The organism is Pseudomonas paraeruginosa, from assembly GCF_003025345.2.
GTDB classification, from domain to species: Bacteria; Pseudomonadota; Gammaproteobacteria; order Pseudomonadales; family Pseudomonadaceae; genus Pseudomonas; species Pseudomonas paraeruginosa.
Genome location: NZ_CP020560.1, coordinates 2,080,482 through 2,191,562, shown reverse-complemented (window position 1 = coordinate 2,191,562; position 111,081 = coordinate 2,080,482). Strand labels below are relative to the sequence as shown.

The window sequence follows — 111,081 nt, the reverse complement described above, 5'->3', positions numbered from 1 at the left end:
CGCCGAAGACCATGTCCTGCCCGGCTGCGGACACTGGTTGCCGGAAGAGTGCGCGGCGCCGATGAATCGGCGCTCAGAACTGCTCGCCCGGGCAGAACAGGCAGCGCAGCAACAGGGTCATGAGCACGACAGCGCCGGAACCCAGCAGGTAAGGCAACGGCGAAAACAGGTCACTCTGGTCCTTGCCATCGTGCTCACTACTCATGCTCACCTCGGGAAACCGTCAGGGCGGAAAAGACGCAAGATATGTAGCTGCCGTCCTTTCAAGTGCACGGCGAAGTGTTCAAAGACTATAGAGATGAAGCAATCAAGTTCAATTACATCTGTGTCAGCTTGCTGTCGGCAAAACGTCAGCGGAAAGAAACGCAATATATTTCCCGATGATGCTCACGGGGGCTTCGCGCGCCGCCTCCAGGCTCTCCCGGCGTGGTGCGTCAGCCTCGGCGAAGGAAAAATCAACTTGCAATGATCCCGCCCGGAATTATCCCGCCCTTACTGGAAAAGTGTATTCCAGCACTGTTTCGGTGCAATGGACTTCATACTTGAAAGTTTCGATTAAATTTTCCGTTATCGATCATCCATAAATACGTTTGATCGTGCTCCCGGACGTTTCATAGATTGCACACCTTCATTATCCGCGAGGCATTCCCGTGACGCATCCAGCGACCGTCTACAGCCTGACCACCCGCCTGCTGCACTGGAGCATGGCGTTCTGCTTCATCGGCGCGATCGCGCTGGCCTATTTCGTCATCTGGGTGCTCGGCCACGATCACCCGCAACGCCTGCCGGTGCTCAACCTGCACTGGGTACTGGGCCTGCTGGTCGGCCTGCTGCTGATCCCGCGGATCGTCTCGCGGCTGCGCGGACCACGCCTGCCAGCAGTCCCCGGGACGCCACTGGAGCACCGCCTGGCGCACTATGCGCACCTGTCGCTGTACGCCCTGATGCTGGTGATGCCGTTCACCGGCTACGTCGGCACCCGCCTGCCCACCGACTTCGGCCTGTTCGTGATACCCAGCTTCAAGGACACCGCGCTGTTCGCCTGGATTTCGCAGACCTGGAACCTGAGCTGGGAGGCGTTCGAGAAGCCCTTCGACGCCGTTCACCGCGTGCTCGGCCTGTGGCTGAGCACCTCGGTGGTGCTGCTCCACGCGATCGCCGCCGGCTACCACCAGTGGGTACGCCGCGACGGCACGCTGGAACGCATGCTTGGCCGCCGCGGGCGTTCCTGAGCGTCGCCCCTTCGTCGGCTGCCACGGCCTGCCGGCGGGCATCTGCTATAGAGGTAGGGACACGCAGGTAAAACCTCGCCGCCCCGAGGCTCCTCCGTGGCAACAGCAAGCGTCGCGCAGGTAGCCGGGTCGGCCTCCGACAGAGAGGACAGGCCATGACCAGCTTGCATTGCCAGCACCGCGACCACACCATCACCGCCGACGTCGTCGAACACCCTGGGATTCCCACGCCCTGGGCCGGCGGCTGCCACATCACCGACCCGGACGGCCACACCAGCAAGCGTATCGCGCTGCCGGTACGCTTCGCCTTTCTCGCCGACCTGGAGAACGCCCAGCGCGCCTCCATCGCCCACGGCAAATGGCTGGTGGACCAACGCCTGGACCAGGGCCGGACGCTGTTCTGAGCCGCCAATGCGAACGGCCCTCTCGACGAGGGCCGTTTCTCATCCGCCGGGCGCTCAGGCGCTACCGGCTTCCACGGTTTCGCTGCGCCGTCGCGGCGGCGCGCCATGGCAGTCCTCGCCAGCCAGCGGTACCTCGTTGCCCTGGGCGTCGTACAGCTTGCCGTCGAGGAAATAGTCGCCCTCGTGCAGCGCAGCGATGTCCTGGTAGCGCAGGGTCCGCTCGCTGGCGGCGACGAACACCGACTGCTGGTCGGAATTGCCGGCGGTGAAGTGGTTGAACGCCAGGTTGAGCAGGATCGCCATGATCGCCGAGGAGCTGATGCCGGAATGGAAGATGGTGGCGAACCAGCTGGGGAAATGGTCGTAGAAGCTCGGCGCGGCGATCGGGATCATGCCGAAGCCGATCGAGGTGGCGACGATGATCAGGTTCATGTTGTTGCGATAGTCCACCTTCGACAGGGTGCGGATGCCGCTGGCGGCGACCGTGCCGAACAGCACTATGCCGGCGCCGCCGAGCACCGCGGTGGGCACCGCGGCGATCACCCGGCCCATCACCGGCAGCAGCCCGAGGATGACCAGGAACAGCCCGCCGGTGGCGACCACGTAGCGACTCTTGATTCCGGTCACCGCGACCAGGCCGACGTTCTGGGCGAACGCGCTCTGGGTGAAGGAACCGAAGATCGGCGCCAGCATGCTGGAGAACATGTCCGCGCGCAGGCCGTTGCCCAGGCGCTGGGAGTCGACCTTGGTGTCGATGATCTCGCCCACCGCGAGGATGTCCGCCGAGGTTTCCACCAGGGTCACCATGATCACGATGCACATCGAGATGATCGCGGCGACGTGGAAGGTCGGCATGCCGAAATGGAACGGCGTGGGGAACGCGACCAGCGGCCCTTCGGTGACCCTGGAGAAGTCGGCCATGCCGAGGAACACCGCGATGACGGTGCCGATGACCATCGCCAGGAGGATCGACAGGCGCGAGATCGAGGCGCTGCCGAGTTTGCTCAGCAACAGCACGATGACCAGGGTGATCGCCGCCAGGCCGATGTTGGCCATGCTGCCGAAGTCCGGCGCCTGGCTGTTGCCACCCATCGCCCAGCGCGCGGCGACCGGCATCAGGGTCAGGCCGATGGTGGTGATGACGATACCGGTCACCAGCGGCGGGAAGAACTTGGTGATGCGCGAGAAGACCGGCGTGATCAGCAGTCCTATCAGCGAGGCCGCCATCACCGCGCCGAGCACCGCGGGGATGCCGCCGCTGCCGCCGCTGCCGATGATCGCCACCATGGTCGCCACGCCGGCGAACGAGACCCCCTGGACCAGCGGCAGCTGGCAGCCGAAGAACGGCACCCCGAGGGTCTGCAGGAGGGTCGCCAGGCCACCGGCGAACAGCGAGGCGGCGATCAGCAGGCCGATGTCGCCGGGCGCCAGGCCGGCCGCCTGGCCGAGGATCAGCGGGACCGCGACGATACCGCCGTACATGGTCAGCACATGCTGCAGGCCGTAGGCCATGTTCGCGCCGACACCGAGGTTCTCGTCTTCAGGACGTGGAACGGGAGGAGTTCCGGGGGACGTGGTTTTCATGGTGCGCTTTTCTCGCTTTTATTGTTCTGCGCACACTGTAGACAATTCGATCCTCAAATATCCAGACAAATGTATACAAAAAGCTCGACAAATTTGTGACAGCGCTGTCGCCAGCGTCCGTGCTTCGCGCGCTGGGCCGCGTGCCAGACCGCCCACCCCGCTCCACGCGGTCTCCCCACGTCCGACCAACGGCCACCCGCCCTCGACGGGGGGCAATAACGATAGAAAGCCGAACCCTGTCGCGCCAGCGAGCTATCAGCGATCCCTCTGCAAAAAGTTGATCGACTTCACGTTTTCGAAAATACGCCGGGACAGCCCGGAAACCGCTCCTAGTCTGCCAGTCAGGCCGTGCCCGAGGCCGTATCACGGGCAATAGCGCCATGCCATCAACGGCTTATCGATAATCGCCTCACAAGGAACGGAGTCTCATGAGCAACAAGAACAATCTCAGATTCGCCCTCGGCGCCCTGGCCCTGTCGGTCTCCGCCGCGAGCCTGGCAGCCCCCTCGGAAGCGCAACAGTTCACCGAGTTCTGGACCCCGGGCAAACCCAACCCGTCGATCTGCAAGTCACCGCTGCTGGTCAGCACCCCGCTCGGACTGCCACGCTGTTTGCAGGCGAGCAACGTGACGAAGCGCCTGCAGAAGCTCGAGGACATCGCCACCCTCAACGACGGCAACCGCGCCGCCGCCACGCCGGGCTACCAGGCCTCCGTCGACTACGTGAAGCAGACGCTGGAGAAGGCCGGCTACAAGGTTTCGGTGCAGCCCTTCCCGTTCACCGCCTACTATCCGAAAGGCCCGGGCAGCCTGAGCGCCACCGTGCCGCAGCCGGTCACCTACGAATGGGAGAAGGACTTCACCTACCTGTCGCAGACCGAGGCCGGCGACGTCACCGCCAAGGTGGTCCCAGTGGACCTGTCCCTCGGCGCCGGCAACACCTCCACCAGCGGCTGCGAGGCGGAAGACTTCGCCAACTTCGCGGCCGGCTCGATCGCGCTGATCCAGCGCGGCACCTGCAACTTCGAACAGAAGGCCGAGAACGCCGCGGCCGCCGGCGCCGCCGGGGTGATCATCTTCAACCAGGGCAATACCGACGACCGCAAGGGCCTGGAGAACGTCACCGTGGGCGAATCCTACGAGGGCGGTATCCCGGTGATCTTCGCCACCTACGACAACGGCGTGGCCTGGTCGCAGACCCCGGACCTGCAGCTGCACCTGGTGGTCGACGTGGTACGCAAGAAGACCGAGACCTACAACGTGGTCGCCGAGACCCGGCGCGGCAACCCGAACAACGTGGTGATGGTCGGCGCGCACCTCGACTCGGTGTTCGAAGGTCCCGGCATCAACGACAACGGCTCGGGCAGCGCCGCTCAGCTGGAAATGGCCGTGCTGCTGGCCAAGGCGCTGCCGGTGAACAAGGTGCGCTTCGCCTGGTGGGGCGCCGAGGAAGCCGGGCTGGTCGGCTCGACCTACTACGTGCAGAACCTCGCACCGGAAGAGAAGAAGAAGATCAAGGCCTACCTGAACTTCGACATGATCGGTTCGCCGAACTTCGGCAACTTCATCTATGACGGCGACGGCTCCGACTTCGGCCTGCAGGGCCCGCCCGGCTCGGCCGCCATCGAGCGCCTGTTCGAGGCCTACTTCCGCCTGCGCGGCCAGCAGTCGGAAGGCACCGAGATCGACTTCCGCTCCGACTACGCCGAATTCTTCAACAGCGGCATCGCCTTCGGCGGCCTGTTCACCGGCGCCGAGGGTCTGAAGACCGAAGAACAGGCGCAGAAGTACGGCGGCACCGCCGGCAAGGCCTACGACGAGTGCTACCACAGCAAGTGCGACGGCATCGCCAACATCAACCAGGACGCCCTGGAGATCCACAGCGATGCCATGGCCTTCGTGACCAGTTGGCTGTCGCTGTCGACCAAGGTGGTCGACGACGAGATCGCCGCCGCCGGACAGAAAGCCAGGTCCTCGCTGCAGATGCAGAAGAGCGCCAGCCAGATCGAGCGCTGGGGCCACGACTTCATCAAGTAACCGCGACCGTCCTGCGCCGGGCCGCCGGCGCAGAACTCCCTCGAGGCCCGGCATGCGCCGGGCCTTTTCATTGGGCGGCCGGCACTCTCAGGCGGGCTGCAGCGCGCTGATGTGCAAGTACTGCGCGCCCAGTTCCCGGGCCAGGCGCTCGCCCTTGCCGAGGCGCAGCGGGCCGCTTTCCAGGTCGACCAGCAGGCTCGGGCAGGCGGCCGCCGGTACGGCCGGCCAGTCGCGCAGGCGGCCGTCGGTAAGCAGCAGCAGGCATTGCCGCTCGGCAGGCTTCTGTCGTTGCCGGCGCGCCAGCCAGTCGGCAGCCTGGCCCAGGGCGTCGAGCAGCGGCGTACCGCCGCCAGCGCCGAGCTGCTGCAGCCAGTCCTGGAGCTCCCGCGAGACCTTCTGCCCCTGCCACAGCCATTGCGCCCGAGCGCCAGTGGCATGCAGCACGGCGAGGCGCGCGCGCTGCCGGTAGGCCTCTTCGAACAGGCTCGCCAGCAGCCCCTTGGCCTGGGCCAGGGCGCCGTGCCGACGGGTGCTGGCGGAAGCGTCGACGATCACCAGCCAGAGTTCGCCGGGCCTTCGGCTCCGCGGTTGCCGCAACAGATCGCGGCGTTGCCGTGGGCGCCCGCGCAGCAGGGTCGGCAGCCACTGGATGGCGCCCTCCGCGCCCTGGCTGAGAGCGCCGTTGCGACCGCCGCGCAGCGCCCCGGGTCTGGTCCTGGCATCCGCACCCATGACCGAGCGCGGGCGGATGCTCAGGGCTTTTTTGCCCAGCGCGGCAGCTCGCGGGCAACGCCCATGGCCACCGGCTGCGCCGGCAGCTCGCCCCACTGGCCTTCGCCACCGGCGGTACCCGCCGCTCCGCTGGCGGGGGGCGCCGCGGGCGGTGGATTCGCCGCCGAGGTCGGCGGTGACTGCTGGCGGCGACGATGCGACAGGGCGAAATGTTCCACCGCGTCGATGTCCTCCGCCTCGATCCTCTCGCCGCCGCGCCAGGCCGCATGGGCGCGCGCCGCGCGCAGCCAGACCAGGTCGGCGCGCAGGCCGTCGACCGCCGCCTCGAAGCAGCGCCGGGCGATGCTGTCCAGCGCCGCGTCGTCCAGGGGAATCCGCGCCAGCCGCCGGCGCGCCTCGGCGCAACGGCGGCGCAGTGCCTCCTGTTCGCTGGCCCAGCGCGCGACGAAGGCCTGCGGATCGGCGTCGAAGGCCAGCCGGCGACGGATGATCTCGGCGCGCTCGGCCGGCCGCGGCTGGCTGTCGAGGCGTACATCGAGGCCGAAACGGTCCAGCAGTTGCGGACGCAACTCACCCTCCTCCGGGTTCATCGTGCCGATCAGCACGAAGCGCGCCGGATGCCGGTGGGAGATGCCGTCGCGCTCGACCAGGTTGACGCCGCTGGCGGCGACGTCGAGCAACAGGTCCACCAGGTGGTCCGGCAGCAGGTTCACTTCGTCGACGTAGAGCACGCCGCCGTCGGCCCTGGCCAGCACGCCCGGGGAAAACCGCGCGCGACCCTCGCCGAGAGCGGCGTCCAGATCGAGACTGCCGACGATGCGCTCCTCGCTGGCGCCCAGCGGCAGGGTAACGAACTCCCCCTCCGGCAGTAGCTCGGCGACGCCCCGCGCCAGGGTCGACTTGGCCATTCCGCGCGGCCCCTCGATCAGTACCCCGCCGATCGCCGGATCGACCGCGGCCAGGCACAGCGCCAGCTTCAGCTCGTCGGCGGCGACCACGGCGGACAAGGGATAATGCACGGTAGCGCTCATGGGGATTCCTGCAACGGACGGAAATACAGACCGCCAAGTCTATCAGGCCGCCAGCGCCGGTATCGAACCGTGAAACAGTCGTTGAACCGGCCGCCTCGCTTGCAGTAAGCTCGGGACTCGTCCACGGGAGAAACCCATGCCGCACACCCGCCATCCGCACCTGCATTCCAGCGCCTCGCGCCCTGGCCTGCCGTTGCGCGCGCGTGCGCCGCAGGCACCCCGTGCCGCGTATTTCTTCGGGTATTGGTTTAGCCACTCCGGCGCCTGATACCCCAACGGCGCCCACGGTATACGGGACGCCTACCCTGCACACGCAAACCCCCGGTCGGCTCCCCGACCGGGGGTTTTGTTTTTCCGGCCCGTTTTCCCGGCCCACAAGGCCACAACCACAGACGAACGCACAGGACATCGATCATGACCGCATACCGCTACCGCACTGGCTACCCGCTCAACACCTGGCGATTTAGCGACGGCTGCCAGCCGCTCGCCAGGACACGACATCGCCGAACACCTCGATAGGGCACGACGCGCGCGGGACGCCCGCCGCCAGCCCAGGAAGCCAGACCATGAATTCATCCGTATCCGCACTGACCGCCCTTTCGCCCAACGTCCAGGCCGTCGCCCTGCCCAGCGCCGCCGCCCGCACCGCGCTGGAGCGCCTGCCCAGCGCGCTCGAACTCAAGGCCCGCCAGCCGTTGCCGCTGGAGCTGGCCAGCCAGGTCGCCGCCAGCCGCGACGCCATCCGCGCCATCCTCGACGGCGACGACCCGCGCCTGCTGGTGGTAGTCGGCCCCTGTTCGATCCACGATCCCCGCTCCGCCCTCGAATACGCCGAACGCCTCGCCGCGCTGAGCGACGAACTCGACGGCCAGTTGCTGCTGGTGATGCGCGCCTACGTGGAAAAGCCACGCACCACGGTGGGCTGGAAGGGCCTCGCCTACGATCCGCACCTGGATGGCAGCGACGACATGGCCGCCGGCCTGGGGCTGTCCCGGCAACTGATGCTGGACATGCTGCGCCTCGGCCTGCCGCTGGCCACCGAATTGCTGCAACCGCTGGCCGCCGGCTACTTCGACGACCTGCTGAGCTGGGCGGCGATCGGCGCGCGCACCAGCGAATCGCAGATCCACCGCGAACTGGTCAGCGGCCTCGGTCTGCCGGTGGGCTTCAAGAACGGCACCGACGGTGGCGTCGGCATCGCCTGCGACGCGATCCGCTCGGCGGCCCACGGCCATCGCCATTTCGGCCTCGACCCGCACGGCCACCCGGCGCTGATCGAAACCCGTGGCAACCCGGACACCCATGTGGTGCTGCGCGGCGGCCGCCACGGTTCGAACTATGGCCCCGAGCAGGTGCAGGCCGTACGCCAGGCCCTGGAAAGCCAGGGCATCGCCACGCGGATGATGGTCGATTGCAGCCACGCCAACAGCGGCAAGAACCCGCTGAACCAGCCCGGCGTCCTCGCCAGCGTGCTGGACCAGCGCCTGGCGGGCGCCAGCGACCTGGTCGGGGTGATGCTGGAAAGCCACCTGTTCGACGGCTGCCAGGCACTCGGCGGCGAATTGCGCTACGGCGTCTCGATCACCGACGGCTGCCTCGGCTGGGAGGGCACCGAGCGGATCCTCCGCGACGCCGCCCGGCGCCTCGCGGCAGGCACCTGAACCTGGCGGGGCGGCCACGCCGCTCCGCTATTCCTCTTCGACGTCCAGCAGCAGGTTCTCCAGAGCCTCGCGATAGGCCCCCGGCTCCTGCCAGAGCCCGCGCCGCTGCGCCTCCACCAGGCGCTCGGCCATGTCGCGCAAGGCCCGCGGGTTGTGCTGGCGGACGAACTCGCGGGTCTCGGCGTCGAGCAGGTAGGCGTCGGCCAGCAGCGCGTACTGGTGGTCGTCGATCAGCTCGCTGGTGGCATCGAAGGCGCACAGGTAGTCCACCGTCGCCGCCAGTTCGAAGGCGCCCTTGTAGCCGTGGCGCTTCATCCCGGCGATCCATTTCGGATTCACCGCGCGCGCCCGCACCACCCGGTTGAGCTCTTCCTTGAGCGTGCGGATGCGCGGGTTGTCCGGTTGGCTGTGGTCACCGTGGTAACTGGCCACCGGCGCGCCGCGCAGGGTTTCCACCGCCGCCAGCATGCCGCCCTGGAACTGGTAGTAGTCGTTGGAATCGAGCAGGTCGTGCTCGCGGTTGTCCTGGTTGTGCAGCACCGCCTGCAGGCGCTCCAGGCGCTGGGCGAAGCGTTCCCGCGCCGGCGTGCCGTCGTCGCCGGCACCGTAGGCATAGCCGCCCCAGTTCAGGTAGACCTCGGCGAGGTCGGCGCGGGTCTGCCACAACCGCTCCTCGATAGCCCCCTGCACGCCTGCTCCATAGGCGCCCGGCTTGGCGCCGAAGATCCGCCAGCCGGCCTGCCGGCGCGCTTCCGCCGGCGCAACCCCCTGCTCTTCGAGGCGCCGCCGCTCCAGCCGCACGCGGGCGGCCAGCGGGTTCAGCTCTTCGGGCTCGTCCAGCCCGGCCACCGCCTGCACCGCCGCGTCGAACAGGCGGATCAGGTTGGCGAAGGCGTCGCGGAAGAACCCGGAGACCCGCAATGTCACGTCGACCCGCGGCCGATCCAGCAGCGAGACCGGCAGGATCTCGAAATCGGCGACGCGCTGGCTGCCGGCCTGCCATACCGGGCGCACGCCAAGCAGCGCCAGGGCCTGGGCGATGTCGTCGCCACCGGTGCGCATGGTCGCCGTGCCCCATACCGAGAGGCCGAGCTGGCGCAGGTGATCGCCATGCTCCTGCAGGTGCCGTTCGAGCAGCAGGTTGGCCGACTGGAAACCGATGCGCCAGGCGGTCGGGGTCGGCAGGTTGCGCACGTCCACCGAGAAGAAGTTGCGACCGGTGGGCAGCACGTCGAGCCGCCCGCGGCTCGGCGCGCCGCTCGGACCGGCCGGAACGAAGCGCCCTTCGAGGGCTGCCAGCAGCCCGTCGATCTCGGCCGCGCCACAGGCGTCCAGGGTCGGCGCCACCCGTTCGCACAAGCCGCGCAACACCTCGCCGCTGGCGCGCCACGCAGCGGGCGGCGGCTGGCCCTCCAGGCAGCGTTCGATCCAGTGCAGCGCCAGCAGCTCCAGGCGCTCGCGGGTATCGCCGAGGCTGCGCCAGGGCTCCTCGTTCACGCGCGCCAGGCATTCCGGGCGCGGACCCTGCCAGGGCTCGCCCATGGCGCAGGCCAGCGGGTCGAAGCCCAGCCCGAGGTCGTCGGCCAGGCTCTTCAGCAGGCCGGCGTTGGCGCCCTTGCCGTCGCCGCGCGGGACCCGCAGCAGCGCCAGCAGGGTGTCCAGGCGCAAGCGCCCGCTCGGCGATTCGCCGAACACATGCAGGCCGTCACGGATCTGCGATTCCTTCAGGTCGCAGAGATAGGCGTCCAGCTGCGGCAGCCAGCTGTCCGGATCGTCGCTGAGCTGCAGGCCGATCTCGCGGTCGAGACGGTTGCCGCGCAGCAGATCGAGGATTTCCTCGCGCAACTGCCCGGCGCGCCGGGGATCGAGCAGCGAGGCATCGTAGAACTCGTCGGCCAGGCGCTCCAGGTCGCGCAGCGGACCGTAGCTCTCGGCGCGGGTCAGCGGCGGCATCAGGTGGTCGATGATCACCGCCTGGGTACGACGCTTGGCCTGGGCGCCCTCTCCCGGATCGTTGACGATGAACGGATAGATGTTCGGCAGCGGGCCGAGCAGCGCGTCCGGCCAGCATTCGGCGGACAGGCCGACGCCCTTGCCCGGCAGCCATTCCAGGTTGCCATGCTTGCCGACGTGCAGCAGGGCGTCGGCGCGGTAGGCATGGCGCAGCCAGAAATAGAACGCCAGGTAGCCGTGCGGCGGCACCAGGTCGGGATCGTGGTAGACCGCCGCCGGATCGAGCTGGTAACCCCGTGCCGGCTGGATGCCGACGAAGGTCAGGCCATAGCGCAGGCCGGCGATCATCATCCGCCCGCCGCGGAACATCGGGTCCTGCCGCGGCTCGCCCCAGCGTGCCAGCACCGCCTGGCGATTGCGCTCCGGCAGGCGCGCGAAGCAGGCCAGGTAGTCGTCCAGCGCCAGGCTCTGGGCGCAGGGTCGCAGGTCGTTGTCGTCGAGGTCGTTACTGACGCCACCGAGCAACTGGCGGATCAGCTCGGTGCCGCTGGCGGGCAGGCCGTCGACCGGATAGCCCTGCTGGCGCAAGGCACGGAGGATGTTCAGCGCCGCCGCCGGGGTGTCCAGGCCGACGCCGTTGCCGATCCGCCCGTCGCGGGTCGGGTAGTTGGCCAACACCAGCGCCACCCGCTTTTCCGCGCAGGGCTTGCGCGCCAGTTCGGCCCAGCGGCGCGCCAGCTCGGCGACGAAGTCCATGCGCTCATCGTCGGCGAGGTAGCAGACCACGTCGCTCTCGCTGCGCTCGCTGCGCCAGGCCAGGCCCTTGAAGCTGATCGGCCGGGTGACGATGCGCCCGTCCAGCTCCGGCAGCGCCACGTGCATGGCCAGGTCGCGCGGGCCCAGGCCCTGTGGGTTGTCCTGCCAGAGCGGGCGGTTGTCCAGCGAGCAGATCGCCTGCAACACCGGCACGTCGCGGCGGAACGGACGCAGTTCGGGCGCTTCCGGATTGGACTGGGCGAAGCCGGTGGTATTGACGATCAGCGCGGCATCGCTGCGCGCCAGCCAGTCTTCCACCTGGGCCAGGCAGGCACCTTCCTTCAGGCTGGCCACCGCGATCGGCAGCGGGTTCAGCCCCTGTGCCGCAAGGCGTTCGCAGAAGCGTGCGATGAAGGCGGTGTTCGCCGCCTGCAGGTGGGTGCGATAGAACAGCAACGCGGCCACCGGACGCCCGGCCTGCCAGTCGGCACGCCAGTGTTCCAGGGTCGCCTCGGCATGCCGTGGATGGAACAGCGCCACCCGTGGCAGTGCCTGCGGCTCGCGCCAGGCGTAGTCGCGACCCAGGCACTGATTGGCCAGGCAACGGTAGAACTGCCCGGCGTTCTCCAGGCCGCCCTGGCGCAGGTATTGCCAGAAGCGCTCGGCCTGCTCCGCCGGCAGGTTGCCGAGGGCGCTCAGCTCTGGGTCGGGGCGGTCGTCGCCGGGCACCGGGATCAGCACGCAGCCGCGCCCGGCCAACGCCACCAGTTGTTCGACGCCATAGCGCCAGTAGCCGATGCCGCCGTGCAGCGAAAGCAGGATCACCCGCGCATGCCGCAGCACCTCGTCGACATAGAGGTCGACCGAGGCGTGGTTCTGCAATTGCATCGGATTGGCCAGGCGCAGGCTCGGGTAGTCGTCCGGCAACTCCCGGGCAGCCTCGGCCAGCAATGCGAGGTGCGAATCGCCGCTGCAGAGGATCACCAGCTCAGCGGGAGTCTGGGCCAGGTGGGCGATGCCGTCGTCGGGGACGAAGCCGCCGGGTTGGGTGCGCAACAGGTGCATGGGCGTTCCACCGATAGGAGGCGGGAGGCCTGGAGGCAGGCGCTAGCTGGCCGGCCCCGGCCCGGAGATCACGGGTCAGGCCAGCGCGGTGCGCAGCTCGTTGGCGATGGCCGCCTGGTCCAGTTCCTGGCCGATCACCACCAGGCGGCTACGGCGGTTCTCGCCGGCCAGCCACTGGCGATCGAAGTGCCTGTCGAAACGCTTGCCGACACCCTGCACCAGCAGGCGCATGGGCTTGCCCGGAATGGCGGCGAACCCCTTGATGCGAAGTATGTCGTGACGCTCCACCAGCTCGCCGAGGGCCTCGAGCAGCGCGGCTTCCTCCACCTCGGGGAGATCGACGTGGAAGGAGTCGAACTCGTCGTGGTCGTGGTCCTCGTGGCCTTCGTGGTCGTGATGGGTGGGCCGGCGGTCGATGTGCAGCTCGGCCTCGGCGTTGAGTCCCAGCAGGACCGAGAGCGGCAGCTCGCCCCGGCTCGCCTCGACGATCTTCACCGCTGCCGGCAGCTCCCCGGCGATCTCCGCGCGGACCCGCGCCAGGGCCTCGGCGTCGAGCTGGTCGGCCTTGTTCAGGATCACCAGGTCGGCGCTGGCCAACTGGTCCTCGAACAGTTCGTGCAGCGGCGATTCATGGTCGAGGTTGGGGTCCTGGCGGCGTTGCTGGTCGACCTGCTCGGGATGGGCGGCGAAGGTGCCGGCCGCCACCGCCGGGCTGTCGACCACGGTGATCACCGCGTCGACCGTGCAGGCGTTGCGGATTTCCGGCCACTGGAAGGCCTGCACCAGCGGCTTGGGCAGGGCCAGGCCGCTGGTCTCGATGAGGATCTGGTCAAGGTCGCCGCGGCGCGCCACCAGCTCGCGCATCACCGGGAAGAACTCTTCCTGCACGGTGCAGCACAGGCAGCCGTTGGCCAGTTCGAAGACCCGGCCCTGCGCCTCCTCCTCGCTACAACCGATGGAGCATTGCTTGAGGATCTCGCCGTCGATGCCGAGTTCGCCGAACTCGTTGACGATCACCGCGATGCGCCGGCCTTCGGCGTGGTCCAGCATGTGCCGGAGCAAGGTGGTCTTGCCGGCACCGAGGAAGCCGGTGACGATCGTGACGGGGAGTTTCGCCAGGGTTTTCATGGGCAGCCCTTGTTCAGCTCGGCGGGCATGCGGACGAGTGGCGCGGACGCTGGCCGCGCAACGGATTCGCCACCGGATCACCCCGCCCGGTTGTATGGAAGTCTTGTCCCCCGCGCATCGCACCGCGGGATCGACGAGGCAGGTCTCCTGGCTCACGGTCTGGCGTCGCCGCCGGTTCCCCGCCTTCCCGCGTCACGCAGTGGCATTGGGGAACGATCGCCGTTCACAGTTGCGGGGGCAGCCGCGGCATCGACCGCGTTCCCTCTTAGCCCCGCCGTCGCCGGCGAGGAACCTCGAACCGGCAAGGCTACGCAGTGCGCCGGCCAGGGTCAATCGGGCCGGTTGACGCCCGGTCTGCCTTCATGCTGTCCTAGGCGGGTTGTCCCAGGTGTCTCGTGCCGGCGCGCACGAGGTGAAACGGGAAGCCGGTGACGCTCTTCGAGCCAGTCCGGCGCTGCCCCCGCAACGGTAAGCGCATCGCGCGAGCCCGGAGACCGGCCTGGAACCTTTCGTTTGATTCACCCGCGGTGGGCGGGCGCAAGCGTGAAGCGGGCCATCCGGTCCCGTTCCTCGTGCGTACGCCTCTGCAAGTCCAGCCAATCCAGAGGGAACGCACCATGTCGAGCAGCACCCTGGCGCACGCCAGCGCCACCATCTCCCTGTCGAAGCGACTGAGCCTGGCCATCGGCGCCGGCCTGCTCGGCGCGTTGCTGGTGTACTTCGCCGGCTTCTCGCACATCGACGCGGTGCACAACGCCGCCCACGACACCCGGCACAGCTCCGGCTTCCCCTGCCACTGAGCGCGCGAGAACTTCCGATGATCAAACGCATCGCCCAGACCGCCGGCTTCGCCGGCCTGCTCGCCGCCCTGCTGCTGTCACTGTTGCAGATTCTCTGGGTCACCCCGCTGATCCTCGAGGCGGAGACCTACGAGAACAGCGAGCCGGTCGCGGCCCAGCCCCACGAACATGCTCCCGGCGTCGCCGCCCATGTTCACGACGAGGAGGCCTGGGAGCCGGAGAACGGCTGGCAGCGTACCCTCTCCACCACCGGCGGCAACCTGGTGGTGGCGGTCGGCTTCGCCCTGATGCTCGCCGGCCTGTTCACCCTGCGCGCGCCGGGCCGGACCTGGCAGGGCCTGCTCTGGGGCCTGGCCGGCTACGCGGTGTTCTGCCTTGCGCCGTCGCTGGGCCTGCCGCCGGAGCTGCCGGGAACCGCCGCGGCCGACCTGGTGCAACGCCAGTACTGGTGGATCGCCACCGCAGCCGCCACCGCGGTGGGCCTGGCCCTGCTGGCGTTCGGCGGCAACTGGCCGCTAAAGCTTGTCGGCGCCGCGCTGCTGGCGCTGCCGCACCTGTTCGGCGCGCCGCAGCCCGAGGTCCACGCCAGCCTGGCGCCGGCAGCCCTGGCCCAACGTTTCGTGATCGCCTCGCTGGTCAGCAATGCGCTGTTCTGGGCCGCCCTCGGCCTGGCCGCTGCCTGGCTGTTCCGGCGCAACCGCGCCGGTGTCGACGCCTGACCTCCTTCCACCCGCGACCCTTGCCGGTCGCGGGTCCATAGTGTCTCCCCTTCCACTTCCTCCGGTCCGCGCATGCCCCTGCCCACCCCCAGCCTGCTGATCGCCGGCATCGGCTGCCGCCGAGGCTGTAGCGCCAGGCATCTGCGCGCGCTGCTGGAGCGAACCCTGGCCGAACACGGGCACACCCTGGCCGAGCTGGACGCCCTCGCCAGCATCGACGGCAAGCGCGACGAACCCGGCCTGCGGCAGCTGGCCACGATGCTCGGACGCCCCGTGGATTTCCTGGCGCCCGCCGCCCTGCTCGACTACGAGCCGCGCCTGCTCAGTCCCTCCGCCGTCGCGCTGCGCGAAACCGGCTGCTCCAGCGTCGCCGAGGCCGCCGCCCTGGCCCTGGCCGAACGCCTGGGCGGCGGTCGCGCCGATCTGCTCGGGGCGAAACGCAGCGACGACCGGGCGAGCATCGCCCTGGCACACCCTTTCACCGAACGAGAACTCCCATGACCGTCTATTTCATCGGCGCCGGTCCCGGCGACCCCGACCTGATCACCGTCAAGGGGCAGCGCCTGATCCGCCAGTGCCCGGTGATCCTCTACGCCGGCTCGCTGGTTCCGCAAGCGCTGCTCGAGGGACACCAGGCCGGCCAGGTGGTGAACACCGCCGAGCTGAACCTCGAACAGATCGTCGAGCTACTCGCGCAAGCCCATCGCCGCGGCCTCGACGTCGCCCGCGTGCATTCCGGCGATCCGTCCCTGTACGGCGCCATCGGCGAGCAGATCCGCCACCTGCGCGAACTCGGCGTCCCCTATGAGATCGTCCCCGGGGTCACCGCCACCGCCGCCTGCGCCGCCCTGCTCGGCTGCGAGCTGACCCTGCCCGAGGTGTCCCAGACGCTGATCCTGACCCGCTACGCCGCGCGCACGAAGATGCCGGAAGGCGAGAGCCTGGGCGACCTGGCGCGGCACCGGGCGACCCTGGCGATCCACCTGGGCGTCGCCCACCTGGCGAAGATCGTCGAGGAACTGCTGCCGCACTACGGCGCCGACTGCCCGATCGCGGTGATCCACCGGGCCAGTTGGCCGGACCAGGAACAGGTTCGCGGCACCCTCGCCGACATCCTGCCCAAGGTCGCCGCCAGGCATTTCCGCCGCACCGCGCTGATCCTGGTCGGCGAGGTGCTGGCCGCCGAAGGCTTCGCCGACTCCTCGCTGTACCGCGCCGGGCATAGACACCTCTATCGAGCCGGCGAATGAACCGCCGGCCTCGGGTTCGGCGCCGACCGCCGGCAGCGCGCCTGGACTCGCCGCAAGGCTTGCGACAGCGGGCCGGCCCGGCTAGCGTTCAGCGCTGGCCCCTTTTTTCCTGAAGCCCTCGGACACCCATGAAACGATTCCTCCTCGGTCTGCTCCTGCTGCTGGCGGTCGCCGCCGGCGTCCTCTACTTCGTCCCCGCTACCCTCCTCGCCAGCGTACGCACCGTCGAGCGCGGTCTCGCCGGTCTCAGCGAACACAGCGTGCAGGTCGACAACCTTGAGATCGCCTACCTGGAAGGCGGCTCGGAGAAGAACCCGACCCTGTTGCTGATCCACGGCTTCGGCGCCGACAAGGACAACTGGCTGCGCTTCGCCCGGCCACTGACCGAGCGCTACCATGTGGTCGCCCTCGACCTCCCCGGCTTCGGCGACAGCAGCAAGCCGCAACAGGCCAGCTACGACGTCGGCACCCAGGCCGAGCGAGTCGCCAACTTCGCCGCCGCCATCGGCGTGCGCCGCCTGCACCTGGCCGGCAACTCCATGGGCGGGCACATCGCCGCGCTCTACGCGGCGCGCCATCCGGAACAGGTGCTATCGCTGGCGCTGATCGACAACGCCGGGGTGATGCCGGCACGCAAGAGCGAACTGTTCGAGGGCCTGGAGCGCGGCGAGAATCCCCTGGTGGTACGCCAGCCGGAAGACTTCCAGAAGCTGCTCGACTTCGTGTTCGTCCAGCAACCGCCGCTGCCGGCGCCGCTCAAGCGCTACCTCGGCGAGCGCGCGGTAGCTGCCTCGGCGTTCAACGCGCAGATATTCGAACAACTGCGCCAGCGCTACATCCCGCTGGAGCCGGAACTGCCGAAGATCGAGGCGCCGACCCTGCTGCTGTGGGGCGACCGCGACCGCGTGCTGGATGTCTCCAGCATCGAGGTGATGCATCCGCTGCTGAAGCGGCCCAGCGTGGTGATCATGGAAAACTGCGGACACGTGCCGATGGTCGAGCGCCCGGAGGAAACCGCGCAGCACTACCTGGCCTTCCTCGACGGCGTACGGAACGCCCAGGTGGCCGGTCGCTGAAAACGCGAACCGGCGCCTGGGGCGCCGGTCCGGGGGAGCGGGAGCCGTCGCGGGGACGGCTCGGATACAGGCTTCAGGCCTGGATCAGGTTGGCGATCTGCACGTCCGGGTCGACGTCCTGCTCATAGTCGACGCCAGCGACCTCGAAACCGAACAGGTTGAGGAATTCGCTCTTGTAGCCGGCGAAGTCGGTCAGCTCGTAGAGGTTCTCGTTGGTCACCTTGTCCCACAGTTCCTCGACGCGGGACTGCACTTCCGGCTGCAGTTCCTTGTAGTCGGCACGCAGGCGGCCTTCCTCGTCGAGGCGCGGCTCGGCGCCGTACAGGCTCTCGCGGTACAGGCCATCGACCTGCTCGATGCAGCCTTCGTGGGTGCCCTGCTCCTTCATTACCTTGAACAGCAGCGACAGGTACAACGGCATCATCGGGATCGCCGAACTGGCCTGGGTCACCACCGCCTTGAGCACCGAGACCCGCGCGTCGCCGCCCAGCGGGGCGAGCCTGTCGCGAATACCGAGGACCTTCTGGTCGAGATCCTTCTTGGCCGCGCCGATCGAGCCGTTCCAGTAGATGTCGTGGGTGATCTTCTCGCCCAGGTAGGTGAACGCGGTGGTCTTCGCGCCGTCGGCCAGCACGTCGGCCTCGAGCAGCGCGTCGATCCACATCTGCCAGTCCTCGCCGCCCATCACCGCAACGGTATCGGCGACTTCCTGGTCGCTGGCCGCCTCCAGGACCACGTCCTTGATCACTTCCTTGTCGGTGTCCAGGCCACGGAAGCTGACCGACTTGCCGATCGGCTTGAGGGTCGAGGAGAACACTTCGCCGGTCTTCGGATGGGTACGGCGCGGCGCAGCCAGGCTGTAGACCACCAGGTCGACCTTGCCGAGATCGCGCTTGATGGTCTCGATGGTCAGCCGCTTCACTTCGTCGGAGAACGCGTCGCCGTTGATGCTGCGCGCGTACAGACCTTTCTCGTGGGCGAACTTCTCGAAGGCCGCCGAGTTGTACCAGCCGGCGGTGCCAGGCTTGCTCTCGCTGCCCGGACGCTCGAAGAACACCCCGAGGGTATCGGCGCCGGAACCGAACGCGGCGGTGATGCGGGCAGCCAGGCCATAGCCGGTGGAGGAACCGATGACCAGGACCTTCTTCGGTCCGTTGACGACGGGGCCCTTGGCCTCGACGTAGTCGATCTGTTGCTTGACGTTGGCCTCGCAGCCTGCCGGATGGGTAGTGACGCAGATGAAGCCACGCACGCGCGGTTTGATGATCATGAAAACCTCGGTTGCTAGATGCCGGAAAAGCACATTCAGGAGCTAGAGACGTCGCGCATTGTAAATGAGACACCTCCGCTTGGGCGGGCCGAAGACAGGAATCGTGACCAAAGGGTCACGCGGCGCAGCCCAGGCATAAAAAAACCCGCTCCGGAGAGCGGGTCTTCTCGGCTTGGAATCAGGCTCAGACGGCCTTTTCCAGCTCCGGCACGGCGTCGAACAGGTCGGCGACCAGGCCGTAGTCGGCGACCTGGAAGATCGGCGCCTCTTCGTCCTTGTTGATCGCGACGATCACCTTCGAGTCCTTCATGCCCGCCAGGTGCTGGATGGCACCGGAGATACCCACCGCGATGTACAGCTGCGGGGCGACTATCTTGCCGGTCTGGCCGACCTGCATGTCGTTCGGCACGAAACCGGCGTCGACCGCGGCGCGGGAGGCGCCGACGGCGGCGCCCAGCTTGTCGGCCAGGGCGTAGAGGATCTTGAAGTTGTCGCCGTTCTGCATGCCGCGGCCACCGGAGACCACGATCTTGGCAGCGGTCAGTTCCGGACGGTCGGACTTGGCCAGCTCTTCGCCGACGAAGGCGGACTTGCCGGCATCGGCCGGGCCGGAAACCTGCTCGACGGCAGCCGAACCGCCTTCGGCGGCGACGGCGTCGAAGCCGGTGGTACGCACGGTGATCACCTTGACCGCAGCCGAGGACTGCACGGTAGCGATGGCGTTGCCGGCGTAGATCGGACGCTTGAAGGTGTCGGGGCTGACCACTTCGACGATCTCGGAGAGCTGGTCGACGTCCAGCAGCGCGGCGACGCGCGGCAGAAAGTTCTTGCCGTTGGTGGTGGCCGGGGCCAGCACATGGCTGTAGCCCTTGCCCAGCTCGGCGATCAGCGGCGCGACGTTTTCCGGCAGCTGGTGGGCGTAGGCGGCGTTGTCGGCGACCAGCACCTTGGAGACACCCTCGACCTTGGCGGCGGCTTCGGCCACGGCGGCAACGTTCTGCCCGGCGACCAGCACGTGGATGTCGCCGCCAATGGCCTTGGCAGCGGCAACGGTGTTCAGGGTAGCGCCCGCCAGGGCGGCGTTGTTGTGCTCAGCGATAACCAGGATAGCCATTAGATTACCTTCGCCTCGTTCTTCAGTTTCTCTACCAGTTCAGCCACGGACTTGACCTTGATGCCAGCGGAGCGCGCAGCCGGCGCCTCGACCTTCAGGGTCTTCACGGTGGAAGCGGTGGAAACGCCCAGGGCGTCCGGGGTCACCACGTCCAGCGGCTTCTTCTTGGCTTTCATGATGTTCGGCAGCGACGCGTAGCGCGGCTCGTTCAGACGCAGGTCGGTGGTGACGATGGCCGGCAGGTTCAGCGCGACGGTCTGCAGGCCGCCATCGATCTCGCGGGTCACATTGACCTTGTCGCCAGCGACCTCGACCTTGGAGGCGAAAGTGCCCTGGGCGTAGCCGGTCAGCGCGGCGAGCATCTGGCCGGTCTGGTTGTTGTCGCTGTCGATGGCCTGCTTGCCGAGGATCACCAGTTGCGGCTGTTCCTTGTCGACCACGGCCTTGAGCAGCTTGGCCACGGCCAGGGAGTTCAGCTCGTCGTTGCTCTCCACCAGGATCGCACGGTCGGCGCCCAGCGCCAGCGCGGTGCGCAGTTGCTCCTGGGCGGCGGTCGGGCCGACGGAGACAGCGACGATCTCGCTAGCCACGCCCTTCTCTTTCAGGCGCACGGCTTCTTCCACGGCGATTTCGCAGAAGGGGTTCATGGACATCTTGACGTTGGCGAGGTCGACGCCGGAGTTGTCCGCCTTGACGCGGACCTTGACGTTGTAGTCGACCACTCGTTTGACTGCTACAAGAACCTTCATGGATTCCTCGTTATTCTCCGGTGAATAAGGATGTCGCCAGACAGGCCTGGCCGGTGATGCTCGCCGGCCGGAAACCGACACTCTGCTAGACAGCGACCGCAAAACCGCCCGTATCTTGACCGGATCACCCTTTTCGGTCAATACGGCAAAAGGGTGGTTCTCCCCCCTCGAATGCCGATTCTATCAGGCTTCCAAAGAATTCAAACAAACGTTTGTATTGGACCTGCCCATGCAGCTATATATAATGCGCCCGCTCTGATCAGGGAAAGATCACAGCCACCAATAAACAGATACCGTGAGCCTTGAGTAGGAGATCGATTGTGGAACGCGAATACATGGAATTCGACGTCGTCATCGTCGGCGCCGGCCCCGCCGGTCTGTCCGCCGCATGCCGACTGAAGCAGAAGGCCGCCGAAGCCGGTCAAGAGATCAGCGTCTGCGTGGTCGAGAAGGGTTCCGAAGTGGGCGCCCACATCCTCTCCGGCGCGGTGTTCGAGCCGCGCGCGCTGAACGAACTGTTCCCCGACTGGAAGGAACTCGGCGCACCGCTCAACACTCCGGTGAGCGGCGACGACATCTACGTCCTGAAGAGCGCCGAGAGCGCCACCAAGGTGCCCAACTTCTTCGTGCCCAAGACCATGCACAACGAGGGCAACTATATCATCTCCCTGGGCAATCTCTGCCGCTGGCTGGCCCAGCAGGCCGAAGGCCTGGGCGTGGAGATCTACCCGGGCTTCGCCGCCCAGGAAGCGCTGATCGACGAGAACGGCGTGGTCCGCGGGATCGTCACCGGCGATCTCGGCGTCGACCGCGAAGGCAATCCGAAAGAAGGCTACTACACCCCCGGCATGGAGCTGCGGGCCAAGTACACCCTGTTCGCCGAAGGCTGCCGCGGGCACATCGGCAAGCAACTGATCAAGAAATACAACCTGGACAGCGAGGCCGACGCCCAGCACTACGGTATCGGCATCAAGGAAATCTGGGACATCGACCCATCCAAGCACAAGCCCGGCCTGGTGGTGCACACCGCCGGCTGGCCGCTGAACGACGAGAACACCGGCGGTTCGTTCCTCTACCACCTGGAGAACAACCAGGTGTTCGTCGGCCTGATCATCGACCTGTCCTACAGCAACCCGCACCTGTCGCCGTTCGACGAGTTCCAGCGCTACAAGCACCACCCGGTGGTCAAGCAGTACCTGGAAGGCGGCAAGCGCGTGGCCTACGGCGCCCGGGCCATCTGCAAGGGCGGCCTGAACTCGCTGCCGAAGATGGTCTTCCCCGGCGGCGCGCTGATCGGTTGCGACCTCGGCACCCTGAACTTCGCCAAGATCAAGGGCAGCCACACCGCGATGAAGTCCGGCATGCTCGCTGCCGAAGCGATCGCCGAGGCCCTGGCCGCCGGCCGCGAAGGCGGCGACGAGCTGGCCAGCTACGTCGATGCGTTCAAGGCCAGCTGGCTGTACGACGAACTGTTCCGCAGCCGCAACTTCGGCGCGGCCATCCACAAGTTCGGCGCCATCGGCGGCGGCGCGTTCAACTTCATCGACCAGAACATCTTCGGCGGCAAGATCCCCGTCACCCTGCATGACGACAAGCCGGACTACGCCTGCCTGAAGAAAGCCAGCGAAGCGCCGAAGATCGACTACCCGAAGCCGGACGGCAAGCTCAGCTTCGACAAGCTGTCCTCGGTATTCCTCTCCAACACCAACCACGAGGAAGACCAGCCGATCCACCTCAAGCTGGCCGATGCGAGCATCCCGATCGAGAAGAACCTGCCGCTCTACGACGAGCCGGCCCAGCGCTACTGCCCGGCGGGCGTGTACGAAGTGGTGGCCAACGACGACGGCAGCAAGCGCTTCCAGATCAACGCGCAGAACTGCGTGCACTGCAAGACCTGCGACATCAAGGACCCGGCGCAGAACATCACCTGGGTGGCGCCGGAAGGCACCGGCGGGCCGAACTACCCCAACATGTAAGACAAACGAAAAAGGCTCCCTCGGGAGCCTTTTTTCATGCTGCACCTGTCAGTCCGGCTGCGGACCGATGGGAAAGAACTCGCCATGGCTCCAGACGCCGAGCCATTCGACGCCATCGATCCGGCGCGGTACCGCCAGCTCGACCAACTGGTAGAACACGTTGCGATGCACCAGCGCCTCGAGGTTGTCGCGCACCCGCAGGTACGGGGCTGGCTCCTGGGTAGCGGCATCGATCTCGACCCGCAGGGGATGCCCGGCATCCGCCTCGACCTCGTCCTCGACATTGGTGACGAAGCGCAGCGCCTGCGCCTCGCCCTCGCCCTCCACCTCCAGGGCCACCGCCACGAACGGGGCATCATCGACGCGGATGCCGACCTTTTCCACCGGCGTCACCAGGAAATAGTCGTCGCCGTCGCGGCGGATGATGCTGGAGAACAGCTTCACCATCGGCTTGCGACCGATCGGCGTACCCAGGTAGAACCAGGTGCCGTCGCGGGCGATGCGCATGTCGATGTCGCCGCAGAACGGCGGGTTCCACAGGTGCACGGGCGGCAGGCCCTTCTTCTCGCCCCTGGGGATCTGCGCCAGCAGGTCGTTGGCCTTGCCGGTATCACTCATAGCCTGTTCCTCGACTGTTCAGGCCCAGCAGTTCCTGGGCGTATTGCTCCAGCGGCGGACGCAGCAGGTCTTCCGGGGTGGCGTCGTAGAACGTCAGGAAACCGCCGCGGCTGCGGATGGTCGCGCTATCTACCAGGAAACGGGTGCTGGTCTCGATCAGCATGACCTGGATGACACTGCGATCGCGCCCGACCCGGCCGAGTTCCTCTTCGTCTTCCCACTCCTCCCAGTTGCCGATCCTGTTGTCGCCACGGGCGAAACGGCAGTACAGCAGGTAGTGGGCACCGGCCGCGCGCGCCTCGCGCATCGCGTCGTCCAGGCCGAGCGGCGCCTTGGCCCGGCGCACCAGCGGGAAATACTCGACGAATCCCTCGAAGGCCTGCTCGGCCACCACATTCGGCCGCGCGTAGCGATAGCCGGGCGGCACGAACGGCCCCTGGCCGATGTAGATGAAGGAGTCGGCCTGGATCCGCCGGTTGTTGCTGCGCTGGCTGGCGCTGTGGTCGAGCACCCCGGCATCGCGCAGGTAGTAGTCGGCGCCGTCGGCCAGGTCGCCGGGCTTCATGCAGGCGGACAGGCTACCCAGCAGGAGCATCGCCAGGGCGATACGGAACAGGTGCAACATCGGTCATCTCCCCTGCCGGCGTCGGAAAACCGGCGAATGACGAGCCGATGCAGCTTCCGCGCCATCACAGGCCACGCTGCCACTCCTGGCGCAAGGCCGCGTGCTGCGGCTGCTCGATGGCCTGGCGGACCTCGGCCAGCAGGCGCGCCTTGTCGGCGCCCAGTTCGCCCTTGAGCACCAGATAGTTGGAAGCGTGGTCGCTGCGAAATACCGTGTCCTCGAGCTCCAACCCCTGCAACAGGCGCTCGACCTCGACGAACAGGGCGCGCCGATCCAGCGCCTCGAAGTCGGCGAAGCCAGCACGGAAACGCTGCTCGCCGGTAGGGAAACTCACCACCAGGGTCGACAGGTACTCCGGCTGGGCGGCGTTCATCAGGCGCGCGGAGTTGTCCGCGTGCTGCGCGCTCAGGGTCATTCCGCCAAGACCGTTGAGGATCATCACCGAACGACTGATCCCCGCCTCGCCAAGCTTTTCCAGCGCATCCAGGGTAGAGGCATAGGTCTCGCCCTTGTTGACCCGCGCCAATACTTCGTCGTCGCCGGACTCGGCGCCGACATAGGCCATTCGCAGCCCGGCGTCGGCCAGTTCGCGCAACTCGTCGACCGACTTCCTGCGCAGGTTGCGCGGCAGGCAATAGCTGGAGGAGACTCGCTCCACCTCCGGCAGGTGCCGCCTGATCGCCTCCAGCACCACGAGCAGGCGTCGGGTCGGCAATACCAGCGCATCGCCATCGGCGAGGAATACGCGCTTGACGATCAGGCGCTCGCCGCAGCGCCGAATCTCCTCTAGCACCTCGGCTTCGTCGCGGGCACGGAATTTCTTCTGCGGCTGCGTGTACATCTCGCAGAAGCCGCACCGGTTCCAGGAACAGCCGTTGGTTACCGGGAGGATCAGCGAGTGCGCTTCGCTCGGTGGCCGGAATACCGGCTCGATGTAATGGATGGGGAATTCATGGGCAATCATCGGGGCTCTCCTGGAAGACCACGTGCCGTCGCCATCCGCGCCGGCACGTAGACGCAGCGGTTTTCAGGCCGAGGGCCAGGTCGGCTACGACGGATCGATGAGCGACAGCATATCCCGCCGACGAACGACACGCGGGACGCAGCGCCTGCGTCCCGCGCGGAGACCGGCCTCAGGCGGCCGGGTTTTCGCCGTCGCGCTTGCGCTTGTTGCCCATGCGCACGCCGATATCCATCAGGAAGTGGAAGAAGCCTTCCTGGTCTTCCAGCACCTCGCGCCAGAACGGCGAGTGATACAGCGCCACGGCGCCGTGCACCAGCGCCCAGGCGGCGCAATAATGGAAGTACGGCGGAACGTTCTCCAGCTTGCCGTCGGCGATCCGCTCCTTGATCAGCTGGGTCAGGCGTTCGAAGTTGGAGGCGCGGATCTTGTGCAGCTCCTCGACCATCTCCGGTACCTGGCTGGTCTTCACCACCTTCTCTTCCAGGCGGTCGAACAGGCGGTAGCGCTGCGGATCGCGCATGCGGAACTCGAAATAGGCACGCGACAGGGCTTCCTTGTCGCGGGCCACGTCTTCGGAATGGAACAGGGCGGCAAGATCGCGCTCGTAGTCCAGCATCAGGCGCAGATAGATCTCCGCCTTGGACTTGAAGTGCTTGTAGATCGTGCCTTTGCCGATGCCGACGGCATCCGCGATCATCTCGACCGTTACGCTGTCTTCCCCCTGTTCGAGGAACAGCTTGAGGGCGGTATCGAGAATCTCCTGTTCACGGCGACGAAATTCACGAACTTTGCGAGGCTCTTTCTGCATAAAAAGACTGTCAGGTCAAAATGAGTCAAAAATCGAAGCCGCGTATTATGCCTATTCAGCACGAAAATGCACGGAACATCCGACGATGAATTGTTACCAGGACGAATTCGACCAGACCAACGGTCTGCGCTACCTCAACCACGCAGCGGTCGCACCCTGGCCGAGACGCGCCGCCGACGCGGTGAGCGCCTTCGCCCGGGAGAACGTCGCCCTAGGTGCCAGCGACTATCCGGAATGGCTGAAGATAGAACATCGCCTGCGCGAGCGCCTTGTCCGACTGCTCAATGCGCGCGCCGGCAGCGACCTCGCTCTGGTCAAGAACACCTCCGAGGCGCTTTCCTTCGTGGCCTTCGGCCTGGATTGGCGAGAGGGCGACCAGGTCGTCATCGGCAATGAGGAGTTCCCCTCCAACAGGGTGGTCTGGGAAGCCTTGCGTCCGCGCGGCGTCGAGGTGATCGAGGTCGACCTCGCCGGCGACGATCCCGAGGGTGCCCTGCTCGCCGCCTGCGGCCCGCGTGCCCGACTGCTGTCGATCAGCGCGGTGCAGTACGCCAGCGGCCTGCGCCTTGACCTGGAGCGCATCGGCGCGGGATGTCGCCGCCGCGGTGTGCTGTTCTGCATCGACGCGATCCAGCAGCTCGGCGCCCTGCCCTTCGACGTACAGGCCTACGATTGTGCCTTCGCCATGGCCGATGGGCACAAGTGGATGCTCGGCCCCGAAGGGCTGGGCGTCTTCTATTGCCATCCCGGGCAGCGTGAGCGCCTGGCGCTGCACGAATATGGCTGGCACATGCTGGAGCATGCCCTCGATTACGAGCGCCGCGACTGGCGGCCGGCGCGCAGCGCCCGGCGCTTCGAATGCGGCAGCCCGAACATGCTCGGCGCGATGGCCCTGGAGGCCAGCCTGGGTTTGCTGGAAGAGGTCGGCATGGAGCAGGTCGGCCGACAGCTCGCCGAGCGCGTACAGTGGCTGCAGGATGGTCTCTCGGCCATCGCCGGGATCCGCCTGCACAGCCCACGGAATCCAAGTCGGCGCGCGGGCATCCTGACCTTCAGCCTGGACGGCCGGGACAACCGGATACTCTTCGAAACACTCCGCCAGGAGCGGATCATCTGCGCCCAGCGTGGCGGAGGTATCCGTTTTTCCCCGCATTTCTACACGAGTTCGACGGTGATCGACGACACGCTTGCGATAGTACGCCAGGCCGCAGGCGCCTAGGTGCTCAAGGATGGCAGCGGTATTCCAAATCTGTTTAAAAAACCACCAGCCCCGTCTGGACGCCCCACGAACATGACCAATACTGAAAGGTACTGGCGCGCGGTATCTCCCCCCAAGTACCCAGCCAGTGAAGGTACCGAGGAACGCGTACCTTTGTTCCACTCCTAATGGTCTTGACCCGGATTCATCCCCCAGAACCCGGGTTTTTTTTATCCACTCGCCAGCTTATGCCGGCCTGGCCAGCGGGAACAGCCGGTGGAAGTTGGCGGTGGTCTGCTCCGCCAGGATCTCCAGGCTGACACCCCGCAGTGGCGCGAGGAACTCGGCGACATCGCGCACGTATTCCGGCAGGTTCGGCTTGCCGCGATGGGGAATCGGCGCCAGGTATGGCGAGTCGGTCTCCACCAGCAGCCGGTCGGCCGGTACCTGGCGAGCCACCTCGCGCAGGGCATCGGCATTGCGGAAGGTGACGATGCCGGACAGGGAAATGTAGAAACCCAGGTCCAGAGCCGCCCGCGCCATTTCCCAGTCTTCGGTGAAGCAGTGCAGCACGCCGGCCTGCGGCAGCGCCGCCTCGCGCAACAGCGCCAGGGTGTCGGCGCGCGCCTCGCGGGTATGCACCACCACCGGCTTGCCGGTGATCCGCGCGGCCTCCAGGTGCAGGCGAAACGCCTCCTGCTGCAACTCGGCGGCTTCCGGTTCGTAGTGGTAGTCGAGGCCGGTCTCGCCGATCGCCACCACCCGCGGATGCGCCAGTTCGCCCAGCAGCCAGTCGAGCGCCGGCGCGCGCCCCGGCTCCAGGTCCAGCGGATGCACGCCGACCGAGCAGTGCACGTCGGCATAGCGCTCGGCCAGGGCCTTCACCGCCTGGGCATTGTCGGCGCTGACGCCGATGCAGAGGAATTGACCGACGCCGCGCGCCCGCGCGGCATCCAGCGCCGCATCGAGCGAGCCGCCATGGGCGGCCAGGTCGAGGCGATCGAGGTGGCAGTGGGAATCGACCAGCATGATCCTGTCTAGCGTTACATCGTGTGGGTCGGCCGGTCCGACTTCAGCGCCCCGGCCAGGTAGGTTTCGATCTTGTTGCGGGCGGTGTTGTCACCGTCGTTGAACTGCACGCCGATGCCCGCCGCGCGGTTGCCCTGGGCGCCCTTCGGGGTGATCCAGACGACCTTGCCGGCCACCGGGATCTTCTCCGGCTCTTCCATCAGGTTGAGCAGCATGAAGACCTCGTCGCCGAGCTTGTAGTTCTTGTTGGTGGGAATGAACAGCCCGCCGTTCCTGATGAACGGCATGTAGGCGGCGTACAGCACGGACTTGTCCTTGATGGTCAAGGACAGGATGCCGTTACGCGGCCCGAGATTGGGTGGCAAACTCATGCAGGTTCCTGCCAGTCGAATATCAGCGGGATTCTAGCCCGGCCCGGGCAGGCTTGCCCACTGCACCAGCAGGGCTTCGAGAAGCAGCACACGGTTGAGGTTGGCCTTGTTCAGCACTTTCTGCCGCTGCTGCAGCAGCCAGTCCTGCATGGCCAGCACCTTGGCCTGCCCGGACTTGTCGCCCAGGTACTGGACCACCTTGCGCATGTCGGCCAGGCCCAGTCCTTCCTCGTCACGGGTCAGTTGGTAGCGCAGGATGCCCAGCGTCCAGTCGCAGAACCAGTCGAACAACAACGGCAGCGGCACGCCGTTCCAGCTTTCGGCTAGCTGACTGGCGGCGATCTGCTGCTTGAGCAGCTTCTTCACCCCGTCGACCACCTGCGCGCGCTGCTCGCGCACACCCTGGCCGTACAGGCGTTGGGCGGTGAGCGGCGAGCCGCCGGAAAGCGCCAGCAGTTCCTCCAGGGCCTCGGCCGGCTCGTCGGGCAGCGCCCGCGCCAGCCATTCCAGACTCGCCGCCGCGCCCGGCAAAGGGCAGGCCTGCTGCACGCAGCGGCTCTTGATGGTCGGCAGCAGGCGGCTGGGCTGGTGGCTGATCAGCAACAGCACGGTATCGCCCGACGGCTCTTCGAGACTTTTCAGCAGGGCATTGGCGGCATTCACGTTCATCGCCTCGGCGGGCTCGAGCAATACCACCTTGCGTCCGCCCAATTGCGCAGTCTGCACCACGAAGCCAACCAGGTCGCGGACCTGGTCGACCCTGATCGGCTTCTCCGCCTCTTCCGGCTCCAGCACGAAGTAGTCCGGATGGGTACCGGCGGCCAGCAACTGGCACGCCTTGCATTCGCCGCAAGCGCCAGCGGCGGCGGGCCGCTGGCAGAGCAGCTGGGCGGCCCAATGCTCGGCCAGGGCGCGCTTGCCGATCCCGGCGGGACCGTAGAGCAGATAGGCGTGGGCGTGCCGGGCACGGCCGCCCAGTTGGCTCCAAAGCGCCTGCTGCCAGGGATAGATATCAGCCATGCAGACGCTCCAGCAGCTTCGGCAGCAGCCGATCCAGGCCAGCCTGCACCTCGGCCAGCGGCAACCCGGCGTCGAGCACCTGGTAACGCTGCGGCGCCTGCACGGCGCGCTGCAGGTAGGTCTGCCGCACGGCTTCGAAGAAGCGTCGGTCCTCCTGCTCGAAACGGTCGAGCCGGCCCCGCGCCGCCGCCCGCGCCAGGCCGATTTCCACCGGCAGGTCGAAGACCAGCGTGAGGTCGGGCCGCAGGTCGCCCTGGACGAAGCTTTCCAGCGCGGCGATGCGCGCCTCCGGCAAGCCGCGCCCGCCGCCCTGATAGGCATAGGTGGCATCGGTGAAGCGATCGCAGAGCACCACGGCCCCGCGCGCCAGCGCCGGGCGGATGACCCCGGCGATATGCTGGGCCCGCGCGGCGAACATCAGCAACAGCTCGGTATCGGCGGCCATCGGCTCGTCGCTGGGCGCCAGCAGTAGTTCACGGATGCGTTCGGCGAGAGGCGTGCCGCCAGGCTCGCGGGTCAACTGCACCTCGACGCCGCGCTCGCGCAGGCGCTCGGCCAGGTAGTCGCGGTTGGTGCTCTTGCCGGCCCCTTCCGGGCCCTCCAGGGTGACGAACAGGCCGGTCACACGGCACTCCTTATCTTGGCTGCGCCGCTCACTGTGGCGGCGGGGTGATGGGCGCGGGGCTGGAGCGATAGTCGGAACGACGCTTCAACTGGTACTCGCGGACCGCCTTGTTGTGCTCGTCCAGGCTGCTGGAGAACACATGGCTGCCATCGCCGCGCGCCACGAAATACAGGGTCTCGCCCTCGGCCGGATGCAGCGCGGCGCGAATCGCCTCGCGCCCGGCCAGGGCGATCGGGGTCGGCGGCATGCCCGGCACCACATAGGTATTGTAAGGGGTCGGTTCGCGCAGGTCGGCACGGGTGATCTTGCCGTTGTAGCGCTCGCCCATGCCATAGATCACCGTCGGATCGGTCTGCAACAGCATGCCGCGCTGCAGGCGGCGGACGAAGACGCCGGCGATCTGCGAACGCTCTTCCGGCACGCCGGTTTCCTTTTCCACCAGCGAGGCCATGATCAGGGCCTGGTAGGCGTCGCGATAAGGCAGGTCCTGGCTGCGGCCATCCCATTCCTTGGCGAGGATGGTCTGCATGCGCTGGTAGGCCTTGCGCAGTATGTCGATGTCGCGCATGCCACGGGTATAGCGGTAGGTATCGGGGAAGAAGCGCCCTTCGGCCACTTCGTCGGGCTTGCCGAGGCGCTGCATGATCTCGCCGTCGCTCAGGCCGGCCAGGGTCTGCTCCAGCTTGCCCTGCCTGGCCAGCGCCTCGCGCACCTGGCGGAAGCTCCAGCCCTCGACCAGGGTCAGGCTGTACTGCACCACCTCGCCTTCGCGCCAGAGTTCCAGCAGGTCGGCGCCCCTCATCCCCGGCAGGAGGCGATATTCGCCGCTGTGCAGGGCCTGGCCCGGCAGGTTGAAACGCCAGTAGAGGCGCAACCAGAACGCCCCATGCAGCACCTCTTCCTGCTCCAGGCGCGCCAGCAGGCCGCCCGGCGTGGAGCCCGCGGAAACGTCCAGCAGGCGCTCCTCGGTCAATTGCAGGGGCTGCTCCAGCGCCCGCTGCTGCTGCCATGCAGCAAGGCCGACGCAGAGGCCAACGAACAACAGGCCACTCTCCAGCAGCACTAGCAGTTTGCGCATCAAAGTCAGAAATCCAGGTCGTCGCGAAGTTGGTCTTGCAGTTTACGGGTCAGCTCGCCGACCGGCCAGACGTGCTCGTCCAATGCGCGGACCGGCCAGATGCCGAACTGGCTGTTGCACAGGAAGACCTCGTCGGCCGCCGCCAGTTCAGCCATGGAAACATCCCGTATCGCCAGCGGGATGTCGATTCTTCCGGCGCGCTCGAGCAATTCCGCGCGCAGCACTCCCGCGACGCCGCAGCGCCGCAGGTCAGGCGTCACGAGGGTGCCGTCGAGAACCAGCAGCAGGTTGCTGAACACCCCCTCCACCACTCGTTCGTGCACGTCCAGCATCAGCCCTTCGGCATGCTCGGCGTCGCTCCACTCGGCACGGGCGAGGACCTGTTCCAGGCGATTGAGGTGCTTGAGGCCGGCCAGCAGGGGCTGCTCGGCCAGGCGCGTACGGCAGGCGAACAGACGCACGCCTCGCTGCCAGTGGCGCTCGGGATAGGCCGGACGCGGCGATGCGACGAGGATCCGCCGCGGCGAAGCCTCGGCTGGCGGCGCGTAGCCACGCAGACTCTCGCCGCGGGTAACGATCAGCTTGGCCACACCGTCGCCCAGCGCCGCGCAGAACGCCAGCAACTCCTGGCGCAACATCGCGGCGTCGAGAGGGATCGCCAGCCGTCGACACCCCTCTTCCAGGCGCGCCAGGTGGCGTTCCAGAAGACGCGGCGTACCGGCGCGCACCGCCAGGGTCTCGAACAGCCCGTCGCCATAGGCCAGTCCGCGATCGCGCACGGACAGTTCGGCGGCGGGCCGGCCGTCGACCCAGTCCAGCATCAGTCGGCGAACCTGCGGAACACCAGGGTGCCGTTGGTGCCGCCGAAGCCGAACGAGTTCGACAGGGCCACGTCGATCTTGCGCGGCTTGGCTTGGTGGGCCACCAGGTCGAGGTCGCAACCCTCGTCCGGGTTGTCCAGGTTGATGGTCGGCGGGGCGACCTGGTCGCGCAGGGCCAGCACGCTGAAGATCGCCTCCACCGCGCCGGCGGCACCCAGCAGATGGCCGGTCATCGACTTGGTCGAGCTCATCGACAGCGCATGGGCATGCTCGCCGAACACGCTCTTCACCGCGGCGATCTCGGCGATGTCGCCGGCCGGGGTCGAGGTACCGTGGGCGTTGATGTAGTCGACCTGCTGCGGACCCAGCCCGGCGTCACGCAACGCGTTCTTCATGCAGCGCGCGGCACCGGCACCGTCTTCCGGCGGCGCGGTCATGTGGAAGGCGTCGCCGCTCATGCCGAAACCGACCAGCTCGGCGTAGATCCGCGCGCCGCGGGCACGGGCGTGTTCCAGCTCTTCGAGCACCAGGGCGCCGGAGCCGTCGGACAGGACGAAGCCGTCGCGGTCCCTGTCCCACGGACGGCTGGCCCGGGTCGGTTCGTCATTGCGGGTGGACAACGCGCGGGCCGCGCCGAAACCGCCCAGGCCCAGGCCGCAGGCGGCCATTTCGGAGCCGCCTGCGACCATCACGTCGGCCTCGCCATAGGCGATGTTGCGCGCCGCCATGCCGATGCTGTGGGTGCCGGTGGTGCAGGCAGTGGTCAGGGCGTAGTTGGGGCCCTGCAGACCTAGGTGGATCGACAGGAAGCCGGAAACCATGTTGATGATCGAGCCGGGCACGAAGAACGGCGAGATGCGCCGCGGCCCCTGCTCGAACAGGGATTTGCAGTTGTTCTCGATATTGGTCAGGCCGCCGATGCCGGAGCCCATGGATACGCCGATACGCTCGCGATTGGCGTCGGTGACCTCGAGGCCGGAATCGCGAACGGCCTGGAAGCTGGCGGCGAGACCGTACTGGATGAACAGGTCGAGCTTGCGGGCTTCCTTGGCGGACAGGTACTCCTCGACATTGAAGCCTTTCACCGAACCACCGAAACGGGTGGAGTAGGCGGACAGGTCCATATGCTCGATCGGGGCGATCCCGCTGCGGCCGGCCAGGATACCTTCCCAACTGCTCGGGACATCCACGCCCAGCGGCGACAGCATGCCCATGCCAGTAATGACGACGCGTCTACGCGACACTACGACTTCCTCTTTCTCATTTCACGGGGTTGCGCCGACAGGTTACCAGAGTAGGTAAGGCGCTAAAGAAAAGCCGCACGCCTTTACAGGCTGTGCGGCTTCTCCACGTCGGAATATCCGACGACTACTTACTGCTGGTGAGCAACGATGTAGTCGATGGCTTCCTGAACGGTGGTGATCTTTTCAGCTTTCTCGTCAGGGATTTCGGTCTCGAATTCCTCTTCCAGAGCCATCACCAGCTCGACGGTGTCAAGGGAGTCGGCGCCCAGGTCTTCGACGAAGGAAGCGCTGTTGGTGACTTCTTCTTCCTTCACGCCGAGTTGTTCAGCGACGATCTTCTTAACGCGTTCTTCGATGGTGCTCATACCTTGTTTTCACTCCTATGGAAAATCCGAGCAGCTGGGCTGCGGGTAAGTGTATAGAAAGGGTTTTCTGCTTTTCAAGCTGAACGCCTCACCTTCCCACGGCCACTTCGATAATTCTATCTAATAACCCGGCTGCAATTCCGCAACGAATCTTAGACAGCGCTTATGACAGACCGGAGAAAGGTAACGTCACATTCAGCTCATGTACATCCCACCGTTGACCGGCACAGTGGCACCGGTCACATAAGCTGCGCCGTCCGAAGCGAGGAAGCCGACCACCTTGGCGATCTCTTCCGCCTGCCCCAGGCGACCCAGCGGAATCTGTGCCAGCAGCGCCTCGCGCTGGGCTTCCGGCAGCTCGCGGGTCATGTCGGTATCGATGAAGCCCGGCGCCACCGCGTTGACGGTGATCGCACGCGAGCCGACTTCCCGGGCCAGGGCACGGGTGAAACCCTCGAGACCGGCCTTCGCCGCGGCGTAGTTGGTCTGCCCGGCGTTCCCCATGGCACCTACCACGGAACCGATGTTGATGATGCGCCCCCAGCGGGCCTTGGTCATGCCGCGCAGAACGGCTTTCGACAGACGGTAGAGGCTGTTCAGGTTGGTGTTGACCACATCGAACCACTCATCGTCTTTCATGCGCACCAGCAGGTTATCGCGGGTGATGCCTGCGTTATTGACCACGATCAGCGGTTGGCCGAGATGCTGCTGGATGTGCTCCAGGGTCGCGGCGACGGACTCGTCGCTGGAAACATCCAGAACCAGGCCGGCGCCCTCGACGCCGTTGGCCTTGAGGGTTTCGGCGATTTTCTCGGCGCCGGACGCACTGGTCGCGGTACCGATGACCACGGCGCCCAGGCGGCCCAGCTCCAGCGCAATCGCCTGGCCGATGCCACGGCTGGCGCCGGTTACCAATGCGACCTTACCTTGCAGACTCATGGGATTTTCTCCTTTTCTCTTCTCAGGCCAGTGCGGCGCGGGTGGCGGCGAACGCCTCGACACCGTCCAGGCCATGGGTATTCACGCCCTTGGCGCAGCGCTTGTTGAGGCCCGCCAGGACCTTGCCAGGGCCGCACTCGACCAGGTCGGTGACGCCTTTTTCCGCCAGCAACTGGACGCTCTCGACCCAGCGCACCGGGCTGTACAGCTGCGCCAGCAGGTCACGACGCAGGGCCTGCAGGTCGGCCGGCACCGCGGCGCTGACGTTCTGCACCAGGGCGATCTTCGGCGCCTGCCATTGCAGGGCCTCAACCGAGGCGGCGAACTGCTCCGCCGCCGGACGCATCAGTTCGCAATGCGACGGCACGCTGACCGGCAGCGCCACCGCGCGCTTGGCGCCACGCGCCTTGCACGCCTCGATGGCGCGCTCCACGGCAGCCGCGGCGCCAGCGATCACTACCTGCCCCGGTGCATTGAAATTGACCGCACTGACCACTTCGCCCTGCGCCGCCTCGGCGCAGGCCGCCAGCACGTCGGCGTCTTCCAGGCCGAGGATCGCGGCCATGCCGCCCTGCCCCGCCGGAACCGCCTGCTGCATCAGTTGACCGCGGCGCTCGACCAGCCTGACCGCGTCGGCGAAGGCAATGCATTCGGCAGCCACCAGCGCGGAGTACTCGCCCAGGCTGTGCCCGGCGACGAACGCCGGACGCGCGCCCCCCTCGGCCAGCCAAAGGCGCCAGAGCGCGATAGAGACGCTCAAGATCGCCGGCTGGGTCTTGTCGGTCTGGTTCAGGCGCTCCTCGGGGCCGTTCTGGACCAGCGCCCACAGGTCGTAGCCGAGCGCCTCGGAGGCCTCGGCGAAGGTATCGCGCACCAGCGACTGCTGGGCACCCAGCTCGGCCAGCATGCCGAGGGATTGCGAACCCTGGCCGGGGAAGACGAATGCGAGGGATGCAGACATTGAATAGGTCCCTTGTGGTCTTTTGCTCGTCGGAGATAACGCGCCAGCCGTGACCGGCGCAGGAAACTGAGTGTTGGATGGCAGCCTGGACCGCCCGGTCACACATTAGAGCAGCAGATGCTCGAGACGGCCATGCAATCGTTGCGGCAGGTTTTCCCTGATCTCCAGCGCCGCACGTCGCAAGGCGCTCTGGAAACCCTCCTCGGCGGCGGAACCATGGCTTTTCACCACTATCCCCTGCAAGCCGAGGAAGCTCGCACCGTTGTAACGCGCCGGGGCAATGTCGCCACGCAGCCGCCGCAGCAACGGCAGGGCCAGCGCGCCGACCAGCTTCGCCGCCAGGCCGTCGCGGAAGCGCTGCTCGATCCGCGCCGACACCATCGCCGCCAGGCCTTCGCTGGCCTTCAGGAGGATATTGCCGACGAAGCCGTCGCAGACCACCACGTCGGCCTCGCCGCGATAGAGGCCATCACCTTCTATATAGCCAGCGAAGTTCAACCCCTCCGCCTTCTGCAACAGGCTCGCCGCCAGCTTGACCTGCTGGTTGCCCTTGATCTCCTCGACTCCCACGTTCAGCAGGGCCACCCGCGGCGACGCACAGCCCAGCGCCTCGGCCGCCACCGCGCCCATCACGGCGAACTGGTACAGGTGCTCGGCGCTGCAATCGACGTTGGCACCCAGGTCGAGCAGGTGGCAATGCCCCTTCTCGGTCGGCACCGCCGTCACCATCGCCGGCCGGTCGATGCCGGGCAGGGTCTTCAGCAGGTGGCGCGACAACGCCATCAACGCCCCGGTATTGCCGGCGCTGACGCAGGCCTGCGCACAACCATCGCGGACCAGTTCCAGCGCCACGCGCATGGAAGCGTCCGGCTTGCCGCGCAAGGCCTGGGAGGGACGTTCGTCGGAACCTATCACTTCGCTGGCCGCGTGCACGCGCAGGCGTTGCCGGTCGAGCGACGGATGACGGGAAAGGAGTTCTTCGAGGAGAGCAGGCTGACCGACGAGGATCAGTTGCGAGGAGGGATTCTCGGCCAGGAAGGCAATAGAGGCCGGAACAACGCAGTGGGGACCGAAGTCCCCACCCATTGCATCAATCGCGATGATTGGTGCGGACAAGGATTACTCGTCGGAGCCCTTGTCGACTACCTTACGGCCGCGATAGAAGCCGTCCGGGGATACGTGGTGGCGCAGGTGAACTTCACCGGTGCTCTTTTCCACGGACAGAGCATTGGACTCGAGCGCATCGTGGGAACGACGCATGTCACGAGCGGAACGAGACTTTTTGTTCTGCTGAACAGCCATGATTGATTAACTCCTAAACGTTTGGGTCACGCTTCAACTGTGCCAGTACGCTGAACGGATTAGGACGCTTGTCCTCGACTTCGCTCGACTCCGGCTCGTCTTCGGCGACGAATCCAGCCGGGTGCTGACATACTTCGGGGTCATGGGCCGGAACGATGGGTAAGGCGAGCAACAGCTCGTCCTCGACCAGCGCCAGCAGGTCCAGGGGTTCCTCCCCCACTTCCAGCGCATCGTACCCCTTCGGCAGACCGTCTGCGGACTGGCCTTCCCGGAGAATGGCGTAGGTATATTCGCCATGCACGGGAATGGCCGCCGCATCCAGGCAGCGTTGGCATACCATGCTCACCCCGGTATCGAGCTGCATATGCATGACCGCCAGCTTCTGGTGGTCGCGTTCGAAGGAAACCTTCACACGCACGTCACCGGCATCGCTGGTCAGCTGCTCGCATACACGCGGCATATCGGCGAGCGCGTACACACCCTCGAGGGTGGCGCCGCGGTCGACCAACTTGCGCGGATCGATATGAGGTGGAATCGGCCCATTCAACATAAGCGCGCCATTATAGGGACGCCCCCGCGCCTGTCAAAGGAAATTAGCCATAAACCGCTGTAAGGACGAGTCTTTTCGTTAAAATCGACCGCCCCGCCACGGAGAACCTCATGCCCAGCCTGATCCTCGCCTCCAGTTCCCCCTACCGGCGCGAACTCCTGACCCGCCTGCGTCTTCCGTTCGAATGCGCCAGCCCCGACATCGACGAAAGCCATCGCCCCGGGGAAAGCGCCGAACAACTGGTGCGCCGCCTTTCCGCCAGCAAGGCGGAAGCGCTGGCCGGACGCTATCCGCAACACCTGATCATCGGCTCCGACCAGGTCGCAGTGCTCGACGACAATATCCTCGGCAAGCCGCACACCGTCGAGCGCGCCGTCCAGCAACTGCTGGACGCCAGCGGCAGGAGCGTGACCTTTCTCACCGGACTGGCGCTGCTCGACAGTCGCAATCGGCACATGCAGGTCGACTGCATCCCGTTCACCGTACACTTCCGCCAACTCGACGAGGCGCGTATCCGCCGCTACGTCGAAGCCGAGCGCCCACTGGACTGCGCCGGCAGCTTCAAGGCCGAGGGCCTGGGCGTCAGCCTGTTCCGCGCCACCGAAGGGGAGGACTCCAGCAGCCTGGTGGGACTGCCCCTTATCCGCCTGGTCGACATGCTCCTCGCCGAAGGCGTCGAAATACCCTGAGCCGACACGCCCATATAAAAAAGAAGCCCGGCTTCGGCCGGGCTTCTTCATATATAAGGAAGGGAAACGCCCTCAGCGCAGCACCGGCCCCTGCCAACCCATCCACAGCGCGAGACGTTCCGCCACGCTGGCGCCGAACTTCTTGGCGAAGCGATCGAACGGCGACTCCTGCACGGTGTAGTCCTCGATCTTCTTCTCCTTGACCACTTCGCGCGCCACATAGCTGGCGTTGCCCAGACCGTCGATCAGGCCAAGCTGCAGCGCCTGTTCGCCGGACCAGACCAGGCCGGAAAACAGCTCGGGATGCCCATCGACCTTGAGCCGGTCGCCACGCCCTTTCTTCACGCTGTCGATGAACTGCTTGTGGGTGGTATCCAGTACCTGCTGCCAGAACTGGGTTTCCTCGGGCTTTTGCGGCTGGAACGGATCGAGGAACGACTTGTGCTCGCCGGAGGTATAGACGCGTCGCTCGACACCGAGCTTCTCCAGGGTGCCGACGAAACCGAAGCTGGCCGCCGTCACACCGATGGAGCCGACCAGGCTGGCCTTGTCGGCGTAGATCTGGTCGGCTGCGCTGGCGATGTAGTAGGCGCCGGAGGCACCCAGGTCGCTGATTACCGCATAGACCTTGACGTTCGGGTGCTCGCCGCGCAGGCGGCGAATCTCGTCATAGATATAGCCCGACTGCACCGGGCTCCCGCCAGGACTGTTGATCCGCAGCACAATCCCCTTGGTACCTTCGTCCTCGAAAGCCGCGCGCAGGGCCGTGACGATATTGTCGGCGCTGGCCGGCTCGTCGTCGGCGATCATGCCCTTCACTTCGATCAGCGCGGTATGACTGCCACCGCGCGAAGCGGACTTTTCCAGGCTGGCGAACGGACTGAACGCCAGAAGTACGACGAACAGGTAAAGGAAGGTCAGCGACTTGAAGAAAATTCCCCAGCGCCGCGCCCGCCTCTGCTCCTGGACCCCGGCGAGGACCGCCTTCTCCAGCAGCTTCCAGCTCTTGTCGCCGTTCGTCTCCGGCGTTTCCGACTTCCACTCGTCAGACATGCTCCACCACTCCTGCAACCGTCTCGCGACGCACACCGCTCAACCAGGCGCGCAACTCGCCGAAATGTTCGACCTCCAGCCGCGGCGCGTAGGGCCGCAACTGCTCCAGCGATTGGGCGCCATAGGCTACCGCAACCGAATCCATGCCCGCCCGCCGCGCCATCTCCAGGTCGAACGGTGAATCGCCGATCATCAGCGCCCGCCCCGGCTCGACCCGGCAATGCGCCAGGATCTCATGAAGCATCAGCGGGTCCGGCTTGCTCGCCGTCTCGTCGGCACAACGGGTGATATCGAAGAAATCGCTCCAGCCCTGCCCCGCCAGCACCCGATCCAGGCCACGCCGGCTCTTGCCGGTGGCCACCGCCAGACGGAACCCGGCCTCGCGGAAATGCGCCATGGCCTCGGCCACACCCGGGAACAGCCGCGACGGCTGGGTTTCGAGCATCAGGTAATGCTCGCTGTAGGCGCAACGGAAACGCTCGACCAGGACCGGATCGCCGATCTCCGGATAGAGCGAGGCGATCGCCTCCGGCAGGCCGAGCCCGATGATGCCCTTGATCCGATCATCGTCGCGCCCCGGCAAGCCGGTTTCGATCGCAGCCGCCCTCATCGAATCGACGATGCGCGCGATCGAATCGACCAGCGTGCCGTCCCAGTCGAACACCAGCAATGAATACTCAGTCATCCAGTCGCTCCAGCGAACGCCGCCACACCTCATCCACCGGCGCCTCCAGCTCCAGCACCTGCCCATCGGGCAGCGGCACGCGCAGCTGCGCGGCATGCAGGAACAGGCGCTTGCCGCCCAGCTCGCGGATCTCGCGGGAAAAGTCCTCGTCGCCGTACTTCGGATCGCCGGCGATGGCATGACCGGCATGCTTGGCGTGCACACGGATCTGGTGGGTTCGCCCGGTGATCGGGCGCGCCTCCACCAGGGTGGCGAAATCGCCGAAACGACGCAGCACGCGGAACTCGGTCAGCGCGTCCTTGCCTTCGACGTTGACCTCGACCATCCGCTCGCCAGAGCGCAGGTTGTTCTTCAGCAACGGCGCACGGATGTTCTTCTTGCCGGCCGGCCAGTGGCCGCGCACCAGCGCGTGGTAGCGCTTGTCGACGATCTTCTCGCCACGCAACGCTTCGTGGAGATGGCGCAGCATGCTGCGCTTCTTGGCGATCATCAGCAGCCCGGAGGTGTCCCGGTCGAGACGATGCACCAGCTCGATATCCCTGGCTTCGGGACGCAACTGGCGAAACACCTCGATGACCCCGGCGCTCACGCCGCTGCCGCCGTGCACGGCGATCCCGGCGGGCTTGTTGACCACGATCAGCGCCTTGTCCTCGTAGACGATGGCCGCCTCCATGCGCTCCAGCAGTCCCTGCGCCAGCGGCGCCGGTTCGTCGCGTTCGGCCAGGCGCAGCGGTGGAACGCGCACCTGGTCGCCGGCCTGGAGCCGGTAGTCGGGCTTGATCCGGCCCTTGTTCACACGCACCTCACCCTTGCGCAGGATGCGATAGATCAGGGTCTTGGGCGCACCCTTGAGACGGGCGATGAGGAAATTGTCGATACGTTGACCAGCCAGTTCCGGCGGCACATCGAGCAGCTGGACACCGGTGGTCGGAGAGGCGGGAGTAGTCATCCGTACATCATAACAATTTTTCATTCAATTGAAGCACTTAATCATTGCTGCTATAGTCGGGAAGCCGCCATAAGCGGCCAGGCCTGCGGATGATTGCCAACCTGCATTTCCCCCTCGCCTGCAAACACTTTGAACGGACGTCAGGCCGTCCTGCAGAGGCGTTTCAGCGGAATACGAAAATTCCTAACCCGCGAACGACTCGGAACCAAAGCCTTGAAACATGAGCCGCGACCACTTCGGTGAGCGCGAGATGCCAACCCGCTCCGGATTCTGCGAGCGGCGCCCGATTCTTAAGGAACATGTGTAGGGTGGAGATGTACGGCTGTTGGACTGCGTAGCTTCTAGCTTGATCCAGACGCATTTTTCGTCCGCCTCCGACAGTCGATTCCTCCTCCTGACTCAAGTGCTTCTGAAACACAGGAAGCAGGAGACGTAGTCGCGGACCGGCATCCGATGCCGAGCGCCGCTGGACACGGGAATGGCCCGCCATTCCTGAATACGCGCCCGAACACCGACCGTGAGAGTCGTGTGTGCCGATCGCCGTTTCCGGTAGCCCCGGAAACCATTGGTACTACATGAAAAGAATGCTGATCAACGCGACTCAACCCGAAGAGTTGCGTGTTGCACTGGTCGACGGCCAACGCCTGTTCGACCTCGACATCGAGTCGGGCGCTCGCGAGCAGAAGAAGGCCAACATCTACAAGGGCCGTATCACTCGCGTCGAACCCAGCCTCGAAGCCGCCTTCGTCGACTTCGGCGCCGAACGCCACGGCTTCCTCCCCCTCAAAGAAATCTCCCGCGAATACTTCAAGAAATCCCCCGAAGGCCGGATCAACATCAAGGAAGTCCTGAGCGAAGGCCAGGAAGTCATCGTTCAGGTCGAGAAGGAAGAGCGCGGCAACAAGGGCGCCGCCCTGACCACCTTCATCAGCCTGGCCGGCCGCTACCTGGTGCTGATGCCGAACAACCCGCGCGCCGGCGGCATCTCCCGCCGCATCGAAGGCGAAGAGCGCAACGAACTGCGCGAAGCGCTGAACGGCCTCAACGCCCCGGCCGACATGGGCCTGATCGTGCGCACCGCCGGCCTGGGCCGCAGCACCGAGGAACTGCAGTGGGACCTCGACTACCTGCTGCAACTCTGGAGCGCCATCAAGGAAGCCTCCGGCGAGCGTGGCGCGCCCTTCCTGATCTACCAGGAAAGCAACGTCATCATCCGCGCCATCCGCGACTACCTGCGCCAGGATATCGGCGAAGTGCTGATCGACAGCATCGACGCCCAGGAAGAAGCCCTGAACTTCATCCGCCAGGTGATGCCGCAGTACGCCAGCAAGGTCAAGCTGTACCAAGACAGCGTCCCGCTGTTCAACCGCTTCCAGATCGAGAGCCAGATCGAGACCGCCTTCCAGCGCGAAGTGAAGCTGCCGTCCGGCGGCTCCATCGTCATCGACCCGACCGAAGCCCTGGTATCCATCGACATCAACTCGGCACGCGCGACCAAGGGCGGCGACATCGAGGAAACCGCGCTGCAGACCAACCTGGAAGCCGCCGAGGAAATCGCCCGCCAGTTGCGCCTGCGCGACATCGGCGGACTGATCGTGATCGACTTCATCGACATGACCCCGGCGAAGAACCAGCGCGCCGTGGAAGAACGCGTCCGCGAAGCCCTCGAGGCCGACCGCGCGCGCGTCCAGGTCGGCCGCATCTCGCGCTTCGGCCTGCTGGAAATGTCCCGCCAGCGCCTGCGTCCATCCCTCGGCGAGACCAGCGGCATCGTCTGCCCGCGCTGCAACGGGCAGGGCATCATCCGCGACGTCGAGTCGCTGTCGCTGGCCATCCTGCGCCTGATCGAGGAAGAAGCCCTGAAGGACCGCACCGCGGAAGTCCGCGCCCGCGTTCCGTTCCAGGTGGCCGCTTTCCTGCTCAACGAGAAGCGCAACGCCATCACCAAGATCGAACTGCGTACCCGCGCGCGCATCTTCATTCTGCCGGACGACCACCTGGAAACCCCGCACTTCGAAGTTCAGCGCCTGCGCGACGATAGCCCGGAACTGGTCGCCGGCCAGACTAGCTATGAGATGGCCACCGTCGAGCACGAAGATGCCCAGCCGGTCAGCTCGACCCGCACCCTGGTCCGCCAGGAGGCCGCGGTCAAGACCGTCGCGCCGCAGCAACCCGCCCCGCAGGCCCAGGAGCCGGTCGAGGCGCCCAAGCCCATGCCCGAGCCGAGCCTGTTCCAAGGCCTGGTGAAGTCGCTGGTCGGCCTGTTCGCAGGCAAGGAGCAACCGGCCGCCAAGCCTGCCGAGAGCGCCAAGCCGGCCGCCGAGCGCCAGTCGCGCCAGGACGAGCGCCGCAACGGCCGCCAGCAGAACCGTCGCCGCGACGGCCGCGATGGCAATCGTCGCGACGAAGAACGCAAGCCGCGCGAAGAGCGCGCCGAGCGCCAGCCGCGTGAAGAACGCGCCGACCGCCCGAACCGCGAAGAGCGCAACGAGCGTCGCCGCGAGGAGCGCGCCGAGCGTCCGAACCGCGAGGAGCGCCAGCCGCGCGAAGCGCGTGAGGAACGCGCCGAGCGTCCGGCCCGCGAAGAGCGTCAGCCGCGCGAAGGTCGCGAAGAGCGTAGCGAGCGTCGCCGCGAGGAACGTGCCGAGCGACCGGCTCGCGAGGAGCGCCAGCCACGCGAAGGTCGTGAGGAGCGCGCCGAACGCCCGGTCCGCGAGGAGCGCCAGCCGCGCGAGGAACGCCAGGCCCGTGACGCCGCGGCGCTGGAAGCCGAAGCGCTGCCCAACGAGGAAGCCCTGGAGCAGGATGACCAGGACGATACCGATGGCGAACGTCCGCGCCGCCGCTCCCGCGGCCAGCGCCGTCGCAGCAATCGCCGCGAACGCCAGCGCGAAGTCAGTGGCGAGCAGGAAGGCAGCGAAGCCGCCGAGAATGGCGCCGCTCCGCTGAACACCGTGGCAGCCGCCGCGGCCGCCGGCATCGCTGTCGCCAGCGAAGCACAGGAATCCAGCGCGGAGCAGGCTCCGCTCGCCAGCGAAAGCGCGCCCGAATCCGCCTCCGAGACTGCGCCGACCGGCGAAACCAGCGAGAGCAGCGAAAGCGCCGAGGCAAGCGCCAGTGAAGCCGCCGCGACCGATACCCCGGTCGTCGTCAGCCTGATCGAGAACGAAGCCGACCAGAGCACCCTGCTGGTGGCGCAAAGCGCCGAGGAAGCCCTCTCCATCAGCGAAAGCGTCGAGGCTCGCAGCGTCATCGAGAGCGTTCCGGCAGCGGACACTGCCGAAGAAACCGCTGCCCCGGCAGCTCCGGCGACCGTCGAAGCGGCACCGAGCGAACCGGTGGTCACCGAGGAGCCGACCCCGGCCCCAGCGGCGACTCCGGCCAATGCCACCGGCCGCGCCCTCAACGATCCGCGCGAGAAGCGTCGCCTGCAGCGCGAAGCCGAACGCCTGGCACGCGAAGCCGCCGCCGCGGCCGAGGCAGCAACCCAGGCCACCCCTGCCGCCATCGAGGAAAGCCCTGTCGCAGCCAGCGAGGCGCCGGCTGTCCAGGAAGAGCCCACGGTCGCCCAGGTGGAAGAGGAAGCCGTCCAGGCCGAAGCTCCGGCTCAGGAGCAGGCCCAGGAGGTCGTGCAGGCCAGCCCTGAAGCCTCTAACGAGACCGAGACCGAGACCGAGACCGAGACCGCCGAAGAAGAGCACGCGAAAAAGCCCGAGGAAAGCGAAACCTCTCGGCCGCACGCCTGAATGTCAGGCTGACGGCAAAAGGGGATGCCATCGGCATCCCCTTTTTCATGGGCAGCCTTCGTGCCCCGCCCGACGATTGCCGCCCTCTCGGCAACAATAAAAAAGGGATGCCGATGGCATCCCTTTTCATTTCACCGACAGGCTCAGTAAAGGTTCGGCTCGCGCTCCAGCTCGACGCCGAAACGCTGGCGCACGTCCGCCTGGATGCGCTCGGCCAACGCCTGGACCTGGGCGCCGCTGGCGCCGCCATGGTTGACCAGGACCAGCGCCTGCTGTGCATGCACCCCCACCGGGCCGTCGCGGAAGCCCTTCCAGCCACCCTTGTCGATCAGCCAGCCGGCGGCCAGTTTGACCTGGCCGTCCGCTTGCGGGTAGGCCACCAGGTCCGGGTAGGTCCGGCGCAACATCGCGGCTTGCGTCGCGCTGACCAGCGGATTCTTGAAGAAGCTGCCGGCATTGCCCAGCACGGCGGGGTCGGGCAGCTTTTCCCGGCGGATGGCGCAGATCACCCGGCTGACGTCCTGCGCCGTCGGGTTGGCGATGCCCTCTTCCTGCAGCCGCTGGCGTACCGGTCCGTAATCCAGGTGCAAGCCCGAACGCCGGGACAGGCGCAGGCGTACACGCAGGATCAGCCAACGATCCGGCTCCTGCTTGAACAGGCTGTCGCGATAGCCGAAACGGCAGGCTTCGCGATCGAACTCGCGCAGGCTGCCATCCTGCCGATCGAGCGCCGTGAGGCTGTCGAAGACGTCCTTCAGCTCGACCCCGTAGGCACCGATGTTCTGCATCGGCGCCGCTCCCACGGTGCCGGGAATCAGGCTGAGGTTCTCCAGGCCGGCCAGGCCCTGCTCCAGGCTCCACTGGACGAAGGGATCCCAGGTCTCGCCCGCCTCCGCCTCGACCAGCACCATGTCGTTCGCCTCGGAAAGTATCCGTCGTCCCTGGCTGGCCATGCGCAGCACCAGCGCCTCGACATCGCGAGTCAGCAGCAGGTTGCTGCCACCACCGATCACCAGCAGCGGCAATGAACGTTGCCGAGCCAGCGCCAGAGCTTCGCGCACATCAGCCTCGCCGTGGGCGTGCGCCAGCAGGCGGGCGCGAACGTCGATGCCGAAGCTGTTGTAGGGCTTCAGCGAGCATTGCTCCTGCAATTCCAGGCTCACAGGCGCCCCCTGGCTTCGACCAGCAGGCGATCGCAGGCTCGCTCGATCAGGTCGAGGACCTGCTCGAAGCCTTCTTCGCCGCCGTAGTAGGGGTCGGGCACCTCGTCCAGCTCGGATTCGTAGCGGCGCAGGAACAGATCCAGCTCGGCAGCGCCGCGCCCGGCGCGCAACGCCTCGAGATCGGCCAGGTTGGAGTGATCCATGGCCAGGATCAGGTCATAGCGGGAAAAATCCTCGGCAGCGACCTGGCGTCCGCGCAGCGCCGACAGGTCATAGCCGCGCCGCTGCGCGGCCAGGCGGGTGCGCTGGTCCGGCGCCTTGCCGACATGCCAGCCGGCGGTGCCGGCGGAGTCGACATGGATGCGCGAGCCCAACCCGGCTTCCTCGATCTTGCGCCGGAACACGCCTTCGGCGGTGGGCGAGCGACAGATATTGCCCAGGCAGACGAACAGGACGCGCATCAACCCCCCAGTACGCGGCGGACGCGTTCGAGGTCTTCCGGCGTATCCACGCCCGGTAGCATGGTTTCGCGGGCATCGGCCACATGGATGCGCACCCCGTGCCAGAGCGCGCGCAGTTGCTCGAGGCTCTCGGTATTCTCCAGCCAGCACGGCCCCCAGGCGACGAAGTCGGCGAGGAAGCCGACGCGGTAGGCGTAGATCCCGATGTGGCGGCGGTAGGGCACACCGTCCGGCAGGCTGTCGCGATCCCCGGCGAAGGCGTCGCGCGCCCAGGGCAAGGGCGCGCGGCTGAAGGTCAGGGCCAGGCCGTTGACGTCGGTGGCGACCTTGACCACGTTCGGGTTGAACAGCGCGGCGACGTCATGGATCGGCTCGGCCAGGGTGGCGATGGCCGATTCCGGATGCGCCGCCAGGTTGGCCGCCACCTGGTCGATGAGCGCCGGCGGGATCAGCGGCTCGTCGCCCTGCACGTTGACCACGATGGCATCGGCCGCCAGGCCGAGCCGGGAAGCGACTTCCTCCAGGCGATCGGTACCGGAGTTGTGATCCGCGCGGGTCAGCAGGACCTCGGCGCCGAAGCCCTGGCAGGCGGCCAGGATGCGCTCGTCGTCGGTGGCGATGACCACGCGGCTGGCGGCGCTCTTGCGCGCCTGGTTCCAGACGCGCTGGATCATCGGCTGGCCGGCGATGTCCTGCAGCGGCTTGCCAGGCAGGCGGGTGGAGGCGTAACGGGCGGGAATGACGACAGTGAACGCCTGGGTCATTATTTGTCCAGCCGCTCGTCCACGTTGAGGGCGCGCGCCTCGCTCTCCAGCATCACCGGGATGCCGTCGCGGATCGGATAGGCCAGGCCGGCCTGCTTGCTGATCAGTTCGCTCTTGTCTTCGCTGAGCACCAGCGGCCCCTTGGTCAGCGGGCAGGCGAGGATATCGAGGAGTTTCGGGTCCATGGCGGAGTCCTTCAAACAATGGCGGCACGGCCGCCGGTCAGCGCGCCAGGAGATGCTCGAGTCGGGCGTCGAACCAGGCGACGAATGCTGGGGAAGGCACCGCATCGACCGCCAGGTACCACCAGTCGGCCGCTGCGAAAGCCCGGCATTTCACGGCATCCTTCTCGGTCATCAGCAGCGGCAGCGGCGGATCGAACGTCAGCTCGGTCGCGCTGTAGGTCGCGTGATCCGGGAAGGCATGCGGAATCGGTCGCCAGTGTAGCGCCTCGAGCGTCCCGAAGAAACGCTGCGGATTGCCGATCCCGGCCACCGCGTGCAGCATCTGGCCGGCGGGAAAATGCCCGAGCGCTCGCCGCTCGCCGCTCTGCAGGTTGACCAGCGCCGCCGGCCGCAGGCGGAAGGCGAAACCATCCTCGGGATCTTCATCGGCGCCGTTGTAGAGCAGCGCGTCGACACTCTCCAGCCGTTCGCGCGGCTCGCGCAGCGGCCCGGCCGGCAGGCAGCGGCCGTTACCGAGACCGCGCGCGGCATCGATCAGCACCAGCTCGAGGTCACGCGCCAGCCGATAGTGCTGCAGACCATCGTCACAGAGCACCAGGTCCAGCGGTTCCTCGGCCAGCAACGCCCGCAACGCGCGCGGACGGTCCGGATCGATCATCAGTGGCACGCCGCTGCGCCGGACGATCATCAGCGGCTCGTCGCCGGCCTGCGCGGCATCCTGCTCCGGGCGGACCCGCCAGGGCGCATGCGGTGGTCTCGCGCCGTAGCCGCGGCTGATCACCCCCACCCGCAGGCCACGGGCACGGCAATGCTCGACCATCCAGAGAATCATCGGCGTCTTGCCGGTGCCACCGACAGTGATGTTGCCCACCACCACGACCGGAACCGGTGCCCGGTAGGCAGGCTTGCGGCCGGACAGGAAATCCGCCCGGCGGGCATTCACCACTCGCCGGTAGAGCGCCTCCAGCGGGCGCAACAGGGCCAGGGCCGGATGGCCCCGGTACCAGGCGGCGAGCAGGCGCTCGGAGAACGACATCAGGGCTTGGCCGCCGTGTTCTCGACCGTGGTGATGCGCAGGTGGACGAAGCCCAGCTTGCCGGCGGCATCCATCGCTGTTACCACCGACTGATGGGTGGACTTGGCATCGGCGCTGATCACCACCGGCAGGTTGTTGTCGCCGGCGGACTCGCGCTGCATCGCCGCCATCAGGGTGGCCAGGTCGCTCTTGGCCAGCGCCTGTCCGTTCAGCGCATAGTGGCCCTCGGCGTCCACCGAGAGCTCCAGTTGCTTCTGTGCGGTGCTGGCGGTCTCGCCGCTCTCCGCCGAAGGCAGCTCGATGTTGAGCTGCTCCGGGCGGGTGAAAGTGGTACTGACCACGAAGAACAGCAGCAGGACGAAGATCACGTCGATCAGCGACGCCAGGTTGATGAAGACGTCTTCACGGGCGGCACCCGCCCGTCTGCGGCGGAATTTCACGCTTTGCCTTCCTCGACGTAGTCGACTTCACGGTCGCCCTGCACCACTTCCACCAGCTTGATGGCTTCCTGTTCCATGGCGATCACCAGCTCGTCGACGCGACGCAGCAGGTAGCGATGGAAGAACACCGCCGGGATCGCCACCAGCAGGCCGGCGGCCGTGGTGATCAGCGCCTTGGAGATGCCCGCGGCGAGCATCGGCGAGTTGGCCATGCCGTTGTCCATGAAGGCGCCGAAGATCTGGATCATGCCGAACACGGTGCCCAGCAGGCCGAGCAGCGGAGCCATCGCGGCGATGGTGCCGAGGGCGTTGAGATAGCGCTCAAGTTCGTGGATGACGCCGGAAGCGGCTTCCTCGATGCACTCCTTCATGATCTCGCGACCGTGCTTGGAGTTGGCCAGGCCGGCAGCGAGGATCTCGCCCAGTGGCGAGTTGGCGCGCAGGTCCTTGAGCTTCTGGGCGCTCAGTTGCTTGCCCTTGATCTGCTTCCACACCTGGCCGAGCAGCTCGGGCGGCGCGACGCGGCTCTTGCGCAGCGTCCACAGGCGCTCCGCGACGATGGCGGTGGCGGCGATCGAACTCAGAATGATCGGCAGCATCATCCAGCCGCCGGCTTGAACCAGTTCCCACACAGTGGCATATCCCCGAAAAAAAAGTGGCGCCACTCTAGCACAGCGCCCCTTTTCCGCCGACCGCCACGGTTCTCATTTTTCCCGCCAGAAGTGCGCCGCTTCACGCTCCCCGCGTGCCTCCCCACCGCGCCCCAGGGTAAAGGTCAGCGCTCCGTCGCGAGCGGTGTCGTGGATCTGCGCGGCGATGCCGGCGTAGCGCTGCACCACCTCCGCATGAGGATGGCCGAAGGCATTGCGCCAACCCCGCGAGACCAGCACATGGCGCGGCCGGGTCCGTCGCACGAAGGCCTCTCCGGAGGAACTGCGACTGCCATGATGTGGCGCCTGCAACCAGTCGACCCGCGGCTCGCCCTGGCGCGCCAGCCAGGCGTACTCGGCAGCGCGCGCGATGTCGCCGGTCAGCAGCAGCACCTCGCCGCGCGCTTCCACCCGCAACACGCAGGAACGGTCGTTAGCGCTGTCGGCCCGGGCCCATGACCACTGGGCGAAGGTCACGCCGTCCCACTCCCAGCGCCGCTCCTCGCATCCCCGCGCCGCCAGCGACGACGGCAGGCGCGCCGGCTCGCCACTGACCACCCAGCCCGGGGCGAAACGGGAAACCACCGCAGGCGCGCCACCGGCATGGTCGTTGTCGGCGTGGCTCAGCAACAGGCCGTCCAGGCGCCGCAGGTCGAGGCTGCGCAGCACCGGCAGGACCACCCGCTCGCCCATGTCGAAGTCGCCCTGTCGCGCACCGGCGTCATACAGCAGCGCGTGCCCGCGGGTACGCAGCAGCACCGCCAGCCCCTGGCCGACATCCAGCATCCGCACCTCGGCATACCCCGCCTCGATCGGTCGCAGCGACGGCGCCAGCGCCGGTAGCATCAGCAACGCCCCCAGGCCTCGCACCGGCAACCCGGCTGGCGCCAGCCAGCAGAGCGCGCCGAGCATTCCCAGGGCGACGCCCCAGGCCGTGGCGGTAGGCGGCTGCCAGGCCCCGGCCAGCCCCGCCAGCAGGACGAGCAGGCGGAACAGTTGGTCCAGCGAGGCGCCAGCGATCCACAACAGGCTCTTGCCCACGCCAGGCACACCGAGCAACAGGCTCCCGGCCAGGGCCGGCGGCACTACCAGCATTTCTACCCAGGGCACCGCCAGCAGGTTCGCCAGCGCCCCGCTCAGGCTCAACGGCAAGCCCAGCGCCAGCGACGGCATCGCCAGCCCCAGCGCCATGCCCCATTGCGCCCGCCCCCAGGCCGTCCACCAGCGCCAGCGCCCGAGGCGCCCAGCGAACAGCCAGAGCAGCAGCGCCACCGCCAGGAACGACAGCCAGAATCCCGCCTGCAGGCAGGCCAGCGGCTCCGCCAGGAGCACCAGCACCAGCGTCCCGAGCAGCGGCCTCGACACGCCCAGGTGACGGAAGCGCAGGCGCCAGAGCAGCGCCAGGCTGACCATCAGGCAGGCGCGCCGCACCGGCACCTCGAATCCCGCCATCAGCCCGTAGCCCCAGGCACCAGCCAGCGCCAGGCCGCAGGCGCAGGGCAGCCAGGGCAGGCGGCGAGGCCAGCAACCCAGGCGGAACAGGCCCGCCACCAGGCCATAGAGCATTCCCGCCAACAGCGAGATATGCGATCCGGAAATCACCATCAGGTGCACGGTGCCGGTGTCCTGGAGCATGCGCCATTCATCCGCGCGCAAGCCTGAGCCGTCTCCCAGCACCAGCGCCGCCAGCGCGCCGCCGCGACCCTGGGTATCCGCCGCGAGCAGACGCTGGCGCCAGGCGTCGCGCCAGGCATCCAGGCCGCTGGCCGGACGCAACCGCTCGCCCGCCTTCACCGTGCCGATGGCGCCGATCCGCTGCGCCAGTAGCCAGGCTTCGTAATCGAAGCCCGCCGTATTCACCAGGCCGCGTGGCCGCTTCAGGTTCACCGCCAGGCGCCAGCGCTCACCCCCCATGAGCGGCGGCGCGCCGCGCCAGCTCAGGCGTAGGCGGGCAGGCAGCGCTTCGCGCGGGCTGCTCACGTCCTCCAACTGGAAGCGCGTGACGCCATTCCCGCTTGCCGGCAGGCCGCTGATACGCCCTTCCAGCCATAGCGTCCGGCCATCCAGCTCGGCGGCGAGGCGCCCGTCCAGCGCGGCCTGTGCCGACACGCAGGCCCAGGCGAAGCCGAGCAGGAACAGACCCAGCCAGTAGAGACGGCCGAAGAGCAGCAGCAGACCGGCGGCGGCCGCCGCCAGCAACCAGCCAGCCGACGGCAACTCCGGCAGCAGGCGCAGGGCCAGCAGCCCCGCGGCGAGAGCTGGCAATCCCAGGCGCATGAACGGTTCCTCCCATCCCCGTGGCGAGCCCGCCCCGCTGCGACATGTCACATGGGGTCATACAATGGGCAACGAAATCCTGTCATCTTGCTTGGCATAATACGCAGGCCTATATCCACCGAGAGCCCCCATGCCGCGTCGCCTGTTCAAGCGCTACATGCCCGATCCGGAAAGCATCCGCTCGCAGAAGTCGCTGCGCTTTCTCGGCAAGCTGATGCACGATCCCAACCTTTGGCATCTCAATCGCCACTCGGTGTCGCGCGCCATGGCCGCCGGCCTGTTCGCCGCCTTCATCCCGATGCCGATGCAGATGCTGCTGGCAGCGGGCCTGGCGGTGTGGATCCGGAGCAATCTGCCGATTTCCGTCGGATTGGTCTGGCTGACCAATCCGATCACGATGCCCCCGGTCTTCTATTGCACCTACAAGCTGGGTGCCTGGTTGATGCAGGTGCCGCCGCGCAGCCTGCCGGACCATCTCACCTGGGAATGGATCAGCCAGGAGCTGACCAGTCTCTGGCAGCCCTTCCTGCTCGGTTCGGTGGTCTGCGGCATCGTCGCCGCCATCCTCGGCTACGCGCTGACGATGCTCTACTGGCGCTGGTGGGTGCAGCGCAGCTGGAGCCGGCGCTGTCGGCAACGGCGCGAGCGAGTCGCCGCGAAGTGATCCGCCGGACATGAAAAAGCCGCCTCGAAGGCGGCTTTTTCATTGTTCACGCGCGCGCTCAGCGCCGCTGAGCCGGGGCGGCTCGCCGCCGCCCTGCCACTCACTCGTAGCGCAACGACTCCGCCGGCTGGGTCCGCGCCGCCCGCCAGGACGGGTACAGGGTGGCGAGGAAGCTCATCAGCAAGGCAGCGCTGCAGATCAGCACCACGTCCAGCACCTGCAGGTCGGAAGGCAGGTAGTTGATGAAGTACACGTCCGAGCTGAACACCTTGTGCCCGACCAGCCGCTCGATGCGATCGATCACCCCGGTGATGTTCAGCGCCGCGAGCACCCCGAGCACCCCGCCGATGACCGTGCCGATCACGCCGATGACCGTGCCCTGGACCATGAAGATCGCCATGATCTGCCGCGGCGTCGCCCCCAGGGTGCGGAGGATGGCGATATCGGTGCGCTTGTCGGCGACCACCATGATCAGGGTGGCGATGATATTGAAGGCGGCGACCGCGATGATCAGCAGCAGGAGCAGGCCGATCATGGTCTTTTCCATCTTCATCGCGTTGAACAGGCTGCCCTGGGTCCTGGTCCAGTCGCTGGACCTGAAGCCCTGCCCCAACTCCTTGACCACCTTGGCGGCGACCTGCGGCGACTGGTAGAGATCCTTCAGCTCCAGGCGCACGCTGGGCACCTGGCCCGGCTGCAGGCGCAGCAACTGGCCGGCGTCGGCGATGTCGATCAGCGCCAGCGAGTTGTCCAGTTCGGCGCCGACCTTGAACAGGGCGACTATGGTGAAGCGCTGCATGCGCGGGGTGATCCCGCCGGGCGCCGAGGTGGCTTCCGGGACGATCAGGGTCAGCTTGTCACCGACATTGACATGGAAGCGCCGCGCGGTGATCTCGCCGAGGACGATGCCGAACTCGCCAGGCTTGAGGTCATCCAGGCTGCCCTGGACGATGTGCTCGCCGACGATGGAGACCTTGCGCTCTTCCTGCGGGTCGATGCCGTTGACCAGCACCGGCAGCATGTTGCCCTTGTACGACAGCATGCCCTGCAGTTCGGCGAACGGCGCCGCGCCGACCACCTCGCGGTGCTTCAGCGCCGCGGCGGCGACGGTCTGCCAGTCGTCCAGCGGCTGCGCCGCGCTGATCGTGGCGTGCGGCACCATGCCGAGGATGCGCGTGCGCATTTCCTTCTGGAAGCCGTTCATCACCGAGAGCACGATGATCATCGCCAGCACGCCCAGCGCCAGGCCGATCATCGAGGTCAGCGAGATGAACGAGATGTAGTGGTTGCGGCGTTTGGCGCGGGTGTAGCGCAGGCCTATGAAGAACGGTAACGGTCTGAACATGTCGCGGATGCACCGAGTCGATGGGGAAGTCGCCGGACGGCAGCGGACGGCGGGTACGCCGTCGCTCCGCTACGCGGCGATCAGTCGGCCTTCTTCCAGGCGCAGGATGCGATCCATGTGCCCGGCCAGCTGGAGATCGTGGGTTACCACCAGGAACGAGGTCTGCAACGAACGGCTCAGTTCCAGCATCAGCTCCTGGATACCCTGCGCGGTGTGCTGGTCGAGGTTGCCGGTGGGCTCGTCGAGCAACACCAGTTGCGGCCGGTTGACCAGCGCGCGGGCGATCGCCACCCGCTGGCGCTCGCCGCCGGACAGCTCCGCCGGCTTGTGCGACAGGCGATGCACCAGGCCTACCCGCTCCAGCAGCTCGGCCGCGCGCTGGCGCGCTTCGGCGATCGGCGTGCGGCCGATCAGCAGCGGCATGCAGACATTCTCCAGGGCGGTGAACTCGGGCAACAGGTGGTGGAACTGGTAGACGAAGCCCAGCGCGCGGTTGCGCAGCAGCCCGCGCGCCGTCTCGTTCAGCGCCGAGAGTTCCTCGCCGGCCAGCCAGACGCTGCCGGCGGAAGGCGTGTCCAGGCCACCGAGCATGTTCAGCAGGGTGCTCTTGCCCGAGCCGGAGCTGCCGACGATGGCCACCCGCTCGCCGGGCAACAGGTTCAGCTCGACGCCGGACAGCACCTGCACCGATTGCGGCCCCTCGTCGTAGCTCTTGCTCAGGTTGCGGCAACTCAGCACCGACTTGTCATTCATAACGCAAAGCCTCCGCAGGCTGGGTGCGCGCCGCACGCCAGGCTGGATACAAAGTGGCGAAGAAGCTGAGGACCAGCGCCGCGCCGCAGACCAGCACGACATCGTCGAGCATCAGCTGCGACGGCAGGTAATCGATGAAGTACACGTCGGAGGCGAGGAACTGGTGGCCCAGCAGCTTCTCCAGGGCGGAGATCCAGGCGCTGACGTTGAGCGCCGCGACCACCCCCAGCACCCCGCCGACCAGCGTGCCGATCACCCCGATCACCGTACCCTGGACCATGAAGGTGGCCATGATCTGCCCCGGCGTGGCGCCGAGGGTACGAAGAATGGCGATGTCCGACTTCTTGTCGGTGACCACCATCACCAGGGTGGAAATGATGTTGAACGCGGCGACCGCGACGATCAGCAGCAGCAACAGGCCGATCATGGTCTTTTCCATGCGGATGGCCTGGTACAGGTTGCCGTGGCTGCGCGTCCAGTCGCGGGCGTAGAAGTCGTTGTCGGTCAGGGTCCGGGCGATCTCCCAGGCCACTCGCGGGGCCTGGAACAGATCGTCGAGCTTCAGGCGCAGCCCCTGCACCTGGTTGGTCTTCCAGCGCTGCAGGCGGGCGGCGTCTTCCAGGTGGATCAGCGACAGACCGCCGTCCAGCTCGCCGGCGCCGACACGGAAGGTGCCGACCACGGTGAAGCGCTTCATCCGCGGGAATACCCCGGCCGGGGTCACTGCCACTTCGGGCAGGATCAGGGTGACCTTGTCGCCAATGCCGACGCCAAGCTTCTGCGCCGCCAGTTGGCCGATGACGATGCCGAAGCCGCCGGCCTTGAGTTCCGCCAGCGAGCCCTGCTTGAAGAAGTCGGGAATGATCGAGACCTTGGCCTCTTCCCGCGGATCGACCGCATCGACCATCACCGTCTGCACCGCGCCATTGGCGCTGAGCATGCCCTGCATCTGGGTGAACGGCGCTACCGCGGTGACGTGTTCGTGGGCCTTGACCTTCTCGGCCAGGGCGCGCCAGTCGTCGATCGGCTGGTACGACTCGACGGTGGCCTGCGGCACCATGCCGAGGATGCGGGTACGCATTTCGCGATCGAAGCCGTTCATCACCGAGAGCACCACGATCATCACCAGCACGCCCAGTGCCAGGCCGATCATCGAGGTCAGCGAAATGAAGGAGACGAAATGGCTGCGACGTTTGGCCCGCGTATAGCGCGTGCCGATGAAAACGGACAGGGGTCTGAACATGTCGCCCTTAGCTGGCAGAAAATGGATGCGTCGGGATGGCGAAGTGGCGAGGCATCGCCGGCGGCCTTACACTCTGACCATCACTGCCGCCGTGGGTTCGCCATGTCCACTCGTGACGCGGATGACCGCCGCGAATACTACCGTATCGAAGATACCCTCGCACTGGAATTTCGCCCTGCCGGGGCCGTCCAGGACAGCCTGGAGAGCGAGCCGGGAGCGACCCTGTTCAGCCTGCTCAGCGACCTCCACCTGATGGATTACGAGTCGCAGCACCTGCTGCGCCACATCAGCGAACGCGACCGCACGCTGGCCAATTACCTGAAGGTGATGAACAAGCGCATCGACCTGCTCGGCCAGGTGATGGTGCAGAGCCTGCTCAAGGAGATCGGCGAACCGCGCAAGGTCAGCCTGTCCGAGGGCGGCGTCAGCTTCCGCCACGACCGCGCATTGCCGGTCGGCCAGTTGCTCGTCCTGCGCATGGTCCTGTTGCCGCAGGGTTTCGGCCTCGAGCTGCGGGCCCGGGTGATCCACGCCCAGCCACGCGACGACGAATTCGAGATCGGCACCGAGTTCGAAGCGTTGAGCGACGCACAGCGCCAGTTGCTGGCCCGGCATATCCTCCAAAAGCAGGCCCAGCAGCGCCGCCTGGCACGGGCCGGACAGGGCCCGCTCGGCGAGCCGGGCCAACCTTCCTCGACCTGAGATGTGCCGATGCTCCGTTCGCTACTGCTGTGCTCCCTCCTCCTCCTCGCCCCACCGCTGTTCGCCGATACCCTGGGCATCCCGCTGGGCGCCCAGGGCGATGCCCGGGTCGCCCTGCCCGCGCGCGGCGAAAGCCGCGAAACCGTGCTGCAACGCTTCGGCCTGGCCGACGAGGAACATCCCGCCGTCGGCCAGCCGCCCATCGTGCGCTGGGATTACCGCGACTTCTCGGTATATTTCGAAAGCGGCCGGGTGATCGACAGCGTTCGCCATCATCGGCCGCGGAATCCCGCGCCACCCTCGAACAAGGAGCCACAGTGACTCTCATCTATGGACATCGCGGCGCCAAGGGCGAAGCGCCGGAAAACACCCTGGCCAGCTTCCAGCGCTGCCTGGAGCACGGCGTCAACCGTTGCGAACTGGACCTGCACCTGTCCCGCGACGGCGAACTGATGGTGATCCACGACCCGACCCTGAAGCGCACCACCGGCCGCCGCGGCAAGGTCGCCGAACACGACGCGGCCACCCTGGTCACCTATGACGCGCGCCATGGCGGCCCCGGCTGGGTACGGCCGACGCCGATCCCGCGGCTGGAGGAGCTGTTCGAGAAGTGCCCGTTCGAGCACTGGCAACTGGAAGTGAAAAGCGCCTCGCGCGAACGCGCGGCGCGAACGGTGATGCGGATCAGGGAACTGACCGAGCGCTTCGGCAACCGCGACAGGGTCACCGTCACCAGCGGTTCGCGGACCGTGCTCAAGGCCCTCGACGAACTGACTCCGGAGCTGTCGCGCGGGCTGGTCGCCGAATACGCCTGGCTCGACCCGCTGAAGGTCGCCCAGCACTATGGCTGTGCCCTGCTCGCCCTGAACTGGACGCTGTGCACCCCGGAACGCCTGCTCAAGGCCCAGCGCCTGGGGCTTCACGTCTCGGTGTGGACGGTCAACGAACCGGCGCTGATGCGCCGGCTCGCCGACTTCGGCGTGGACAGCCTGATCACAGACTTTCCCGGTTTGGCCAGCGCCACCCTCGGGAATCGCTGAGCACATCCCCTCCGGCCGGCTCAGGCCGCCGGCCGGAGTCCTTCAAAAAAGTCGGTTGAGGCCGTCGAACGCCGCCACCCGGTAGGCTTCCGCCATGGTCGGGTAGTTGAAGGTGGTGTTGACGAAGTACTTCAGGGTATTCAGTTCGCCCGGCTGGTTCATGATCGCCTGGCCGATATGGACGATTTCCGAGGCCTGGTCGCCGAAGCAATGCACGCCGAGGATTTCCAGGGTCTCGCGATGGAACAGGATCTTCAGCATGCCCACCGGCTCGTTGGAGATCTGCGCCCGGGCCATGCCCTTGAAGAATGCCTTGCCCACTTCGTAGGGAATCTTCGCCGCGGTCAGCTCGCTCTCGTTCTTGCCGATCGAGCTGATCTCCGGAATGGTGTAGATGCCGGTCGGCACGTCGTTGACGAAGCGCCAGCTATCGCTCTCGACGATGTTGCCGGCGGCCGAGCGGCCCTGGTCGTAGGCGGCGCTGGCCAGGCTCGGCCAGCCGATCACGTCGCCGGCGGCGAAGATGTTGCTCACCGAGGTGCGGTAGTTCTCGTCCACCTCGACCTGGCCACGGCTGTTGACCTTGATGCCGACGTTCTCCAGGCCGAGCTTGTCGGTGTTGCCGGTCCGGCCGTTGCACCAGAGCAGCGCGTCGGCCTTGATCTTCTTGCCCGACTTCAGGTGCAGGATGACGCCGTTGTCCAGCCCCTCGACGCGCTCGTACTCCTCGTTGTGACGGATCAGCACGTTGTTGTTGCGCAGGTGGTAGCTCAGCGCATCGGAAATCTCGTCGTCGAGGAAGCTGAGCAACTGGTCGCGGGTGTCGATCAGGTCGACCAGCACGCCCAGGCCGCTGAAGATCGATGCGTATTCGCAGCCGATCACCCCGGCTCCGTAGATGATCAGCCGGCGCGGGGTGTGGCTCAGCGAGAGAATGGTGTCGCTGTCGTAGACCCGCGGGTGGTTGAAATTGATGTCCGAAGGACGATACGGACGCGAACCGGTGGCGATCACGAACTGGTCGGCGACCAGGCGCTCCACCGCGCCGCTCGGCGTCACCACCTCGACGGTGCGCTCGTCGACGAAGCTGGCGGTGCCGGTGAACATGTCGATGCGATTGCGCGCGTAGTAGCCGGTACGCGAGGCGACCTGCTTGGAGATCACCCGGTCGGCGCTCTTCAGCACGTCGGGGAAGGAGAACCAGCGCGGCTCGCCGATCTGGCGGAACATCGGATTGGTGTTGAACTCGATGATCTGCTTCACCGAGTGGCGCAGGGCCTTGGAAGGAATGGTGCCGAGGTGCGTGCAGTTGCCTCCGACCACGCGACGGCTGTCGACTACCGCCAGCTTGCGCCCGTACTTGGAGGCGTTCATCGCCGCCCCCTCGCCCGCCGGACCCGTGCCCAAAATCACCACGTCGTAGTTGTAGACAGCCATGCGTACTCCTCAGAACAGGCCGAGGCGCCCACTGGCGCCTCCGGCAAAGCCACGGCACAACATGTGCGCGGCGGATCGATTCGATCATCGGGTCGGTGCGAACGGCGGCATTCGCCGGGCAAGGCTCGGTCCGACCTCGAGGCGGGCATATGTTACGCCCTGTGCGAAATGTCGCACATTAGCGTTTGGTAGCGTCGTAGGCGAGTTTTCCGGGCACTACAGATTCGTCGCGATTGGCTTCCTCGCATTTCTGCCGGTCGCCACCGCAGATCGAGCATTCCTTCTCGATCCCCAGGTTGGCGATGCCGCCGCAGGAGCCAGCGATCGGCTTGCGGCCCATGATGACGCCGATGGACATGCCGAGAACCACCAGCAGCATGATGACGAAGACCAGTAGCCAGGTCATGGACGTTCTCCTTGGTTGCCGAACAGTTGTTCGTAGCGCGGCGTGATACGGCTGCTGAAACCCTCGCCCTGGCGACTGACGAACAGTGCCGCCAGCTGGTGCTTCTCGGCGAAACGGTAGCCCTCTTCCGGACCGAGCACCATCAGCAGGGTCGACAGGCCGTCGGCGTTGCGCGTCGATGGGTCGATCACCGTGACCGAAGCCAGGTGGTGACTGATCGGCGCGCCGGTGCGCGGGTCGAAGGTGTGCGAATAACGCTGGCCGTTCTCTTCGAAATAGTTGCGGTAATCGCCGGAGGTCGAGACGCCGTAGCCGTCCAGCGCCAGCACCTGCTGGGCCACCCGCTGGCCCTCGCGCGGCGCCTCGATGGCGATGCGCCAGGGCGTACCGTCAGGCTTGCGCCCTTCGGCTTTCAACTCGCCGGTGATTTCCGCCAGGTAGCTGCGCACGCCGAGCTCCTTCAGGCGTTCGCCCACCGCGTCCACCGTGTAGCCAGCGGCGATGCTGTCGAAGTCCAGCTGTACGGCGGCATCCTTGCACAGGCGCTGGCCGTCGATGCGCAGGTGTCGATGGCCGACGTCACGGCGCGCCGCGGCGATCTCCCCGGCGCCGGGTACCTTCTCCACCCGCGCCTGCGGACCGAAGCCCCAGAGGTTCATCAGCGGCTCGACGGTCATGTCGAAGGCGCCCTGGCTCTGTTCCGACAGCTCGCCGCCGTAGCGCAGCAGCTCCAGCATCGGCGCCGGCAGCTCCATGCAGGACTGTGCCGGCAGCGCATTGAAGCGCGAGACCAGAGAGTCGTCGCGGTAGGTGGACATCTGCCGGTCGACCTCGGCGAGGATCTTCTCCACCGCCGCTTTCGCCGTATCGACGTCGGGCGCCGAGGCGCCGCGCACGTACTTGATCGAATAGGTGCTGCCCATGGTCGGGCCGCCGAAGCTTTCCAGGGTGTCGCCGCACCCGGCCAGGACCAGCGCCAGCGCTGCCAGTCCCGCCATGGCAAGCGGACGGAAACGTTCAGCCACCGAAATCGTCCAGCAGGATATTCTCGCGCTCCACGCCCAGGTCGGTGAGCATCTTGATCACCGCGGCATTCATCATCGGCGGGCCGCACATGTAGAACTCGCAGTCCTCGGGCGCCGGGTGGTCCTTCAGGTAGTTCTCGAACAGCACGTTGTGGATGAAGCCGGTCAGGCCGGTCCAGTTGTCCTCCGGCTGCGGGTCGGACAGCGCCAGGTGCCACTGGAAGTTGGGATTCTCCGCCTGCAGCTGGTCGTACTCCTCGGTATAGAACGCCTCGCGCAGCGAGCGCGCGCCGTACCAGAAGCTGATCTTGCGGGTCGACCTGAGCCTGCGCAGCTGGTCGAAGATGTGCGAGCGCATCGGCGCCATGCCGGCGCCACCGCCGATGAAGACCATCTCGGCCTCGGTGTCCTTGGCGAAGAACTCACCGAACGGCCCGTACACCGTGACCTTGTCGCCCGGCTTGAGGTTGAACACCCAGGACGACATCTGTCCCGGCGGCAGGTCGCTGCCCGGCGGCGGCGAGGCGATGCGGATGTTGAACTTCACCACGCCCTTCTCTTCCGGGTAGTTGGCCATCGAGTAGGCGCGGATCACCGTCTCGTCGACCTTCGAGACGTAGCGCCACATGTTGAACTTGTCCCAGTCGCCGCGATATTCCGGCTGGATATCGAAGTCCTTGTACTCGACCACGTGCGGCGGGCATTCCAGCTGCACGTAGCCGCCGGCGCGGAAGTCCACGCTTTCGCCGTCCGGCAGGCGCAGGGTGAGCTCCTTGATGAAGGTGGCGACGTTGGGGTTGGACTCCACCGTGCACTCCCACTTCTTCACCCCGAAGACTTCTTCAGGCACGCGGATCTGCATGTCCTGCTTGACCGGGGTCTGGCACGACAGGCGCCAGCCTTCCTTCGCCTGGCGCCGGGTGAAGTGCGACTCCTCGGTGGGCAGCATCTCGCCACCGCCGTCGACCACCACGCATTTGCACTGCGCGCAGGTGCCGCCGCCGCCGCAGGCGGAGGACAGGAACACGTTGTTCGCCGCCAGGGTCTGCAGCAGCTTGCCGCCGGCCGGCACGGTGAGGCTGTGCTCGCCGTTGATCTGGATGGTCACGTCGCCGCTCGACACCAGCTTGGCGCGGGCGACCAGGATGATCGCCACCAGGCCGAGGACGATGGCGGTGAACATGCCGATGGCCAGGAAAATCTCGAATCCGATCACGGGCCTCTCCTTACAACTGCACGCCGGAGAACGACATGAAACCCAACGACATCAGGCCGATGGTGATGAAGGTAATCCCCAGGCCCTGCAGCCCCTCGGGGACGTCGCTGTACTTGAGCTTCTCGCGGATACCCGCCAGCGCGGCGATCGCCAGCGCCCAGGAAAAGCCCGAGCCGACGCCGTACACCGTGCTCTCGGCGAGGTTGTAGTCACGCTCGACCATGAACAGCGAGCCGGCCATGATCGCGCAGTTCACCGTGATCAGCGGCAGGAACACGCCCAGCGCGTTGTAGAGGCTGGGGACGTACTTGTCGAGGAGCATCTCGAGTATCTGCACGATGGCGGCGATCACTCCGATGTAGCTGAGCAGGCCGAGGAAGCTCAGGTCCACCTCGGGCAGCCCGGCCCAGGCCAGCGCGCCGTCCTTGAGCAGGTAGGTGTAGATCAGGTTGTTGGCCGGTACGGTGATGGTCTGCACCACGATCACCGCGATACCCAGGCCGATGGCGGTCTCCACCTTCTTCGAGATGGCGATGAAGGTACACATGCCGAGGAAGAACGCCAGCGCCATGTTCTCGACGAACACGGCCTTCACGAACAGGCTGATGTAGTGCTCCATCAGTACGCCTCCTTGCTGGATACCTGCGGGGCCATCCTGTAGGCCGGTGCCTCGACCTGGTCTTTCTTCCAGGTGCGCAGGGCCCAGATGATCAGCCCGATCAGGAAGAACGCCGAGGGCGGCAGCAGGAGCAGGCCGTTCGGCTGGTACCAGCCGCCATCGTTGACCGTCGGCAACACGCTGATGCCGTACAGCTTGCCGGCGCCGAACAGCTCGCGGATGAAGCCCAGTACCAGCAGCATGGCGCTGTAGCCGAGACCGTTGCCGATGCCGTCGAAGAACGACACGAGCGGCGGGTTGGCCATGGCGAAGGCTTCGGCGCGGCCCATCACGATGCAGTTGGTGATGATCAGGCCGACGAACACCGAGAGCTGCTTGCTCAGGCTGTAGGCATAGGCCTTGAGCACCTGGTCGACGACGATCACCAGCGAGGCGATGATCACCATCTGCACGATCATCCGGATCGAGCTGGGAATCTGCCGGCGGATCATCGAGATGAACAGGTTGGAGAAGCCGGTCACCAGGGTCAGGGCGATGGCCATGACGGTGGCGGTCTTCAGGTTCGAGGTCACCGCCAGCGCCGAGCAGATGCCGAGGATCTGCAGGCCGATCGGGTTGTTCTGGAAGACCGGATTGAACAGGACTTCGCGGATCGTGGGTTGAGCAGCCATCACGCCTCCCCTTTGCGCAGATTGGCGAGGAAGGCGTCGAAGCCGTCCTTGCCGAGCCAGAAATGCAGCAGGTTGTCGACACCCTTGCTGGTCAGGGTGGCGCCGGCCAGGCCGTCGACCTGGTGGGTCGCCTTGGCCGACTGCGGGTCCACCGAGCCCTTTATGATCTGCACGGCGAGATCGCCCTGCGCGTCGTACAGGGTCTTGCCGACCCACAGCGCCTTCCATTTCGGATTGTCCACCTCGCCGCCGAGGCCGGGGGTCTCGCCGTGCTGATAGAAGCCGAAGCCGGCGACAGTGTTGAGGTCTCCCTTGAGCGCGAGGAAGCCGTACAGGGTCGACCACAGGCCGTAGCCGCGCACCGGCAGGATCAGGGTGTCGAGCTTGCCGTCGGTCTCCACCAGGTACACCGTGGTGTAGCGCTCGCGGCGCTTGATCGAGGCGATGTCCTGGGCGGCGGGCAGCGCTTCGGACAGCGCCGGATCCTTGGCCGCCTTGAGCGGATCGTAGCTGATCGGGTCCTGGGCATCGCTGAAGGTGCCGCTCTGCAGGTCGACCACCCTGGCGCTGATGCGGCTGTCGAACAGCGCCTTGACCTCTTTGCCGGACATGCCCGGCTGGCCCAGGCCGGCGATGGCGAGGATGCTGCGCTGCTTGTCGAGCACGCGGTTCTCCGCCTGGGTCGGCTTCAGCGCCACCGCCGCGCCGGCGACGAACACCGAGCTGACCAGGCACACCACCAGGGCCACCAGCAGCGTGCGGGTAGTGGATTCTTGATTAGCCATTGCGCGCCAGCCTCCGCTTGATGTTGGCCTGAACGACGAAGTGGTCGATCAGCGGTGCGAACAGGTTGGCGAACAGGATCGCCAGCATCATGCCTTCCGGGAACGCCGGGTTGACCACCCGGATCAGCATGACCATCACCCCGATCAGGGCGCCGAACAGCCACTTGCCGGTGTCGGTCATGGACGCCGAGACCGGGTCGGTGGCCATGAAGATCATGCCGAAGGCGAAGCCGCCGGTGACCAGGTGCCAGTACCAGGGCATGGCGAACATCGGGTTGCTGGTCGAGCCGATGGCGTTGAACAGGTAGCTCATGGCGATCATCCCCAGCATCACCCCGGCGACGATCCGCCAGGAGGCGATGCGGGTCAGCAGCAGCATGGCGCCGCCGATTAAGATCGCCAGGGTGCTGGTCTCGCCCATCGAACCCTGCATGTGGCCGAGGAAGGCGTCCATCCAGGTCAGGCCGTGGCCGAGGATGTTGTCCACCCCGCCGGCGGCTGCCAGGCTCAGCGAGGTGGCGCCGGCGAAGCCGTCCACCGAGGTCCATACGGCGTCGCCGGACATCTGCGCCGGATAGGCGAAGAACAGGAAGGCACGGCCGACCAGGGCCGGGTTGAGGAAGTTCTTCCCGGTGCCGCCGAACACTTCCTTGCCCAGCACCACGCCGAAGCTGATCCCCAGCGCCACCTGCCAGAGCGGGACGGACGGCGGCAGGGTCAGGGCGAACAGCACCGAGGTGACGAAGAAGCCTTCGTTGACCTCGTGGCGACGGATGGTGGCGAACAGCACCTCCCAGAAGCCGCCGACGATGAAGGTGGTCAGGTACACCGGCAGGAAGTACGCGGCGCCCTGGACCAGGCAATCCCACAGGCTGTTCGGGTCGAACCCGGCCAGCGCGCCGATCAGGGCGAAGCGCCAGCCATCCTGGGCGCCCAGCAGGTCGGGACTCTGGGCGAAGATCAGGTTGGCCTGGTGGCCGACGTTGTACATGCCGAAGAACATCGCCGGGAAGGTGCACAGCCAGACGATGATCATCATGCGCTTCAGGTCGATGCCGTCGCGCACGTGGGCGGTGGTGCGGGTGACGCTGCCGGGACGATAGAGGAAGGTGTCCACGGCCTCGTACAGCGGGTACCACTTCTCGTAGCGCCCGCCCTTCTCGAAATGATGCTCGACCTTGTCGAGCAGGTTACGCAAACCCATGGCTCAGCCCTCCTGCTCGATGCGTGCCAGGTTGTCCCGCAGAATCGGGCCGTATTCGTACTTGCCGGCACAGACGTAGCTGCACAGCGCCAGGTCCTCCTCGTCGAGCTCCAGGGCGCCGAGCTTCTGGGCCATTTCCGTGTCGCCGACGATCAGGTAGCGCAGCAGTTGGGTCGGCAGGATATCCAGCGGCATCACCGCCTCGTAGTTGCCTACCGGCACCATCGCCCGCGGACTGCCGTTGGTGCTGGTGGTGAAGGCGAAGCGCTTGCCGCCGAGCAGCCTGGAGACGAACACGTTGAGCAGCGAGTGCTTTTCCACCCCGGCGCGCAGGTAGTGGAGAAACTCGCGCTGGTCACCTTCCTTCAGACAGGACAGTTGCAGGTGATAGCGCCCCAGGTAGGCGTAGGCGCCATGGGCGGTGCGTCCACCCAGTACGGAACCGGAAACCAGCCGGTTGTTGCCCGGCTGCAACTGGCCTGCGGCCAGTTCGTCGAGGTTGGCGCCAAGGCGGGTACGCACCAGGCGCGGCGCCTCCACCACCGGGCCGGCCAGGGCGATCACCCGCTCGGTCCACAGCTGTCCGGTGGTGAACAGCTTGCCGATGGCGATCACGTCCTGGTAGTTCAGGTGCCACACGCTCTTGCCGGCACCGACCGGATCGAGGAAATGGATATGGGTACCCGCCAGGCCCGCCGGATGCGGACCGGCGAAGGCTTGCGCGGTCACTCCGGCCAGCCCCTCGCCGGGCAGCGCAACGCCATCGGCCTTGCACAGAAACACCCGGGCCAGGCGTCCGAGCACCGTCAGGCCGGCCTGGAAGGCCTCGCCCTGCTCGGCGATGATCACCTGCGGATCGGCGGCCAGCGGCTGGGTATCGATGGCGGTGACGAAGATCGAACTGGGCGTCGTCGCGGGGTCGGGAACCTTGCTGAAGGGACGGCTCCGCAAGGCGGTCCACAGACCCGATTGCAGGAGGTTGTCGCGGACCTGCTCGGCATTCAGCGTGGCGAGCTGCTCGGCAGGGTAGCGGGCGAACGCCAGTTGCTCGTCGCCCTCGAGGTCGATGACCACCGACTGCAGGACGCGTTTCTCGCCACGATGGATGGCGCTGACGAGCCCGGCGCCGGGCGCGGTGTAGCTGACGGAGGGGTTCTTCTTGTCGGTGAACAGCACCTGCCCCAGCTTGACCCGGTCACCTACCTGCACCGCCATGGTCGGCTTCATGCCGTGGTAGTCGAAACCGATCAACGCCACGCTGCGCACCGGGCGGGCAGCCTCGATACGTTGTTCGGGGGCGCCGCTGATGGGCAGGTCCAGGCCACGTTTTATCTTGATCATGCGTAATGCCTAGTGTCGTGGGCAAAAGAGGCGAGACCCAAGTCATAAAGTGACCACCATCGCACACAACGTACTGAATTGGCACGATTGATGAATGGTCTCGCAAGGAAACCCCGGATTATAAAGAGCCACCCGGCGCCGGGCCACCCAAGCCGTTCATCGCACCTTGAAACGCGTAACAGAAAGCGTCAGAAATCAGGCGCGCTGGCCAGGCGCGCGCTTCTGCGCCACGGACAGCTTGAGCCGGTAGCAGCCCCACATCAGCAGCAACCAGACCGGGATGGCGTAGACCGAGACATTGATGCCGGGGATCATCAGCATGATGCCGAGGATGAACAGCACGAAGACCAGGCACAGGTAGTTGCTGAACGGCGACCACAGTGCCTTGAAGAAGGTGTCCACGCCCTGGCGCTTCATCGCCGCACGGAACTTCAGGTGCGACAGGCTGATCATCGCCCAGTTGATCACCAGCGCCGCCACCACCAGCGACATCAGCAGCTCCAGCGCCTTGTGCGGCAGGACGTAGTTGACGATCACGCAGAGGAAGGTGATCAGCGCCGAGACCAGGATCGACAGCACCGGCACGCCACGACGATCCACCGACATCAGCACCTTCGGCGCATCGCCCTGGGCGGCCAGGCCGTAGAGCATCCGGCTGTTGCAGTAGACGCCGCTGTTGTACACCGAGAGCGCCGCGGTGAGGACCACGAAATTGAGGATGTTGGCCGCGGTGCCGCTGCCGATCAGCGAGAAGATCTGCACGAACGGGCTGCCGCTGTAGTCGTCGCCGGAGGCGTTGATGGTCTCCACCAACTGGTCCCAGGGATACAGCGAGAGCAGCACCGCCAGGGCGCCGATGTAGAAGATCAGGATCCGGTAGATCACCTGGTTGATCGCCTTCGGGATCACCTTCCTCGGCTCGGCGGCCTCGGCCGCGGTGATGCCCACCAGCTCCAGGCCACCGAAGGAGAACATGATGATCGCCAGGGTCATCACCAGGCCGCCGAGACCGTTGGGGAAGAAACCGCCACGATCCCACAGGTTGCTCACCGAGGCCTGCGGACCGCCGCCGCCACCGACCAGCAGGTAGATGCCGAGCAGGATCATGCCGATGATCGCCACCACCTTGATGATCGCGAACCAGAACTCGGTCTCGCCGAAAGCCTTTACATTGGCCAGGTTGATCGCATTGATCAGCACGAAGAACGCCGCCGCGGTGGCCCAGGTCGGCACGTCCGGCCACCAGTACTGGATGTACTTGCCTACCGCGGTGAGCTCCGACATGCCCACCAGGATGTACAGCACCCAGTAGTTCCAGCCGGAAAGGAAGCCGGCGAAGCCGCCCCAGTACTTGTGCGCGAAGTGGCTGAAGGAACCGGCCACCGGCTCCTCGACGATCATCTCGCCGAGCTGGCGCATGATCAGGAAGGCGATGAAGCCGCCGATGGCGTAGCCGAGGATCATCGACGGACCGGCCATCTTGATGACCCCCGCCGAGCCGAGGAACAGGCCGGTACCGATCGCCCCGCCCAGCGCGATCAGCTGGATGTGGCGGTTCTTCAGGCCACGCTTCAGCTCGCCCTGGTGCAGATGTTGACCATCCATTGAAAAGCCCTAAATCGAAGTGAGTAGTTTCTTGTTCTGGTTATCGACAGGAATGAAAAACGGGAGCCCGAGAGCTCCCGTTTTCCTCTATGCCTCGCGGATCAACGCGGGAAGGCTGGCGGATTGACCCCGGCCATGTCTTCCATCACGCGGACCACCTGGCAGCTGTAGCCGAACTCGTTGTCGTACCAGACGTACAGGACGACACGATTGTCGTTGCAGATGGTCGCCTCGGCGTCCACCACGCCGGCATGGCGCGAGCCGACGAAGTCGGTGGAAACCACTTCCTGGGAACTGACGAAGTCGATCTGCTTCTGCAGGTCCGAGTGCATGGCCATCTGGCGCAGGTACTCGTTGATCTCCTCGCGGCTGGTGGCCTTTTCCAGGTTCAGGTTGAGGATCGCCATGGACACGTTCGGCGTCGGCACGCGGATCGCGTTGCCGGTCAGCTTGCCTTTCAGCACCGGCAGGGCCTTGGCCGCGGCGGTGGCGGCGCCGGTCTCGGTGATCACCATGTTCAGCGGCGCGCTGCGGCCACGACGACTGCCCTTGTGGAAGTTGTCGATCAGGTTCTGGTCGTTGGTGTACGAGTGAACGGTCTCGACGTGGCCGTTGACGATACCGTACTGGTCGTTGACGGCCTTCAGCACCGGCACGATGGCGTTGGTGGTGCAGGACGCGGCCGAGATGATCTTGTCGTCGGCGCCGATGTCGGTGTGGTTGATGCCATGCACGATGTTCTTCAGCGCGCCCTTGCCCGGGGCGGTGAGGACCACGCGATCGATACCCGGGCACTTCAGGTGCTGGCCGAGGCCTTCGGCGTCGCGCCACTTGCCGGTGTTGTCGACCAGCAGGGCGTTCTTGATGCCGTACTGGGTATAGTCGATCGACGCCGGGTCGTTGGAATAGATTACCTGGATCAGGTTGCCGTTGGCGGTCAGCGTGTTGTTTTCTTCGTCGATGGTGATGGTGCCATCGAACGGCCCGTGCACGGAGTCGCGACGCAGCAGGCTGGCACGCTTGACCAGGTCGTTCTCGGCGCCCTTGCGGACGACGATCGCGCGCAGGCGCAGGCCGTCGCCACCGCCGGTCTTCTCGATCAGGATGCGCGCCAGCAGGCGGCCGATCCGGCCGAAGCCGTAGAGCACGACGTCGGTGCCTTCGCGGGCGTCGCCGTTCTGCTTGCCGACCACCTCGGCCAGTTCGGCCTTGACGAAGTCCTCGATGCTGCGGCCGTTACCTTCTGCCTTGAACTTGGCGACCATCTTGCCCAGGTCGACGGAAGCGGCGCCCAGCTTGAGCTCGCTCATCGCCTTGAGGATCGGGAACGTCTCGTGAACCGACAGCTCGGCGTCGTCGGCCATGCGATGACGGGCGAAACGATGCGCCTTCATGATCGCGATCACCGAGCGGTTGATCAGACCACGGCCATGGATCGAAGTCACCACATTGTTGTTGCGGTAGAGCTGGCCAATCAGCGGGATCATGGCTTCCGCGATGGCTTCACGATCGATCCATTCACCGAGACACTGGTCGGGCTTCTGAGTCACGGGCAATACCTTCCACATGTAGGGGATGAAAAAAGGGGCTACATTATGACCGCGCGGGCCAGGCTCGGCAATCTGCAGCAGTCGGAAGACTGACATCCAGCAGTCGGGAAAGTTACAATCCGTCCGGTCAAATTCCCGACCGGAGCCCAGCTTGCCCGTGTCCGTACTGCGTCTTCCCAACCTGCCGGCCGCCGCCGGCAAGCAGCACTGGGGCAACCTCCCCGGTGCCGCCCTGAGCCTGGCCATCGCCGAGGCCGCCAGTTCCGCCCGGCGCTTCACCCTGTTGCTGACCGCCGACAGCCAGAATGCCGAGCGCCTGGAGCAGGAACTGCGGTTCTTCGCCCCCGACCTGCCGGTGCTGCATTTCCCCGATTGGGAAACCCTGCCCTACGACGTCTTTTCGCCGCACCAGGACATCATTTCCCAGCGTATCGCCGCTCTCTACCAGTTGCCACAGCTCAGGCACGGCGTGCTGGTGGTGCCGATCTCCACGGCCCTGCACCGCCTGGCGCCCACGCGCTTCCTGCTCGGCAGCAGCCTGGTCCTGGATATCGGCCAGAAACTCGACGTCGAGCGGATGCGCCTGCGCCTGGAAGGCGCCGGCTACCGCTGTGTCGATACCGTCTACGAACACGGCGAGTTCGCCGTTCGCGGCGCGCTGATCGACCTGTTCCCGATGGGCAGCGAGCTGCCCTTCCGTATCGATCTGTTCGATGACGAGATCGAGACCCTGCGCACCTTCGACCCGGAGACCCAGCGCTCCATCGACAAGGTCGAGTCGATCCGCCTGCTGCCGGCGCGCGAGTTCCCTCTCAACAAGGAAGCGGTCACCGGCTTCCGCGGCCGCTTCCGCGAGCGCTTCGACGTCGACTACCGGCGCTGCCCGATCTACCAGGATCTCGCCAGCGGTTTGACACCCTCGGGAATCGAGTACTACCTGCCGCTGTTCTTCGAGGAAACCGCCACCCTCTTCGACTACCTGCCGCAGGACACCCAGGTGTTCTCCCTGCCCGGTATCGAGCAGGCCGCCGAGCAGTTCTGGGGCGACGTGCGCAGCCGCTACGAGGACCGCCGGGTCGATCCGGAACGCCCGCTGCTGCCGCCGGCAGAAGTATTCCTGCCGGTGGAAGACTGCTTCGCCCGACTGAAGAACTGGCCACGGGTGGTCGCCAGCCAGGAGGACGTCGAGCCGGGCGTCGGCCGCGAGCGCTTCCCCGCCCTGCCGCTGCCGAACCTGGCGATCGAAGCCAAGGCCGCCGAGCCGCTGGCCGCGCTGCGCCGGTTCATCGAGGAGTTCCCCGGCCGCGTACTGTTCTGCGCCGAATCGGCCGGACGCCGGGAGGTGCTGCTGGAGCTGCTGGCCCGGCTGAAGCTGCGTCCCGAGGAAGTCGACGGTTGGCCGGCCTTCCTCGCCAGCCAGGCACGCCTGGCAATCAGCATCGCGCCGCTGGACGAGGGTCTGCTGCTGGACCATCCGGCACTCGCCCTGGTCGCCGAAAGCCCGCTGTTCGGCCAGCGCGTCATGCAGCGCCGGCGCCGGGAAAAGACCCGCGACGGCGGCGACGCGGTGATCAAGAACCTCACCGAGCTGCGCGAAGGCGCGCCGGTGGTGCACATCGACCATGGCGTCGGCCGCTACCTGGGCCTGATCACCCTCGAGGTGGACAACCAGCAGGCGGAATTCCTCATGCTGCAATACGCCGAGGACGCCAAGCTCTACGTGCCGGTCGCCAACCTGCATCTGATCGCCCGCTACACCGGCGCCGACGACGCCCTCGCGCCGCTGCACCGGCTCGGCTCGGAAACCTGGCAGAAGGCCAAGCGCAAGGCCGCCGAGCAGGTCCGCGACGTCGCTGCCGAGCTGCTCGACATCTACGCCCGCCGCGCGGCCCGCGAAGGCTTCGCCTTCAAGGACCCGCAGGCCGACTACGCGACCTTCTCCGCCGGCTTCCCCTTCGAGGAAACCCCGGACCAGCAGAGCGCCATCGAGGCGGTGGTGGCCGACATGCTGGCGCCCAGGCCGATGGACCGCCTGGTCTGCGGCGACGTCGGCTTCGGCAAGACCGAGGTGGCCATGCGCGCGGCGTTCGTCGCCGTGCACAGCGGCAAGCAGGTGGCGGTGCTGGTACCGACCACCCTGCTCGCCCAGCAGCACTACAACAGCTTCCGCGACCGCTTCGCCGACTGGCCGGTCAACGTCGAGGTGATGAGCCGCTTCAAGAGCGCCAAGGAAGTCGAGAGCGCCGCGCGACAGTTGGCCGAAGGCAAGATCGACATCCTCATCGGTACCCACAAGCTGCTCCAGGAAGACGTCAGGTTCGCCAACCTGGGCCTGGTCATCATCGACGAGGAACACCGTTTCGGAGTGCGCCAGAAGGAACAGCTCAAGGCGCTGCGCAGCGAGGTGGACATCCTCACCCTCACCGCCACGCCGATCCCGCGTACCCTCAACATGGCCGTCTCCGGCATGCGCGACCTGTCGATCATCGCCACCCCGCCGGCGCGCCGCCTGTCGGTGCGTACCTTCGTCATGGAGCAGCAGAACGCGGTGATCAAGGAAGCCCTGCTCCGCGAACTGCTGCGCGGCGGCCAGGTGTACTACCTGCACAACGAAGTGAAGACCATCGAGAAGTGCGCCCGCGACCTCGCCGAGCTGGTCCCGGAGGCGCGCATCGGCATCGGCCACGGACAGATGCACGAGCGCGAGCTGGAACAGGTGATGAGCGACTTCTACCACAAGCGCTTCAACGTGCTGGTGGCCTCGACCATCATCGAGACCGGCATCGACGTGCCCAGCGCCAACACCATCCTCATCGAGCGCGCCGACAAGTTCGGCCTGGCCCAGTTGCACCAGTTGCGCGGCCGCGTCGGTCGCAGCCACCACCAGGCGTACGCCTACCTGCTGACGCCGCCGCGCCGGCAGATGACCCCGGATGCCGAGAAACGCCTGGAAGCCATCGCCAACGCCCAGGACCTGGGCGCCGGCTTCGTCCTCGCCACCCATGACCTGGAGATCCGCGGCGCCGGCGAACTGCTCGGCGACGGGCAGAGCGGGCAGATCCAGGCGGTCGGTTTCACCCTCTACATGGAAATGCTCGAGCGCGCGGTGAAGGCCATCCGCAAGGGCGAGCAGCCGAACCTCGAGCAGCCGCTGGGCGGCGGCCCGGAGGTCAACCTGCGGGTACCGGCGTTGATCCCCGAGGACTACCTGCCCGACGTGCACGCCCGGCTGATCCTCTACAAGCGCATCGCAAACGCCACCGACGAGGACGGCCTGCGCGAACTGCAGGTGGAAATGATCGATCGATTCGGCCTGCTGCCCGATCCGGCGAAGAACCTGATGCGTCTGACGCTTCTGAAATTGCAGGCGGAAAAGCTTGGAATCCTCAAGGTCGATGCCGGACCACAGGGTGGTCGTATAGAATTCGCCGCCGATACCCAGGTCGATCCGCTGGTCCTGATCAAGCTGATCCAGGGCCAGCCGAACCGCTACAAGTTCGAAGGCGCCACCCTGTTCCGCTTCCAGGTACCCATGGAACGACCGGAAGAACGCTTCAATACCCTGGAGGCGCTGTTCGAGCGCCTCGCACCGCAAACCACCTAAGGATTAGCCCATGCGCTTGTTCCGTTGCCTTGCCCTGCTGCTTTCCCTGGCCGCCCCGGCGGCGTTCGCCGGCGGACCCTACCAGGTGGAACTGGTGGTGTTCCGCCAGGCCGGCGATGCCGTCCCCTCCAGCCAGCCGGCGCCGGACGACTGGGCCACCGGCGCGCAGCCGCTGGCCAGCGACGCCCTGCGGGCGACCGCACTGGACAGCCAACTGGCCAAGCTCAGCCAGGACAACGGCTACACCGTGCTGCTGCACAAGGCCTGGCGCCAGGACATCGGCGAGACGCCGGTGAAGATCGCCCTCAGCGAGGGCCAGGAGCAGGATCATCATTTCCCCGTGGAAGGCACCCTGACCCTCAGCCAGGTCCGTTTCGTCGACATGGAGGCGGACTTCTGGGTCAACCGCTTCGGCGACGACGGCTTCCTCGCCGGCAGCCAGCACATCAGGCAGGGCACGCGCCTGAAGAATGGCGAACTGACCTACCTCGACCACCCGAGCCTGGGCATCCTGATCAAGGTGGTGCCGGTCGGCGCCCGCCCCGCCGCGCCCAATCCCATGGAAATGGAAGAACAGCAGGCACCGGCGGAAGCGTCGCCCGCCGAAGGCGGTTTCGACGCCGCGCCTCCTGCGCAATAACGAAAAAGGCCGCAACAGCGGCCTTTTTTCCGTCCCGACGCCGGCCTAGCCGGCCAGCACCCGCGCCAGCACCTCGCGCACCTTGCCGATACCATCGTGCAATGCCTGTTCGATTTCGGCCATGGTGATGATACCTACCGACTTGCCCGCCGCGGGATTGACCACCAGCGCCAGGCAGGCGTAGGGCAGGTCCAGCTCGCGCGCCAATGCCGCCTCGGGCATGCCGGTCATGCCGACGATGTCGTTGCCGTCGCGCTCGAGCCGGGCGATTTCCGCCACCGTCTCCAGGCGCGGCCCCTGGGTGCAGGCGTAGACCCCATGACTGCTGTGCTCCAGCCCCAACGCACGCAGCGCCTCGATCAGGCGCTGGCGCAACGGCTCGTCATAGGGATGGCTGAAGTCGATATGGGTGACCTGCTCGATGTCGCCGGCGAAGTAGGTGTGCTCGCGCCCGGAGGTATAGTCGATCAACTGGTGCGGCACGCACAGGTGACCGGTGCCCATGGCGGCATGGATCCCACCGACCGCGTTCACTGCAATCACCGCCTCGGCACCGGCCTGCTTCAGGGCCCAGAGGTTGGCCCGGTAGTTCACCTGGTGCGGCGGGAAGCGATGCGGATGGCCGTGCCGGGCCAGGAACAGCACCTCGCGCCCGGCGTAGCGGCCGCGCTGTAGCGGTGCGGATGGCGCGCCGTAGGGCGTCTCGATCGGCAGGGACTCGCTCAGGGTCAGCCCTTCCAGCTGGGTCAGGCCGGTCCCTCCGATAATCGCGTAGACACTCATCGACACCCCCCTCAGTCAATCAGTTGCGCCGCGCGCAGCGCGGTCAGTGCGGTCAGCCAGCGCGGCTGCTGGCGGTAATCGGTATTCGCATGGCCCTTGCCGCGCATGCGCCGCAGGCGCGGTGACGGCGTGACCTTCAGGCGCTGCAGGGCACCCAGGGCCAGCTCGGCGGAACCGCGATCGTTGCACACCAGGCCCATGTCGCAGCCCGCGGCCAGGGCGGCCTCGATGCGACTGGCGGCGTCGCCGACCACATGCGCACCGGCCATCGACAGGTCATCACTGAAGATCACCCCGTCGAACTTCAGCTCGCCGCGCAGGATCTCCTGCAACCAGCGCCGGGAAAAGCCGGCGGGCTGCGGATCGACCCGCGGATAGATCACATGGGCCGGCATCAGCGCGTCGAGCCGGCCGGCCAGGCGGGCGAACGGGACCAGGTCGCTGCGGCGGATCTCGTCGAGGCTGCGCTCGTCTTCCGGGATAGCCACATGGGAATCGGCCTCCGCCCAGCCGTGACCGGGAAAATGCTTGCCGGTGGCAGCCATGCCGGCGGCGTGCATGCCGCGGATGAACGCCCCGGCGAGCTGCGCGGCGCGCTCGGGGTTGCCCTCGAAGGCGCGACTGCCGACCACGGCGCTGCGCTGGTGATCGAGGTCGAGCACCGGGGCGAAGCTCAGGTCGAGGCCGACCGCCTGTACTTCGGTCGCCATCAGCCAGCCACAATGCTCGGCCAGCTCTTCGGCGTTCGGGTTGTCGGCGATCGCGCGCATCGCCGGAAGGCGCACGAAGCCCTGGCGCAGGCGCTGCACGCGCCCTCCTTCCTGGTCGACGGCCAGCAGCAGGTCGGGGCGGATGGCGCGAATCGCCGCGCACAACTCGCGAACCTGGGCGGGATGCTCGATGTTGCGAGCGAAGATGATCAAACCGCCCACCTCGGGGTGGCGCAGGATTTGGCGGTCCTCGGCGGTCAGCCAGGTGCCGCCGACGTCGAGCATCAGAGAGCCTTGCATGAGGAGTCCTATGGCCGGGAAAACAGCGAAGCCCGCCATGACGGGCTTCAGACAGCGCACACTGTACTGCACCCGGGTGAAAGACTTAAGTGCCGGCAGCGGCGCAGGACAATGGAGCCGAGCGGGAGCCCGGAGTTCCGCGCACCCGAAGGGAAAGGAAAGAAGCGGCGCCCGTCGGGACGCCGTTCGGGTTCAGACCTTGGCGGGAGCCTTGCTGCGCGAGCGCAGCTGCGCGCCGGCCAGCAGCGGATCGTCGATCCCGCTTTCGGCGCGCATGCCGGCCGCGAAGAACGGCACCATCAGGTGCATCACCTGCTCGGTGGAGGTATTCACGCCGAAGTCGTTCTCCGCCATCGCCCGCAGGGCCTTGATACCCGACATGCTGAAGGCGGCCGCGCCGAGCATGAAATGCACGCGCCAGAACAGTTCGATGGGCGGCAGTTTCGGCGCCGCTTCGTTGACCAGCAGCATGTAGCGGCGGAAGACCTTGCCGTACACCTCTTCCAGGTACTTGCGCAGGTGCCCCTGGCTCTGGCTGAAGGCCAGGCCGAGCAAGCGCATGAAGATCGACAGGTCATTGCCGCTGCGCGGCTTCACCGCCATCGCCTGGGACACCAGCAGGTGCAGGAGGTCCTCCAGGCTGGCGTGCAGGGCTTCGGGCTTGGCCTGGCGGCGATCCAGTTCCTTTTCCAGGCTGGCACAGAACGGCCCGAGGAAGCGCGAGAATACCGCCTGGATCAGCGCCTTCTTCGAGCCGAAGTGATAGTTCACCGCCGCCAGGTTGACCCCGGCCTTGCTGGTGATCAGGCGCAACGAGGTTTCGGCGAAGCCTTTTTCCGCGAACAGCTGTTCCGCCGCATCGAGAATGCGTTCGACGGTTTCCGACTGGGCCATGGTTTCTCCGCCTGACAAACACTTGTTTGAAACATACGTTTCAGCCACATCCCTTGTCAAGCGGCAGATGACGCACCGGTCAGAAAAGTACAGAGAAGTCCGGAAAAACGGAAGCAAGACGCCGGCCAACCCTGTTCCGCGCGCTCGAAGAAATGCCATGCGGAAAAACATTGCCAGCGCAGGCTCACTGTATATAATCCCAGGCACTGGATAAAAACACAGAGCGACGACATGCAGAAGCTGACGCCCCGCCAATCCGAGATCCTCTCCTTCATCAAGCGCTGCCTGGAAGACCACGGCTTTCCGCCGACCCGCGCGGAAATCGCCCAGGAACTCGGCTTCAAGTCGCCGAACGCCGCCGAGGAGCACCTCAAGGCGCTGGCGCGCAAGGGCGCCATCGAGATGACCCCGGGCGCTTCCCGCGGCATTCGCATCCCCGGCTTCGAACCGCACGCGGCGAACGACGACGAAGGCCTGCCGGTGATCGGCCGGGTCGCCGCCGGCGCACCGATTCTCGCCGAACAGAACATCGAGGAATCCTGCCGGATCAATCCCGCCTTCTTCAATCCTCGCGCCGACTACCTGTTGCGCGTGCGCGGCATGAGCATGAAGGACATCGGCATCCTCGACGGCGACCTGCTGGCCGTCCACGTCACCCGCGAAGCGCGCAATGGCCAGGTGGTGGTCGCGCGGCTCGGCGAGGAGGTCACGGTGAAACGCTTCAAGCGCGAAGGCAGCAAGGTCTGGCTGCTGGCGGAAAACCCCGAGTTCGCTCCGATCGAAGTCGATCTGAAGGAGCAGGAACTGATCATCGAAGGCTTGAGCGTCGGCGTGATCCGGCGCTGACAGGAGATACCATGCAGACCTCCCACTCGCTGCCCAGCGCCCAGTTGCCACTGTTCCAGGAAGCCTTCTGGGCCAGCAACGGCGCCCCCCTGCTCGACGACGTAATCGATAGTCCGTCAAATGCCGAAGAGCCCGCCGCCTTCAGTGAGCTGTCGCTAAGCGGCCTGCCTGGCCATTGCCTGACCCTGCTGGCGCCGATCCTGCGCGAACTCAGCGAGGAGCAGGAGCAGTCCCGCGATGCTCGCTGGCTGACCCTGATCGCCCCGCCAGCGAGCCTTACTCACGAATGGCTGCGCCGCGCCGGGCTGAATCGCGAACGTATCCTGCTGCTACAAGCCAAGGACAATGCCAGCGCCCTGGCACTCAGTTGCGAAGCCTTGCGCCTGGGCCGCAGCCATACGGTGGTCAGTTGGCTGGAACCCTTGGGCCGAGCAGCACGCCGGCAACTGTCCCGCGCCGCCCAACAGGGTCAGGCCCAGAGCCTGAATATTCGCCTGGGTTGAAGGGGAAGGGCAAAGGGGGCAGTTCAGTGCAGAACGCGCGGACCTTCGTCGTGTTCGATCTCGCCTTCGGCAAGGCGGCCAGCCATTTGCACGCCGACGTTGAACATGGCCTTGGCCACTTCGACATGCTGGCCCTGCAGGAAATTCTTCGCATCCCCGGAGAATTCCAGGGTCACCAGCGCCTCCTCGTCATCGGCGCGACGCAGCACTATGCGCCCGTCGGGCATTTCTACGATTTCAAGGAAGGATGTTGGCATGACAGACGCTCTCTACAAAGACGTGACATTGTAACAGCCCATCCCCGGCATCCCTAGTCCACATCCGCTTCCCGCGCCCCATCACCGGCCCGTGAATACGGTTCCAGAGCGCCGCGACGGCATCAGGTAAATTTTTTTTACTGGCAAATCAACCGACTGGAACAGGAGGAAAAGACCCTACCGCTGATCGGCGAATGACGGTGCCGTTACAGCTCGGTCAAGCTTTCACGGAAACGCAGGAGCAATTGCTTCAGCGACTGGCGCCACTCCTCCAGGGTCTCGCGGGAAAGTGCCGGCGCCTCCTCATCGATGTTGACCGCGACGATCAGCGGCGTCGTCGGGTCGATCTTCACCGCCTTGCTCGGCTGCGGCGGCAGGAACAACTCGGAGTAGGCGTCCAGCAACTGCGCCAGCCAGGTTTCCGGCTGCGACGCCAACTCCACCAGCTCAGCCAGCTCGGGGCTGGGCGCGGCCGCCAGCACTTCGGCATTCAGCAATGCATCCACGCGAGGAGCGGCAGCCTGCGGCAGACGGTAGTAACCGGCGATCTCGTGGCATACACCGAGCACTGCGCCATAGAGGTGGAACAGTGCCGACTCGCGCTCCGCCTGGATGATCGCCTGGGCATTCATCGCCCGCTCGGCATCGGCCCGCTTCCAGGCGTCCAGAGCCAACCCGGCGAAATACAGCTTCTGGTTGGTGCGGGTATAGAGCTCTTGAGCCATGCCGATACTCCCGGAGGCAACAGAAGGAAAGCGTCTCACAGACCAGGTCAGGCACCCGGCCCTCGCGCAGTATAAGCGCGCCCCAGGCAACGGGGCGCGCCATCCATCAGCGCTTGTCTTCGACCTTCCACTTGCCGCCGTCGTAGAACGCGCGCCAGCCGGTGGGCTTGCCGTCGACCTCGGACTGCACGTACTGCTCCTTGGTCTTGCGGCTGAAACGGATCACCGCGGGACGGCCATCCGGGTCTTTCTGCGGGGCATCGCAGAGGTAGTGGTACTTCGGATCCAGCTCGGCCTTGTGCGGAATGATCTCGCTCACCAACGGAGCACGGGTCTCGCGATTCTTCGGGAACTGGCTGGCGGCCAGGAACATCCCCGAGGCACCGTCGCGCAGCACGTAGATGTCATCCACCTTCTCGCACTTCAGCTCGGGCATGCGGATGGCGTCCATCTTCGGCGGTGCCGCCTCGCCGTTCTTCAACAGCTTGCGGGTGTTCTTGCAGGTCGGGTTGGTGCAACCGAAGAACTTGCCGAAACGGCCAGTCTTCAACTGCATCTCGCTTCCGCACTTGTCGCACTCCAGGCTCGGACCTTCGTAGCCCTTGATCCGGTACTGGCCTTCTTCGATCTCGTAACCCGGGCAATCCGGGTTGTTGCCACAGATATGCAGCTTGTGCTTCTCATCCAGCAGGTAGGCATCCATCGCGGTGCTGCAGATCGGGCAGCGGTGCTTGCCGCGCAGCACACGCGACTCCGATTCGCCCTCGTCGTCCGCGGCGATCTCGTCGCCGGGAATCAGGTTGACGGTCGCCTTGCAACGCTCCTTCGGCGGCAGGCTGTAGCCCGAGCAACCGAGGAACACTCCGGTGGAAGCCGTGCGGATCATCATCGGCCGGCCGCACTCGCGGCAGGGAATGCTGGTCAGGGTCGGCTGGTTGGCGCGCATTCCCTTCTCGCTGACTTCGGCAACCTCGAGCTTCTTCTTGAAATCGCCGTAGAACTCGTCGAGCAGGTGCTTCCAGTCACGCTCGCCCTGGGCCACGTCGTCGAGGTGTTCTTCCATTCCGGCGGTGAAGCCGTAGTCCATCAGGTTGGCGAAGCTCTCGTTGAGCCGATCGGTGACGATGTCGCCCATCTTCTCCGCATAGAAGCGGCGGTTGTGGGTGGTGACGTAGCCGCGTTCCTGGATGGTCGAGATGATCGCCGCGTAGGTCGAGGGACGACCGATACCACGCTTCTCCAGCTCCTTGACCAGGCTCGCTTCGGAATAGCGCGCCGGCGGCTTGGTGAAGTGCTGGCTCGGGTCGAGCTTGATCAGCTTGAGGTTCTCGCCTTCCTTCATTTCCGGCAGGACGTCGTCCTCGCCCGGCTTGCTCTGCTGCGGCAGGACCCGGGTGTAGCCGTCGAACTTGAGGATGCGGCCCTTGGCACGCAACTCGAAATCGCCGGCGGTGACGGTGACGCTCGTGGACAGGTACTCGGCCGGGGTCATCTGGCAGGCCACGAACTGGCGCCAGATCAGGTCGTACAGGCGCTCGGCGTCGCGCTCCATGCCGGACAACTGGGTCGGCTTGAGGTTGACGTCGGAAGGGCGGATCGCCTCGTGCGCCTCCTGGGCACCCTCCTTGCTCGAGTAGACGTTGGCCTTGCCCGGCAGGTACTTCTGGCCGAACTCGTCCTCGATGAAACCGCGGACCATACCGATGGCATCGGCCGACAGGTTGGTCGAGTCGGTACGCATGTAGGTGATGTAGCCCGCCTCGTAGAGACGCTGGGCCATCATCATGGTCTTCTTCACCCCGAAGCCCAGGCGATTGCTCGCCGCCTGCTGCAAGGTGGATGTGATGAACGGTGCCGAGGGACGGCTGGAGGTCGGCCGGTCCTCGCGCTTGGCGACGCTATAGGCCGACGCCTTCAGCTTTTCCAGGGCCGCCATGGCCTGGGCTTCATTGAGCGGCTTGAAGGCCTCGCCCTTCTCGCGGGTGACTTCGAAGCGCACGTTGGCGCCCTTGGCGGTACCAAGGTCGGCATGCACTTCCCAGTACTCTTCCGGGACGAAGGCGCGGATCTCGCGTTCGCGCTCGACCACCAGCTTTACCGCCACCGACTGCACGCGCCCGGCGGACAGCCCGCGGGCGATCTTCTGCCAGAGCAGCGGCGAGACCATGTAGCCGACCACGCGATCGAGGAAACGCCGCGCCTGCTGGGCGTTCACCCGGTTGATATCGAGTTCGCCGGGCTGGGAGAAGGCTTCCTGGATGGCCTTCTTGGTGATTTCGTTGAATACCACGCGCTTGTAGCGGCTTTCGTCGCCGCCGATGGCCTCCCGCAGGTGCCAGGCGATGGCCTCCCCCTCGCGGTCCAAGTCGGTCGCGAGATAGACGGTGTCGGCGTCCTTGGCCAGGCGGCGCAGTTCCTCGATGACCTTTTCCTTGCCGGGCAGGATCTCGTACTTGGCCTTCCAGCCATGCTCGGGGTCGACCCCCATGCGCGAGACCAGTTGGCGCCGGGCCTTTTCCTTCGGTGACAGCGCCGGTGCCTCGGCAGCGCTCTTGCGGCCCTTGGCCGCCGGCTCCTTGGAACTCGACGAACCACTGGTGGGCAGGTCACGGATGTGGCCGATGCTCGACTTCACCACGTACTGGCTGCCCAGGTACTTGTTGATGGTCTTGGCCTTGGCCGGGGATTCCACGATGACCAGCGATTTACCCATGGATCGGAAGGTTCCTGCGTCGAAAAGATGAATATAAAGGAGGGAGCGACTAGCGCGGCACCGCTATATATAGTGGCGAACGAGCCAAGGTCAAGCGCGGTCTTCCCCGCCGGGGGCTTTCTGCAAGCCCAGAGGATCGGCCTCGGGACTCACCAGGACGAAGCGCGGCACCCACTCGCCATCGACCTCCACCGCCTCGGTGAACATTTCCAGCGGACGTACCCAGAGGCCGAATTCGCCGTACAACGCCTGGTAGATGACCAGCGCCTCTTCCGTCTCGGAATGGCGGGCAACCCCCAGGACCCGGTAGTTCTGCCCCTTGTAGTGACGATAGAGCCCAGCCTGCAGGTCCATGTTCCTTACCTTGTCTCGAAAATCGAAAAACATCGGCACAATGCCGACATACAACAGCCCGGTATAGGCACGGATTGCACAATAGGCAAACTCGCTGCCCCGGAGCGTCATTTACTCGATGCAGCCGGAATCGACCGACGCTGAAAAACGAAAGCCGGGGCACGAGGCCCCGGCTTTCCCTTCGTCGAACGCTTAGACGCGCTCGAAGACGGTGGTGATCCCCTGGCCCAGGCCCACGCACATGGTGGACACACCCAAGGTACCGCCGTTCTGCTTCATCACGTTCAACAGGGTGCCGGAAATACGCGCACCGGAGCAACCGAAGGGGTGGCCCAGGGCGATCGCACCGCCATGCAGGTTGACCTTCTCGTCCATCTTGTCGAGCAGCTTGAGGTCCTTCAGCACAGGCAGCGCCTGGGCGGCGAAGGCTTCGTTGAGTTCGACGAAGTCGATGTCGGCGATGGTCAGGCCGGCACGCTTGAGCGCCTTGTTGGTCGACGGCACAGGACCGTAACCCATGATCGCCGGGTCGACGCCCGCGACGGCCATGGAGCGGATCACCGCCATCGGCTGGATGCCCAGGTCCTGGGCGCGCTGGGCCGACATCACGATCATGCAGGAGGCGCCGTCGGTGATCTGCGAGGAAGTCCCCGCGGTGACAGTGCCGCCCTTCGGGTTGAACGCCGGCTTCAGCTGGGCCAGGGTCTCGACGGTGGTTTCCGGACGAATGGTCTCGTCGAAGTCGAAGACTTTCAGGAAGCCGTTCTCGTCATACCCTTCCATCGGGATGATCTCGTCCTTGAACTTGCCTTCCTGGGTGGCTTTCCAGGCCAGCTGGTGCGAACGCGCGCCGAACTTGTCCTGCGCCTCGCGGCTGATGCCGTGCATCTTGCCGAGCATTTCCGCGGTCAGGCCCATCATGCCCGAGGCCTTGGCGGCGTACAGGGACAGGTGCGGGTTCGGGTCGACGCCATGCATCATGCCGACGTGGCCCATATGCTCCACGCCGCCGATGACGAACACATCGCCGTTGCCGGTCTGGATCGCCTGGGCGGCGGTGTGCAGCGCGCTCATCGACGAACCGCACAGGCGGCTGACGGTCTGCGCGGCGCTGGTGTGCGGGATCTGGGTCATCAGCGACGCCATGCGCGCGATGTTCCAGCCCTGCTCCAGGGTCTGGTTGACGCAGCCCCAGATCACGTCTTCCACTTCGGCCGGATCGACCTTCGGGTTGCGCTCCAGCAGCTTGCTGATCAGGTGCGCCGACATGGTCTCGGCGCGGGTGTTGCGGTGCATGCCACCCTTGGAACGACCCATCGGGGTGCGGCCGAAGTCGACAATGACGACGTCTCTCGGATTCAGGCTCATAAATTCACTCTCGCTCTAGTCGTTCCGCGATTAACCGAAGAATTTCTGACCGTTCTTGGCCATTTCACGCAGCTTCGCGGTCGGGTGGTACAGCGCGCCCAGCTCGGCGTACTTGTCGGCCAGGGCCACGAACTCGGCGACACCGATCGAATCGATGTAGCGCAGAGCACCACCACGGAAGGGCGGGAAGCCGATGCCGTAGATCAGGCCCATGTCGGCCTCGGCAGCGGTCTCGACGATGCCGTCTTCCAGGCAACGCACGGTTTCCAGGCACAGCGGGATCATCATGAAGTTGACGATGTCCTCGTCGGTCACTTCGCGCTGCTCGACCACGATCGGCTTGAGCACTTCGTAGGCCTGCGGATCGGTGACCTTCTTCGGCTTGCCGCGCTTGTCGGTCTCGTAGGCGTAGAAACCCTTGCCGTTCTTCTGGCCCAGGCGGTTGGCCTCGTACATCACGTCGACGGCGGTCTTGCCCTCGACCGCCATGCGGTCCGGGAAGCCCTCGGCCATCACGTCGCGGCCATGGTGGCCGGTATCGATGCCGACCACGTCGGACAGGTAGGCCGGGCCCATGGGCCAGCCGAACTTCTCCATCACCTTGTCGATGCGCACGAAGTCGACGCCGAAGCCCAGCAGCTTGGCGAAGCCGCCGAAGTACGGGAACAGCACGCGGTTGACCAGGAAGCCGGGGCAGTCGTTGACCACGATCGGGCTCTTGCCCATCTTCTTGGCGTAGGCGACGGTGGTGGCGATGGCGGTTTCGCCGGTCTTCTCACCACGGATCACTTCCACCAGCGGCATCATGTGCACCGGGTTGAAGAAGTGCATGCCGCAGAAGTTTTCCGGACGCTTCAGCGCCTGGGCCAGCAGGCTGATGGAGATGGTCGAGGTGTTGGAGGCGATGATCGCGTCCTCCTTCACCGCGCCTTCCACTTCGGCGAGCACGGCTTGCTTGACCTTGGGGTTCTCGACCACGGCTTCGACGACGATGTCGACGTTGCCGAAGTCGCCATAGGACATGGTCGGACGGATGCCGTTGAGCGCCTCGGCCATCTTCGCCGGGGTCAGGCGACCCTTCTCGACGCGCTTGCCGAGCAGCTTGGCGGCCTCGTTCAGGCCCATCTGGATACCCTCTTCGCGGATATCCTTCATCAGGATCGGGGTGCCCTTGAGCGCCGACTGGTAGGCGATGCCGCCGCCCATGATGCCAGCGCCGAGCACGGCGGCCAGTTTCACGTCCTTGGCGACTTCGTCGTACTTCTTGGCCTTCTTCTTCAGTTCCTGGTCATTCAGGAACAGGCCGATCAGGCTCTGCGCGACCGAGGTCTTGGCCAGCTTGACGAAGCCGGCGGCCTCGACTTCCAGGGCCTTGTCGCGGCCGAAGTTGGCGGCCTTCTGGATGCTCTTGATGGCTTCCACCGGCGCCGGGTAGTTCGGACCGGCCTGGCCGGCGACGAAGCCCTTGGCGGTTTCGAAGGCCATCATCTGTTCGATTGCGTTCAGCTTCAGCTTTTCCAGCTTCGGCTGGCGCCGGGCCTTGTGGTCCAGCTCGCCGGCGACGGCGCGCCTGGCCAGGTCGAGGGCAGCGGCCTGCAGTTGCTCGGGAGCGACCACGGCGTCGACGGCGCCGACCTTCAGGGCGTCCTCGGCCTTGTTTTCCTTGCCCGAGGCGATCCACTCGACGGCGTTGTCGCAACCGATCAGGCGCGGCAGGCGGACGGTGCCGCCGAAGCCCGGGTAGATGCCCAGCTTGACTTCCGGCAGACCGATCTTGGCGGTCGCGCTCATCACGCGGAAGTCCGCGGCCAGGCACATCTCCAGGCCGCCGCCGAGGGCGATGCCGTTGATCGCGGCAACGGTGGGTACGTCCAGGTCTTCGAAGTCGCTGAAGATCTTGTTGGCTTCGAGGTTGCCCGCCATCAGTTCCTCGTCGGGCAGCTGGAAGTTGTCAACGAACTCGGTGATGTCGGCACCAACGATGAACACGTCCTTGCCGCTGGTCACGATCACGCCCTTGACCGCTGCATCGGCCTTGATCGCATCGACTGCCGCACGCAACTCACTGAGGGTGAGACGGTTGAACTTGTTGACGGACTCGCCCTTGAGATCGAAATTCAACTCGACGATGCCGCCCTCAAGAGGCTTAACCGTGATGGCTTTACCTTGGTAAATCATCAACTGATCTCCACGCTATTATGGAAGCTTGAACTTACACATCGGACGCCGTGTCGGGACCCTTTCGGCAACCGCCGAGCATAGTCCCAAACCCTTCGGCACACCCGCCGACGCGATAACCGGGTCTCTATTGTCGAGGCCTGCGCGAGGCAAACGCTCGATTCATACGCCCGTTTGACTTGGGTGCGCACACATTCCGGCAAAAGCCGGGAATTGTCAATCAGCCATCCGGAAAACACCTGCCCTCCTCCAGCCCCTCTGCGCAGGGCCATTCAGCCGGCCTCTGTGGGACCATTCAGATGTTCGATGATCAGCGCCGCGGACGCTTGTCCCGGTGCGGAAAGGCAGGCTAGAGTCGCCGCAGATCGCCATGCATGATCGGCCACGAGCCGTTACAAAAGAACAACAAGAAGGCCTCCAAGGGCCACATGGAGATGGAACCCATGACCTGCCGTCCGTTCACTTTTTGTCTGGCCCTGCTCGGCCTGCTCGCCCTCCCCGTCTTCGCGGCCGGGACCGCCGACGACCTGCTCGCCGTGCACCAGATGCGGCTCGCCACGCAGAAATCCCTCAACGCCTTCTTCATGTACGTCGGCCAGGAAGGCGACCAGCGCTACGCCAGCCTGATCGAAAACTCGGCGCATACGGCGGAAGCCCGCCTGCAGCGACTCGACGGCGTGAACGGCAGCGAATCCCGGCGCCTGCTGGGCCAGCTTCGCGAGCAATGGCGGGACTATGCGCAAGACCTCGAAAAACTGACCGGCGCGGTGCGCAACAAGGGCTACAGCGACCTGCAGCCGGTCGCCGACCTGGCACGGCGCAACCAGCAACTGATGGACCTAGGCGGCCAGTTGTATCGCAGCCTGCAACGGGAAAACGCCGCCACGGTGCCGACGCTCACCGAGCAGAGCCGCGAGCAGAGCCTGCTGATGCAGGACATCGCCCTGGACTATGCCTCGCGCAACGCCTCGGTGGGCGCCAGCTTCTTCGGCGGCGGCGAGCAACGCCCGCTGGACGACCTGGCCAGCCGCTTTTCGGTCAACCTGCTGAAGCTGCAGCAGGCGCCGCAGAACGACGAGGAGATATCCAGGGCGCTGCGCGGCGTGGCGATCAAGTGGCACTACATCGAGAAATCCCTGCGCAACTACAACCAGAACAGCGTGCCCTTCCTGGTCAACAAGAATGCAGATCGGATCATCGATGGCCTGGAGAAGGTCGCCGCGCTGTATGCCGCACGCAGCCAATGAACCTCGGCGCGCCGCTTCAGGCGCGCTGGCGGAGAAATTCGGCGATGCGCCCGAGGTCGGCGCTATCGCCGCGCTCGCCCCAATACAGGGCAAGGAACTGGGCGGTGGCCTCCACTTTGTAGACATCCTCGGGGAGGCTGCGCAGGGCGTCCAACAATTCGCCCTCCGCACACGGCTCACGCCACTGGTTCAGCCACTGGCCCGGAGCGTTCTGCCAATAGCACCAGGCGTCGCGGCTACGCCGACGCGGGCAGTGGAACTGCGCGCAGGAGGCCGGTGGCGCGCTTTCCAGCCAGTGCGGCCACTCCTGGCGCGCCAACTGCATGGCAAGGCCGAGGCGGCGCGCTTCCAGGCGCAGGGCCATCTTGCCACGCTGCCTGTTGGACGGCATCAGCCAGGCCAGGGGGCTGAGCATGACAGCCAGCAGCAGGATCACCAGCCAAGTGGTCATAGGGAACGCACGCTCGAAAAATGGTTAAGGCATTTGCCTCGATCCGCGCGGACAGGCAGGATCGGTCGCAATCGCCAAGGGAGGCGCAGTCTACAGGTGAATGCGGCCACGGCGGAGAAGCTTTTTGCCCGGCGCAACGGAACCGGTCCCGCGCGCTGCGCGAAGGTCCATAATGAAAATACTACCCCCTTGCGGAGGAGACGTTCATGCCCTATCAACACATTCTGGTCGCCGTCGACCTGACCGACGAATGCGATCCGGTGATGAAGCGCGCGGCGGCCCTGGCCACCAGCACCCAGGCCCGGCTTTCGGTGGTGCATGTGGTCGAGCCCATGGCCATGGCCTTCGGCGGGGACGTACCGATGGACCTGTCGATGCTGCAGCAACAGCAATTCGACCAGGCCCGTGAACGCCTGGATGCCTTCGCCGTGCGTTATCCGGATCTCGGCAGCGAACAGCGCCATCTGGTCTACGGCCAGCCACGCCAGGAAATCCACCGCCTCGCCGCGGAGCAGGCCTGCGACCTGATCGTGGTCGGCAGCCACGGTCGCCACGGCCTGGCGCTGCTACTCGGCTCCACCGCCAACGACGTGCTGCACGGCGCTCCTTGCGACGTCCTCGCGGTGCACCTGAAGAAGGCCTGACCATCCATGCTCGGCCGGGGCCAGCGCCTCAGCCGAGCGTTTCCTCGGCACTCATCACCAGCGGGCGGATTTTCTGCAACTGGGTTTCCAGCGAATAGCTGATGCTCGACGACAGCGAGAAGAAGGCCAGGAATGCCTTCAGGTTGGAATCGCTGACACAGGTGTCGTGGATCCGCTGCCAGAACGCCTGGTTGACCAGTTGCAACTGCTGGAACAGCCGCACCAACCCTTTCAGCTCCCAATCGGCATGCCGCCCCTCGCGGAAATTGAAGTACTGGCGCATCAGGTACAGCGGCACCACCCGCAGCACGAACTCCTGGTTGCTGGCGAACGGCAGGTGCTGCATGGCCATCGGTCTCAGCGGCGCCAGCAGCGGACAGGCGCTGCTGGCCATGATCAAGCCGATCAGCGCGCGCAATCCTTCCTCCAGGCCCGCCTGCTTGATGTACTCGCGCTCCGGCGTGCGCACGCAGATGCCGGCCTTGCGGAATGCCGGCAGGTTGCGGAAATCCTCGATCACCCCATGCAGGTCGACCGCCGCCGGACAATGGCTGTAGCGTTCGCGGTCGAGCGGGCAATTGCTGCAGCGATTGTGCTCCAGGCGCGTCCAGCGCGGCGCCGCGGCCGCCGCCTGCGGATCGTAGTGCCGCTCCAGCTCGATGCGATAGTTGAGCTGGTGCTGGTCATCCAGCGTGATGCGGTACTCGATTGCCATGGACTGATCCTTTCGGGAAAGACGGCCGGCCCGTCAATGGCGCCAGCCAGGGGGGCCGGCGACAGGTCATGCCGCCGCCGGCAACGCCCGCAAGGATCATCGAGATGAGCCGCTATCACATTGATGCAGCTCACTTTTTCGAAACGGATCAGTCTTCCAGTTCGGCCCAGCGCTCAAGCAGCGCATCGAGTTGCCGTTGCAGCGCGTCCAGGCGCGCCAGGGTCGCGCGCTGTTCCTCCTGCGGACGCAGGTAGAAATCCTGTTGCGCGATGCTTGCCTGGACGCCCGCCAGTTCCGCCTCGAGCGCGTCGATCTGCCCGGGAAGGGCCTCCAGCTCGCGCTGCAGCTTGTAGCTGAGCTTCTTCTTCGCCGGCGCCTCGCTCGCCGCCGCGACAGCTGGCACAGGCTCGGCGGCGGGCGCCAGCGCGGTGTTCAGCTCGGCCTTGCCGCTCTTCGACTCGCTCACACCGAGCAGGCGCGGCGAACCGCCCTGGCGCAACCAGTCCTGGTAGCCGCCGACGAACTCGCGGACCTTGCCCTCGCCTTCGAAGACCAGGGTGCTGGTCACCACGTTGTCGAGGAAGGCCCGGTCGTGGCTGACCATCAGCACGGTGCCCTGGAAGCCCAGCAGGACTTCCTCCAGCAGCTCCAGGGTTTCCACGTCGAGGTCGTTGGTCGGTTCGTCGAGCACCAGCAGGTTGGCCGGCTTGCTGAACAGCTTGGCCAGCAGCAGGCGCGCGCGCTCGCCGCCGGACAGCGCCTTCACCGGAGTGCGGGCGCGCTGCGGGCTGAACAGGAAGTCGCCGAGATAGCTGAGCACATGCCGGTTCTGGCCGTCGATGGTGATGAACTCGCGACCTTCGGAGATATTATCGATCACCGTCTGCTCGGGTTCGAGCTGATGGCGCAACTGGTCGAAATAGGCCACTTCCAGCTTGGTGCCGACTTCGATCCTGCCCGAGGTCGGCTGCAGGTCGCCAAGCAGCAGCTTGAGCAGGGTGGTCTTGCCGGTACCGTTGGCGCCGAGCAGGCCGATACGGTCGCCGCGCTGCAGGACCATGGAGAAGTCGCGTACCAGCGGCTGGCCGCCGGGATGGGCGAAGCTGACGTGCTCCACCACGATCACCTGCTTGCCGGACTTGTCCGCGCTTTCCAGCTGGAAGCTGGCCTTGCCCTGGCGCTCGCGGCGCTCGGCGCGTTCGCGACGCATCTCCTTGAGCGCCCGCACCCGCCCTTCGTTGCGCGTGCGGCGGGCCTTGATGCCCTGGCGGATCCACACCTCCTCCTGGGCCAGGCGCTTGTCGAACAAGGCGTTGGCAGCTTCTTCGGCGGCCAGTTGCTGTTCCTTGTGCACCAGGAAACTGGCGTAGTCGCCGTTCCAGTCGATCAGGCGGCCACGATCCAGCTCGAGGATGCGGGTCGCCAGGGACTGCAGGAAGGCACGGTCGTGGGTGATGAACAGCACCGCGCCGTTGAAGCCCAGCAGCGCTTCCTCGAGCCAGGCAATGGCGCCGATGTCCAGGTGGTTGGTCGGTTCGTCCAGCAGCAGCAGGTCCGGCTCGGCGACCAGCGCTTGGGCCAGCAGCACGCGCCGACGCCAGCCGCCGGAGAGCTCGGCGAGGGTCTTGTCGGCCGGCAGTTGCAGGCGGCTCAGGGTGCTGTCCACCAATTGCTGCAGGCGCCAGCCATCGCGCGCCTCGAGTTCCTGCTGGACCCGCGACAGGCGCGCCAGGTCGTCGTCGGTATGGATGTTCAGGCTCAGGTGGTGGTATTCGGCGAGCAGCTTGCCGACTTCCGCCAGGCCTTCGGCCACCACGTCGAACACTGTCCGTTCGTCGGCACGCGGCAGTTCCTGGGGCAATTCGCCGATCTTCAGCGCCGGTGCGCGCCAGACTTCGCCGTCGTCGGCCTGCTGTTCGCCCTTGACCACCTTGAACAGGCTGGACTTGCCGGTACCGTTGCGCCCGATCACGCAGACCCGCTCGCCACGGCCGATCTGCCACGACACCTTGTCCAGCAAGGGAGTGGTGCCAAAGGCAAGGGATACATCGGTGAACTTGAGCAGGGTCATGGGCGCCTCCGGAAACAGGGCGCGCATTTTACGCCGGATAGGCATCGGATGGCACGGCGCTTTCACCGCCATGCGGCAACGGCTAAGCTTAGGCGAGCCATCCGCCCGGCCTCGGGCGCGCCCCGCGACTGCGGTCGCGCGCCGGTCCCGCGAGCGGTCGAAACGCCCGTAGGCAGCCGTTGCGGACCTGCCGACGTTACCCGACATCACCTGCCCGGATAAGTCATGCGCGGTCGCCTGTTCACTCTCGTTTCCTGCCTGTTGCTCAGTATTTCCTCCGTCGACGCGGTCCACGCCGCTTCCCTGACCGAACAACGCCGTCTCTACGACCAGGCCAAGGCCGCCCTGGCCAAGGGCAACAGCGCGCCCTACATGGCCTCGCGCAGCGCCCTGCGCGATTACCCGCTGGAACCCTACCTGGCCTACGACGAACTGACCCATCGGCTGAAGACCGCCAGCAACGAGGAAGTCGAGCGCTTCCTCACCGAACACGGCGACCTGCCGCAGATCGGCTGGCTGAAACTGCGCTGGCTGCGCCTGCTGGCCGATCGCGGCGACTGGCAGACCTTCGTCAACCACTACGACCCGAAGCTGAACTTCACCGAACTCGACTGCCTTTACGGCCAGTACCAGCTGGGCCACGGGCAGAAGGCCGAGGGCTACGCCACCAGCGAGCGCCTGTGGCTGGTCGGCAAGTCGCAGCCGGCCGCCTGCGATACCCTGTTCAGCCTCTGGCAGGGCGAAGGCCAGCTCACCGAGGAAAAAGTCTGGAAGCGTCTCAAGCTGGCCGCCGAGGCGCGCAACTACAGCCTTGCCTCGCACCTTGCGCAGCGCCTGCCGACCCTCGGCAACCAGGGCACGCTGATGGTCAGCGTGGCGCAGAACCCCGCCCAGCTGAGCCAGACCGGCCGCTTCAGCCAGCGCGACCACGCCACCGCCGACGTGGTCGGCCTCGGCCTGCGCCGCCTGGCGCGGCAGGACCCGGAAAAGGCCCTGAGCCTGCTCGACTACTACAGCTCGGCGCTACCCTTCTCCAGCGACGAGAAGGTCGCCATCGCCCGCGAGATCGGTCTCAGCCTGGCCAAGCGCTTCGATCCGCGCGCGCTGCCGCTGATGACCCAATACGATCCCGGCCTGCGCGACAACACCGTCACCGAATGGCGCACCCGCCTGCTGCTGCGCCTGGGCCGCTGGGACGAAGCCTACGCGCTGACCCGCAAGCTGCCCCAGGACCTCGCCAGCACCAGCCGCTGGCGCTACTGGCAGGCGCGCAGCCTGCAGCTGGCGCAGCCGAACAGCAAGGAGCCGATCGCGCTGTACCAGAAGCTCGCCGGCGAGCGCGACTTCTACGGCTTCCTCGCCGCCGACCGTCTGAGCGTGCCGTACAAGCTCGGCAACCGCCCTGCGCACATCGACCCGCGCGTCCTGCAACGCGTTCGCAACGCCGCCAGCACACGCCGGGCCATGGAGTTCTTCAACCGTGGCGAAGTGATCAACGCCCGCCGCGAGTGGTACCACGCCGCGCGCCTGTTCGACCGCGACGAGCTGATCGCCCAGGCCAGGCTGGCCTACGACATGCAGTGGTATTTCCCGGCGATCCGCTCGATCAGCCAGGCGCAGTACTGGGACGACCTCGACATCCGCTTCCCGATGGCGCACCGCGCCACCCTGGTGCGCGAAGCGAAGAACCGCGGCCTGCACTCCAGCTGGATCTTCGCCATCACCCGCCAGGAAAGCGCGTTCATGTCCGATGCCCGCTCGGGGGTCGGCGCCACCGGCCTGATGCAGCTGATGCCCGGCACCGCCAAGGAGACCTCGCGCAAGTTCGGCATCCCGCTGGCCTCGACCCAGCAACTGATCGTGCCCGACGTCAACATCCGCCTCGGCGCCGCCTACCTGAGCCAGGTGCATGGCCAGTTCAACGGCAACCGGGTACTCGCCTCGGCCGCCTACAACGCCGGCCCGGGCCGCGTCCGCCAGTGGCTGAAGGACACCCGCCACCTGGCCTTCGACGTATGGATCGAGACCATCCCGTTCGACGAGACTCGCCAGTACGTGCAGAACGTGCTGTCCTATGCGGTGATCTACGGACAGAAGCTCAATGCGCCGCAGCCCATCGTCGACTGGCACGAGCGCTACTTCGACGATTTCTGAACCCCAACCCGGCCCGGACACCCGGGCCTCAACAGCACCTTGAAAAGGACCTCGAGATGAACAAGCCCCTCGCCACCGCCCTGCTCGCCGCCGCCAGCCTGCTGCTTGCCGACGGCGCCCTGGCCGCCGACGCCTGCGGTACGCCGCGCAACGCCTTCGACAGCGTGTACTGCCGCAGCGGCGAGTTTTCCCAGGCCGACCGCGAGCTGAACCAGCAGTTCGGCACCCTGCGCAAGCACCTGAACGACGGCCAGAAAGCCCTGCTGAAGAAGAGCCAGATCGCCTGGATCAAGGAGCGCGACGCGGCCTGCAGCGAAAGCAAGGACAACGGTTACTTCGTCAACCTCGACTGCGCCACCCAGAAGACCCGCCAGCGCCTCGACTTCCTCCGCGAGCGCGAACGCGAGTGCCTGAGCACCGGCTGCGTCGACGCCAAGCTCTGATCGCCCGCGATAGCCGCCCGCCGCAACGGCGGGCGGTCGCTCCTCAGTCGAGGATTTCCACCGCCATCCCCACCTCCAGGCTGCCCTGCCTCAGCGGGATCAGGTTCTGCCCGAACAACACCGCGCCATCCTTCTCCCGGTAGGTCTTCAGGGTCGTCAGCGGCTCGCGGTCCTCGTTGCGCTCGCCGGTCGCCGGATCGAGGGTGGTGAGGATGCAGCGGGAACAGGGCTTGGCCACGACGAACTCGGCCGAGCCGATGCGGATGCGTTTCCAGCCGTCCTCGGCGAACGCGGCGCTGCCCTCCACCACCAGGTTGGGACGGAAGCGCAGCATCTCCAGCGACCGGCCGACCCGCTGGCTGAGGTCGTCGAGCGAAGCCTGGCCGATCAGCAGCAGCGGGAAGCCGTCGGCGAAATGCACCTTCTGTCCCGGCTCGGCGTAGCCGGTATCGATCTGCCGCGCGCGCGCCTCGGGGATATGCACCAGGCGCGTCGGGCGGCCGAGGAAGCGCGTCAGCCAGTCCGCCGCGGCGTCGCCGGCATCCGGCGCCTGCAAGGTGTCGCGCCAGACCGTGACACCACGCAGGTTGGCGTCGGGCGCCGGTACTTCGAGGCTCAGCTCGGGCATTTCCGGCGCATTCAGCACCAGCACTTCCGCTGCCGCCCAGCGCGCCTGGATACGCCCCAGCTGCGGCAACAGGCGCTGGGTGAAGAAACGTCCGGTTTCGGTATCCACCGCCATCCAGCGTCGGTCGCCGACCACTCCCAACGCATCGAGCGCGACGCGCTCCAGGGACTCGGCGGCGGAAGACTTGATCGGATAGCGGTACAGCGCGGAGAGACGGAACATGGAACCAGCATCCTTGGAGGAAAGATGCTGTTATACGGTGCGGCGGGAAAGGCCGGCAAGACACAGACGCCACTCCAGGCAGCGCATCGGCCGGCCCGCCCTCAATCTTCGCGCGGCGGCTCGCGGAGCAACGGCGAGTCGGCCGGCAGGTGCACCCGCAGCGCGCCCGGGGAAACCGAGAAACGCAGCGTGCGTCCTTCCAGCGGCTCGCCGTCGAGATTGATGTCGAGCCCCTCCGCCGCTTCCACCTCGAGCCACGGCACCCGGGCACGGACGAACAGGCCCTCGACGCCGTTGCCGCCGCCGAGCAGGCTGCCCAGCGTACCGACCATGTCCTGGGGTGTCGGCAGGATGCTCACGTCCAGCAGGCCATCGTCGACCCGCGCCTGCGGACACAGCACATGCCCGCCGCCGGCCTGGCGACCGTTGCCGATGCCCAGGGCGAGGAACTCGCCTTCCCACTGGAAGTCCGGGGCGCTGAAACGGCCCTGGGCGGCATGCACTTCGGAAAAGCGGGTCAGACCGGTGAGCAGGTAGGCCACGCCGCCGAGGACCTTCTTCAGGTCTTCCGAAGTGTTCGCCGTGACCTTGGAGCCGAAGCCGCCGGTCGCCATGTTGAGGAACAGCTTGCCGTTCACCTCGCCCAGATCGATCGGGCGCGCCGTCTGATCGAGCAGGGCCAGGGCAGCGGCTGGTTCCAGGGGTATCCCGGCGGCACGGGCGAAATCATTGGCGGTGCCCAGTGGCAGGATCGCCAGGCTCGCTTCGCCCCGCCCCAGCGCCAAGGCCTCGGCGACCTCGCGCAAGGTACCGTCGCCACCACCGGCGACCAGGGTGGAATAGCCGTCCGCCAGCGCCGCCTCGACGATGCGCCGGGCATCGCCGTCCTCCCAGGTCACCCGCACCGCCAGTTCCCGCCCGGCTTCGCGCTGCGCCGCGACCGCGGCGCGCACCTCCTCGTTTCCCGCCTGCTTGCCGTGCAGCACCAGCAAAGCCTTGCCTTTGTCCATCGCGCCGAACTCCTCGTCGTGGCCTTGTCTCTGCCTATTGACCGCGTTTCCGGGGCGGAAGTGCGGCACCCGGTTCAGGCAGGGTAGCCGGTAATCTCGCGAATGCTCCGGTAGAGCGGGCGCAGTTGCCGGTACATGCGCAGGTAGACCTCGCGGTAGAGCCGCTGGTAGATCCGCTGCGCTTCCACCCGGGGCAGGAACACCTGGCCGACGCGGGTCATCCCGGCCACCGCGCTGGCGACGTCCGGATAGAGGCCGAGCCCCACCGCGCAGTCGATCGCCGCGCCCAGGCCGGATGCCTCGTAGACGTGCGGGCGCTCCGCGGGCAGGCCGAAGATGTCGGCGGTGAGCTGCATCGCCGCATCGCTCTGCGAACCGCCGCCGGCCACCCGCAAGCGGGTGATCGGCGTGCCCGAGCGCTTTTCGATGCGTTCCTTGCCCTGGCGCAGGGCATAGGCCAGGCCCTCGAGGATGGCCCGGTAGATGTGCGCCCGGGTATGCACGTCGCCGAAACCGATCATCGCCCCCTTGGCCTCCAGGCCCGGCTCGCGGATTCCCGGCGACCAGTAGGGTTGCAGGGTCAGGCCCATGGAGCCGGGCGGCACGCCGTTGACCAGTTCGTCGAACAGTTGCTCCGGCTCGACCCCCTGCTCGCGCGCCTGCTGCATCTCGCGCAGGCCGAATTCGCGCTTGAACCAGCTGACCATCCAGTAGCCGCGGTAGATCATCACCTCGGTATTGAAGTGGTCGGGGATCGCCGCCGGATAGGGAGGGATCAGCGGCACGGTCTCCAGGTAACGGGCACGGGTGGTATTGATGGTCGCCGTGGTGCCGTAGGACAGGCAGGCCACCGAAGGTTCCAGCGCGCCGGCACCGAGCACCTCGCAGGCCTTGTCGGCGCCGGCGGCGATCAGCGGCAGGCCGGCCGGGATACCGGTATGCCGGCTGGCCTCGGCGCTGATCTCGCCGAGCCGCTCGCCCGGCTTGAACAACTCCGGCAACTGCTCGCGGCGCACCGCCAGCGCCTGCCATTTCCAGTCGCGCGGCGCGGCCCAGCGCAGGCGCTTGTAGTCGAACGGCAGGTAGGCCACGCAGCAGCCCACCGAATCGACGAAGCGGCCGGTCAGGCGGTGGCTGAGAAAGCCGGACAGCAGCAGCACCTTGTCGGTCTTCGCGGCGATCTCCGGCTGCTCCTGGGCCACCCAGTTGACTTCGGCCTGGGCGCGAAAATGCTCCACCGCGCCCTCCGCGCCGACCAGCTTGAACAGCCAGCCCCAGGGGCCCCCGATGCGCGCGCGGACCTCGGCGCGGCGCTGGTCGAGCCAGAGGATCGCCGGTCGCAGCGGTCGTCCCTCGACGTCGACGTGGATCACCGTGCCGCGCTGGGTGGTCAGCGAAACCCCGCGGATCAGCCGGCGGTCGATGTCCACCTGGGCCCAGAGCCGCCGGCAGGCCTCGCCGAGCATCGCCCAGTAGTACTCGGGGTCCTGCTCGGCCCAGCCCGGATGCTTCGAGTAGTAGGCCTCCAGCTCCACCTTGCCCTTGCCCAGCAGGTTGCCCCTCAGGTCGAACAACAGGGCGCGCACGCTCTGGGTGCCATTGTCGATCGCCAGCAGGTAGTTCTTGTCGTCGTTCATCTCGTTCTCGTCTCGGACGGTCAACCGGGCAGGCTGTAGTGCCGGCGCCAGAGGTCCAGGTAGGCCTGTTGCTCACGTTCCCAGCGCGGATCGTCCCAGCCCAGGCGCGCCTGGCAGAGCGCGCGGACGCGCGGCAGGCAGGCCGCGCCGCCTTCGGGCAGCAGCAGGCCGATACGGGTGCGGCGCAACAGCAGGTCGTCGAGGTGCAGCACCAGTTCCGCCTCGGCGGCGAACGCCAGCTCGGCCCACAGCGTTTCGCTGGACCCCACGCAGTCCGTCCCGAGCGTTTCCACCAGCCGCTTCAGGCGAACCAGGTCGCGTCCGTAGCGGCCGGCCAGGCGGCGCTGCTGGCTGATGCCGAGCCCGTCGACGAGCGGACGATCACAGGCGCCGAACACCGCCGCGCCGTCGTCCGTGACCGTACGCCCGAGCAGCGGCGCGCAGGCCTGCAGCGCTTCGATCGCCAGCGGACGGAAGGTGGTCAGCTTGCCGCCGGCCAGGGTCACGCAGCCCGGTTCGCGCCAGAGCACGTGCTCGCGTTTCTCGTCGGACGGCTTGCCGCTGTCGTCGCCGCTGCTGACCACCGGTCGCACGCCGGCCCAGGTCGAGAGCACGTCGCGCGCCTCGATGGCGGCGGCCGGAAACTGCTGCGCGCAGGCCGCCAGCAGGTAGTCGAGTTCATCCTGGCTGATCCGCGCATCCCGCTCCAGGCCATCGTGGTGGTCGAGATCGGTGGTACCGACCACGGTCGCGCCTTCCCAGGGGAACACGAACACCGGTCGCCGGTCCTCGTCATGCATGAAGCTGAACGCATGGGCCACCGGCAGGCGCCAGGCCGGCAGCAACAGATGGCTGCCGCGCAGCGGGCGGATGTGCTCGCTGCCGCCGGGCTGGCGCAACTCATCGGCCCAGGCGCCGGTGGCCACCGCCAGGGCGCGGCAGCGAAAGTCGAGAAGCTCGCCGCTTTCGCGGTCCTCGGCGCGCAGGCCGACGACCCGGCCGCCCTCGCGCAGCAGCTCGCGCACGCGCATGCCGTTCAATGCCTCGCCACCGTCGTGGCGCGCCTCGGCCAGCACCCGCAGCACCAGGCGCGCGTCGTCGGTCAGCGCGTCGAAGAAGCGCGTGCCGCCGAGCAGCCGCTGTTCCTTCAGGCCCGGCGCCAGGTAGCGCAGTTCGGCGGCGTCGTAGAAGCGGTGGTTGCGCCGTCCGGCAAGGGCGTCGTAGACGCTCAGCAGGCCGCCGAACACGCGCGGGCCAGGGAAGCCGCCGCGATAGTGGGCCATCACGAAGCTCAGCGGCTCCACCAGCCCCGGCGCCTCGCCGAGCAGGCGCTGGCGCTCGCGCACCGAGTCGCGGGTCAGTCGCCACTGGCCCTTGGCGATGTAGCGCAGACCGCCATGGACCATCTTCGACGAGCGACTGGAGGTGCCCCAGGCGAAGTCCCGCTGCTCCAGCAGCAGGCAACGCCAGCCGCGCCGCGCGGCTTCACGGAGGATGCCGGCGCCGCTGATGCCGCCGCCGACCACGATCAGGTCCCACTCCCGCTCCGCCAGCGCCGGCAGGCTGCGGCGGCGCCACTCCGCGTTCCAGGGCGAGGTCATCCCGATCAGTCCTGCAGCAGGGCGCCAGGGTTGAGCCGCCCGGCCGGGTCGAAGTGGCCGGCCATGGCGCGCAACGCGGCGATGCCCAGCGCGCCCTTCTCGCGCGGCAGGTAGGCCGCGTGGTCCCGGCCGACGCCGTGCTGGTGGCTGATGGTGCCGCGGTTGTCGACGATGGTCTGGCTGGCCGCGTGCTTCAGGCGCTTCCAGCGCTCCAGCGTCGCCGCATAGCTCGCGGCCGGACGGAACACGTAGGTGGTATAGATGCTCGACCCCTCGCCATAGACATGCGAGAGATGAGTGAACACATGGACCTTCTCGCCCTCGGCGGCCAGGCCGTCGCGCAGGCTGGCCTCGACCTTCCGCAGCAGGCTGTCGACATTGCTCCAGTCGGTGGCGGTCTCCAGGGTGTCCACGGCGTAGCCGGCCTGCCACAGGGCTTCGCGCAGGTAGGGGAAGCGGAAGCGGTTCTGCGCCCACTTGCGCCCCAGCAGGGTGCCGGTGAAGACCCCGCCGAAGCGTTTCAGCAGGACCTTCGCCTGGCTCAGCGACAACGCGTTCTGCCGGCGGTCGCCGGTCACGCCGAAGGTCAGCATGCACTTGCCCTCGCCCGCGCCGCGCAGCGCCAGGTACTTCTCCAGCCAGGCGATCTGTCCGGGATGGCCGGCCAGGGCCAGCTGGGTCATGGTCTCCACGGCGTTGGACAGGCGCAGCATCGACAACGGCACGCGCGCCTGGGCCAGCTCGCGGGTGGCTCGCAGGGCCTGGTCCCAGTTCGGCAGGAAGACGCTGTAGAAGCGTTCGCTCTCCGCCAACGGCGTGACCCGCACCTTCACCGCGGAAATGATCCCGAAGCGCCCCTCCGAGCCCAGCACCAGCTCGCGCAGGTCCGGTCCCGCCGCGGATGCCGGGAAGGTAGCGATTTCAAGCGGCCCGGCGAAGGTCTCCAGGGTCCCGCCGGCGAAAAGCTGTTCGATCCGCCCGTAGCGCAGCGACTGCTGGCCGCTGGAGCGGCTGGCGACCCAGCCGCCGAGGGTCGACAGCTCCCAGGACTGCGGGAAATGCCCGAGGGTGTAGCCCAGCGCGCGCAGCTGGCTTTCCACCTGCGGGCCGGCGGCGCCGGGGCCGAAGGTGGCGACCAAGCTCTCGCGGTCCAGATCGAGCAGGCGGTTCATGCGCGCAAGCGACACCGTCAGCACCGGCCGTTGCGTGAGCGGCGGGTTGATGTGACCGGCCACCGAGGTGCCGCCGCCATAGGGGATCAGTTGCAGGTCGCGGGACTCGGCCAGGGCCAGCAGCGCGCGGATCTGTTCGGCGGTTTCCGGATAGGCCACCGCGTCCGGATAGACGCCGAAGTCGCCCTCGCGCATCGCCAGCCAGTCCGGCAGGCTCTGCCCGCGGGCATGCAGCAGGCGGTCACGGGGCTCGATGCTGTACTGCGGGTCGGCCTCCAGGCGCGACGCAGGGACCTTCGCCAACGCCGCCTCCAGGCTCGCGTCCGGCAGACGCACGCCCTCCCCGACCAGCTCCGCCAGGAACCCGCGGGCGCTGTCCGGCAATTCGACCACGGTGCTTTCTTCGCCCCAGCCATTCCAACGGCGCATGAACCTCTCTCCTCGCTTGTCGCGGCAACCTGTTTATCGGAACCTTTCTGGCTGCCTATACTAGCCAGCCGCCTTCGCCTGTCACTGTCGGATCGAGACACTCCCTGTGACCGATCAAGACAGCCGGCACGCACGCCGGACGGCCTGTTCCATCCGCCACGACAAGAACAACGACCATGCAGACCCTTGGCTCCACCTCGGTTCCGGCCCTGCTGAAATACCTGCGCCATGCCGAACGGCTCGGCCTGGACATCGCCCCCGCACTGGCCGCCGCCGGCCTCGAGGCCGGCCAGCTCGACGACAATCGCCAGCGCCTGCCGGGCGAAGCCCACGAGCGCCTGCTCGGCTATTTCTGCGAGCACTCCGGCGATCCCCTGTTCGGCCTGCGCTCGGCGCGCTTCGTCCAGCCCGGCTCGTGGAGCGTGCTCGGTTACATCGCGATGAACTGCGCCACCCTGGGTGAAGCCATGAGCCGCATCGCGCCCTACGAGAAACTGGTCGGCGACATGGGCACCAGCCGCATCGAGGCAGCCGACGGACAGGTCCGGCTGATCTGGAACTGCCGCCACCAGACACCCCTGGTACGCCGCCACATGGTCGAGCACGTCCTGGCTTCCTGGGTCCTCTATGCGCGCTGGATCGCCGACATGGAGGGTTCGCCGGACGAGGTCTGGCTGGAGCACGAACTGCCGGACGGAACCCGCGTGGAAGACTACGAGACCTTCTTCGGCTGTCCGGTGCGCTTCGCCCAAGCCTGCTCGGCGCTGCTGGTGCCGCTGGACTACCTGGCGCTGCCGCTGCGCCAGGCCGACGCGACGCTGCTGCGCACCCTGGAGGAACATGCCCTGGCGCTGATGGCCGAGCTGGACGACGACGAGCCGCTGCCGCTGCGGGTGAAGAACGCCCTGCGCCAGTTGCTCAAGGACGGCCTGCCGCGCAAGGAGCGGGTGGCGGAGAAGTTCGGCATGACCGTGCGCACCCTGCAACGCCACCTGCAACAGGCCGGCAGCAGCTACCAGCAGACCCTCGACGAACTGCGCCGCGAACTGGCCGAGCACTACCTGCTGCACAGCGAGCTGCCGATCCAGGACATCGCCCAGTACCTGGGCTTCACCGAATCGCGCTCGTTCCATCGCAGTTTCAAGGGCTGGACCGGACAGACGCCCGGCGAGTACCGGCAGCATCGCAAGGATCCGACGGCGCAATGAAAAACGGCGGCCGGGAGGCCGCCGTCGCGTCAGTCGAGCAGTTCGCTCAGCGGAATGAACGCCACGCCCTCGCCTTCGGCCAGCGTCCGGCCCTCGCGCACCTCCACCAGCCCCTCGGCCCAGGAAGCGCTGCGCAGCACCCCGGAACTCTGGTTCGGATAGAGCACCGCGCGCCCCTGCTCCAGGCGCCCGCGCAGGTATTCGCGACGCGGCCCCGCCTTCGGCCAGGCGAAGCCGGCCGGTACCTCCACTCGCAGCGGCGCGACCTGCGCCACGCCGAGCCGGCGCAGCAGGTAGGGACGCGCCAGCAGGGCGAAGGTGACCAGGGTCGAGGCCGGGTTGCCCGGCAGACCGATCACCGGGATGCCCTGGAACTGCCCGACGGTCAGCGGCTTGCCGGGTTTTATCGCCAGCTTCCAGAGAGTCAGCTCGCCGGCTTCGCGCAGCGCCATGCCGAGGAAGTCGGCCTCGCCCACCGATACGCCGCCGGTGGACAGGATCAGGTCGACCCCGGCCAGGCCGGCCAGGCGCTCGCGGGTCCGCGCCAGGTCGTCGGGGAGGATGCCGGCGTCGAGCACGTCGCAGCCCAGCCGTTGCAGCCAATCCTTGAGCAACGGACGATTGCTGTTGTAGATCTGCCCGGCCTGCAGCGGCTGGCCCGCCTCGACCAGCTCGTCGCCGGTGGACAGCAGCGCCACCCGCGGCTTGCGTCGCACCTCCAGGGCCGCGCAGCCAAGCGAAGCCGCCAGCCCCAGTTCGATCGGGCGCAGGCGCGTGCCGGCCGGCAGGACCAGGTCGCCCTGGCGGGCCTCCTGGCCGCGTGGGCGCACATGCTGGCCCGCGCGCAACGGCTGGGTGAAACGCACGCGGCCATCGTCGAGCGCTTCGACGTTTTCCTGCATCTCCACCAGATCGGCGCCTTCCGGCAGCGGCGCGCCGGTGAAGATCCGCGCACAGGTACCCGCTCGCAGCGGCTGCGGCGCCTGTCCGGCAAAGATCTTCTGGCTGACCGGCAGCGGCTCGCCGGTCCAGTCGGCGAGGCGCAAGGCGTAGCCGTCCATGGCACTGTTCGGCCATGGCGGCAGGTCCAGGCCGGCCAGCAGGTCGACCGCCAGCACGCGGCCGCCAGCCTGCTCCAGGGGCACCCGCTCACACGCATCGATAGGCGTTTGCGCGGCCAGTTCGAGGAGCCGTTCCAGCGCCGTCTCGACCGGCATCAGCCCAGGATGGTCGCAGCAGCCGTTCACCCGCGGCTCTCGCAGGGCGCCGCCTGTTTCAGGTGCGGGACGAAGTTGCACGGGCGATGACGGGCGTCCAGTTGCTCGACGAGAATGCCTTCCCAGGCAGTGCGACAGGCGTTGGTGGAGCCCGGCAGGCAACAGACCAGGGTGCCGTTGGAAAGGCCGGCCAGGGCCCGCGACTGGATGGTGGAAGTGCCGATGTCGGCGACGGAAATCTGCCGGAACAGCTCGCCGAAGCCGTCCACCTGCTTGTCCAGCAGGCAGGCCACCGCTTCCGGGGTGCTGTCGCGGCCGGTGAAACCGGTGCCGCCGGTGACCAGCACGACTTGCACGCTGTCCTCGGCGATCCAGGTCGCGACCTGGGCGCGGATCCGGTACAGGTCGTCCTTCAGCAATGCACGGGCGGCCAGGTTGTGCCCGGCTTCGCCCAGGCGATCGACCAACAGCTGGCCGGAAGTATCGGTTTCCAGGGTACGGGTATCGCTGACGGTCAGGACGGCGATGTTCAACGGCACGAATGCCGTTTCGGCCTTGTGGCTCATGGGGTTGGCCCTTGCTTGTGGACGGGATCGCGGTGTTATATCACAGGCCCGACACGGAGACCCGAGATGCCCGATAGCGCCCTGCCCCCCTGCTCCATACTGATCCTGGCGGGTGGTCGCGGCCAACGCATGGGCGGGCGCGACAAAGGCCTGATCGAATGGCAGGGCCTGCCCCTGATCGCCCACCTGCAACGCCTGGTACGCCCGCTCACCGACGACCTGATCGTCTCCTGCAACCGCAACCAGGAACGCTACGCGGCATACGCCGACCGCCTGGTGAGCGACGACAGCCTCGACTTCCCCGGCCCGCTCGCCGGTATCCGCGCCGGCCTGGCGGTGGCCCGGCATCCCTGGCTGCTGGTGCTGCCCTGCGACGCGCCACGGATCGACCACGCCCTGCTGGAAACCCTGTTGCAGGCCGCCGGCCGCGCCCCGGCACGCCCCTGGATGCTACGCTGCGGTGGCCAGTGGGAACCGCTGTTCAGCCTGATCCCGACGCATCTGGCCGAAGAGATAGAACACGCCTGGCGCCAGGGCGACCGCAGCCCGCGCCACGTCCTGTTGCCGCTTGGCGCGCAGGCCATCGAACTGGCCGCGGGCGATCCGCGGCTGGCCAACCTGAACACCCCCGAACTGTTGGCTAAACACCGCGAACTGAAGTAAAACGGAACGGACGTCGAGTCGAATTTTCTCGAAGGCGGGGGGAACGCTCGTTTTCAAGGGGGAACTCTTCCTAGAACTCGTCTGTCAGAAACTCGTAACTTCAAGTCTGACCGCACAGGAGAACTGCGCAATGATCAAGCGGATGCTACCCGCCCTCCTCCTCGCCGTAGGCCTCGGCGCCCTCGCGGGTTGTTCCAGCCCTACCGTGATCACCCTCAACGACGGACGCGAGATCCAGGCCGTAGACACTCCTTCCTATGACGAGGATTCCGGTTTCTACGAGTTCGAACAGCTCGACGGCAAGCGCGCCCGCGTGAACAAGGATCAGGTCCGCACCGTCAAGGAACTCTGATACCGTCGCGTAACAGGTTTTCCTGAAGACCCCGTCGACTCGAAGGAGCGACGGGGTCTTTGCTTTTCCCATCCGGGAAAACCGGGCTCGAAAAAAAATTCATCTAACCCCTTGTGTACCAAAACTTTTTCTGTAGAATGCGCCCCAACAAAACGGAGCGTAGCGCAGCTTGGTAGCGCGTCTCGTTCGGGACGAGAAGGTCGCTGGTTCGAATCCAGTCGCTCCGACCATATCCCGCCATCCAGACCTCGCAAGATGATCTGGAAGCAACAGAAGAACCGGCCCAGGCCGGTTTTTTTGTGCCTGTCGCCTCCCTTCCCGGCAAATCCGCCCGATACCGAAAAAGCCTCTGCCAGCATCGCCAGCGCAACCCGCCGGCGACGTCGTCCATCGCCATCTCACTGCCACTCTCCTCTCCTCGACGCACGTTTCCTATCCCTTGCGCTGTTGACAGTGCGAAATCCATTCTTCTATTTTGGATCCTGGATCCAATTTTGAGTTGTCGTTTGTGAAGTCCCGAAAATATTCCGTAAGCACGCTGTTACCCCGGGTCCAGGCGCCCTCGCACCTGGCCCGCAACCTGATCGAGACCACCTTGAGAGACGCGATTCTGGATGGACGATTGGTGAGCGGCACGCCGCTGCGCCAGGAAGAGCTGGCCGAACTGTTCGGCGTCAGCCGCATGCCGGTGCGCGAGGCGCTGCGCCAGCTGGAGGCGCAGGCCCTGGTGCAGATCGTGCCGCACAAGGGCGCCGTGGTGACCCAGCTGATCAGCGACGACGCGGTCGAGACCTACGCCGTGCGCCTCCTGCTCGAGCCCGAGGCATTGCGCCAGTCGATTCCGAACCTGCAGGCACAGGACCTGGAGGAAGCGCATGCGCATATCGCCGCGATGGAGAACGAAACCGACCTCGCCAGCCTGGGACGGCTGAACCGCCTGTTCCACCTGGCGCTGTACCGGCGCACGCCGAACGCCAAGCTGTTGCGCCTGATCGACAACGAGTTGCAGGAGGAGGAGCGCTTCCTGCGCTTCCACCTGTCGGCCATGGGCCTCGGCGAAATGGCCCAGGACGACCACAAGGCCCTGGTGGCGCTCGCCGCTGCCGGAAACACCGAGGCCGCCGCCGAGGTCCTGCGCAAGCACCTGCAAATGGCTTCGGACACCATCCGCAGCTACCTGGAAAGACGCCTTACGAGTTAACCCGCACCACCACAACCCAGCCGATGAGGTGTTACATGGAAGGACAAGCACGCGTTCGCGACCTCGACTTCAGCCTGAGCCCCGAGGAACTGGAGCAGTTCCACCGGGACGGCTACATCGGGCCTTTCGATCTGTACCAGCAGGACGAGATGGCCGCCAAGCTGCAGGCCTTGCGACCCAGGCTGATCAACACCCGCAAGGCGATCTACAGCCAGGACAAGGCGGTATCGGGCATCACCAACCTGGCCAACTATGACCGCCACCTGGACGTCGACTTTCTCGCCGAGCACATCACTCGTCCGGAAATCGTCGACCGGGTAGCGAGCATCCTCGGCCGCGACACCCTCTGCTGGCGCACCGAATTCTTTCCCAAGTACCCCGGTGACGAAGGCACCGACTGGCACCAGGCCGACAACTTCTCCAACGTGGCCGGTTCCAAGCATCCGCAGATCGTCTGGCCGGAAGACGCCGAGTTCGGCGGCACCATCACCGTATGGGCCGCGTTCACCGAAGCCAGCGTCGAGAACGGTTGCCTGCAGTTCATCCCCGGCACCCACCGGACCATGAACTACGACGAGTCCAAGACCATGGACTACCAGGCCGATAGCATCAACAAGCTGGAAAAGGACGGCGTGCGCCGCGGCTTCTTCGGTTACGACTATCGCCAGTTGCAGAAGGACCCGAACTGGAAGCCCGACGAATCCAACGCCCGGTCCATGGTCATGCGCCAGGGTCAGTTCATCATTTTCTGGTCGACCCTGATGCATGCCTCGCACCCGCACAGCGGCCTGACCGAGCAGATGCGCCTGGGCTTCGCCGCCCGCTACCTGCCCACCTCGGTTCGGGTCTACCCCTACTCGAACACGCTGCAGGAGTTCGGCGGCGAAGCCAGCCTGGACAAGTTCGGTTGCGTGCTGGTGTCCGGCGAGGACCGTTTCAGGCACAACCGTTTCGTCGAAAGCACCTGCAACGGCTACCGCTTCCCGCTGCGCTGAGCCCCACCGACCAAGGAGGACCGACGATGAATAGCATCGCAGACATCGGCAAGATCGAGTTCTGGCTGATCAACACCTGCCGCGAACTGGGCCTGCGCGTGGACGCCCCCGACAGCGACTTCTTCGCCGCGGGCGGCACCTCGCTCAGCGCCATCCGCCTGATCGCCAAGGCCGAGGAGCATTTCGGCGAGGATGCCCTGCCGCCCGAGGACCTCTTCGCGCAAAGCAGGATCCACGACATCGCCAGTTGCATCCAGCGCAACAGCTCCCACTTCAACGCCCTGACGGAGAACTGAAGTCGTGTCCGGGCATGCGTACGACGAGCGCTGGCTGCTGCTGCCCAGGCCGCGGCCACGGCCGCGCCTGCGCCTGATCTGTTTTCCCTACGCGGGGGGCAACCCCGACCTGTTCCGCGGTTGGGTGGACGATCTGGACCAGGACGTGGAACTGCTCGCGGTACGCCTGCCCGGCCGAGGCTGCCGGATCAAGGAAGCGCCATACGAAGACTGGCCGGCGCTGATCGAGGGCTGCCTCGAAGCGCTGGCCCCCTACCTCGACTCGCCCCACGCGTTCTACGGACACAGCTTCGGCGGCCGCCTGGCCTACGAGCTGGCGCAGAACACCCGGCACAGCCATCCCGGGGCGACCCGCCGGCTGTTCGTCAGCGGCTGTCGCAGCCCAGCCAGCCCGCAGGCGCAGCCCCACCTGCACACGCTCTGCGCCGAGGACTTCCAGCAGGCCCTGCGCAGCATGGGCGGCACGCCCCCCGCGGTCCTGGAAAGCGAGATGCTGATGCGCCTGATGCTGCCGGCCCTGCGCAGCGACATGCGGCTGTCGGAGATCTGGCAGGACTGGCACCCCCTGCCGCTGGATATACCCATCCACGCCTACTTCGGCCACGACGACCCGATCGACCGGCAAGACAGCATGGCCGGCTGGTCGATGCACACCACGGACGACTTCGAGCTGGTGGGGATCGATGGCGGACACTTCTTCCTCGACAGCCATCGCCGGCAGTTGCTGGACAGCATGAGCACACGGATGAGGCACGAACATGCGCACGCTTGAACTGGACGAGGCGGCCCTGGCCCTGCACGAACGAATCAACCGTACCCGGGAATCCTACCCGGAGCATCTCGCGGTCGGCGAGCTATTCGCCCGCATCGCGGCAGAGCGCCCGCAAGCGATCGCGTTGCGCTACCGGGAGCGCGAGCTGAGCTATGCGCAGTTGAACGCCCAGGCCAACCGCCTGGCCTGGCAATTGCTGGCCAGGGGCGTGCAGACCGGCGACGTCATCGCCGTGGTCCTGCCGCGCAGCCCGGAACTGATCGTAGCCTTGCTGGCGATCCTCAAGGCCGGCGCCAGCTATCTGCCGATCGATCCAGCCTGGCCGGAACAGCGCATCCACGAACTGTTCCGGCAAACCGCCTGCGACTGCCTGGTGGGCGACGAAAGCGCGCGCCGCGATCCGCGCCTGTCGCGCTACCGGCAAGCAAGCCTGGACGAGGCCGGCGAGGATCCGGGAAACCCTCCGCTCGAGGTGGCCGCCGATGCCATCGCCTACATCAATTTCACCTCCGGCTCCACCGGCACGCCCAAGGGCGTGCCCATCCCCCATCGCGGCATCACCCGCCTGGTCTGCAATGCCCGCTATGCCAGGCTGGACGGGAACAGCCGGCTGCTGCAGATGGCGCCGGTAACCTTCGACGCCGCTACCTTCGAGATCTGGGGCGCCCTGCTGCTCGGCGGCACCTGCGTGCTCTACCCGGACGCCTTCGTCCGCGCCTCGCGCCTGCAACGGGTCCTCCAGGAACAACGGATCAGCGTGCTGTTCCTCACCACCGCCCTGTTCAACACCCTGGTCGACGAAGCACCGCAGGCGCTGGCCGGCGTCGACACCGTTCTCACCGGCGGCGAAGCCCATTCCCTGCGTCACATGGCCAAGGCCCTGGCGCTCTATGGCACGGAACGGATCGTCAGCGTGTACGGCCCGACGGAGAGCACCACCTTCGCCACCTTCCACCCGGTGCGCGAATTGCGCGAGGAGGACACCGCCCTGCCCATCGGCCTGCCGATCCAGAACACACGGGTCTACCTGGTCGACGGGGGCCGTCTCTGCGGACCGGGACAGAGCGGCGAGGTCTGCCTCGCCGGACCGGGCCTGTCGCCGGGCTACCTGGGGCTGCCGGAGAGCACCCGCGAACGCTTCTTCGAATGCCGCATCGGCGAACGCCGGGAGCGCCTCTATCGCACCGGCGACCGCTGCTACTTCCGCACCGATGGCGCGCTGGTGTTCCAGGGACGCATGGACGACCAGGTGAAGATCAACGGCTTCCGCATCGAACTGGGCGAGGTCGCCTACCACCTCAATCGCCATCCGCAGGTGCGCCAGAGCTTCGTCACCGTCACCGAGGCGGCGCACGGCGAGAAGGCGCTGGTCGCCTTCGTGGTCGCCGCCGCGCCGTCCTGCTGCCCGCAACGCCTGCGCGACGACCTTGCGGCGCGGTTGCCGGGCTACATGGTCCCCGGGCGCATCCAGCTCTGCGCCAGCCTGCCGCTTTCCGCCACCGGCAAGATCGACCGTCGGCGGCTGCTCGCCACCCTCCAGCCATCGGGAGAACCCGCTCATGAGCATCAGTAAACGTGCCCAGCAGTTCCAGGACATCCTCCGCCAGCGCGGCCTCGACCTGACCGTCCAGGAGTTGCCCGACTCGACCCGCACCGCCGACGACGCGGCCCAGGCGCTGGGCTGCGAAAAGGCCCAGATCGTCAAGTCGCTGGTGTTCCGCACCCGCGCCAACACCCCGGTGCTGGTTCTCGCCAGCGGCCCGAACCGGGTGAACGAAAAAGCCATCTCGCGACTGCTCGGCGACAAGATTTCCAAGGCCGATGCGGATTTCGTCAAGGAAGTCACCGGCTTCGCCATCGGCGGCGTCCCGCCGCTCGGTCACAAGCAGGAGGTGAAGCTGTTCGTCGACGAGGACCTGCTGACCTACGACGAGATCTGGGCCGCTGCCGGCACGCCGAACGCGGTGTTCAGGATCCCCGGCTGCCTGACCGAGATCCTTCCGGCGCACCAGGTGATCTCGGTGAAGTGAGGGCCGCCGGGCATGTCCAGTCCCTACCTGAGCGACAGCCAGCAGGCCTTCGCTGAAGAAGTGCGGCGGACCCTGCGCGAGCGGCTGCTGCCCCTGGCGGAAGCCGCCGAGGAGCGCGGCCGCCTCTGCGAGGAAGCCTGGCAGGCGCTGGCCGACCACGGCCTGCTGAGCCTGCCGCAGCGCGGCGAGGGCTTCCTGGAAAGCGCGGTATTCCTCGAGGAACTCGGTGCGCTCGGCTATGCCGGCGTCCGCGCGGCGATCGGCGTGCATGCCTACATGGCCAGCGCCTACCTGGAACTGTTCGGCAACGACGAGCAGCGCCAGCGCTATCTCCCCGCCATCCGTGCCGGGCGAACCATCGCCGCCCTGGCCATCAGCGAGGAACAGGCCGGCAGCGATCTGTCGCGAATGCAATGCAGGGCCGTCCCCGGCGTCGACGGTTTCGTCGTCCATGGCGGCAAGCGCTACATCGCCAATGGTTCGCGCGCCTCGCTGATCGTCACCCTGGTGCGCAACGGCGAAGGCGGGCATGCGCTGGGCAGCAGCAGCCTGCTGCTGATCGACGGCGACAGCCCCGGCCTCAGCCGTACGCCGCGGCCGATGCTCGGCTGGCGCAGCGCGGACGTCTGCGACCTGGATTTCAACGACGTCGCGGTATCCGCCGGCAACCTGCTCGGCAAGCCCGGCAAGGCGTTGTTCTACCTGATGCGCGGCCTGGACTTCGAGCGCCTGGTCGCCGGCCTGCTCGCCCTCGGCGGCGCCGGCCACAGCATCCGCCTGCTCGACGGCTTCGTCCGTCGGCACCAGGTCCAGGGCGCTCCGCTATGCGACAAGCAGAGCGTCCGCCATCGCCTGGCCGACCTGCTCGGCGAACACGAGATGCTGCGCCACTACGCCTATCAGTTGGCCTGGCGCCACAGCCAGGACCGGCTCGATACCCGCTCGGCATGCATCCTCAAGCTGCGCGCCAGCGAACTGGCCGTGGCCGCCGCCCAGGCCTGCGCGCAACTGCACGGCGCCCAGGGCTATCGGATCGACTGCGAGGTGGCGCGCCTGCACCGCGACGCCCTGGCCGGCACCATCGCCGCCGGCGCCAGCGAACTGATGCGCGACATGATCTTCGACAGTTCGCCAGCACAATGACTCTGCACGGATGCCCGAATCATGGATGTGACGACCTTCCTCGGCCTCGCCCTGCTACCGATCCTCTCCCCGGCCCGTCGAGCATTCTCGTCGTGCGCAACAGCCTGCGCCACGGGCTCTCCTTCGCCAGCAGGCGCCTGCTCGCCGACCTCGCCGGGACCGTGCTGAGCGCCAGCTTCCTGCTCTACGGCCTGGGTTCCCTGATCAACGGTTCGAAGCCGCTGCTGGTCGGCATCCAGCTCGCCGGAGCCGGCTATGTCCTGCTGGCCGGCCTGCTCTGCCTGCAGCGCATGCGCCGGCCGCCCACGGATGCGTTCCGCGTGTCGCGAAGCGCTGGCGGTCTGTGGCTGGAGTCCTTCCTGGCCGGCCTGCTCAACCCCAAGACCCTGGTCTTCTTCGCCCTGCTCCAGCCACTGCTCGCCGGCGCGGAAGAGCGCGCCGCCCCGCTGGCCTATGCGCTGGGCTACAGCCTGTACAAGGGCTGCGTGCTGACGCTGACCTGCGCCGTATTCCTGCTCGCCCGGGACTGGTGCAGGCGCCGCCTGCGCCTGGCCAACGGGATCCTGGGCACCGCCCTGGTCGCGGCCGGCTCGGGCTTCCTGGTGAAACTCTCAGCCGGCTTCTAGAAAAGCAAGAAAGCACCAACCCAACCCATGAAAAAGCGTTTTTATTGTCAAAAAAAGTAGTCGACAGCAATAAATAGCAACAATTTGGCAGGCCGATTTACCTAGACTGCTTGCATCCCTGATCGACAGGGCACGCTACCGACTGCGGCTGGCAAGCCAAGGAGAATTCGCATGATGCTCAAAGACCCCTCGCGCAAGTACCGCCCGTTCAACACCGTCGACCTGCCGGACCGCCAGTGGCCTTCCCGCGTGCAGCGCAAGGCGCCGACCTGGTGCAGCGTCGACATGCGCGACGGCAACCAGGCCCTGATCGAACCCATGAACGCCGAGCGCAAGCGGCGCTTCTTCGACCTGCTGGTGCAGGCTGGCTTCAAGGAAATCGAGGTGGGCTTCCCCGCCGCCTCGCAGACCGATTTCGACTATGTTCGCGAGCTGATCGAGAGCCGCAAGATTCCCGACGACGTCACCATCCAGGTGATGACCCAGGCTCGTACCCACCTGATCGAGCGCACCTTCGAAGCGCTCAAGGGCGCGCCGCGGGCCATCGTCCACGTCTATAACGCCACCGCACCGGTATTCCGCGAAGTGGTGTTCGGCGTCGACAAGCCCGGCTGCATCAAGATCGCCACCGATGCCACCCGCGAGATCAAGGCATTGATGGAGCGCAATCCGGAGACCGACTGGACCTTCCAGTACTCCCCGGAAACCTTCTGCTTCACCGAACTGGAGTTCGGCCTGGAAATCTGCGAGGCGGTGGTCGAAACCTTCCAGCCGACCCCCGCGAACAAGATGATCCTCAATCTGCCGACGACCGTGGAGGTCTCCACCGCCAACGTCTTCGCCGACCAGATCGAGTGGTTCTGCCGGCATATCAGCAAGCGCGACAGCGTGATCATCAGCGTGCACCCGCACAACGACCGCGGCACCGGCGTCTCCACCGCCGAGCAGGCCTGCC

107 protein-coding genes, 1 tRNA gene and 2 riboswitches (1 of these 110 cut by a window edge) are annotated in these 111,081 nt (G+C 66.5%); of the genes, 38 read left to right on the top strand and 70 right to left on the bottom strand.

Annotated features, from left to right (window positions below):
• Positions 1–73 precede the first annotated feature (73 nt).
• Positions 74–205: a hypothetical protein gene (locus B7D75_RS29905; protein WP_003150767.1), complete on the bottom strand. Its 132-nt coding sequence runs from the start codon at positions 203–205 to the stop codon at positions 74–76.
• Positions 206–650: 445 nt separating this feature from the next.
• On the opposite strand from B7D75_RS29905, the gene B7D75_RS10505 reads away from it, so the two are divergent.
• Complete coding sequence (locus B7D75_RS10505; protein WP_034078504.1) at positions 651–1,232, top strand: cytochrome b; 582 nt, start codon at positions 651–653, stop codon at positions 1,230–1,232.
• A gap of 155 nt (positions 1,233–1,387) precedes the next feature.
• Complete coding sequence (locus tag B7D75_RS10500; RefSeq protein WP_003150765.1) at positions 1,388–1,636, top strand: hypothetical protein; 249 nt, start codon at positions 1,388–1,390, stop codon at positions 1,634–1,636.
• Positions 1,637–1,690: 54 nt separating this feature from the next.
• Here B7D75_RS10500 and B7D75_RS10495 read toward each other — a convergent pair whose 3' ends face one another.
• Positions 1,691–3,220, bottom strand: coding sequence for a nucleobase:cation symporter-2 family protein (locus tag B7D75_RS10495; protein ID WP_012075195.1), 1,530 nt, complete (start codon positions 3,218–3,220; stop codon positions 1,691–1,693).
• Positions 3,221–3,648: 428 nt separating this feature from the next.
• Here B7D75_RS10495 and paaP point away from each other — a divergent pair, with 428 nt between their 5' ends.
• A complete protein-coding gene (gene paaP, locus B7D75_RS10485; protein WP_107113979.1) occupies positions 3,649–5,256 on the top strand; it encodes an aminopeptidase PaaP in 1,608 nt (535 codons plus the stop codon).
• An 87-nt stretch (positions 5,257–5,343) separates the two neighbouring features.
• On the opposite strand, the gene B7D75_RS10480 is transcribed toward paaP, so the two are convergent.
• Entirely contained in the window at positions 5,344–5,988 is a 645-nt protein-coding gene (locus tag B7D75_RS10480) for a vWA domain-containing protein (RefSeq protein WP_012075193.1), read from the bottom strand.
• 20 nt (positions 5,989–6,008) lie between these two features.
• Positions 6,009–7,019 (bottom strand): ATP-binding protein, encoded by a 1,011-nt coding sequence (locus B7D75_RS10475; protein WP_012075192.1) that lies wholly within the window; start codon positions 7,017–7,019, stop codon positions 6,009–6,011.
• Between the two features lie 566 nt (positions 7,020–7,585).
• On the opposite strand from B7D75_RS10475, the gene B7D75_RS10470 reads away from it, so the two are divergent.
• On the top strand, positions 7,586–8,680 hold the full coding sequence (locus tag B7D75_RS10470; RefSeq protein ID WP_012075191.1) for a 3-deoxy-7-phosphoheptulonate synthase: 1,095 nt from the start codon (positions 7,586–7,588) through the stop codon (positions 8,678–8,680).
• 27 nt (positions 8,681–8,707) lie between these two features.
• Here the strand turns inward: B7D75_RS10470 and cobN are convergent, their stop codons facing one another.
• A complete protein-coding gene (gene cobN, locus B7D75_RS10465; RefSeq protein ID WP_107113978.1) occupies positions 8,708–12,454 on the bottom strand; it encodes a cobaltochelatase subunit CobN in 3,747 nt (1,248 codons plus the stop codon).
• Positions 12,455–12,529: 75 nt separating this feature from the next.
• On the bottom strand, positions 12,530–13,582 hold the full coding sequence (gene cobW, locus B7D75_RS10460) for a cobalamin biosynthesis protein CobW (RefSeq protein WP_003155152.1): 1,053 nt from the start codon (positions 13,580–13,582) through the stop codon (positions 12,530–12,532).
• 120 nt (positions 13,583–13,702) lie between these two features.
• A riboswitch (cobalamin riboswitch) is annotated at positions 13,703–13,893 on the bottom strand.
• A gap of 58 nt (positions 13,894–13,951) precedes the next feature.
• Positions 13,952–14,099, top strand: a riboswitch (cobalamin riboswitch).
• A 100-nt stretch (positions 14,100–14,199) separates the two neighbouring features.
• Between cobW and B7D75_RS10455 the strand changes: the two genes are divergently transcribed.
• The 5 genes from B7D75_RS10455 (at position 14,200) to B7D75_RS10435 (ending at position 17,427) form a co-directional block, all read left to right on the top strand.
• On the top strand, positions 14,200–14,382 hold the full coding sequence (locus B7D75_RS10455) for a CbtB domain-containing protein (protein ID WP_012075187.1): 183 nt from the start codon (positions 14,200–14,202) through the stop codon (positions 14,380–14,382).
• Positions 14,383–14,399: 17 nt separating this feature from the next.
• Positions 14,400–15,101 (top strand): CbtA family protein, encoded by a 702-nt coding sequence (locus B7D75_RS10450; protein WP_034078500.1) that lies wholly within the window; start codon positions 14,400–14,402, stop codon positions 15,099–15,101.
• Positions 15,102–15,173: 72 nt separating this feature from the next.
• A complete protein-coding gene (locus tag B7D75_RS10445) occupies positions 15,174–15,602 on the top strand; it encodes a cobalamin biosynthesis protein (RefSeq protein WP_107113977.1) in 429 nt (142 codons plus the stop codon).
• A complete protein-coding gene (cobM, locus tag B7D75_RS10440) occupies positions 15,599–16,351 on the top strand; it encodes a precorrin-4 C(11)-methyltransferase (protein WP_012075184.1) in 753 nt (250 codons plus the stop codon). The genes B7D75_RS10445 and cobM overlap by 4 nt, the downstream gene beginning before the upstream one ends.
• 128 nt (positions 16,352–16,479) lie before the next feature.
• Positions 16,480–17,427, top strand: coding sequence for an alpha/beta fold hydrolase (locus B7D75_RS10435; RefSeq protein WP_107113976.1), 948 nt, complete (start codon positions 16,480–16,482; stop codon positions 17,425–17,427).
• Positions 17,428–17,500: 73 nt separating this feature from the next.
• Here the strand turns inward: B7D75_RS10435 and fabV are convergent, their stop codons facing one another.
• The 3 genes from fabV to B7D75_RS10420 all read right to left on the bottom strand — a co-directional run bounded on the left by fabV (position 17,501) and on the right by B7D75_RS10420 (position 20,560).
• A complete protein-coding gene (gene fabV, locus B7D75_RS10430; protein WP_003155818.1) occupies positions 17,501–18,697 on the bottom strand; it encodes an enoyl-ACP reductase FabV in 1,197 nt (398 codons plus the stop codon).
• A gap of 184 nt (positions 18,698–18,881) precedes the next feature.
• The gene (locus tag B7D75_RS10425; protein ID WP_003155815.1) at positions 18,882–19,811 is read right to left on the bottom strand and encodes an electron transfer flavoprotein subunit alpha/FixB family protein; all 930 of its coding nucleotides are present in this window, start codon (positions 19,809–19,811) and stop codon (positions 18,882–18,884) included.
• Complete coding sequence (locus tag B7D75_RS10420; protein ID WP_003155813.1) at positions 19,811–20,560, bottom strand: electron transfer flavoprotein subunit beta/FixA family protein; 750 nt, start codon at positions 20,558–20,560, stop codon at positions 19,811–19,813. The genes B7D75_RS10425 and B7D75_RS10420 overlap by 1 nt, the downstream gene beginning before the upstream one ends.
• A 320-nt stretch (positions 20,561–20,880) precedes the next feature.
• Here B7D75_RS10420 and B7D75_RS10415 point away from each other — a divergent pair, with 320 nt between their 5' ends.
• Positions 20,881–22,536 (top strand): electron transfer flavoprotein-ubiquinone oxidoreductase, encoded by a 1,656-nt coding sequence (locus B7D75_RS10415; RefSeq protein ID WP_003155812.1) that lies wholly within the window; start codon positions 20,881–20,883, stop codon positions 22,534–22,536.
• A gap of 48 nt (positions 22,537–22,584) precedes the next feature.
• Here B7D75_RS10415 and B7D75_RS10410 read toward each other — a convergent pair whose 3' ends face one another.
• From B7D75_RS10410 to B7D75_RS10395, 4 genes are all read right to left on the bottom strand, one after another.
• Positions 22,585–23,154 (bottom strand): DUF1285 domain-containing protein, encoded by a 570-nt coding sequence (locus B7D75_RS10410; protein ID WP_012075182.1) that lies wholly within the window; start codon positions 23,152–23,154, stop codon positions 22,585–22,587.
• A complete protein-coding gene (locus B7D75_RS10405) occupies positions 23,147–23,779 on the bottom strand; it encodes a DUF4823 domain-containing protein (RefSeq protein ID WP_012075181.1) in 633 nt (210 codons plus the stop codon). The genes B7D75_RS10410 and B7D75_RS10405 overlap by 8 nt, the downstream gene beginning before the upstream one ends.
• A gap of 64 nt (positions 23,780–23,843) precedes the next feature.
• Positions 23,844–24,743 (bottom strand): radical SAM protein, encoded by a 900-nt coding sequence (locus B7D75_RS10400; protein WP_107113975.1) that lies wholly within the window; start codon positions 24,741–24,743, stop codon positions 23,844–23,846.
• A 169-nt stretch (positions 24,744–24,912) separates the two neighbouring features.
• Positions 24,913–25,551 carry a TetR/AcrR family transcriptional regulator gene (locus tag B7D75_RS10395; protein WP_003155803.1) on the bottom strand — a complete coding sequence of 213 codons (639 nt, stop codon included), beginning with the start codon at positions 25,549–25,551 and terminating at the stop codon, positions 24,913–24,915.
• Between the two features lie 85 nt (positions 25,552–25,636).
• Between B7D75_RS10395 and B7D75_RS10390 the strand changes: the two genes are divergently transcribed.
• On the top strand, positions 25,637–26,770 hold the full coding sequence (locus B7D75_RS10390) for an aminotransferase class V-fold PLP-dependent enzyme (protein ID WP_012075180.1): 1,134 nt from the start codon (positions 25,637–25,639) through the stop codon (positions 26,768–26,770).
• Between the two features lie 225 nt (positions 26,771–26,995).
• Here the strand turns inward: B7D75_RS10390 and B7D75_RS10385 are convergent, their stop codons facing one another.
• The 13 genes from B7D75_RS10385 to B7D75_RS10325 all read right to left on the bottom strand — a co-directional run bounded on the left by B7D75_RS10385 (position 26,996) and on the right by B7D75_RS10325 (position 37,054).
• Positions 26,996–27,778, bottom strand: coding sequence for a TatD family hydrolase (locus tag B7D75_RS10385; RefSeq protein WP_003155801.1), 783 nt, complete (start codon positions 27,776–27,778; stop codon positions 26,996–26,998).
• A 14-nt stretch (positions 27,779–27,792) separates the two neighbouring features.
• Positions 27,793–28,149 carry a PilZ domain-containing protein gene (locus B7D75_RS10380; protein ID WP_003091119.1) on the bottom strand — a complete coding sequence of 119 codons (357 nt, stop codon included), beginning with the start codon at positions 28,147–28,149 and terminating at the stop codon, positions 27,793–27,795.
• 33 nt (positions 28,150–28,182) lie between these two features.
• The gene (locus B7D75_RS10375; protein ID WP_012075178.1) at positions 28,183–29,169 is read right to left on the bottom strand and encodes a DNA polymerase III subunit delta'; all 987 of its coding nucleotides are present in this window, start codon (positions 29,167–29,169) and stop codon (positions 28,183–28,185) included.
• A complete protein-coding gene (gene tmk / locus B7D75_RS10370) occupies positions 29,162–29,794 on the bottom strand; it encodes a dTMP kinase (protein WP_058135378.1) in 633 nt (210 codons plus the stop codon). Before tmk ends, B7D75_RS10375 begins: the two co-directional genes overlap by 8 nt.
• A 28-nt stretch (positions 29,795–29,822) precedes the next feature.
• Complete coding sequence (gene mltG / locus B7D75_RS10365) at positions 29,823–30,872, bottom strand: endolytic transglycosylase MltG (protein WP_034078706.1); 1,050 nt, start codon at positions 30,870–30,872, stop codon at positions 29,823–29,825.
• A gap of 5 nt (positions 30,873–30,877) precedes the next feature.
• Positions 30,878–31,693: an aminodeoxychorismate lyase gene (gene pabC, locus B7D75_RS10360; RefSeq protein WP_107113974.1), complete on the bottom strand. Its 816-nt coding sequence runs from the start codon at positions 31,691–31,693 to the stop codon at positions 30,878–30,880.
• Positions 31,693–32,937, bottom strand: coding sequence for a beta-ketoacyl-ACP synthase II (gene fabF / locus B7D75_RS10355; RefSeq protein ID WP_012075175.1), 1,245 nt, complete (start codon positions 32,935–32,937; stop codon positions 31,693–31,695). The genes pabC and fabF overlap by 1 nt, the downstream gene beginning before the upstream one ends.
• A 128-nt stretch (positions 32,938–33,065) precedes the next feature.
• Complete coding sequence (gene acpP, locus B7D75_RS10350; protein ID WP_003091135.1) at positions 33,066–33,302, bottom strand: acyl carrier protein; 237 nt, start codon at positions 33,300–33,302, stop codon at positions 33,066–33,068.
• 195 nt (positions 33,303–33,497) lie between these two features.
• On the bottom strand, positions 33,498–34,241 hold the full coding sequence (gene fabG, locus B7D75_RS10345) for a 3-oxoacyl-ACP reductase FabG (RefSeq protein ID WP_003155792.1): 744 nt from the start codon (positions 34,239–34,241) through the stop codon (positions 33,498–33,500).
• A gap of 22 nt (positions 34,242–34,263) precedes the next feature.
• Complete coding sequence (gene fabD, locus B7D75_RS10340) at positions 34,264–35,202, bottom strand: ACP S-malonyltransferase (RefSeq protein WP_033998429.1); 939 nt, start codon at positions 35,200–35,202, stop codon at positions 34,264–34,266.
• A 105-nt stretch (positions 35,203–35,307) separates the two neighbouring features.
• On the bottom strand, positions 35,308–36,318 hold the full coding sequence (gene plsX, locus B7D75_RS10335; RefSeq protein WP_107113973.1) for a phosphate acyltransferase PlsX: 1,011 nt from the start codon (positions 36,316–36,318) through the stop codon (positions 35,308–35,310).
• Between the two features lie 3 nt (positions 36,319–36,321).
• Positions 36,322–36,504, bottom strand: a complete 183-nt coding sequence (rpmF, locus tag B7D75_RS10330) for a 50S ribosomal protein L32 (protein ID WP_003091143.1) — start codon at positions 36,502–36,504, stop codon at positions 36,322–36,324.
• Positions 36,505–36,517: 13 nt separating this feature from the next.
• A complete protein-coding gene (locus B7D75_RS10325; protein WP_033998432.1) occupies positions 36,518–37,054 on the bottom strand; it encodes a YceD family protein in 537 nt (178 codons plus the stop codon).
• A gap of 110 nt (positions 37,055–37,164) precedes the next feature.
• Between B7D75_RS10325 and B7D75_RS10320 the strand changes: the two genes are divergently transcribed.
• Positions 37,165–37,743 carry a Maf family protein gene (locus tag B7D75_RS10320; RefSeq protein WP_034078482.1) on the top strand — a complete coding sequence of 193 codons (579 nt, stop codon included), beginning with the start codon at positions 37,165–37,167 and terminating at the stop codon, positions 37,741–37,743.
• Positions 37,744–37,815: 72 nt separating this feature from the next.
• Here B7D75_RS10320 and sppA read toward each other — a convergent pair whose 3' ends face one another.
• The 3 genes from sppA to rluC are packed head-to-tail and all read right to left on the bottom strand — an operon-like array spanning position 37,816 to position 40,430.
• Positions 37,816–38,796 carry a signal peptide peptidase SppA gene (gene sppA / locus B7D75_RS10315; RefSeq protein WP_107113972.1) on the bottom strand — a complete coding sequence of 327 codons (981 nt, stop codon included), beginning with the start codon at positions 38,794–38,796 and terminating at the stop codon, positions 37,816–37,818.
• On the bottom strand, positions 38,789–39,481 hold the full coding sequence (locus tag B7D75_RS10310; RefSeq protein ID WP_043102426.1) for an HAD-IA family hydrolase: 693 nt from the start codon (positions 39,479–39,481) through the stop codon (positions 38,789–38,791). The genes sppA and B7D75_RS10310 overlap by 8 nt, the downstream gene beginning before the upstream one ends.
• Positions 39,474–40,430 carry a 23S rRNA pseudouridine(955/2504/2580) synthase RluC gene (rluC, locus tag B7D75_RS10305; RefSeq protein ID WP_012075168.1) on the bottom strand — a complete coding sequence of 319 codons (957 nt, stop codon included), beginning with the start codon at positions 40,428–40,430 and terminating at the stop codon, positions 39,474–39,476. The genes B7D75_RS10310 and rluC overlap by 8 nt, the downstream gene beginning before the upstream one ends.
• Positions 40,431–41,005: 575 nt before the next feature.
• Here rluC and rne point away from each other — a divergent pair.
• Positions 41,006–44,176 (top strand): ribonuclease E, encoded by a 3,171-nt coding sequence (rne, locus tag B7D75_RS10295; protein WP_107113971.1) that lies wholly within the window; start codon positions 41,006–41,008, stop codon positions 44,174–44,176.
• Between the two features lie 143 nt (positions 44,177–44,319).
• Here the strand turns inward: rne and murB are convergent, their stop codons facing one another.
• The 8 genes from murB to B7D75_RS10255 all read right to left on the bottom strand — a co-directional run bounded on the left by murB (position 44,320) and on the right by B7D75_RS10255 (position 51,152).
• Positions 44,320–45,339 carry a UDP-N-acetylmuramate dehydrogenase gene (gene murB / locus B7D75_RS10290; protein WP_058130157.1) on the bottom strand — a complete coding sequence of 340 codons (1,020 nt, stop codon included), beginning with the start codon at positions 45,337–45,339 and terminating at the stop codon, positions 44,320–44,322.
• Entirely contained in the window at positions 45,336–45,800 is a 465-nt protein-coding gene (locus B7D75_RS10285; RefSeq protein ID WP_012075165.1) for a low molecular weight protein-tyrosine-phosphatase, read from the bottom strand. The genes murB and B7D75_RS10285 overlap by 4 nt, the downstream gene beginning before the upstream one ends.
• Positions 45,800–46,564, bottom strand: coding sequence for a 3-deoxy-manno-octulosonate cytidylyltransferase (kdsB, locus tag B7D75_RS10280; protein ID WP_012075164.1), 765 nt, complete (start codon positions 46,562–46,564; stop codon positions 45,800–45,802). The genes B7D75_RS10285 and kdsB overlap by 1 nt, the downstream gene beginning before the upstream one ends.
• Positions 46,564–46,749, bottom strand: coding sequence for a Trm112 family protein (locus tag B7D75_RS10275; RefSeq protein ID WP_003157522.1), 186 nt, complete (start codon positions 46,747–46,749; stop codon positions 46,564–46,566). The genes kdsB and B7D75_RS10275 overlap by 1 nt, the downstream gene beginning before the upstream one ends.
• A 37-nt stretch (positions 46,750–46,786) precedes the next feature.
• On the bottom strand, positions 46,787–47,785 hold the full coding sequence (lpxK, locus tag B7D75_RS10270; RefSeq protein ID WP_053813705.1) for a tetraacyldisaccharide 4'-kinase: 999 nt from the start codon (positions 47,783–47,785) through the stop codon (positions 46,787–46,789).
• Positions 47,785–48,225, bottom strand: coding sequence for an ExbD/TolR family protein (locus tag B7D75_RS10265; protein ID WP_012075163.1), 441 nt, complete (start codon positions 48,223–48,225; stop codon positions 47,785–47,787). Before B7D75_RS10265 ends, lpxK begins: the two co-directional genes overlap by 1 nt.
• On the bottom strand, positions 48,222–48,857 hold the full coding sequence (locus B7D75_RS10260; protein WP_003091163.1) for a MotA/TolQ/ExbB proton channel family protein: 636 nt from the start codon (positions 48,855–48,857) through the stop codon (positions 48,222–48,224). Before B7D75_RS10260 ends, B7D75_RS10265 begins: the two co-directional genes overlap by 4 nt.
• Positions 48,858–48,929: 72 nt before the next feature.
• On the bottom strand, positions 48,930–51,152 hold the full coding sequence (locus B7D75_RS10255; protein ID WP_107113970.1) for a DNA internalization-related competence protein ComEC/Rec2: 2,223 nt from the start codon (positions 51,150–51,152) through the stop codon (positions 48,930–48,932).
• 130 nt (positions 51,153–51,282) lie between these two features.
• Between B7D75_RS10255 and B7D75_RS10250 the strand changes: the two genes are divergently transcribed.
• The gene (locus tag B7D75_RS10250; protein WP_107113969.1) at positions 51,283–51,816 is read left to right on the top strand and encodes a DUF2062 domain-containing protein; all 534 of its coding nucleotides are present in this window, start codon (positions 51,283–51,285) and stop codon (positions 51,814–51,816) included.
• A 100-nt stretch (positions 51,817–51,916) separates the two neighbouring features.
• On the opposite strand, the gene B7D75_RS10245 is transcribed toward B7D75_RS10250, so the two are convergent.
• The 3 genes from B7D75_RS10245 to B7D75_RS10235 form a co-directional block, all read right to left on the bottom strand.
• Complete coding sequence (locus B7D75_RS10245) at positions 51,917–53,161, bottom strand: lipoprotein-releasing ABC transporter permease subunit (protein WP_107113968.1); 1,245 nt, start codon at positions 53,159–53,161, stop codon at positions 51,917–51,919.
• A gap of 69 nt (positions 53,162–53,230) precedes the next feature.
• Positions 53,231–53,914, bottom strand: a complete 684-nt coding sequence (lolD, locus tag B7D75_RS10240; protein ID WP_107113967.1) for a lipoprotein-releasing ABC transporter ATP-binding protein LolD — start codon at positions 53,912–53,914, stop codon at positions 53,231–53,233.
• Positions 53,907–55,157, bottom strand: coding sequence for a lipoprotein-releasing ABC transporter permease subunit (locus B7D75_RS10235; RefSeq protein WP_003156868.1), 1,251 nt, complete (start codon positions 55,155–55,157; stop codon positions 53,907–53,909). Before B7D75_RS10235 ends, lolD begins: the two co-directional genes overlap by 8 nt.
• 102 nt (positions 55,158–55,259) lie before the next feature.
• Between B7D75_RS10235 and B7D75_RS10230 the strand changes: the two genes are divergently transcribed.
• Genes B7D75_RS10230 through B7D75_RS10220 form a run of 3 tightly spaced genes read left to right on the top strand, consistent with a single transcriptional unit; the run spans position 55,260 to position 56,899 of the window.
• The gene (locus B7D75_RS10230) at positions 55,260–55,859 is read left to right on the top strand and encodes a PilZ domain-containing protein (RefSeq protein WP_043102414.1); all 600 of its coding nucleotides are present in this window, start codon (positions 55,260–55,262) and stop codon (positions 55,857–55,859) included.
• Positions 55,860–55,868: 9 nt separating this feature from the next.
• Complete coding sequence (locus B7D75_RS10225) at positions 55,869–56,180, top strand: hypothetical protein (protein WP_043102412.1); 312 nt, start codon at positions 55,869–55,871, stop codon at positions 56,178–56,180.
• Positions 56,177–56,899: a glycerophosphodiester phosphodiesterase gene (locus B7D75_RS10220; protein ID WP_107113966.1), complete on the top strand. Its 723-nt coding sequence runs from the start codon at positions 56,177–56,179 to the stop codon at positions 56,897–56,899. The genes B7D75_RS10225 and B7D75_RS10220 overlap by 4 nt, the downstream gene beginning before the upstream one ends.
• A gap of 42 nt (positions 56,900–56,941) precedes the next feature.
• On the opposite strand, the gene sthA is transcribed toward B7D75_RS10220, so the two are convergent.
• From sthA to B7D75_RS10165, 11 genes are all read right to left on the bottom strand, one after another.
• Complete coding sequence (gene sthA / locus B7D75_RS10215; protein ID WP_003156864.1) at positions 56,942–58,336, bottom strand: Si-specific NAD(P)(+) transhydrogenase; 1,395 nt, start codon at positions 58,334–58,336, stop codon at positions 56,942–56,944.
• A 178-nt stretch (positions 58,337–58,514) separates the two neighbouring features.
• Positions 58,515–58,742: a (Na+)-NQR maturation NqrM gene (gene nqrM, locus B7D75_RS10210; RefSeq protein ID WP_003156863.1), complete on the bottom strand. Its 228-nt coding sequence runs from the start codon at positions 58,740–58,742 to the stop codon at positions 58,515–58,517.
• Positions 58,739–59,767 (bottom strand): FAD:protein FMN transferase, encoded by a 1,029-nt coding sequence (locus B7D75_RS10205; RefSeq protein WP_034078467.1) that lies wholly within the window; start codon positions 59,765–59,767, stop codon positions 58,739–58,741. The genes nqrM and B7D75_RS10205 overlap by 4 nt, the downstream gene beginning before the upstream one ends.
• Positions 59,760–60,983, bottom strand: a complete 1,224-nt coding sequence (nqrF, locus tag B7D75_RS10200; protein WP_003156861.1) for an NADH:ubiquinone reductase (Na(+)-transporting) subunit F — start codon at positions 60,981–60,983, stop codon at positions 59,760–59,762. Before nqrF ends, B7D75_RS10205 begins: the two co-directional genes overlap by 8 nt.
• 10 nt (positions 60,984–60,993) lie before the next feature.
• Positions 60,994–61,602 carry an NADH:ubiquinone reductase (Na(+)-transporting) subunit E gene (nqrE, locus tag B7D75_RS10195; RefSeq protein WP_003091182.1) on the bottom strand — a complete coding sequence of 203 codons (609 nt, stop codon included), beginning with the start codon at positions 61,600–61,602 and terminating at the stop codon, positions 60,994–60,996.
• Positions 61,602–62,276, bottom strand: a complete 675-nt coding sequence (nqrD, locus tag B7D75_RS10190; RefSeq protein WP_023443277.1) for an NADH:ubiquinone reductase (Na(+)-transporting) subunit D — start codon at positions 62,274–62,276, stop codon at positions 61,602–61,604. The genes nqrE and nqrD overlap by 1 nt, the downstream gene beginning before the upstream one ends.
• Positions 62,273–63,058 carry a Na(+)-translocating NADH-quinone reductase subunit C gene (locus tag B7D75_RS10185; protein WP_034078466.1) on the bottom strand — a complete coding sequence of 262 codons (786 nt, stop codon included), beginning with the start codon at positions 63,056–63,058 and terminating at the stop codon, positions 62,273–62,275. Before B7D75_RS10185 ends, nqrD begins: the two co-directional genes overlap by 4 nt.
• On the bottom strand, positions 63,051–64,262 hold the full coding sequence (locus B7D75_RS10180; protein WP_107113965.1) for an NADH:ubiquinone reductase (Na(+)-transporting) subunit B: 1,212 nt from the start codon (positions 64,260–64,262) through the stop codon (positions 63,051–63,053). The genes B7D75_RS10185 and B7D75_RS10180 overlap by 8 nt, the downstream gene beginning before the upstream one ends.
• Positions 64,263–64,265: 3 nt before the next feature.
• The gene (locus B7D75_RS10175; protein ID WP_034078463.1) at positions 64,266–65,603 is read right to left on the bottom strand and encodes a Na(+)-translocating NADH-quinone reductase subunit A; all 1,338 of its coding nucleotides are present in this window, start codon (positions 65,601–65,603) and stop codon (positions 64,266–64,268) included.
• Between the two features lie 195 nt (positions 65,604–65,798).
• Positions 65,799–67,208 carry an amino acid permease gene (locus tag B7D75_RS10170; RefSeq protein WP_053813700.1) on the bottom strand — a complete coding sequence of 470 codons (1,410 nt, stop codon included), beginning with the start codon at positions 67,206–67,208 and terminating at the stop codon, positions 65,799–65,801.
• Between the two features lie 101 nt (positions 67,209–67,309).
• Positions 67,310–68,776 (bottom strand): glyceraldehyde-3-phosphate dehydrogenase, encoded by a 1,467-nt coding sequence (locus B7D75_RS10165; protein ID WP_033977644.1) that lies wholly within the window; start codon positions 68,774–68,776, stop codon positions 67,310–67,312.
• 139 nt (positions 68,777–68,915) lie between these two features.
• Here B7D75_RS10165 and mfd point away from each other — a divergent pair, with 139 nt between their 5' ends.
• Positions 68,916–72,362 (top strand): transcription-repair coupling factor, encoded by a 3,447-nt coding sequence (gene mfd, locus B7D75_RS10160; RefSeq protein WP_107114664.1) that lies wholly within the window; start codon positions 68,916–68,918, stop codon positions 72,360–72,362.
• Positions 72,363–72,372: 10 nt separating this feature from the next.
• Positions 72,373–73,002, top strand: a complete 630-nt coding sequence (locus B7D75_RS10155; RefSeq protein WP_003153137.1) for a CsiV family protein — start codon at positions 72,373–72,375, stop codon at positions 73,000–73,002.
• A gap of 45 nt (positions 73,003–73,047) precedes the next feature.
• On the opposite strand, the gene B7D75_RS10150 is transcribed toward B7D75_RS10155, so the two are convergent.
• The 3 genes from B7D75_RS10150 to psrA all read right to left on the bottom strand — a co-directional run bounded on the left by B7D75_RS10150 (position 73,048) and on the right by psrA (position 75,689).
• Positions 73,048–73,785 (bottom strand): S-methyl-5'-thioinosine phosphorylase, encoded by a 738-nt coding sequence (locus B7D75_RS10150; RefSeq protein WP_003153138.1) that lies wholly within the window; start codon positions 73,783–73,785, stop codon positions 73,048–73,050.
• 11 nt (positions 73,786–73,796) lie between these two features.
• Positions 73,797–74,795: a beta-N-acetylhexosaminidase gene (gene nagZ, locus B7D75_RS10145; RefSeq protein ID WP_107113964.1), complete on the bottom strand. Its 999-nt coding sequence runs from the start codon at positions 74,793–74,795 to the stop codon at positions 73,797–73,799.
• A gap of 192 nt (positions 74,796–74,987) precedes the next feature.
• Entirely contained in the window at positions 74,988–75,689 is a 702-nt protein-coding gene (psrA, locus tag B7D75_RS10140) for a transcriptional regulator PsrA (RefSeq protein WP_012075149.1), read from the bottom strand.
• 231 nt (positions 75,690–75,920) lie between these two features.
• Between psrA and lexA the strand changes: the two genes are divergently transcribed.
• Positions 75,921–76,535: a transcriptional repressor LexA gene (gene lexA / locus B7D75_RS10135; RefSeq protein ID WP_003153140.1), complete on the top strand. Its 615-nt coding sequence runs from the start codon at positions 75,921–75,923 to the stop codon at positions 76,533–76,535.
• An 11-nt stretch (positions 76,536–76,546) separates the two neighbouring features.
• Positions 76,547–77,038, top strand: coding sequence for an SOS-induced cell division inhibitor SulA (gene sulA, locus B7D75_RS10130; protein ID WP_034078460.1), 492 nt, complete (start codon positions 76,547–76,549; stop codon positions 77,036–77,038).
• A gap of 23 nt (positions 77,039–77,061) precedes the next feature.
• Here sulA and B7D75_RS10125 read toward each other — a convergent pair whose 3' ends face one another.
• The 6 genes from B7D75_RS10125 to fadB all read right to left on the bottom strand — a co-directional run bounded on the left by B7D75_RS10125 (position 77,062) and on the right by fadB (position 84,633).
• Positions 77,062–77,295: a hypothetical protein gene (locus B7D75_RS10125; protein WP_003153141.1), complete on the bottom strand. Its 234-nt coding sequence runs from the start codon at positions 77,293–77,295 to the stop codon at positions 77,062–77,064.
• A gap of 206 nt (positions 77,296–77,501) precedes the next feature.
• Positions 77,502–78,020 carry a DUF6586 family protein gene (locus B7D75_RS10120; RefSeq protein ID WP_003153143.1) on the bottom strand — a complete coding sequence of 173 codons (519 nt, stop codon included), beginning with the start codon at positions 78,018–78,020 and terminating at the stop codon, positions 77,502–77,504.
• A 106-nt stretch (positions 78,021–78,126) separates the two neighbouring features.
• The gene (topA, locus tag B7D75_RS10115) at positions 78,127–80,733 is read right to left on the bottom strand and encodes a type I DNA topoisomerase (protein ID WP_043102403.1); all 2,607 of its coding nucleotides are present in this window, start codon (positions 80,731–80,733) and stop codon (positions 78,127–78,129) included.
• Between the two features lie 90 nt (positions 80,734–80,823).
• A complete protein-coding gene (locus B7D75_RS10110; RefSeq protein ID WP_003109484.1) occupies positions 80,824–81,087 on the bottom strand; it encodes a DUF1653 domain-containing protein in 264 nt (87 codons plus the stop codon).
• A 192-nt stretch (positions 81,088–81,279) separates the two neighbouring features.
• Entirely contained in the window at positions 81,280–82,455 is a 1,176-nt protein-coding gene (gene fadA / locus B7D75_RS10105; protein ID WP_003138585.1) for an acetyl-CoA C-acyltransferase FadA, read from the bottom strand.
• A 30-nt stretch (positions 82,456–82,485) separates the two neighbouring features.
• Positions 82,486–84,633 carry a fatty acid oxidation complex subunit alpha FadB gene (gene fadB / locus B7D75_RS10100; RefSeq protein ID WP_034078457.1) on the bottom strand — a complete coding sequence of 716 codons (2,148 nt, stop codon included), beginning with the start codon at positions 84,631–84,633 and terminating at the stop codon, positions 82,486–82,488.
• A gap of 428 nt (positions 84,634–85,061) precedes the next feature.
• Here fadB and B7D75_RS10095 point away from each other — a divergent pair, with 428 nt between their 5' ends.
• Positions 85,062–85,880 carry a F0F1-type ATP synthase subunit beta gene (locus B7D75_RS10095; RefSeq protein WP_033977653.1) on the top strand — a complete coding sequence of 273 codons (819 nt, stop codon included), beginning with the start codon at positions 85,062–85,064 and terminating at the stop codon, positions 85,878–85,880.
• A 16-nt stretch (positions 85,881–85,896) separates the two neighbouring features.
• Here B7D75_RS10095 and B7D75_RS10090 read toward each other — a convergent pair whose 3' ends face one another.
• Positions 85,897–86,331 carry a hypothetical protein gene (locus B7D75_RS10090; protein ID WP_034078455.1) on the bottom strand — a complete coding sequence of 145 codons (435 nt, stop codon included), beginning with the start codon at positions 86,329–86,331 and terminating at the stop codon, positions 85,897–85,899.
• Positions 86,332–86,537: 206 nt separating this feature from the next.
• On the opposite strand from B7D75_RS10090, the gene B7D75_RS10080 reads away from it, so the two are divergent.
• Positions 86,538–86,975: a universal stress protein gene (locus tag B7D75_RS10080; protein WP_003153151.1), complete on the top strand. Its 438-nt coding sequence runs from the start codon at positions 86,538–86,540 to the stop codon at positions 86,973–86,975.
• A gap of 28 nt (positions 86,976–87,003) precedes the next feature.
• Here B7D75_RS10080 and B7D75_RS10075 read toward each other — a convergent pair whose 3' ends face one another.
• Positions 87,004–87,690, bottom strand: coding sequence for a DUF6901 family protein (locus tag B7D75_RS10075; RefSeq protein ID WP_003153153.1), 687 nt, complete (start codon positions 87,688–87,690; stop codon positions 87,004–87,006).
• Between the two features lie 148 nt (positions 87,691–87,838).
• The gene (locus tag B7D75_RS10070; protein WP_107113963.1) at positions 87,839–89,761 is read right to left on the bottom strand and encodes an ATP-binding cassette domain-containing protein; all 1,923 of its coding nucleotides are present in this window, start codon (positions 89,759–89,761) and stop codon (positions 87,839–87,841) included.
• A 225-nt stretch (positions 89,762–89,986) separates the two neighbouring features.
• Between B7D75_RS10070 and slt the strand changes: the two genes are divergently transcribed.
• Positions 89,987–91,915 (top strand): lytic transglycosylase Slt, encoded by a 1,929-nt coding sequence (slt, locus tag B7D75_RS10065; RefSeq protein ID WP_053813698.1) that lies wholly within the window; start codon positions 89,987–89,989, stop codon positions 91,913–91,915.
• A 56-nt stretch (positions 91,916–91,971) separates the two neighbouring features.
• Positions 91,972–92,358, top strand: a complete 387-nt coding sequence (locus tag B7D75_RS10060) for a lysozyme inhibitor LprI family protein (protein WP_034078451.1) — start codon at positions 91,972–91,974, stop codon at positions 92,356–92,358.
• 43 nt (positions 92,359–92,401) lie between these two features.
• Here B7D75_RS10060 and B7D75_RS10055 read toward each other — a convergent pair whose 3' ends face one another.
• From B7D75_RS10055 to B7D75_RS10035, 5 genes are all read right to left on the bottom strand, one after another.
• A complete protein-coding gene (locus B7D75_RS10055; RefSeq protein WP_107113962.1) occupies positions 92,402–93,208 on the bottom strand; it encodes an MOSC domain-containing protein in 807 nt (268 codons plus the stop codon).
• Positions 93,209–93,309: 101 nt separating this feature from the next.
• Positions 93,310–94,218, bottom strand: coding sequence for a lipid kinase YegS (gene yegS, locus B7D75_RS10050; protein ID WP_034078449.1), 909 nt, complete (start codon positions 94,216–94,218; stop codon positions 93,310–93,312).
• Between the two features lie 74 nt (positions 94,219–94,292).
• Entirely contained in the window at positions 94,293–95,855 is a 1,563-nt protein-coding gene (locus B7D75_RS10045; protein WP_003153160.1) for an FGGY-family carbohydrate kinase, read from the bottom strand.
• A gap of 20 nt (positions 95,856–95,875) precedes the next feature.
• Positions 95,876–97,456: a glycerol-3-phosphate dehydrogenase/oxidase gene (locus B7D75_RS10040; RefSeq protein ID WP_107113961.1), complete on the bottom strand. Its 1,581-nt coding sequence runs from the start codon at positions 97,454–97,456 to the stop codon at positions 95,876–95,878.
• Positions 97,457–97,461: 5 nt separating this feature from the next.
• Positions 97,462–99,057, bottom strand: coding sequence for an FAD-binding oxidoreductase (locus B7D75_RS10035; RefSeq protein WP_034078446.1), 1,596 nt, complete (start codon positions 99,055–99,057; stop codon positions 97,462–97,464).
• 176 nt (positions 99,058–99,233) lie between these two features.
• On the opposite strand from B7D75_RS10035, the gene gliR reads away from it, so the two are divergent.
• Positions 99,234–100,265, top strand: a complete 1,032-nt coding sequence (gene gliR, locus B7D75_RS10030) for an AraC family transcriptional regulator GliR (RefSeq protein ID WP_003156427.1) — start codon at positions 99,234–99,236, stop codon at positions 100,263–100,265.
• Between the two features lie 29 nt (positions 100,266–100,294).
• Here the strand turns inward: gliR and B7D75_RS10025 are convergent, their stop codons facing one another.
• Both B7D75_RS10025 and moaB read right to left on the bottom strand, forming a co-directional pair.
• Positions 100,295–101,512, bottom strand: coding sequence for a molybdopterin molybdotransferase MoeA (locus tag B7D75_RS10025; RefSeq protein ID WP_034078445.1), 1,218 nt, complete (start codon positions 101,510–101,512; stop codon positions 100,295–100,297).
• A complete protein-coding gene (moaB, locus tag B7D75_RS10020) occupies positions 101,509–102,048 on the bottom strand; it encodes a molybdenum cofactor biosynthesis protein B (protein WP_034078444.1) in 540 nt (179 codons plus the stop codon). The genes B7D75_RS10025 and moaB overlap by 4 nt, the downstream gene beginning before the upstream one ends.
• Positions 102,049–102,114: 66 nt before the next feature.
• On the opposite strand from moaB, the gene mobA reads away from it, so the two are divergent.
• From mobA to leuA, 12 genes are all read left to right on the top strand, one after another.
• Positions 102,115–102,711, top strand: a complete 597-nt coding sequence (gene mobA, locus B7D75_RS10015) for a molybdenum cofactor guanylyltransferase MobA (RefSeq protein ID WP_034078443.1) — start codon at positions 102,115–102,117, stop codon at positions 102,709–102,711.
• 130 nt (positions 102,712–102,841) lie between these two features.
• Entirely contained in the window at positions 102,842–103,063 is a 222-nt protein-coding gene (locus B7D75_RS10010) for a YgdI/YgdR family lipoprotein (RefSeq protein ID WP_003091247.1), read from the top strand.
• A gap of 153 nt (positions 103,064–103,216) precedes the next feature.
• Positions 103,217–103,293: transfer RNA gene (locus B7D75_RS10005), tRNA-Pro, on the top strand.
• Between the two features lie 278 nt (positions 103,294–103,571).
• Positions 103,572–104,264, top strand: coding sequence for a GntR family transcriptional regulator (locus B7D75_RS10000; protein WP_052151025.1), 693 nt, complete (start codon positions 103,572–103,574; stop codon positions 104,262–104,264).
• Between the two features lie 35 nt (positions 104,265–104,299).
• Positions 104,300–105,259 carry a chlorinating enzyme gene (locus B7D75_RS09995; protein ID WP_012075134.1) on the top strand — a complete coding sequence of 320 codons (960 nt, stop codon included), beginning with the start codon at positions 104,300–104,302 and terminating at the stop codon, positions 105,257–105,259.
• 26 nt (positions 105,260–105,285) lie between these two features.
• Positions 105,286–105,555, top strand: coding sequence for an acyl carrier protein (locus tag B7D75_RS09990; protein ID WP_003157114.1), 270 nt, complete (start codon positions 105,286–105,288; stop codon positions 105,553–105,555).
• Positions 105,556–105,559: 4 nt separating this feature from the next.
• Positions 105,560–106,327 (top strand): thioesterase II family protein, encoded by a 768-nt coding sequence (locus B7D75_RS09985; protein WP_043104263.1) that lies wholly within the window; start codon positions 105,560–105,562, stop codon positions 106,325–106,327.
• Complete coding sequence (locus B7D75_RS09980; RefSeq protein WP_043104266.1) at positions 106,314–107,900, top strand: amino acid adenylation domain-containing protein; 1,587 nt, start codon at positions 106,314–106,316, stop codon at positions 107,898–107,900. The genes B7D75_RS09985 and B7D75_RS09980 overlap by 14 nt, the downstream gene beginning before the upstream one ends.
• Positions 107,887–108,357 carry a YbaK/EbsC family protein gene (locus tag B7D75_RS09975; RefSeq protein ID WP_012075132.1) on the top strand — a complete coding sequence of 157 codons (471 nt, stop codon included), beginning with the start codon at positions 107,887–107,889 and terminating at the stop codon, positions 108,355–108,357. Before B7D75_RS09980 ends, B7D75_RS09975 begins: the two co-directional genes overlap by 14 nt.
• A gap of 12 nt (positions 108,358–108,369) precedes the next feature.
• On the top strand, positions 108,370–109,500 hold the full coding sequence (locus tag B7D75_RS09970) for an acyl-CoA dehydrogenase family protein (RefSeq protein ID WP_107113960.1): 1,131 nt from the start codon (positions 108,370–108,372) through the stop codon (positions 109,498–109,500).
• Positions 109,497–110,126: a LysE family translocator gene (locus B7D75_RS09965; RefSeq protein WP_265737291.1), complete on the top strand. Its 630-nt coding sequence runs from the start codon at positions 109,497–109,499 to the stop codon at positions 110,124–110,126. The genes B7D75_RS09970 and B7D75_RS09965 overlap by 4 nt, the downstream gene beginning before the upstream one ends.
• Before the next feature lie 171 nt (positions 110,127–110,297).
• Positions 110,298–111,081, top strand: the 5' end (the start) of a protein-coding gene (leuA, locus tag B7D75_RS09960) for a 2-isopropylmalate synthase (RefSeq protein ID WP_012075129.1). 914 nt of this gene lie beyond the right edge of the window; the window shows 784 of its 1,698 coding nt (coding positions 1–784); its start codon is at positions 110,298–110,300; its stop codon lies off the right edge, out of view.

What these genes read in the sequence shown, in the direction of transcription:
- B7D75_RS29905 (WP_003150767.1), bottom strand. Translation starts at nt 205, where the DNA reads ATGAGTAGTGAGCACGATGGCAAGGACCAGAGTGACCTGTTTTCGCCG.
- B7D75_RS10500 (WP_003150765.1), top strand. Translation starts at nt 1,388, where the DNA reads ATGACCAGCTTGCATTGCCAGCACCGCGACCACACCATCACCGCCGAC.
- B7D75_RS10495 (WP_012075195.1), bottom strand. Translation starts at nt 3,220, where the DNA reads ATGAAAACCACGTCCCCCGGAACTCCTCCCGTTCCACGTCCTGAAGAC.
- paaP (WP_107113979.1), top strand. Translation starts at nt 3,649, where the DNA reads ATGAGCAACAAGAACAATCTCAGATTCGCCCTCGGCGCCCTGGCCCTG.
- B7D75_RS10480 (WP_012075193.1), bottom strand. Translation starts at nt 5,988, where the DNA reads ATGGGTGCGGATGCCAGGACCAGACCCGGGGCGCTGCGCGGCGGTCGC.
- B7D75_RS10475 (WP_012075192.1), bottom strand. Translation starts at nt 7,019, where the DNA reads ATGAGCGCTACCGTGCATTATCCCTTGTCCGCCGTGGTCGCCGCCGAC.
- B7D75_RS10470 (WP_012075191.1), top strand. Translation starts at nt 7,586, where the DNA reads ATGAATTCATCCGTATCCGCACTGACCGCCCTTTCGCCCAACGTCCAG.
- cobN (WP_107113978.1), bottom strand. Translation starts at nt 12,454, where the DNA reads ATGCACCTGTTGCGCACCCAACCCGGCGGCTTCGTCCCCGACGACGGC.
- cobW (WP_003155152.1), bottom strand. Translation starts at nt 13,582, where the DNA reads ATGAAAACCCTGGCGAAACTCCCCGTCACGATCGTCACCGGCTTCCTC.
- B7D75_RS10455 (WP_012075187.1), top strand. Translation starts at nt 14,200, where the DNA reads ATGTCGAGCAGCACCCTGGCGCACGCCAGCGCCACCATCTCCCTGTCG.
- B7D75_RS10450 (WP_034078500.1), top strand. Translation starts at nt 14,400, where the DNA reads ATGATCAAACGCATCGCCCAGACCGCCGGCTTCGCCGGCCTGCTCGCC.
- B7D75_RS10445 (WP_107113977.1), top strand. Translation starts at nt 15,174, where the DNA reads ATGCCCCTGCCCACCCCCAGCCTGCTGATCGCCGGCATCGGCTGCCGC.
- cobM (WP_012075184.1), top strand. Translation starts at nt 15,599, where the DNA reads ATGACCGTCTATTTCATCGGCGCCGGTCCCGGCGACCCCGACCTGATC.
- B7D75_RS10435 (WP_107113976.1), top strand. Translation starts at nt 16,480, where the DNA reads ATGAAACGATTCCTCCTCGGTCTGCTCCTGCTGCTGGCGGTCGCCGCC.
- fabV (WP_003155818.1), bottom strand. Translation starts at nt 18,697, where the DNA reads ATGATCATCAAACCGCGCGTGCGTGGCTTCATCTGCGTCACTACCCAT.
- B7D75_RS10425 (WP_003155815.1), bottom strand. Translation starts at nt 19,811, where the DNA reads ATGGCTATCCTGGTTATCGCTGAGCACAACAACGCCGCCCTGGCGGGC.
- B7D75_RS10420 (WP_003155813.1), bottom strand. Translation starts at nt 20,560, where the DNA reads ATGAAGGTTCTTGTAGCAGTCAAACGAGTGGTCGACTACAACGTCAAG.
- B7D75_RS10410 (WP_012075182.1), bottom strand. Translation starts at nt 23,154, where the DNA reads ATGAGTGATACCGGCAAGGCCAACGACCTGCTGGCGCAGATCCCCAGG.
- B7D75_RS10405 (WP_012075181.1), bottom strand. Translation starts at nt 23,779, where the DNA reads ATGTTGCACCTGTTCCGTATCGCCCTGGCGATGCTCCTGCTGGGTAGC.
- B7D75_RS10400 (WP_107113975.1), bottom strand. Translation starts at nt 24,743, where the DNA reads ATGATTGCCCATGAATTCCCCATCCATTACATCGAGCCGGTATTCCGG.
- B7D75_RS10395 (WP_003155803.1), bottom strand. Translation starts at nt 25,551, where the DNA reads ATGCAGAAAGAGCCTCGCAAAGTTCGTGAATTTCGTCGCCGTGAACAG.
- B7D75_RS10390 (WP_012075180.1), top strand. Translation starts at nt 25,637, where the DNA reads ATGAATTGTTACCAGGACGAATTCGACCAGACCAACGGTCTGCGCTAC.
- B7D75_RS10385 (WP_003155801.1), bottom strand. Translation starts at nt 27,778, where the DNA reads ATGCTGGTCGATTCCCACTGCCACCTCGATCGCCTCGACCTGGCCGCC.
- B7D75_RS10380 (WP_003091119.1), bottom strand. Translation starts at nt 28,149, where the DNA reads ATGAGTTTGCCACCCAATCTCGGGCCGCGTAACGGCATCCTGTCCTTG.
- B7D75_RS10375 (WP_012075178.1), bottom strand. Translation starts at nt 29,169, where the DNA reads ATGGCTGATATCTATCCCTGGCAGCAGGCGCTTTGGAGCCAACTGGGC.
- mltG (WP_034078706.1), bottom strand. Translation starts at nt 30,872, where the DNA reads ATGCGCAAACTGCTAGTGCTGCTGGAGAGTGGCCTGTTGTTCGTTGGC.
- pabC (WP_107113974.1), bottom strand. Translation starts at nt 31,693, where the DNA reads ATGCTGGACTGGGTCGACGGCCGGCCCGCCGCCGAACTGTCCGTGCGC.
- acpP (WP_003091135.1), bottom strand. Translation starts at nt 33,302, where the DNA reads ATGAGCACCATCGAAGAACGCGTTAAGAAGATCGTCGCTGAACAACTC.
- fabG (WP_003155792.1), bottom strand. Translation starts at nt 34,241, where the DNA reads ATGAGTCTGCAAGGTAAGGTCGCATTGGTAACCGGCGCCAGCCGTGGC.
- fabD (WP_033998429.1), bottom strand. Translation starts at nt 35,202, where the DNA reads ATGTCTGCATCCCTCGCATTCGTCTTCCCCGGCCAGGGTTCGCAATCC.
- rpmF (WP_003091143.1), bottom strand. Translation starts at nt 36,504, where the DNA reads ATGGCTGTTCAGCAGAACAAAAAGTCTCGTTCCGCTCGTGACATGCGT.
- B7D75_RS10325 (WP_033998432.1), bottom strand. Translation starts at nt 37,054, where the DNA reads ATGTTGAATGGGCCGATTCCACCTCATATCGATCCGCGCAAGTTGGTC.
- B7D75_RS10320 (WP_034078482.1), top strand. Translation starts at nt 37,165, where the DNA reads ATGCCCAGCCTGATCCTCGCCTCCAGTTCCCCCTACCGGCGCGAACTC.
- sppA (WP_107113972.1), bottom strand. Translation starts at nt 38,796, where the DNA reads ATGTCTGACGAGTGGAAGTCGGAAACGCCGGAGACGAACGGCGACAAG.
- B7D75_RS10310 (WP_043102426.1), bottom strand. Translation starts at nt 39,481, where the DNA reads ATGACTGAGTATTCATTGCTGGTGTTCGACTGGGACGGCACGCTGGTC.
- rluC (WP_012075168.1), bottom strand. Translation starts at nt 40,430, where the DNA reads ATGACTACTCCCGCCTCTCCGACCACCGGTGTCCAGCTGCTCGATGTG.
- rne (WP_107113971.1), top strand. Translation starts at nt 41,006, where the DNA reads ATGAAAAGAATGCTGATCAACGCGACTCAACCCGAAGAGTTGCGTGTT.
- B7D75_RS10285 (WP_012075165.1), bottom strand. Translation starts at nt 45,800, where the DNA reads ATGCGCGTCCTGTTCGTCTGCCTGGGCAATATCTGTCGCTCGCCCACC.
- kdsB (WP_012075164.1), bottom strand. Translation starts at nt 46,564, where the DNA reads ATGACCCAGGCGTTCACTGTCGTCATTCCCGCCCGTTACGCCTCCACC.
- B7D75_RS10275 (WP_003157522.1), bottom strand. Translation starts at nt 46,749, where the DNA reads ATGGACCCGAAACTCCTCGATATCCTCGCCTGCCCGCTGACCAAGGGG.
- lpxK (WP_053813705.1), bottom strand. Translation starts at nt 47,785, where the DNA reads ATGTCGTTCTCCGAGCGCCTGCTCGCCGCCTGGTACCGGGGCCATCCG.
- B7D75_RS10255 (WP_107113970.1), bottom strand. Translation starts at nt 51,152, where the DNA reads ATGCGCCTGGGATTGCCAGCTCTCGCCGCGGGGCTGCTGGCCCTGCGC.
- B7D75_RS10250 (WP_107113969.1), top strand. Translation starts at nt 51,283, where the DNA reads ATGCCGCGTCGCCTGTTCAAGCGCTACATGCCCGATCCGGAAAGCATC.
- B7D75_RS10245 (WP_107113968.1), bottom strand. Translation starts at nt 53,161, where the DNA reads ATGTTCAGACCGTTACCGTTCTTCATAGGCCTGCGCTACACCCGCGCC.
- lolD (WP_107113967.1), bottom strand. Translation starts at nt 53,914, where the DNA reads ATGAATGACAAGTCGGTGCTGAGTTGCCGCAACCTGAGCAAGAGCTAC.
- B7D75_RS10235 (WP_003156868.1), bottom strand. Translation starts at nt 55,157, where the DNA reads ATGTTCAGACCCCTGTCCGTTTTCATCGGCACGCGCTATACGCGGGCC.
- B7D75_RS10230 (WP_043102414.1), top strand. Translation starts at nt 55,260, where the DNA reads ATGTCCACTCGTGACGCGGATGACCGCCGCGAATACTACCGTATCGAA.
- B7D75_RS10225 (WP_043102412.1), top strand. Translation starts at nt 55,869, where the DNA reads ATGCTCCGTTCGCTACTGCTGTGCTCCCTCCTCCTCCTCGCCCCACCG.
- sthA (WP_003156864.1), bottom strand. Translation starts at nt 58,336, where the DNA reads ATGGCTGTCTACAACTACGACGTGGTGATTTTGGGCACGGGTCCGGCG.
- nqrM (WP_003156863.1), bottom strand. Translation starts at nt 58,742, where the DNA reads ATGACCTGGCTACTGGTCTTCGTCATCATGCTGCTGGTGGTTCTCGGC.
- nqrE (WP_003091182.1), bottom strand. Translation starts at nt 61,602, where the DNA reads ATGGAGCACTACATCAGCCTGTTCGTGAAGGCCGTGTTCGTCGAGAAC.
- B7D75_RS10185 (WP_034078466.1), bottom strand. Translation starts at nt 63,058, where the DNA reads ATGGCTAATCAAGAATCCACTACCCGCACGCTGCTGGTGGCCCTGGTG.
- B7D75_RS10180 (WP_107113965.1), bottom strand. Translation starts at nt 64,262, where the DNA reads ATGGGTTTGCGTAACCTGCTCGACAAGGTCGAGCATCATTTCGAGAAG.
- B7D75_RS10175 (WP_034078463.1), bottom strand. Translation starts at nt 65,603, where the DNA reads ATGATCAAGATAAAACGTGGCCTGGACCTGCCCATCAGCGGCGCCCCC.
- B7D75_RS10170 (WP_053813700.1), bottom strand. Translation starts at nt 67,208, where the DNA reads ATGGATGGTCAACATCTGCACCAGGGCGAGCTGAAGCGTGGCCTGAAG.
- B7D75_RS10165 (WP_033977644.1), bottom strand. Translation starts at nt 68,776, where the DNA reads ATGTGGAAGGTATTGCCCGTGACTCAGAAGCCCGACCAGTGTCTCGGT.
- B7D75_RS10155 (WP_003153137.1), top strand. Translation starts at nt 72,373, where the DNA reads ATGCGCTTGTTCCGTTGCCTTGCCCTGCTGCTTTCCCTGGCCGCCCCG.
- B7D75_RS10150 (WP_003153138.1), bottom strand. Translation starts at nt 73,785, where the DNA reads ATGAGTGTCTACGCGATTATCGGAGGGACCGGCCTGACCCAGCTGGAA.
- nagZ (WP_107113964.1), bottom strand. Translation starts at nt 74,795, where the DNA reads ATGCAAGGCTCTCTGATGCTCGACGTCGGCGGCACCTGGCTGACCGCC.
- psrA (WP_012075149.1), bottom strand. Translation starts at nt 75,689, where the DNA reads ATGGCCCAGTCGGAAACCGTCGAACGCATTCTCGATGCGGCGGAACAG.
- lexA (WP_003153140.1), top strand. Translation starts at nt 75,921, where the DNA reads ATGCAGAAGCTGACGCCCCGCCAATCCGAGATCCTCTCCTTCATCAAG.
- sulA (WP_034078460.1), top strand. Translation starts at nt 76,547, where the DNA reads ATGCAGACCTCCCACTCGCTGCCCAGCGCCCAGTTGCCACTGTTCCAG.
- B7D75_RS10125 (WP_003153141.1), bottom strand. Translation starts at nt 77,295, where the DNA reads ATGCCAACATCCTTCCTTGAAATCGTAGAAATGCCCGACGGGCGCATA.
- B7D75_RS10120 (WP_003153143.1), bottom strand. Translation starts at nt 78,020, where the DNA reads ATGGCTCAAGAGCTCTATACCCGCACCAACCAGAAGCTGTATTTCGCC.
- topA (WP_043102403.1), bottom strand. Translation starts at nt 80,733, where the DNA reads ATGGGTAAATCGCTGGTCATCGTGGAATCCCCGGCCAAGGCCAAGACC.
- B7D75_RS10110 (WP_003109484.1), bottom strand. Translation starts at nt 81,087, where the DNA reads ATGGACCTGCAGGCTGGGCTCTATCGTCACTACAAGGGGCAGAACTAC.
- fadA (WP_003138585.1), bottom strand. Translation starts at nt 82,455, where the DNA reads ATGAGCCTGAATCCGAGAGACGTCGTCATTGTCGACTTCGGCCGCACC.
- fadB (WP_034078457.1), bottom strand. Translation starts at nt 84,633, where the DNA reads ATGATTTACCAAGGTAAAGCCATCACGGTTAAGCCTCTTGAGGGCGGC.
- B7D75_RS10095 (WP_033977653.1), top strand. Translation starts at nt 85,062, where the DNA reads ATGGAGATGGAACCCATGACCTGCCGTCCGTTCACTTTTTGTCTGGCC.
- B7D75_RS10090 (WP_034078455.1), bottom strand. Translation starts at nt 86,331, where the DNA reads ATGACCACTTGGCTGGTGATCCTGCTGCTGGCTGTCATGCTCAGCCCC.
- B7D75_RS10080 (WP_003153151.1), top strand. Translation starts at nt 86,538, where the DNA reads ATGCCCTATCAACACATTCTGGTCGCCGTCGACCTGACCGACGAATGC.
- B7D75_RS10075 (WP_003153153.1), bottom strand. Translation starts at nt 87,690, where the DNA reads ATGGCAATCGAGTACCGCATCACGCTGGATGACCAGCACCAGCTCAAC.
- B7D75_RS10070 (WP_107113963.1), bottom strand. Translation starts at nt 89,761, where the DNA reads ATGACCCTGCTCAAGTTCACCGATGTATCCCTTGCCTTTGGCACCACT.
- slt (WP_053813698.1), top strand. Translation starts at nt 89,987, where the DNA reads ATGCGCGGTCGCCTGTTCACTCTCGTTTCCTGCCTGTTGCTCAGTATT.
- B7D75_RS10060 (WP_034078451.1), top strand. Translation starts at nt 91,972, where the DNA reads ATGAACAAGCCCCTCGCCACCGCCCTGCTCGCCGCCGCCAGCCTGCTG.
- B7D75_RS10055 (WP_107113962.1), bottom strand. Translation starts at nt 93,208, where the DNA reads ATGTTCCGTCTCTCCGCGCTGTACCGCTATCCGATCAAGTCTTCCGCC.
- yegS (WP_034078449.1), bottom strand. Translation starts at nt 94,218, where the DNA reads ATGGACAAAGGCAAGGCTTTGCTGGTGCTGCACGGCAAGCAGGCGGGA.
- B7D75_RS10045 (WP_003153160.1), bottom strand. Translation starts at nt 95,855, where the DNA reads ATGAACGACGACAAGAACTACCTGCTGGCGATCGACAATGGCACCCAG.
- B7D75_RS10040 (WP_107113961.1), bottom strand. Translation starts at nt 97,456, where the DNA reads ATGACCTCGCCCTGGAACGCGGAGTGGCGCCGCCGCAGCCTGCCGGCG.
- B7D75_RS10035 (WP_034078446.1), bottom strand. Translation starts at nt 99,057, where the DNA reads ATGCGCCGTTGGAATGGCTGGGGCGAAGAAAGCACCGTGGTCGAATTG.
- gliR (WP_003156427.1), top strand. Translation starts at nt 99,234, where the DNA reads ATGCAGACCCTTGGCTCCACCTCGGTTCCGGCCCTGCTGAAATACCTG.
- moaB (WP_034078444.1), bottom strand. Translation starts at nt 102,048, where the DNA reads ATGAGCCACAAGGCCGAAACGGCATTCGTGCCGTTGAACATCGCCGTC.
- mobA (WP_034078443.1), top strand. Translation starts at nt 102,115, where the DNA reads ATGCCCGATAGCGCCCTGCCCCCCTGCTCCATACTGATCCTGGCGGGT.
- B7D75_RS10010 (WP_003091247.1), top strand. Translation starts at nt 102,842, where the DNA reads ATGATCAAGCGGATGCTACCCGCCCTCCTCCTCGCCGTAGGCCTCGGC.
- B7D75_RS09995 (WP_012075134.1), top strand. Translation starts at nt 104,300, where the DNA reads ATGGAAGGACAAGCACGCGTTCGCGACCTCGACTTCAGCCTGAGCCCC.
- B7D75_RS09990 (WP_003157114.1), top strand. Translation starts at nt 105,286, where the DNA reads ATGAATAGCATCGCAGACATCGGCAAGATCGAGTTCTGGCTGATCAAC.
- B7D75_RS09980 (WP_043104266.1), top strand. Translation starts at nt 106,314, where the DNA reads ATGCGCACGCTTGAACTGGACGAGGCGGCCCTGGCCCTGCACGAACGA.
- B7D75_RS09975 (WP_012075132.1), top strand. Translation starts at nt 107,887, where the DNA reads ATGAGCATCAGTAAACGTGCCCAGCAGTTCCAGGACATCCTCCGCCAG.
- B7D75_RS09970 (WP_107113960.1), top strand. Translation starts at nt 108,370, where the DNA reads ATGTCCAGTCCCTACCTGAGCGACAGCCAGCAGGCCTTCGCTGAAGAA.
- B7D75_RS09965 (WP_265737291.1), top strand. Translation starts at nt 109,497, where the DNA reads ATGACTCTGCACGGATGCCCGAATCATGGATGTGACGACCTTCCTCGG.